The organism is Serratia sp. TSO36 (assembly GCF_057808395.1).
Map to the genome: position 1 here is coordinate 226,361 of NZ_JBJZOU010000006.1, position 115,343 is coordinate 341,703.

Here is a 115,343-nt window from a genome sequence, read left to right on the forward strand (position 1 = left end):
TTCTATCGCCATGCCGGCGATAAAGCAGTACACCACCAGTGCGAACGTATCGGCAGCGGCGCTACGCCAGTGAGCGGCGGGCGAAAGCATGTGTCATCCCCTTTGGTTAAAATGCTGTTAAATTATTAATAATTGGATGTTAAGTCTGAGTTTTTGCGTTTTTTATAGTGTACTAATCTGAATTATGTTTTTTAACTAGGTTTATATTTTTATTTTTAACATTTGTTCGGTTTTTGTCCCGTGGAACCGGGGAAGAGGTGAGGGCGGAGGGATTAAAATCGGCATTTTAAAATAAATTCATTAAAAACATGTGGTTGCGATTTTTTGCTTCAAGTGAGGGTTTTTTCCGGCAGAAATTGTGGAAATAAAGGTGTAAGAAAATGAAACCATAATTGTAAACAGGTATTTTGGGAATAATCTTACCAAATTGATTTAAATCGAAATTACTTCTGCTCGTAATATCCGAGCCATTTATTTTTTTCGCGGCCTCATCACGGCAGTGCAAATTGAAGTAAAATAGCGCCCGGTTTTAAGGTGAATAACGATTGAGCGTTATTAACTCAAGGAGTTATGGCCTTATTCCGCGATCGATTCGCCAGGCGCCGAGCCTTGGCGGGCGCGGCTCGCCAGCGGTTACCGCACTGAGATTGCCGAGCTGAAAAATGAGACATGGCTTGCAGAAGGAAGTAATGAGTTAATTAATCGCCAGTTCGTCAGGTTTTTAATCAGATTCTTTCCGCTTAGAAAATTCTCTCCGTTTATCATGGTGTTAATTTTTATTCGTCGAATAATCAGAGTTTCTTTCGCGAGTCAGCTCCCAAAATGACCAGAGAAATATTGCCAAAGCGCTGGCGCTCTGGCTTGACAAGGTTTTCATACCCTCCGTAAACTCCATTGTGTGGGAATTTGTGGGGTAAAGTGGTGAAAACGGTCACTAAGGGGTAGCTCAGGAATGTTCCGTGGAGCGACGATGGTCAACCTCGACAGCAAAGGGCGGCTCGCCGTACCTACCCGATATCGGGAATTGCTCAACGAGGAATCGCAAGGCCAAATGGTCTGTACCATTGACCTCCATCAGCCCTGCCTGCTGCTTTATCCTTTGCCCGAATGGGAAATTATTGAACAAAAATTATCACGTCTGTCGAGCATGAATCCCGCCGAGCGCCGCGTTCAGCGCCTGTTGCTGGGGCATGCCAGTGAGTGTCAGATGGATAGTGCCGGTCGTTTGCTGCTCGCCAATACGCTGCGGCAACACGCCGGGCTCACGAAAGAAGTGATGCTGGTCGGTCAGTTCAACAAGTTTGAACTGTGGGATGAACAGACCTGGTATCAACAAGTCAAGGATGATATTGACGCTGAACAGTCGACTCAGGAACCGTTGTCTGAGCGGCTACAGGACTTGTCGCTATAAGCATGTTGGAAAACTATAAACACACCACCGTCCTGCTGGACGAAGCCGTCAACGGCCTCAACATCCGCAGCAACGGCATATATATCGACGGTACTTTTGGTCGCGGTGGCCATTCTCGTCTGATTCTGTCCCAGCTGGGGCCGGAAGGGCGCTTGCTGGCGATTGACCGTGACCCTCAGGCGATTGCAGCCGCCAAATCTATTGAAGATCCTCGTTTTACCATCGTACACGGCCCATTCTCCGAGTTGTCGCACTACGTGCGGGAACGTGAATTGGTGGGCAAGATCGACGGCGTTCTGCTCGATCTGGGCGTTTCTTCGCCGCAGCTTGACGACGCAGAGCGCGGGTTTTCCTTTATGCGCGATGGCCCGCTGGACATGCGCATGGATCCCTCCACCGGCCTGTCCGCCGCCGAGTGGCTGATGAAGGCCGAAGCGGACGACATCGCCTGGGTGCTGAAAACCTTTGGCGAAGAGCGTTTCGCCAAGCGCATCGCGCGCGCCATCGTGGAAAGAAACCGCGTGGAGCCGATGACGCGCACCAAAGCGTTGGCGGATCTGATTGCCGATGCCAGCCCGTTCCGTGAAAAGCACAAGCATCCGGCGACGCGCAGCTTCCAGGCGATCCGCATCTATATCAACAGCGAGCTGGAAGAGATCGAGCGTGCGCTCGACGGCGCGCTGGAAGTGCTGGCCCCACGGGGCCGTTTGTCGATCATCAGCTTCCACTCGCTGGAAGACCGCATCGTCAAACGCTTTATGCGTCACCACAGCCGCGGCGCCCAGGTGCCGGCGGGCATTCCGTTGACCGAAGAGCAACTGCGCGGCATGGGCGGGCGAACGCTGAAAGCGCTGGGCAAAATGATGCCGTCGGAAGCGGAAGTGGCGGACAACCCGCGTGCGCGCAGCTCGGTGCTGCGTATTGCTGAGAGGATGCCCGCGTGATCGGCAACGAACGTCACGGCCTGGTCGGGGTGATTGGCGGCGATCTGCTGCGCAATGCCAAGATCCCCCTGATTTTACTGATTGCGTCACTGGTCTCCGCGGTTTTCGTGGTGACCACCGCGCACCGCACCCGCCTGCTGACCGCCGAGCGCGAACAGCTGGTGCTGGAGCGCGATGCGCTGGATATCGAGTGGCGCAACCTGATTTTAGAAGAGAACGCCCTCGGCGATCACAGCCGGGTTGAACGTATCGCGACAGAAAAACTGCAGATGCAACACGTTGATCCATCGCAGGAAAATATCATCGTTAAACAATGAATGGTTTAACCGGAATAATGACACGGAGTAGAAAGGAAACGCATGAAAGCAGCGCGCCCCGGTAAGTTGAGACGCCAGGAAGATCAGGCCAGCTTTGTCAGCTGGCGTTTTGCGTTGCTGTGCGGCTGCATTTTGCTGGCGATGGTCGGCCTGATGCTGCGCGTCGCGTACCTGCAGGTCATCAACCCCGATCGTCTGGTGAAAGAAGGCGACATGCGTTCGCTGCGCGTGCAGGAAGTGCCGACCGCGCGCGGCATGATCAGCGATCGCGCCGGCCGGCCGTTGGCGGTCAGCGTGCCGGTCAATGCGGTGTGGGCGGATCCGAAAGAGCTGAATGAGCGCGGCGGCATCACGCTGGACAGCCGTTGGAAAGCGCTTTCCGATGCGCTGAACATCCCGCTGGACCAACTCTCAAACCGCATCAACGCCAACCCGAAAGGGCGATTCGTTTATCTGGCGCGCCAGGTGAACCCGGCGATCGGCGACTACATCCACAAGCTCAAGCTGCCGGGGATCTACCTGCGGCAGGAGTCGCGCCGGTACTACCCGGCGGGGCAGGTGACGTCGCACATTATCGGCGTGACCAATATCGACGGGCAAGGCATCGAAGGCGTCGAGAAGAGCTTCGACCGCTGGCTGACCGGGCAACCGGGCGAGAGAACGGTGCGTAAGGACCGCTTCGGCCGGGTGATCGAAGATATCTCCTCCGTCGACAGCCAGGCGGCGCATAACCTGGTGCTGAGTGTCGATGAACGCCTGCAGGCGCTGGTGTATCGCGAGCTGAACAACGCGGTGGCGTTCAACAAGGCCGAGTCGGGCACCGCGGTGCTGATCGACGTGAACACCGGCGAAGTGCTGGCGATGGCTAACAGCCCGTCTTACAACCCGAACAACATGGCCGGTACGCCGAAAGAGACCATGCGTAACCGTGCTATCACCGATATTTTTGAACCCGGTTCAACTGTGAAGCCGATGGTGGTGATGACCGCGCTGCAAAACGGCGTGGTGAGAGAAAACAGCGTGCTGAACACCATCCCGTACCGCATTCAGGGCCACGAGATCAAAGACGTGGCGCGGTACTCGGAGCTGTCATTGACCGGGATCTTGCAGAAGTCGAGTAACGTCGGTGTTTCAAAGCTGGCGTTAGCGATGCCGTCCTCAGCGTTAGTAGATACTTACTCTCGTTTTGGGCTGGGAAAAGCGACCAATTTGGGGCTGGTCGGAGAAAGCAGTGGCATATACCCAAAAAAACAACGGTGGTCTGACATAGAGAGGGCCACCTTCTCTTTCGGCTACGGGCTGATGGTAACTCCGTTACAGTTGGCGCGAGTCTATGCAACGATCGGCAGCCTGGGCGTATATCGCCCATTGTCGATCACCAAGGTTGACCCTCCGGTCGCCGGCGAGCGCGTTTTCCCTGAACCTCTGGTGCGCACCGTGGTGCACATGATGGAAAGCGTGGCCCTGCCGGGCGGCGGCGGCGTGAAAGCCGCCATCAAGGGATACCGTATCGCCATCAAAACCGGTACCGCGAAAAAAGTGGGCCCGGACGGCAAATACGTCAACCGATACATCGCTTATACCGCCGGCGTCGCGCCGGCAAGTAACCCCCGTTTTGCCCTGGTGGTCGTCATCAACGACCCGCAGGGTGGGAAATACTATGGTGGCGCAATCTCCGCGCCGGTGTTCGGCGCCATCATGGGCGGCGTATTGCGCACCATGAACGTCGAGCCTGACGCGTTGCCTACCGGTGACAAAAGCGAATTAGTGATTAACAAGAAAGAGGGTTCAGGTGGCAGATCGTAATTTGCGCGACTTACTCGCCCCGTGGGTGCCGACGGCACCCGGGCGCGCGCTGCGGGAAATGACATTAGACAGCCGTGTGGCGGCTGCCGGGGATCTGTTTGTCGCCGTTGTCGGCCATCAAACGGATGGACGCCGCTATATTCCGCAGGCCATCGCGCAGGGCGTCGCCGCCGTGATCGCCGAAGCTGACGGTCAGGCCGAAGACGGCGCCATCGTTGAAATGCACGGCGTGCCGGTGATCTACCTGAGCCAACTGAACCAGCGCCTTTCCGCGCTGGCCGGGCGTTTTTACCACCAGCCGGGCGAGCGTCTGCGTCTGGTCGGCGTGACCGGCACCAACGGCAAAACCACCACCACCCAACTGCTGGCGCAGTGGAGCCAACTGCTGGGCGAAACCAGCGCGGTGATGGGCACCGTCGGCAACGGCCTGCTGGGCCAGGTGTGTCCGACCGAGAATACCACCGGTTCTGCGGTGGATGTTCAACACGTATTAAACGATTTGGCGGAACAAGGCGCGACCTTCGCCGCCATGGAAGTTTCTTCGCACGGTCTGGTGCAACACCGGGTGGCGGCGCTGCCGTTCGCCGCGGCGGTCTTCACCAACCTGAGCCGCGATCACCTGGATTACCACGGTGATATGGCTAATTACGAGGCGGCCAAATGGTCGCTGTTCGCCGCCCACAGCGTGGGGCAGGCGATCATCAACGCCGACGATGAAGTCGGTCAGCGCTGGCTGAGCAAGCTGCCGGATGCGGTGGCGGTGACGATGCAGGGCAACCTGCAGCCGGGCGGCCACGGCCGCTGGCTGAAAACCACGGCGGTCGACTATCACGACAACGGCGCCACTGTTCGCTTCAGCTCCAGCTGGGGCGACGGCGAGATCGAAAGCCGCCTGATGGGTGCTTTCAACGTCAGCAACCTGCTGTTGGCCTTGGCGACGCTGCTGTCGCTGGGCTATCCGCTGGAGGCGCTGGTGGATACCGGCAGCCGTCTGCAGCCGGTCTGCGGCCGCATGGAAGTGTTTAACGCGCCGGGCAAACCGACGGTAGTGGTGGATTACGCCCACACGCCGGATGCGCTGGAGAAAGCGCTGGAAGCCGCGCGCCTGCACTGCCAGGGGCAGCTGTGGTGCGTGTTCGGCTGCGGCGGCGATCGCGACAAGGGCAAGCGTCCGCTGATGGGCGGCATCGCCGAACAGTTCGCCGATCGCGTGGTGATCACCGATGACAACCCGCGTACCGAAGAGCCGCGCGCGATTATCAACGATATCCTGACTGGATTGCTGGACGCCGGGCAGGCGCTGGTGATCCACGGCCGCGCCGAAGCGGTAACCAGCGCCATCATGCAGGCGCAGGAACAGGACGTGGTGTTGGTGGCGGGCAAAGGCCACGAAGATTACCAATTGGTAGGCAACCGCCGCCTGGATTACTCCGACCGCACGACGGTCGCCCGACTGCTGGGGGTGCTGGCATGATCCCTGTCTCTCTTCAGACACTGGCTGAGGTATTGAGCGCTGAGCTGATTGGCGCCGATTGCCAAATTGTCGAGGTGACGACAGACACCCGCAAGGTGACCGCCGGTTGCCTGTTTGTGGCGCTGAAAGGCGAGCGTTTCGACGCCCACGACTTCGCGGCGGATGCCGTAGCCGCAGGCGCCGGGGCGCTGCTGGTCAGTAAGCGCTTATTGGTGGACGTGCCGCAGCTGGTGGTGCAAGACACCCGTCTGGCGCTGGGGCAGCTTGGCGCCTGGGTGCGTCAGCAGGTGCCGGCGCGCGTGGTGGCGCTGACCGGCTCCTCGGGCAAGACATCGGTGAAAGAAATGACCGCCGCCATTCTGCGCGAATGCGGCGAAGTGCTGTATACCGCCGGCAACTTCAATAACGACATCGGCGTGCCGCTGACGTTGCTGCGTCTGGAACCGCAGCATGACTTTGCCGTGATAGAGCTGGGCGCTAACCACATTGGCGAAATTGCTTACACCACCGCATTGACGCGGCCGCAGACCGCTTTGGTGAACAACCTGGCGGCGGCTCACCTGGAAGGCTTTGGCTCGCTGGCCGGCGTCGCCCAGGCGAAAGGTGAAATCTTTACCGGCCTGCCGGCCGACGGCGTGGCGATCATCAACGCCGATAACAACGACTGGCCGCACTGGCAGAGCATGCTGGGCGGCAAAACCGTCTGGCGCTTCTCGCCGCAGGCCGCCGCAGGCGTGGACTTCTTCGCGGACGACGTGCGGGTAAACGGCGCGGGCACGCAGTTCACGCTGCACAGCCCGTTCGGCACCGCCGAGATCGCGCTGCCGCTGCCGGGGCGCCACAACGTGGCCAATGCGCTGGCGGCGACGGCGCTGGCGATGTCGGTGGGCGCCACCCTCGAAGCGGTGCGTCAGGGGCTGAAACAGCTGCAGGCGGTGCCGGGGCGTCTGTTCCCGGTGGCGCTGGCCGAAGGCAAGCTGCTGCTGGACGACAGCTATAACGCCAACGTCGGGTCGATGACCGCGGCGGCGCAGGTGCTGGCAGAGATGCCGGGCTACCGCGTGATGGTGGTCGGCGATATGGCCGAGCTGGGTGCGGAAGCGGAAGAGTGTCACCGTCAGGTGGGCGAAGCCGCCCGTCTGGCCGGCGTCGACAAAGTGATCAGCGTCGGCGGTTTGAGCCGCGTGCTGAGCGAAGCCTCCGGCAACGGCGAACATTATCAGGACAAGACTGCAGTGATCGCGCGCGTGGCGGAATTACTGTCGGAACATGCGGTCATTACCGTGTTAATCAAAGGTTCACGTAGTGCCGCAATGGAGCAGGTAGTACGCGCGTTACAGGAGAAAGCACCATGTTAGTTTGGCTGGCCGAGCATTTGGTCAAGTATTACTCAGGCTTCAACGTCTTTTCTTATCTGACGTTCCGAGCCATTGTCAGCCTGCTGACCGCGCTGTTCCTGTCGCTGTGGATGGGCCCGCGGGTGATCAAGCGTCTGCAAGAAATGTCCTTCGGCCAGGTGGTGCGCAACGACGGCCCCGAGTCGCACTTCAGCAAGCGCGGCACGCCGACCATGGGCGGCATCATGATCCTGACCTCCATCACCATTTCGGTGCTGATGTGGGCTTACCCGTCCAACCCGTATGTCTGGTGCGTGCTGTTCGTGCTGGTGGGGTACGGCATCGTCGGCTTCGTCGACGACTACCGCAAGGTGGTGCGTAAGGACACCAAAGGGCTGATCGCCCGCTGGAAGTATTTCTGGCAGTCGGTGATTGCACTGATTGTCGCATTCGCCATGTACGCCGTAGGAAAAGACACGCCAGCCACCGAGCTGGTTGTGCCGTTCTTTAAGGACGTGATGCCGCAACTGGGCCTGCTGTATATCCTGCTGGCCTATTTCGTCATCGTCGGCACCAGCAACGCGGTCAACCTGACCGACGGCCTGGACGGCCTGGCGATCATGCCGACGGTATTCGTGGCGGCCGGCTTCGCGCTGGTGGCCTGGGCGACCGGTAACATGAACTTCGCCAACTACCTGCATATTCCGTATCTGCGTCATGCCGGTGAGTTGGTGATCGTATGTACCGCCATCGTGGGCGCCGGCCTCGGGTTCCTGTGGTTCAACACTTACCCGGCCCAGGTGTTTATGGGTGACGTCGGTTCGTTGGCGCTGGGTGGCGCGCTGGGCACCATCGCGGTGCTGCTGCGCCAGGAGTTCTTGCTGGTGATCATGGGCGGCGTGTTCGTGGTGGAGACGCTGTCGGTGATCCTGCAGGTGGGATCGTTCAAGCTGCGCGGGCAACGCATTTTCCGCATGGCGCCGATTCACCACCACTATGAATTGAAAGGCTGGCCGGAACCGCGCGTTATCGTGCGCTTCTGGATCATTTCGCTGATGCTGGTGCTGATTGGCCTGGCAACGCTTAAGGTGCGTTAATCATGGCAGACTATCAGGGTAGAAAAGTCGTCATTATCGGGTTGGGCCTCACCGGCCTGTCCTGTGTCGATTTCTTCATGGCGCGCGGCGTGACGCCGCGCGTGATGGATACCCGTATCGCGCCGCCAGGGTTGGACAAACTGCCTGAAAGCGTGGAGCGCCATCTGGGCGATCTGAATCAGGACTGGCTGCTGGCGGCGGATCTGATCGTCGCCAGTCCGGGCGTCGCGCTGGCGACCCCGGCATTGAGCGCCGTAGCGGACGCCGGCGTGGAAATCGTCGGTGACGTCGAACTGTTCTGCCGTGAAGCGCAGGCGCCGATCGTGGCGATCACCGGCTCCAACGGTAAAAGCACCGTCACCACCCTGGTGGGCGAGATGGCGAAAGCCGCCGGTTGGGCGGTGGGCGTGGGTGGCAATATCGGCCTGCCGGCGCTGAGCCTGCTGCGCCAGGAATGCCAGCTTTACGTGCTGGAGTTGTCCAGCTTCCAGCTGGAAACGACGTATAGCCTGAGGGCGGCGGCGGCGACCATCCTGAACGTGACCGAAGATCATATGGATCGCTATCCGTTCGGCCTGCAGCAGTATCGCGGCGCCAAGCTGCGCGTGTATGAAAACGCCGCGGTGTGCGTGGTGAACGCCGACGATGCGCTGACCATGCCGGTGCGCGGCGCCGACGAGCGCTGCGTCAGCTTCGGCGCCGACGTGGGCGACTATCACCTGAACCGTCAGCAGGGGGAAACCTGGCTGCGGGTGCGCGGTGAGAAGGTGCTGAATACGCGCGAGATGAAGCTGACCGGCCGCCACAATTACACCAACGCCCTGGCGGCGCTGGCGTTGGCGGATGCGGTCAATATTCCGCGCGCGTCCAGCCTGAAGGCGCTGACCACCTTCACCGGCTTGGCGCACCGCTTCCAGCTGGCCTGGGAGAACAACGGCGTGCGTTGGATCAACGATTCCAAAGCCACCAACGTCGGCAGCACCGAAGCGGCGCTGAACGGCCTGCAGGTAGACGGCACGCTGCATCTGCTGCTGGGCGGCGACGGCAAGTCCGCCGATTTCTCGCCGCTGGCGCGCTATCTGCAGGGCGACAATGTGCGGCTGTATTGCTTTGGCCGCGATGGCGCCCAGCTGGCACAGCTGCGGCCGGAGGTGGCGACGCTGACCGAGACCATGGAGCAGGCGATGCGCGCCATCGCCGGCCGCGTACAGCCCGGCGATATGGTGTTGCTGTCGCCGGCCTGCGCCAGTCTCGATCAGTTCCGTAATTTTGAAGTGCGCGGCGATGAGTTCGCCCGCTTGGCGCAGGAGCTTGGCGGATGAAACTACGCTTGCCGAACTTCGGGCTGACAGAACGGATGAAAGACTGGGTGACCGGCGCGCGCGACAACGATGCGGTCAACATGGTGCTGTACGATCGCACCCTGCTGTGGCTGACCTTCGGGTTGGCATTCATCGGCTTCGTGATGGTGACCTCGGCGTCGATGCCGATCGGCCAACGCCTGGCAGACGATCCGTTCCTGTTCGCCAAACGTGACGCGTTGTACCTCGGCCTGGCGTTCGGCCTGTCGCTGGTGACGCTGCGTATCCCGATGGAAGTTTGGCAGCGTTACAGCAACGTGATGCTGCTGATGTCGATCGTGATGCTGCTGATCGTGCTGGTGGTGGGGAGCTCGGTAAACGGGGCCTCGCGCTGGATCGCGCTCGGCCCGCTGCGTATTCAGCCGGCGGAGCTGTCCAAGCTGTCGCTGTTCTGCTACCTGGCGAGCTATCTGGTGCGCAAGGTGGAAGAGGTGCGCAGCAACTTCTGGGGCTTCTGCAAGCCGATGGGCGTGATGGTGGTGCTGGCGGTGCTGCTGCTGGCGCAGCCGGACCTCGGTACCGTGGTGGTGCTGTTCATCACCACGCTGGCGATGCTGTTCCTGGCCGGCGCGAAAATGTGGCAATTCCTGGCGATCATCGGCTCCGGCGTGTTCGCCGTGGTGCTGCTGATCATCGCGGAACCGTACCGTATGCGCCGCGTGACCTCGTTCTGGAACCCGTGGGCCGATCCGTTCGGCAGCGGCTACCAGCTGACCCAGTCGCTGATGGCGTTTGGCCGCGGCGAGTTCTGGGGGCAGGGGCTCGGCAACTCGGTGCAGAAACTCGAGTATTTGCCGGAAGCGCACACCGACTTCATCTTCTCCATTTTGGGTGAAGAACTGGGCTATATCGGTGTGGTTTTAGCCCTGTTAATGGTATTCTTCGTCGCTTTTCGCGCGATGTCCATCGGGCGCCGCGCGCTGGAGATCGACCAACGCTTCTCCGGCTTCCTGGCCTGCGCGATCGGCGTATGGTTCAGCTTCCAGGCGCTGGTTAACGTCGGCGCCGCGGCGGGCATGCTGCCGACCAAAGGTCTGACGCTGCCGCTGATCAGTTACGGCGGTTCAAGTTTGCTGATTATGTCGACGGCCATCGTGCTGTTGCTGCGAATTGATTATGAAACGCGCCTGACCAAGGCTCAGGCGTTTGTGAAGAGGTAAGGGATGAGCGGGAAACCTAAGCGTTTAATGGTGATGGCAGGCGGTACCGGCGGGCACGTGTTCCCGGGGCTGGCGGTCGCGCATCATCTGATGGCGCAGGGCTGGCAGGTGCGCTGGCTCGGAACCGCAGACCGAATGGAAGCCGATCTGGTGCCGAAGCACGGGATCGAGATTGATTTTATCCGCATCTCCGGCCTGCGCGGCAAAGGCTTGAAGGCCCAGCTGACTGCGCCGCTGCGGATCTGGCAGGCGGTGCGCCAGGCGAAAGCCATCATGCGCAGCTATCAGCCGGATGTGGTGCTGGGGATGGGCGGTTACGTTTCCGGCCCCGGCGGCCTGGCGGCCTGGCAGTGCGGCATCCCGGTGGTGCTGCACGAGCAGAACGGCATCGCCGGCTTGACCAACCGTTGGCTGGCGCGCATCGCCGCCAAAGTGATGCAGGCCTTCCCCGGCGCGTTCCCGAACGCCGAGGTGGTGGGCAACCCGGTGCGCACCGACGTGTTGGCGCTGCCGTTGCCGGCGGAGCGGTTGCAGGGGCGCGAAGGCCCGATCCGCGTGCTGGTGATTGGCGGAAGTCAGGGCGCGCGCGTGCTGAATCAGACAGTTCCTGAAGTCGCGGCGCGTTTGGGCGATAGAATTACGCTCTGGCATCAGGTTGGCAAGGGCGCGCTGGAAACGGTGCTGCGCGACTACGAAAGGGTAGGGCAGACGCAGCACAAGGTGACCGAGTTCATCGACGACATGGCCGCCGCCTACGCCTGGGCCGACGTGGTGGTTTGCCGCTCCGGCGCGTTGACCGTCAGCGAAATCGCGGCGGCGGGGCTGCCGGCGATCTTCGTGCCGTTCATGCATAAGGATCGTCAGCAGTACTGGAACGCGCGCCCGCTGGAAGAAGCCGGCGCGGCCAAGATTATCGAACAGCCGCAGTTCAACGCCGATGTGGTGGCCGAACTGCTGGCGAGCTGGGATCGCAAAACGCTGCTGGCCATGGCCGAGAAAGCGCGCGCGGTCGCCATTCCGGACGCCACCGAGCGCGTGGCGGCGGAGCTGGTGCGGCTCGCCAAGTAACGAGTGCAGGGGTTCGGTGCGCCGAACCTGAATAAAAGCAATGTGATGTAGGGCCGGGGTACCGGATCCGGATTAGAGAGAGTGATGAATACACAACAACTGGCGAAACTACGTACTATCGTGCCCGAGATGCGTCGCGTCCGGCACATTCACTTTGTCGGCATCGGTGGTGCCGGCATGGGTGGTATCGCCGAAGTGTTGGCAAACGAAGGGTATCAGATCAGCGGCTCCGACCTGGCGCCGAATCCGGTGACCCAACAGTTGAGCGCGCTCGGGGCGACGATTTATTTCAATCACCGTCCGGAAAACGTGCTGGATGCGAGCGTGGTGGTGGTGTCTACCGCCATCTCCGCCGACAACCCGGAGATCGTCGCCGCCCGTGAAGCGCGCATCCCGGTAATCCGCCGCGCAGAAATGCTGGCGGAGCTGATGCGTTTTCGCCACGGCATCGCTATCGCCGGCACGCACGGTAAAACCACCACCACGGCGATGGTCTCGAGCATTTACGCCGAAGCCCGCCTGGACCCGACCTTCGTCAACGGCGGGCTGGTGAAGGCGGCGGGCACCCACGCGCGACTGGGGTCCAGCCGTTATCTGATCGCGGAAGCGGATGAGAGCGATGCGTCGTTCCTGCATCTGCAGCCGATGGTGGCCGTGGTCACCAACATCGAAGCCGACCATATGGACACTTACCAGGGCGACTTCGAGAACCTGAAGCAGACGTTTATCAATTTCTTGCACAACCTGCCGTTCTACGGCCGCGCGGTGATGTGCATCGACGATCCGGTAGTGCGCGAGCTGTTGCCGCGCGTGGGTCGCCACATCACCACCTATGGCTTCAGTGACGATGCCGATGTGCGCATCGAAGACTACCGGCAGATTGGGCCGCAGGGGCACTTTACCCTGAGCCGTCAGGACAAGCCGTTGCTGACGGTGACGCTGAACGCGCCGGGCCGCCACAATGCGTTGAACGCCGCAGCGGCGGTAGCGGTAGCGACCGAAGAAGGCATCGACGACGAAGATATCCTGCGCGCGCTGGCGGGCTTCCAGGGCACCGGGCGCCGCTTCGATTTCCTCGGCGAGTTCCCGCTGGAGCCGGTCAACGGCAAAGCGGGCAGCGCGATGCTGGTGGACGACTACGGCCACCATCCGACCGAAGTGGACGCCACGCTGAAAGCGGCGCGCGCCGGCTGGCCGGACAAGCGTCTGGTGATGATCTTCCAGCCGCACCGTTATACGCGCACCCGCGATCTGTACGACGATTTCGCCAACGTGCTGTCGCAGGTGGATGTGCTGCTGATGCTCGACGTGTACGCCGCCGGCGAAGCGCCGATCCCGGGCGCGGACAGCCGTTCGCTGTGCCGCACCATCCGCAGCCGCGGCAAGCTGGATCCGATCCTGGTTTCCGATGCCGATACCGTGCCGGAAACCCTGGCGCAGCTGCTGCAGGATGAAGACCTGGTGCTGGTGCAAGGCGCCGGCAACGTGGGCAAAATCGCCCGTAAACTGGCCGAGCTGAAGCTGCAGCCGCCGAAGAAAGAGGAGGAGCACCATGGCTGATAAAGTTGCAGTTCTGCTGGGCGGCACCTCCGCTGAACGTGACGTTTCCCTGCAATCCGGCGCCGCGGTGCTGGCCGGGTTGCGCGAAGCCGGTATCGATGCGCACGGCGTCGATACCCGCGATTTCCCGGTGACCCAGCTGAAAGAGCAGGGGTTCACCAAGGTGTTTATCGCGCTGCACGGGCGCGGCGGCGAGGACGGCACCCTGCAGGGGCTGCTGGAGTTCCTCGAACTGCCTTATACCGGCAGCGGCGTGATGGCCTCGGCGCTGACCATGGACAAATGGCGCACCAAGATGGTGTGGCAGTCGATGGGCTTGCCGGTGGCGCCTTACGTGGCGCTGAATCGCCAGCTGTATCTCGGCGCTGAAAAAGCGGCGCTGCTGGCGCGCGTGGCGGATCTCGGCCTGCCGCTGATCGTCAAGCCGAGCCGAGAAGGCTCCAGCGTCGGCATGAGCAAGGTCACCGAGAGCGCCGCGTTGGAAGCCGCGCTGGAAGAGGCCTTCCGTCATGACGACGATGTGCTGGTGGAGAAGTGGCTGAGCGGCCCGGAATACACCGTAGCGATGCTGGGCGACCAGGTGCTGCCGTCGATCCGCATCCAGCCGGCCGGCGTGTTTTACGACTACCAGGCCAAGTACATTTCGGACGACACGCAGTACTTCTGCCCGAGCGGTTTGAGCGCCGAGCAGGAAGCCGAGATGGCGGCGTTGGCGCTGCGCGCCTACCGCGGCCTGGACTGCAGCGGCTGGGGTCGCGTCGACGTGATGCAAGACAGCGATGGCAGCTTCTATCTGCTTGAGGTGAACACCTCTCCGGGCATGACCAGTCATAGCCTGGTGCCGATGGCGGCGCGCCAGTTTGGATTAAGCTTCTCGCAGTTGGTGGCGAGAATTTTGGAGTTGGCCGACTGATATGTCGCAAGCTGCCCTGAATGCGCGCGATCGCGAGGTGGATAACGGCCCGCGCCGCAGCAATGGAACCCAGTTGGCGGGAATGATTTTCCTGCTGATGGTGTTGGGAACGGTCGTGTGGAGCGGTTGGGCGGTGCTTGGCTGGATGAAAGACGCCAGTCGCCTGCCGCTCTCAAGGCTGGTGGTGACCGGCGAACGCCACTACACCACCAACGATGATATTCGTCAGGCGATCCTGGCGCTGGGCGCGCCCGGCACCTTTATGACGCAGGATGTGGACGTTATCCAGCAGCAGATCGAACGTCTGCCGTGGATCAAGCAGGCCAGCGTGCGCAAACAATGGCCGGATGAGCTGAAGATCCATCTGGTGGAGTACGTCCCGGTGGCGCGCTGGAACGATTTGCACATGGTGGACGCCGAAGGTAAAGCGTTCAGCGTGCCGGCGGAGCGGGCGGGCAAGCAGAAGCTGCCGCTGCTCTACGGGCCGGAAGGGAGCGAGCAGGATGTGCTGGAAGGCTATCGGGCGATGAGCGCTTCGTTGGCGGCCAGCAAATATACGCTGAAAATGGCGGCGATGACCGCGCGCCATTCCTGGCAGCTGGCGCTGGACAACGATGTCCGGCTTGAGCTGGGGCGCGATGACCGCAATGGGCGTTTGCAGCGGTTTATCGAGCTTTACCCGGTATTGCAGCAGCAGGGCCAGGCGGAGAGCAAGCGTGTCAGCTATGTCGATCTGCGCTACGAGTCCGGCGCTTCGGTAGGGTGGGCTCCGGTGTTGGTCGATCCGCAGGCGCTTGGCGGTCAGCAAAACAGTAATCAGCAACAGAATCAGGCACAGGCAAAACAACAATGATCAAGTCGACGGACAGAAAACTGGTAGTTGGACTGGAGATCGGTACTGCAAAAGTCTCCGCGTTGGTAGGGGAAGTTCTGCCCGATGGCATGGTCAACATTATCGGGGTGGGCAGTTGCCCGTCTCGCGGCATGGATAAGGGTGGCGTAAACGACCTGGAGTCGGTGGTGAAGTGCGTACAGCGCGCCATCGATCAGGCCGAGCTGATGGCGGACTGCCAGATTTCCTCGGTGTATCTGGCGCTGTCGGGCAAACACATCAGCTGCCAGAACGAAATCGGCATGGTGCCGATTTCGGAAGAGGAAGTGACGCAGGACGACGTGGAGAACGTGGTGCACACCGCCAAATCAGTGCGCGTGCGCGACGAACACCGCATTCTGCACGTGATTCCTCAGGAATACGCCATCGATTATCAGGAAGGCATCAAAAACCCGGTTGGGCTGTCCGGCGTGCGCATGCAGGCCAAGGTGCATCTGATTACCTGCCATAACGATATGGCGAAGAACATCGTCAAGGCCGTGGAACGTTGCGGCCTGAAAGTTGACCAACTTATTTTCGCCGGTCTGGCCGCGAGCTACGCGGTGCTGACCGAAGATGAACGCGAACTCGGCGTTTGCGTGGTGGATATCGGCGGCGGCACCATGGATATGGCGGTGTACACCGGCGGTGCGCTGCGCCACACCAAAGTGATCCCTTATGCCGGGAACGTGGTCACCAGCGATATCGCTTACGCCTTCGGCACGCCGCCGACCGACGCGGAAGCGATTAAAGTTCGACACGGCTGTGCGCTTGGGTCGATTGTTAGCAAGGATGAGAATGTAGAGGTGCCTAGCGTCGGGGGACGTCCTCCGCGCAGTCTGCAAAGACAGACGCTGGCTGAAGTCATTGAGCCACGCTACACCGAACTGTTGAATCTGGTTAACGATGAAATTTTGCAATTGCAGGAACAACTGCGTCAGCAAGGGGTGAAGCATCATCTGGCGGCAGGTATCGTGCTGACCGGTGGCGCCGCCCAGATTGATGGCCTGGCAGCCTGTGCGCAACGGGTGTTCCACACCCAGGTACGCATCGGCCAACCCTTGAACATCACGGGTCTGACGGATTATGCGCAGGAGCCTTACTACTCGACGGCGGTAGGTCTGCTGCACTATGGAAAAGAGTCTCACCTGAGCGGTGAGACGGAAGTAGAAAAACGCGCCTCGGTGGGCAATTGGTTTAAACGCATCAATAGCTGGCTGAGAAAAGAGTTTTAATGTTTCAACAAAGAGATCATGCTGAGTAATCTTTTTATGATCTCGCAGCGACAGGCACAAAACGGAGAGAAACTATGTTTGAACCAATGGAACTAACCAATGACGCGGTGATTAAAGTCATCGGCGTCGGCGGTGGCGGTGGCAACGCCGTTGAACACATGGTGCGCGAGCGCATCGAAGGTGTTGAATTCTTCGCTGTGAACACGGACGCCCAGGCGCTCCGCAAAACGGCGGTTGGCCAAACCATCCAGATCGGTAGCGGTATTACCAAAGGTCTGGGTGCGGGCGCGAACCCGGAAGTGGGTCGCAATTCAGCGGAAGAAGACCGAGAAGCCCTGCGCGCAGCGCTGGACGGCGCAGACATGGTCTTCATCGCGGCCGGCATGGGTGGCGGTACCGGTACCGGTGCGGCGCCAGTGGTGGCTGAAGTGGCTAAAGATTTGGGTATTCTGACCGTGGCCGTGGTGACCAAGCCTTTCAACTTCGAAGGCAAGAAGCGCATGGCATTCGCGGAGCAGGGTATCGCTGAGCTGTCCAAACACGTGGACTCGCTGATCACCATCCCGAACGACAAATTGCTGAAAGTTCTGGGGCGCGGCATCTCTCTGCTGGACGCGTTCGGCGCGGCCAACGACGTGCTGAAAGGCGCGGTGCAGGGTATCGCCGAGCTCATCACCCGTCCGGGCCTGATGAACGTCGACTTCGCCGACGTGCGCACCGTGATGTCCGAAATGGGCTACGCGATGATGGGTTCCGGCGTGGCTTGCGGTGAAGACCGTGCCGAAGAAGCGGCCGAAATGGCGATCTCCAGCCCACTGCTGGAAGACATCGACCTGTCCGGCGCGCGCGGCGTGCTGGTCAACATTACCGCCGGCTTCGACCTGCGTCTGGATGAGTTCGAAACCGTGGGTAACACCATCCGTGCGTTCGCTTCCGACAACGCGACCGTGGTTATCGGTACCTCGCTGGATCCGGAAATGAACGACGAACTGCGCGTTACCGTGGTTGCAACCGGTATCGGTATGGACAAACGTCCTGAAATCACTCTGGTGACCAATAAACAGGCCAGCCAGCCGGTGATGGATCACCGTTATCAGCAGCACGGCATGTCGCCTCTGCCGCAGGAAGTGAAACCTGCCGCCAAGGTGGTCAACGACCAAGCTGCGCAACCGAATAAAGAGCCCGACTATCTTGATATTCCAGCCTTCCTGCGTAAACAGGCAGACTAAGAATATCCTGAGAATTTGGAATCTCCGCTCTTTGTGCTAAACTGTCCCGCCGGCCATGCTGTATGCTTGGCTGGTAGGATGGATAACATTGCGAGATAAAACGATGATCAAACAAAGGACATTAAAACGTATTGTTCAGGCGACTGGCGTCGGTTTGCATACCGGCAAGAAAGTCACGCTGACAATGCGCCCAGCGCCGGCTAATACCGGGGTCATCTATCGTCGCACTGACTTGAATCCACCGGTTGATTTTCCGGCTGATGCAAAATCCGTGCGTGATACCATGCTCTGTACTTGCCTGGTGAATGAGCATGACGTGCGTATTTCGACCGTTGAGCACCTCAACGCCGCGCTGGCTGGGTTGGGCATCGACAACATCGTCATTGAAGTCGACGCCGCTGAAATCCCAATCATGGACGGCAGCGCCAGTCCGTTCGTGTTCTTGCTGCTGGATGCCGGCATCGAAGAACTGAACTCGGCGAAGAAATTCCTGCGTCTGAAAGAGACCGTGCGTGTTGAAGATGGCGACAAATGGGCCGAGCTGTCCCCGCATAACGGGTTCCGCCTGGACTTCACCATCGACTTCAACCACCCGGCTATCGACGCCAGCTCTCAGCGCTATCGTCTTGATTTCTCGGCTGAGTCGTTCGTGCGTCAAATCAGCCGCGCGCGCACCTTCGGGTTCATGCGCGACATCGAATACCTGCAGTCCCGTGGCCTGGCCTTGGGCGGCAGCTTCGACTGCGCCATCGTGGTGGATGACTACCGCGTGCTGAACGAAGACGGCCTGCGTTTCGAAGACGAATTCGTACGTCACAAAATGCTGGACGCCATCGGCGACCTGTTCATGTGCGGCCACAACATCATTGGCGCGTTCACCGCGTACAAGTCTGGCCATGCCTTGAACAACAAACTGCTGCAGGCCGTGCTGGCCAAGCAGGAAGCGTGGGAATACGTGACCTTCCAGGACGAAGCCGAAATGCCGTTGGCATTCAAGGCACCGTCTACCGTATTGGCGTAAGGTCTGAATTCCTCGCCCGCTGCTGCGAATAACGGCAGGCGCATCCTCTGAGAGCCTGAGCATTCAGGCTCGTGATGCCGTATGATGTTTTGCAGCTGTGTCGCTGATTACTTATCACGACTGGTTGTGTTGGTACCCTCTCCGGCCAATGCAGCCAGCCGTTCCAATATCTTGCGCAGTTTCTCCGGGCTACGGCTCGCCAACCCTCTCAGCTCTTCCGCACTTTCCAGACTCAAATGCCGCATCGGCACCGGTTTTTCCGGCGCTTTCTCTGCGTTTTGCACCTGGTGGCTGCCTTTCGCCATCAAGGCCGGATTAATCCTGATGTCGATCGACGACAATGATGGTAGAATTTGCGCTCGTAGTGCAGACAGCAGAGCGGGTTGTTCGTAGCGCAAGCGCATCATCCAGCTGGCATTTGCCGTTTCGAGCACTAAAATACCCTGTCGGAAATTCGCGACGCGGCACCAGGGATGCAGGGGAGCGGGCAACAGGCCCTTCACTGCACGGTTAAGCTTGAGCAGCGCCACCGCGCGTTGCTGGACGTTATGCAGCGGCCCTTTGCTGCCGGCAGACGCGTCGTCGAACAGGACATCTAATAATTGTGGACGGCTATCGCGCATAATGGGCTCCGGCGGATTATAAACTCGTGATCGGTATTCTAAATCGTTGGCGACAATTTGGCAGACGTTATTTCTGGCCCCATCTCCTGTTAGGGATGGTTGCGGCCACGCTTGGCGCGTCTTCCAGTTTGTCCGGCGCCCCCGATCAGGCCGCACTGCCGAATACGTCGTCCAGCCTTAACCGGCAAAATGCGGCCAATGGCACCTTCAACAGCCTGGCCCTGCTGCAGGACGCGCACCGCCGTCCTACCTTCAGCGTAGATTATTGGCAGCAACATGCGCTGCGCACCGTCATTCGTCACCTTTCTTTCGCGCTGGCGCCGCAGGCGGTTTATGCGCGGGTGCAGGAGAGCGAAGCCGAAGCGGAACCCCCTTTGCAGGTGGCGCAACTGGCGCTGCTGTCCACACTCAACGCGCTGCTGACGCACGAGCCGAAGCCGCCGACCATCATTCGCCATACCCACCTTGAGGTGCTGCCAACGCTGGCACGGCACCAGACCGGCCTGTGGGTGGCGCAGGTACAGGGCATTCGCGCCGGGCCTGCCGCGCTCGTCTGACTCCGCCCTTCGGGCACAAAAACCATAAATAATAGCAAGTTGACTGCCGTATCAGGCCGTCATGACAGAGATATCAAACATCATGTTAGTGAAATTATTAACCAAAGTTTTTGGCAGCCGTAACGATCGTACCCTGCGCCGCATGCGCAAAGTGGTTGAGCAGATCAACCGCATGGAACCGGACATGGAAAAACTGTCCGATGATGAGCTGAAAGCGAAAACCAACGAATTCCGCGCGCGCCTGGAGAAGGGCGAATCGCTGGAAAGCCTGATCCCGGAAGCCTTCGCCGTAGTGCGTGAGGCGAGCAAACGCGTGTTCGGCATGCGTCACTTCGACGTGCAGCTGCTGGGCGGCATGGTGCTGAATGACCGCTGCATCGCCGAGATGCGCACCGGTGAAGGTAAAACCCTGACCGCCACGCTGCCGGCCTACCTGAACGCCCTGAGCGGCCGCGGCGTGCACGTCGTGACCGTCAACGACTATCTGGCGCAGCGTGACGCCGAAAACAACCGTCCGCTGTTCGAGTTTCTCGGCCTGAGCATCGGCATCAACCTACCGGGCATGCCGGCGCCGGCCAAGCGTGAAGCTTACGCCGCCGACATCACCTACGGCACCAACAACGAATACGGCTTCGACTACCTGCGCGACAACATGGCGTTCAGCCCGGAAGAGCGCGTGCAGCGCAAACTGCACTATGCGCTGGTGGATGAGGTGGACTCCATCCTGATCGATGAAGCGCGTACGCCGCTGATCATCTCCGGCCCGGCCGAAGACAGCTCCGAGATGTACATCAAGGTCAACAAGCTGATCCCTAAACTGATCCGCCAGGAAAAAGAAGACTCCGACACCTTCAAGGGTGAAGGGCACTTCTCGGTGGATGAGAAGGCGCGCCAGGTTCACCTGACCGAACGCGGCCTGATCCTGATCGAAGAGATGCTGGTGGAAGCCGGCATCATGGATGAGGGCGAGTCGCTGTACTCGCCGACCAACATCATGCTGATGCACCACGTTACCGCCGCGCTGCGCGCCCACGTGCTGTTCACCCGCGACGTTGACTACATCGTGAAAGATGGCGAAGTGATCATCGTCGACGAACACACCGGCCGTACCATGCAGGGGCGCCGCTGGTCCGACGGCCTGCACCAGGCGGTGGAAGCCAAAGAAGGCGTGGAGATCCAGAACGAGAACCAGACGCTGGCTTCGATCACCTTCCAGAACTACTTCCGTCTGTACGAGAAGCTGGCGGGGATGACCGGTACCGCCGATACCGAAGCCTTCGAATTCAGCTCGATCTACAAGCTGGACACCATCGTGGTGCCAACCAACCGTCCGATGATCCGTAAGGACATGCCGGATCTGGTGTACATGACCGAGAAAGAGAAGATCGGCGCCATCATCGAAGACATCCGCGAGCGTACCGCCAAAGGCCAGCCGGTGCTGGTGGGCACCATCTCGATCGAGAAATCCGAAGTGGTTTCCCGCGAACTGACCAAAGCGGGCATCGACCACAAGGTGCTGAACGCCAAGTTCCACGCCATGGAAGCGGATATCGTCGCCCAGGCCGGCCAGAGCGGCGCGGTGACCATCGCCACCAACATGGCGGGCCGTGGTACCGATATCGTGCTGGGCGGCAGCTGGCAGGCCGAAGTGGCGCTGCTGGAAGCGCCGACCGAAGAGCAGATCGAAGCCATCAAAGCCGCCTGGAAAGAACGCCACGACGCGGTGCTGGCGGCGGGCGGCCTGCATATCATCGGCACCGAGCGCCATGAATCGCGCCGTATCGATAACCAGCTGCGCGGCCGTTCCGGTCGTCAGGGCGATGCCGGTTCATCCCGCTTCTACCTGTCGATGGAAGATGCCCTGATGCGTATCTTCGCTTCGGATCGCGTGTCCGGCATGATGCGTAAACTGGGTATGAAAGAAGGCGAAGCGATTGAGCACCCGTGGGTGACCAAGGCGATCGCCAACGCCCAGCGCAAGGTAGAGAGCCGCAACTTCGACATCCGTAAGCAGCTGCTGGAATACGACGACGTCGCCAACGATCAGCGCCGCGCCATCTACAGCCAGCGTAACGAATTGCTGGACGTGTCCGACGTGAGCGAAACCATCGCCAGCATCCGCGAGGACGTGTTCAAGAGCACCATCGACAACTACATCACGCCGCAGTCGCTGGAAGAAGAGTGGGACATTCAGGGGTTGGAAGAGCGCCTGAAGAACGACTTCGATCTGGAGATGCCGATCGCACAATGGCTGGACAAAGAGCCGGAGCTGCACGAAGAGACGCTGCGCGAACGCATTCTGGAGAACGCCAAAGAGCAGTACCAGCGTAAGGAAGACGTGGTCGGCAGCGAAATGATGCGCAACTTCGAGAAGGGCGTGATGCTGCAGACGCTGGATTCCCTGTGGAAAGAACACCTGGCGGCGATGGACTACCTGCGTCAGGGTATCCACCTGCGCGGCTATGCGCAGAAGGATCCGAAGCAGGAGTACAAGCGCGAATCCTTCAACATGTTCGCCACCATGCTGGAATCGCTGAAATATGAAGTGATCAGCGTGCTGAGCAAGGTTCAGGTGCGGATGCCGGAAGAGGTGGAAGCGCTGGAACAGCAGCGCCGTGAAGAGGCCGAGCGCCTGGCGCAGCACCAACAGTTGAGCCACCACGACGAGAACGCGCTGGTGACCGAAGATCCGAACGCGCCGGCGACCGCCGAGCGTAAAGTGGGCCGCAACGATCCATGCCCATGCGGCTCCGGCAAGAAATACAAGCAGTGCCACGGCCGCCTGCAGTAATGCCGGCCGCGGTTAACCGATAACACCAGGGGGTCAGCTTGCTGAGCCCCTGTTTTTTGACACCCATCAGGAGGGTGAGATGAAACATTTGAATATCGCCGTGGGCATCATCCGCAATGCGCAACGGGAGATCTTTATTACCCGCCGCGCCGCCGACGCGCACATGGCCGGGTTCTGGGAGTTTCCCGGCGGCAAGATCGAACAGGGTGAAACGCCGGAACAGGCGCTGAGCCGCGAGCTGCGGGAAGAGACCGGTATCGAAGCCGAACGTGCCGAGCTGCTGGAGGTGGTGGAGCATCGCTTCAGCGATCGCATCGTGACGCTGAATTTTTATCTGGTGGAGGCCTGGGCAGGCGAGCCGTTCGGCCGCGAGGGGCAACCGATGCGCTGGGTAAAACAGGCGGATCTGCGTGAAGACGAATTCCCGGAAGCCAACGTCGGCATCATCCGACTGCTGGTGGCGCAGGCGAACGCCGCGCAATGACAAGCGTGGCCTGACGCCCGCCAGGCCAACCGTGGGCGATCAGCGATCGTCCATTTCACTCCAGTCTTCGCTTTCCGACAGATCGCTGTTGCTCGGAATGCGCTTCTCTTCATCGGCCCACTCGCCGAGATCGATCAGCTGGCAGCGCTTGCTGCAAAACGGCCGGAACGGGCTGACTTCACCCCAAACCACGCCGGTGCCACAGGTTGGGCATTTTACTACGGTCGTCATAACGGTTCCTTACGCCTTCTGTCAGTGCTGAGAAGGCTTTCTTTCACAAGTTCAACAACAGGCCAGTTCGAACGTCAGGCGTTCAGGCACCACGCCATTTTCGCTGTCCAGCGGTAGGAAACGAATGGCATAACGCGTCTTGTGGCCGGAAATCTGCGGATAAAGCTGTGGCGCCAGATGGAGGCGCAGGCGCAGCAGATCCGCCCCTTCGGCGTTGTCCTGGAAAAAGCCGTTCAAGCTGATTTGATTGCGGAACGGCCCGGACTGGCGGATCAGATCCAGCACCATGGTCAGCGCCTGGTTCAGCGGATCCAGCGACTGCAGCCAGGTGGCGACGTCGGCGTCGCGATCCTGCTGCGGCGCGTGCATCCACATGTGCAGGGTCGGCAGATCGAAGCTGCAGCAGCCGCCGGGAATGTTCAGCCGTTGACGCACCAGGCCGATCAGCCGGTCTTCGCGCAACGCCTGACCGAGGCGCGGCGCCGCCATCAGCGCCGATGCGCGCGACTTCAACTGGCCGCGCAACTGATCGATCAGCGCCATGTCCACGCCCGGCACATCGGCCCAGGCCAGCAGTTTTTGCTGCTGGCGCTCCAGCTCTTTGAGCAGTTCGGTGCGCACTTCGCCGCGCTCCAGCACGTCCAGCAAGTCGGAGACAGTGCGAAAGAAGGTGAGGGCGATGGCGGTTTCGCTCAGGGCGCGTTGGCCGTGCAGCTGTTGCAGCAGAAATTCGATGCGCAGCCAGGTGCGCATTTTTTCGTTCAGCGGGTGTTCAAAGAGAACGGTTGGGGAAACATCACTCATGCAGTTTAATCCTGTTGGGGCGCTGTTGCCGCCAGTTCAAGGTAGCGACGATGCAGTGCGGCGACCTGTGGCTCTATCCCCTGAGCGGCGCCGCTGTTGTCAATAATGTCATCCGCCACGGCGAGGCGCTGCCGGCGCGTGGCCTGGGCGGCGAGAATGCTTTGCGCCTGCTCACGGCTGACGCCGTCGCGCGCGATGGTGCGAGCCAGCTGGGTTTCGGCGTCGACGTCGATCACCAGCACCCGATCGGCGCGATCCTGCAGGCCGTTTTCCACCAGCAGCGGCACCACCCACAGCGCGTACGGGCTGGCGGCCTGCGCCAGTTGGCGCTGGGTTTCACGGTGTATCAGCGGATGCAGCAGCTGGTTCAGCCAGGTTTTGTCATCGGGATGGCTAAAGATGCGCTGACGCAGCGCAGCGCGGTTCAACGCGCCGTCCGGCAGCAACATTTCATTACCAAATCGTTCGGCGATCGCGGCCAAGGCAGGGGTGCCCGGCTCGACGACCTGACGGGCGATCACGTCGGCATCGACAAGGGTTGCGCCGTGGCGCGCAAAGGCGTTCGCGACGGTCGTCTTGCCGCTGCCTATGCCCCCGGTCAACGCAACAATGTAGGCCATGGTGTTAGGTGCATCCGATGTTCATAAAAAAATAATAGTCGAATCATAAAGCGATCGCGCAGAAGTGCAAGTCGGCAGGCGGCGCTTGCGCGTCGGCCCCGTTCGGGCGGCGAGAAAAAGCGCAGCGGCACGGCAAAAATGAGCGGGCAATCACACTGCGATTATGCAGGTAAATTTGTCGGATTGTAGCGTAAATAAAGGCGAATTCGCAGTCTTGTTCGGCGATTATTAGCGCGTATGATAGCGTCACTGGAACTGGCATTAATCTCGCCGCCGTCTTTTTGCGTCACTGGAAAGCCGTCGGGCAGAGGTTCGAATATCCTCCTTGCGATCCGTCGCCATTAACCAGGAAATCAGAAGTCATGCGTATTGAAGAAGATTTGAAGTTGGGCTTTAAAGACGTGTTGATCCGCCCTAAGCGCTCCACGCTGAAAAGCCGTTCCGAGGTTGAACTGGAACGTCAGTTTACCTTCAAGCATTCAGGTTGCAGCTGGTCCGGCGTGCCGATTATCGCCGCCAACATGGACACGGTGGGCACCTTCCGCATGGCCGAGGCCCTGGCTTCTTTCGACGTTCTCACCGCCGTACACAAACATTACAGCGTCGAGCAATGGGCTGACTTCGTGCAGCGCATGCCGGAATCGGTGCTGCGCCACGTGATGGTGTCCACCGGCACCTCCGAAGCCGACTTCGCCAAAATGCAGCAGATCCTGGCCCTGTCTCCGGCGCTGAAATTCATCTGCATCGACGTGGCCAACGGCTACTCTGAACACTTCGTCGCCTTCCTGCAGAAAGCGCGCGAAGCCTGCCCGAATCACGTGATCTGCGCCGGCAACGTGGTGACCGGCGAGATGGTGGAAGAGCTTATCCTCTCCGGTGCCGACATCGTTAAGGTCGGCATCGGCCCGGGTTCAGTCTGTACCACCCGCGTGAAGACCGGCGTGGGCTACCCGCAGCTGTCGGCGGTGATCGAATGCGCCGATGCGGCCCACGGGCTGGGCGGCCAAATCGTCAGCGACGGCGGCTGCTCGGTGCCGGGCGACGTCGCTAAAGCCTTCGGCGGCGGCGCTGACTTCGTGATGCTGGGCGGCATGCTGGCCGGCCACGACGAGTGTGAAGGCACCGTGGTGGAAGAGAACGGCGAAAAGTTCATGCTGTTCTACGGCATGAGCTCCGAGTCGGCGATGAAGCGCCACGTCGGCGGCGTGGCGGAGTATCGCGCGGCCGAAGGCAAAACCGTCAAGCTGCCGCTGCGCGGCGAGGTGGAGTTTACCGTGCGCGATATCCTCGGCGGCCTGCGCTCTGCTTGCACCTACGTTGGTGCCGAGCGCCTGAAAGAGCTGACCAAGCGCACCACCTTTATCCGCGTGGCGGAGCAGGAAAACCGCGTCTTCGGCAGCAAATAAGCCGCACCTTGCATTCGGGCGCAGCGCACCGCGGCGCCCGCTATCCTCTTTTTTATCCCAGCACGCTGCCCAGTTGAAAAATAGGCAGGTACATGGCGACCACCAAAGCACCGACGATCCCGCCTACCACCAGCATCAGCAGCGGCTCCAGCGTTTGCGCCAGCGTATCGGCCAGCTCGTGCGTCTGCCGTTCGTACCACTGCGCCAATTTATCCAGCAAGACGTCCAGCGAGCCCGATTCTTCGCCCACCCGCACCAGCTGCCGGCACAGCGGCGGAAACAGCGGTTGCAGGGCGAGGGCGTGATGAAACGCCTCGCCTTCGGCGAGCTGCCGCTGCACCTGCTCCAGCGCCTGCCGGTACAGCAGATGGTCGGCCGCCAGCGCCGCCGCGTTCAAGCCTTCCACCAGCGTCAGCCCCGCGCGTTGGGTCATGGTCAGAATACGAAAGGTTTGGCTCAGCGCGCCGCCGCTCACCAGCCGGGCGATCAGCGGCAGGCGCAGCAAGGCGGCCTGCTCACGTCGGCGCCACGGCGGGCGCGGATGCAGCCAGCGGCAATAGCCGAACAGCAACGCGCCGAGCAGCAGCGCCAAATAGGGGCCAACGGCGATCAGCAGTGCGGACAACCCCAATAACCCTTGGGTAAACCAGGGCAGCGGCGCATCGAACGACTGATAAACCTTGGCGAATTCCGGCAGCACCATCACCAGCATCAGCACGCTGACCAGCAGCGCCACCGCACAGATGAAGAGGGGATAGCGCAGCGCTTTGGTCACTTTGCGGCGCAGCAGCAATTGGGCTTCCTGCTGCTGCGCCAGCTGCAGGCAGCAGCGATCGAGATTGCCGGTTAGCTCGCCGATGGCGATCAGTTGGCGATAGATAAGTGGAAAAACGCCTGGCTGCGCGGCAAGGGTTTCGGAGAGCGGCTGCCCTTCGCGCACCTGTTCTGCCAACTGGCGCAACAGGCAACGCCAGGCCGCCGAAGGGTGCTCTGCCGCCAGAAGCTGCAGCGTATTGACCAGCGGCAACCCGGCCTGCAGCAGGGTGGCGAGTTGGCGGGTGAAGTGGATCAAAGGTTCTCCGCGCCACTGGCCGGGCGTGACGCGTTTGCCGTGCCCGATCCGCCAGGGTTGCATACCTTGCTCAATCAGTAACCGGCTCACCTGCCGTTTTTCATCGCTCATCAGTTCGCCGTGGCGCAGGGCACCCTGGGCGTCGAAAGCCTGCCACAGAAACAGCCGGCGCGCTTTCATGGCGCGGTTACGCCGAGCTGGGCGACGTCGATCACGCGGTACAGCTCTTCCAGCGAGGTCGCGCCTTCACTGGCCAGCGTCAGGCCCGCCTGCAGCAGCGAAAGCTGCCCCTGTTCGCGGGCGATATCCGCCAGCCGGCTGGGAGAGGCGTTCGCCAGCAACGCCGCCTGTATTTCCGGCGTAATGGGCAACAGCTCATACACGCCGATGCGCCCGTAGTAGCCGCCGAAGCAATGCTCGCAGCCGTCGGCGCGCCAGGCGAGCAGCGGCTCCGGCCAGACCGAGGCAGGAAAATGCGTCGGCTGGCTGTGCGGGTAGCGGCAGTGGCGACACAGCCTGCGCACCAGCCGCTGCGCGATGACCAGTTTCAGACAGCCGGCGAGCAGGTAGCCGGGGATACCCATGTGCATTAGGCGCGTCAGGGTTTCGCCGGTGGAGTTGGTATGCAGCGTCGACAGCACCAGATGGCCGGTTTGCGCGGCCTTAACCGCGATCTCGGCGGTTTCCGCATCGCGGATCTCGCCGATCATGATGACATCCGGATCCTGGCGCAGCAGGGCGCGCAGCACCCGGGCGAAGCTCAGCTCGGTTTTGGCGTTGATCTGGGTCTGATTGACGCCGAACAGCGGGATCTCGACAGGATCTTCGACGCTGCACAGGTTGCTTTGCGCATCGTTCAACTGGCGCAGACCGCTGTACAGTGTTACCGTCTTGCCGCTGCCGGTCGGGCCGGTCACCAGGATCAAACCTTGCGGGCAGGCCAGCGCCGCCGCGTAGCGCGCCAGGTCCGCTCGGCTCATGCCCAGTTGATCCAGCGGCAGCTCCTGCTGTTCGCCCTGCTGAACGCGCAGCACCACCTTTTCGCCGTGCAGCGTCGGCAGAGTGGCGATACGCATGGCATAGCGCGCGCCGTCCAGCGTCAGGCTGAGCTGCCCGTCCTGAGGCTGACGGCGCTCGGCGATATCCAGCTGGCCGAGGATCTTCAGCCGGGCGATGAGGCGTGCGGTCAGCTGGGGTGACGGCGAGGCGAGGGTTTGCAGCACGCCGTCGATGCGCAGGCGAATGCGAAAATGCTGCCGAAAGGGCTCGAAGTGGACGTCCGAGGCGCGACGCTGAATGGCCAGGCGCAGCGTCTGGTTGATGAACTGCACCACCGGCGCGTCGCCGTCGTCGGGGTAGGCGATGTCGGCGCTGTCTTCTTCGGCCGCCAGCGGCGCCGGTAGCGGTTCCTGGCGTTGGTTCAGCGCCTGCTCCAGCCTGGCCGCCGGCCATTGCTCCAGATGGATGCGCTTGCCGGTGGCGAAACGCAGCGCCGCCAGCAGCCCTTGCGGCGCCTCTTCGTTGAGCGCGATCGTCAGGGTGGTCGGATCTTCGTTCAGCGCCAGCGCCTGATAGCGCCGGCACAGGGCGTGAACTTCTTCGCTGATTTGCGCGTTCATCGCCGTTACTCCGCTGCGTTGTCGAAGCGGAAGACTTCCTGGCACACTTCAACCAGCGTTGCGTTTTCGCTGCTGCACAGCCGGCTCCAGCGGGTCAGCCCATCGGCGTTCACTTTGGGGGTTAATGCCACCGCCAGCCCCTGCAGCGTTTGGGTGCCGGTCAGCGTGATCACGCCTTTGACGACTTTCACCCCGCTGACGTAACGCGACGTGCCGCCGGTGGGAATGCCTTTGCTGCCGGCTTCACAGCCGGTGGGGGCGCCTTCGTCCAGCACGCACAGCTCGACCGCCAGTTTGTACGGCGACATGGTTTGCAGCATGTCGGTCATCGCCGCTTTCTGGATGTAGCGCTGGTAGGCGGGAATGCCGATGGCGCTGAGGATGGCGATGATGGCGATCACCACCATCAGTTCTATCAGGGTAAAGCCGCGTTGCGTTTCCATGCGTTGTCTCCTCCATAAGGGTGTGGAAGGCAACGGTAGCGGTTTGCGCGGGGGCACGGCGAGGGGCTTTTGCGCGTTTCTCGGCGCGCTTCCATCAGTAATGACGTTGTTTGCAGCGGTGAATAAAAGGGTGCGAGGGGCTTCGCAATTTTACGGTAACGCCCCCGGCAGCGGCCGGGGGCGAGGGGATCATTTGAAGCGCATCGACAGATCGAGCGCGGTCACATGCTTGGTCAGCGCGCCGACTGAAATGTAATCCACGCCGGTCTCGGCGAAGGTGCGCAGCGTCTCACTGGTGACGTTGCCGGATACTTCCAGCTGGGCGCGGCCCTGGGTTTGGGCGACCGCCTGGCGCATCATCTCGACGCTGAAGTTGTCCAGCATGATGATGTCGGCGCCGGCGTCCAGCGCCTGCTGCAGTTCATCGAGCGATTCGACTTCCACTTCCACCGGCACGTCGGCGTGCAGCCAGAAGGCTTTTTCCACCGCGTTCTTGATAGAGCCGGAGGCGATGATGTGGTTTTCCTTGAGCAGGAAGGCGTCGGACAGGCCCAGCCGATGGTTGCTGCCACCCCCGCACAGCACGGCGTATTTCAGCGCGGTGCGCAGGCCGGGCAGGGTCTTGCGGGTATCGAGCAGGCGAGTCCGGGTGCCTTCCAGCAGGGCCACGTAGCGGCTGACCTCGGTCGCCACGCCGGAGAGCGTCTGCACGAAGTTCAGCGCGGTGCGCTCGCCGGTCAGCATCACCCGCGCGGGGCCGCGCAGCCGGCAGAGCGGTTGGTTCGGCGTCAGACGGTCGCCGTCCGCCACCAGCCACTCCACCTGCACCTGGTTGCCCAACTGAATAAAGACCTCATTCAGCCAGCGGCGGCCACAGAATACGCCGGCTTCGCGGGTGATGACGGTGGCTTCGGCCTGCTTGTCCGCCGGTAACAATTGCGCGGTAATATCGCGCCCGGCGTCGACTTCACCCCCCAAGTCTTCGCGCAGCGCCTGGGCGACGGCATAGGGAATATCACTTTCAATTCGTTCAAGAAGCTCGGTGCGGCGACTGTCGGCACTGTAGCGGCGTGTCGGCATGGAAAACTCCGAAATGGACGGTTAGATCGTAGGGGAACATGCTACTCTGTTGCAGGAATAAGTACCACCGCAGAGAGGTGTCTGATGCAGTTGGAAAATGGCTGGATTATCGGGGTGACGCGAGTGGCCTCGCCGCACTGCGATCGGCGCCCGGATGACGAGCCCCCCTCGCTGCTGGTCATCCACAACATCAGCCTGCCGCCCGGCGAATTCGGCGGCCCCTATATCGACCAGCTGTTTACCGGCACCCTCGATCCCGCGCAGCACCCCTATTTCGCCGAGATCCATCAGCTGCGGGTGTCTGCGCACTGTCTGATCCGCCGCGACGGGGAGATCGTGCAGTATGTGCCCTTCGACCAGCGCGCCTGGCATGCGGGCGTTTCCCTGTATCAGGGGCGCGATCGGTGCAACGATTTTTCCATCGGCATCGAGCTGGAAGGCACCGATCAGTTACCCTACACCGAGGCGCAATACCGCACGCTGCAGGCGGTCACCGCGCTGCTGGCCGAACATTATCCGCCGCTGGCGGCCAATATCACCGGGCATTGCGATATCGCCCCCGGCCGCAAGACCGATCCCGGGCCGGCGTTCGATTGGGATCGCTATCTGGCATCTCTGGAACAACGCGGCGCGCCCGCCGACGCTATGCTTGAGACAAGAAAAAGGGAGAGGAATCGCTAATGACGCTGTTTACGCTGTTGCTGGTTTTAGCCTGGGAGCGCCTGTTTAAGCTGGGAGAACATTGGCAGCTGGACCACCGTCTCGAAGTGGTGTTTCAGCGGCTGCATCGGGTTTCGCTGGCGCAGACGCTGGCGATGACCGCCGCCTGGATGGTGATTGTCTGGGGCGTTCTGTGGCTGTCGCACGGGTTGTTCTTCGGCGTGGTGACGCTGCTGCTGTGGATCGTCATCGATCTGCTGTGCGTCGGCGCCGGCATCAAGCGCAAACACTACCGCGCCTACCTGAAAGCGGCGCGGCAGGGCGATACCCACGCCAGCGATCAGATGGCGGAAGAGCTGGCGTTGATCCACGGTTTGCCGGTGGACTGCAGCGAAGAGCTGCGCCTGCGCGAGCTGCAAAACGCGCTGCTGTGGATTAACTTCCGTTATTACCTGGCGCCGCTGTTCTGGTTCGTGGTCTTTGGGCCTTACGGGCCGATCGCGTTGGCGGGGTATGCCTTCCTGCGCGCCTATCAAACCTGGCTGGCGCGCCACAATACGCCGCTGGAGCGTTCGCAGTCGGGTATCGATCATCTGCTGAACTGGCTGGACTGGATCCCGGTGCGTTTGGCTGGGGTGGCTTACGCGCTGTTCGGCCACGGCGAGCGTGCGCTGCCGGCCTGGTTCGCCTCGCTGGGGGATCGGCATTCGTCGTCGTATCAGGTGTTGACGCGGCTGGCGCAGTTCTCGCTGGCGCGCGATCCGCATATGGACCCGGTGCAAACGCCGCGGGCGGCGGTGACGCTGGCTCGCAAGGTGACGATGATCATCGTGGTGGTGGTGGCGCTGTTGACCATTTACGGCACGCTGCTTTAAGCGGCAGCGAAAAGCAAAACGGGCGCCGAGGCGCCCGTTTTTTTGGCCATTCGGCCGGGATTACAGCTTGGCGAAGCAGCGACGCGCGGCGTCGATGGTGCGCTGAATGTCTTCCTTGCTGTGCGCCACGGACATGAAGCCCGCTTCGAAGGCGGACGGCGCCAGATACACCCCTTCTTCCAGCATCAGGTGGAAGAAGCGCTTGAAGCGTTCCACGTCGCACAGCATCACGTCCTGGTAGCAGGTGACCGCCGGCGCGTCGGTGAAGAACAGGCCGAACATGCCGCCGACGTTGTTGACCACCAGCGGGATATTCTCTTCCTGCGCCGCGTGCAGCAGGCCAGCGGCCAGCATCTCGGTCAGTTCGGTCAGCGTCTGGTGCACGCCCACCTGCGACACTTCGGTCAGGCAGGCATAGCCCGCCGCCATGGCGATCGGGTTGCCGGACAGGGTGCCCGCCTGGTAGACCGGGCCGGTCGGCGCCAGCGCGTCCATCACGTCGCGGCGGCCGCCGAAGGCGCCCACCGGCATGCCGCCGCCGATGATTTTGCCGAGGCAGGTCAGATCCGGCTCGACGCCGTAATAGGACTGTGCGCCGGCCAGCGCCACGCGGAAGCCGGTCATCACTTCATCGATGATCAAGAGCGCGCCGTACTTGTCGCACAGCGCGCGCAGGCCCGGCAGGAATTCCGGCAGCGGCGGCACGCAGTTCATGTTGCCGGCGACCGGCTCGACGATGATACAGGCGATCTCGGACGGGTACTGCTCGAAGGCGGCCCGCACCGAATCCAGGTCGTTATAGGTGCAGGTCAGGGTGTGCTTGGCGAAATCGGCCGGCACGCCCGGTGAGTTCGGCTGGCCGAGGGTCAGCGCGCCGGAACCGGCTTTCACCAGCAGGCAGTCGGCGTGGCCGTGGTAGCAGCCTTCGAACTTGATGATTTTGTCGCGGTTGGTGTAGCCGCGCGCCAGGCGGATGGCGCTCATGGTGGCTTCGGTGCCCGAGTTCACCATGCGCACCATATCCATCGTCGGCACCAGCTCGGTGACCAGCTGCGCCATTTTGACTTCCATCTCGGTCGGCGCGCCGAAGCTCAGGCCGCGCTGCGCCGCTTCGATCACCGCGTCGCGGATCGCCGGGTGGTTGTGCCCCAGCACCATCGGCCCCCAGGAACCGACATAGTCGATATAGGCCTTGCCGTCGGCATCGAACAGATAAGCCCCGTCTGCCCGCTCGATAAACAGCGGCACACCGCCCACGCCGGTGAATGCACGCACCGGAGAGTTCACCCCGCCGGGGATCAACTGTTGCGCCTGGGCGTACAGACTTTCGGACTTGCTGTGTAGGCTCATAAATCGGCTCCTGGATTCTCTTTTGAATGATTTGACCGCGCTATTCTAGAGGAGAGCGCCGCGTTATGAAACGATCACAGTCAGATACCATTAACGGCAGCGCCCGCCGCCGGGTTGGGGTAGAATAACCGCCTTGCCTATTTGTATTACAAATTACCTAACGAATTACTCGCGATGACGGAATCACAATCACAGCCAGTCGGGACGTTGAGCCCGCGTCTTAGCCGCAGCGATGCGGTGCGTCAGTTTATTCGCCGCGATAAAACGTCGGTGGCGATCCTGGTGATGGCCGCGCTGGTGGGGACGCTGGCCGGTTTGCTCGGCGTGGCCTTCGATAAGGCGGTGGAGTGGGTGCAGCAGCAGCGGCTGGCTTCGCTGGCGCAGGTCGCCGACTCCTGGATCCTGGTGTGGCCGCTGGCGTTTATCCTGTCCGCCGCGCTGGCGGCGCTGGGCTATTACCTGGTGCGGCGCTTTGCCCCTGAGGCGGGCGGCTCGGGCATTCCGGAGATCGAAGGCGCGCTGGAGGAGCTGCGGCCGGTGCGCTGGTGGCGCGTTATCCCGGTGAAATTCATCGGCGGCATGGGCACGCTGGGGGCGGGCATGGTGCTGGGGCGCGAAGGGCCCACGGTGCAAATGGGCGGCAACGTCGGGCGCATGGTATTGGACGTGCTGCGCATTCGCGGCGCCGAGGCGCGTCATACGCTGCTGGCGACCGGGGCTGCCGCCGGGTTGTCCGCTGCGTTCAACGCGCCGCTGGCCGGCATCTTGTTCATCATCGAAGAGATGCGGCCGCAGTTCCGCTACAACCTGATCTCGATTAAAGCGGTGTTTATCGGCGTGATCATGTCGAGCGTGGTGTTCCAGCTGTTTAACGGCCAGGGCTCGGTGATCGCGGTCGACAAACTTTCTTCGGCGCCCATTAATACCCTGTGGCTCTATCTGGTGCTGGGGGCGATATTCGGCGCGGTGGGCGTGGGATTCAACGCGCTGATCTTCCGCACTCAGGATATGTTTGCGCGCCTGCACGGCGGCAGAATGCGCAATGTCTTGCTGATGGGCGGGCTGCTCGGCGGCGTGTGCGGCATTCTGGGGCTGATCCAGCCGGAGGCGGCGGGCGGCGGCTTTGGGCTGATCCCGATCGCCGCGGCGGGCAATTACAGCGTTGGCATGTTGATGTTTATCTTTATCACCCGCATCTTCACCACGCTGCTGTGCTTCGGCTCCGGCGCGCCGGGCGGCATCTTCGCACCGATGCTGGCGCTGGGTACGCTGTTCGGCACCGCCTTCGGGCTGGCGGGGGCGCATCTGTTCCCGCAGTACGGCATCGAGGCGGGCACCTTCGCCATCGCCGGCATGGGGGCGCTGTTCGCCGCCACGGTGCGCGCCCCGCTGACCGGCATCGTGCTGGTGCTGGAAATGACCGACAACTACCAACTCATTTTACCGATGATCATCACCTGCCTCGGCGCCACGGTGGTGGCGCAGCTGCTCGGCGGCAAGCCGCTGTATTCGTCGATCCTGGCCCGCACGCTGCAAAGGCAGGAGGCGCAGCTGGCGCGGGAAGCGGCGGAGAAAACAGGTAAGGAAAATACAACAAATGCGGTGAATACTTGAACGCAACACTCAGGTATCGGATAATCGTTAATATTAATCAGGCAGCCATAGTAGCGATCTGATGCTGAACAATGTTGGGAGTAAAGAGTATGAGTGATCAAACGGCACTGCCCCTGCAATTTACCGAGGCAGCAGCAAGCAAGGTTAAGTTCCTGATTGCTGACGAAGAAAATCCGAACCTTAAGCTGCGGGTTTACATTACCGGCGGCGGCTGCAGCGGATTCCAGTACGGCTTCACTTTTGACGACAAGGTCAACGATGGCGACATGACCATCGAGAAGCAGGGCGTGGCGCTGGTGGTCGATCCGATGAGCCTGCAGTATCTGGTCGGCGGCTCGGTGGACTACACCGAAGGGCTGGAAGGGTCGCGCTTCGTGGTGACCAACCCGAATGCCAAAACCACCTGCGGTTGCGGTTCGTCGTTCAGCATCTGAGTTTGCCTGTCAGAATATCAACCCGCTCGCCTTACGGCCGGCGGGTTTTTTTATGCCTACCATTCCACGAGGATCACTTCCGCCCCGTTCTCCAGCGCCGGTTGGCGGGTAATGTTCGGCTGCGCCGCCGCATGGCTGCATTCGGCCCGTGGGGCGGCGGCCTCGAGGCGCACGGCGCATTGCGGTTCAATGGTCAGGGTAACGCCGATCCGGCCGCTGACGGCATCGGCATGCGCGGCGCCACTCAGCAGGGCGCCACAGCAGGCAAGCAGGATTTTTTTCATCATTGCGGGAATAGCCATCCGTAAGCAATCTTGTGATGACTTATCGGCAAAAAGTTAAAAAGGTTTAACAGCGCGGGGAGGGGATTAACCTGCGGATAACAGAATTTTACATCGTCACTACGCTATTTATTGGGTGAAAATAATACCACCAAGCCCGTTTTTAGTCTAATAAATCACCAAATGCGGCGTTGCCAAGCGCCGCCCCACAGGGCGACGGCTCAGCGTTCGAGAATAAAGGCGGGCAATTTGAGGTGCCAGCGGATGGCCGCCAGCCGAATGGCCAGGGTGATGATCATGCCCAGCATCATGGCCTGTTGCAGCGGCATGCTGAAGGTGTAAAACGCCGTGGCGTGCACGATGCCGCCGATGATGCAGGCGGTGGCGTAAATCTCGGTGCGCAGGATCATCGGGATCTCGCGCGCCAGCACGTCGCGGATAATGCCGCCGCCGACGCCGGTGATCACCCCCATGCAGATTGCCACCAGCGGGCCGGTGCCGGCTGCGAAGGCCTTGTTGACGCCGATGCCGACGAACACCGCCAGCCCGACGGCGTCCAGCACCGGCAGCACCCACTGCGGCAGACGGCGCGGCTGGCGCACCAGCAGCAGCGTCAAGACGCAGGTGATCATCGCCACCACCAGATCGGTGGGATCCTTGACCCAGAACACCGGGCCGTTGGCCAGCGCCATGTCGCGGATGGTGCCGCCGCCGACCGCGGTGACCACGCCCAATACCAGCACGCCGAACGGATCCATGCGCAACTTGCCGGCCAGCAGTACGCCGGAGATGGCGAACACCGCCGTACCGAGAATATCCAACCAGAACACCAGCATCAGCGGATCTCCGCCAGCTGGCGGCACAGCTGCTGCGCCGCCAACAGGATGCGCGGCCCGCCGCGGTTGAACCAGTCTTCGTTCAGCGCGATCACCGGCACCTGCAGCTGCGGCGCCCAGAAGGCTTTCACATTGGCGGCTTCTTTCGCGCCGCCGGTGATGACGATGGCCTGCGGCTGACGCGCCAGCACCTGCTCGCGGCTGATTTGCGGCCAAGGGGTGCGGCTGTCGGCGAAGACGTTCTGCCCGCCGCACAGCGCCAGCACCTGGCTTTGCAATGTGGCGCCGGCGCTGGTGAACAGCGGCTGGGTGCCGAACTGCAGCAGCACGCGCCGCGCTGGGTTAGCGGCATACTGTTGTTTGAGAGCGGCGAACTGGCGGCGAAGGCCTTCCGCCGCCTGATGCGCCTGCTCCGGGTGCGGGCTGTATTGCGCCAGCTTATCCAGCAAGCCGGCGATCCCTTCGAGATTGTCGGCGTCCGCATAGAAGATCGGGATGCCGAACGCGGCGAGCTGATCCAGCACGCGCTGCGGATTGCCGCCGCGCCAGGCGAGGATCAGATCTGGCTTGAGCGCCAGCACCCGCTCCAGATTGATGCCCTGCCAGGAGGCCACCTGCTCCAGCCTGGCGGCCTGCGGCGGATAATCGGAATAGGCGCTCGCCGCCACCAGCACATCGCCCATGCCGGTGGCATAGGCGAGTTCGGTGGCGTTGGGCGCCAGGCTGATCACCCGCTGAGCGGCGCCGGCCGGCATGGCCAGCCAGAGCGCCAATAAACAGAGCATCGAGGTAAAGCGCAGCCTCACATCAACCGCGCTTGGCCAGGGTTTGCAGCATGGCGTTGACCATCAGCGTGGACTGTTTGGCCGCTACCACCAGGAACTCGTCAAAGCTCATGTGCGACTCGCTGTCGGCGACGTCGGAAATGGCGCGCACCACCACGAACGGCGTGCCGAACAGATGGCAGACGTGGGCGATCGCCGCGGCTTCCATTTCCACGGCGGCGACGCGCGGGAAGGTCGCGCGGATGCGCGCCAGCGGCTCGGCGCCGTTGATGAAGGCGTCACCGCTGCAGATCAGGCCGCGCACCGCGTGCAGATCCAGCTGTTTGATGCAGCCTTCCGCCAGCGCGATCAGCACGTCGTCGGCGACGAACGCCGCCGGGCAGCCGGCCATCTGGCCCGGCTCATAGCCGAAAGCGGTGACGTCGGCGTCGTGGTAGCGCACTTCTTCCGACACCACGATATCGCCCACGCGCAGGGTGCTGGCCAAGCCGCCGGCGGAACCGGTGTTGATCACCAGATCCGGGCTGCAGTGTTCAAGCAGCAGGGTGGTGCCCATGGCCGCAGAAACTTTGCCGATGCCGGATTTCAGCAGGGCCACCTCAACGCCGCCGATCTGGCCGGTGTAGATTTCGCAGCCCGCGCGCTGGATGGTTTGACGGTTTTCGATTTGATCGCGCAGCAGGGTGACTTCCTGCTCCATTGCGCCGATGATGCCTACTTTCATAAATAACACTCGCTGATTGGCCGTGAGAATTGCGGCATAGTCTATCATGGCTGTGTGAGAGAGATAATGCGTTGCATCCGCCGCCGGGAATTGTTATCACGGGGGCAGGGCGCAACGGCGGAGAAACAGATGTCCGGGATCGACTTCAAGCAAAAAATCAGCTTCCAACGGCCTTTCAGCAAACCGATCGAGGCCGAGGAAGAGTACGACATCGTGCGGCAGTTCGAGAGCGATCGCGGGCGCATCGTCAACTCGGCCGCCATTCGCCGTCTGCAGCAAAAAACCCAGGTGTTTCCGCTGGAGCGCAACGCGGCGGTGCGCAGCCGCCTGACGCACTCGATGGAGGTGCAGCAGGTCGGGCGCCACATCGCCAAAGAGATCCTCAACCGCTTCAAACAGGCGGGGAGAATTGATGAGCTCGGCCTCACCCGGCTGCTCGATCCGTTTGAAAGCATCGTGGAAATGGCCTGCCTGATGCACGACATCGGCAACCCGCCGTTCGGTCACTTCGGCGAGTCGGCGATCAACGACTGGTTCGCCCAACGGCTCGATCCCGGCAGCTGCGGCAGCGAGCCGGGCAGCCACGATCGCTGCCAGGTGGCGACGCTGCGCCTGCATGAAGGGGAGAGCGATCTGAACCGGCTGCGCAGCCGGATCCGTCAGGATCTCAGCCACTTCGAGGGCAACGCCCAGGCGATCCGCATGGTGTACAGCCTGCTGAAGCTCAACCTGACCTACGCGCAGGTCGGCTGCATTTTGAAATACACCCGCCCGGCCTACTGGGCGAGCGACATCCCCGCCAGCCACAGTTACCTGATGAAAAAGCCCGGCTACTATCTGGCGGAAGAGGCCTTCGTCGATCGGCTGCGGCGCGAGCTGCACATGGGCGAGTTCGATCGTTTCCCGCTGACCTATATCATGGAGGCCGCCGACGATATCTCGTACTGCGTGGCCGATCTGGAAGACGCGGTGGAGAAGAGCATTTTCACCGTCGAGCAGCTGTATCAGCACCTGATTCAGGAGTGGGGCGAAGTGGCGCCGGGCGATCTGTTCGACAAGACCGTCGCCAGCGCGTTTCGCAAGATCGATCGCGGCGGCGCGCGGCGCAGCGCGGAAGATCAGTTCTTCATGTATCTGCGGGTGTTTACCGTGGCGCGGCTGGTGCCGCATGCGGCGCAACGCTTTATCGACAATCTGGACGCGGTCTATCAGGGCAATTTCAATCAGGCGCTGCTGGAGGATTCCAGCCCGGCGTACCGGCTGCTGAAAATATTTAAAAATGTGGCGTTCAAGCACGTGTTCAACCACCCGGAGGTCGAGCAGCTCGAGCTGCAAGGCTACCGGGTGATCAGCGGCCTGCTGGACATTTACAGCCCGCTGCTGGCGATGTCACTGGCGGACTTCAGCCAGTTGGTGCGCGAGGACAGTCACCGCGCTTACCCGATCGAAACGCGCCTGTTCCACAAGCTGTCCACCAAGCATCGGCTGGCGTATGCGGAGGCGGTAGAGGGGCTGCAGCATTTATCGCCGGAGCAGCAAGCCATTCGGGAATATTATTTCCGCGCCCGTTTATTGCAGGACTATATCAGCGGAATGACCGACCTTTACGCCTATGATGAATATCGTCGATTGATGGCGGCGGAATAATTCAACTGAAGAATAATTGTCAGCAATTCCAACCGGTTGGCTGTCTCGACTTTTGTAAAGACGGACAATATTTGTTTACTATTGCCAATCATCTGTGCCGGAACTTCGGGCTATTAATTAACTCTGAATAAGCACGCAAGACGGCCATTCTTTTTGAACGACTTTATAAGAGACACACAGATGAAAAAAACCGCATTAGTTCTGAGCGCACTGGCATTCAGTATCGGTATGGCGATGGGCCCGGTCACGGCCAGCGCCGCTGAAACCGCCTCATCCAGCACCCAACAGCTGCCGAGCCTGGCGCCGATGCTGGAAAAGGTGATGCCTTCCGTGGTGAGCATTAACGTTGAGGGCAGCACCACGGTCAATACGCCGCGCATGCCGCAGCAGTTCCAACAGTTCTTCGGCGAAGATTCGCCGTTCTGCCAGGACGGTTCGCCATTCCAGGGCTCGCCGATGTGTCAGGGCGGCGAACAGCCAGGGCCGGATGGCCAGCCGCAGGGCACGCAGCAGAAATTCCAGGCGCTGGGCGCCGGGGTGGTCATCGATGCCGCCAAGGGCTATGTGGTGACCAATAACCACGTGGTGGACAACGCCAACAAGATCCAGGTGCAGCTGAGTGACGGCCGCCGTTTCGACGCCAAGGTGATCGGCAAGGATCCGCGATCCGATATCGCGTTGATCCAGCTGAAAGACTTCAAGAATCTGACGGCGATCAAGATGGCGGATTCCGATCGGCTGCGCGTCGGCGATTACACCGTGGCGATCGGCAACCCGTACGGGCTGGGTGAAACCGCCACTTCGGGCATCGTATCCGCCCTGGGGCGCAGCGGCCTGAATATCGAAAACTACGAAAACTTCATCCAGACCGATGCGGCGATCAACCGCGGTAACTCCGGCGGCGCGCTGGTTAACCTGAACGGCGAGCTGATCGGCATCAACACCGCGATCCTGGCGCCGGACGGCGGCAACATCGGTATCGGCTTCGCCATTCCGAGCAACATGGTGAAAAACCTGACGGCGCAAATGGTCGAATATGGCCAGGTGAAACGCGGCGAGCTGGGCATCATGGGCACCGAGCTGAACTCTGAGCTGGCCAAGGCGATGAAGGTCGACGCGCAGCGCGGGGCCTTCGTCAGCCAGGTGATGCCGAAGTCTTCCGCCGCGAAGGCGGGCATCAAGGCCGGCGACGTGATCGTCACCATGAACGGCAAGGCCATCTCCAGCTTCGCCTCGTTCCGGGCGGAGATCGGCACGCTGCCGGTAGGCAGCAAGATGTCGCTGGGCATTATTCGCGACGGCAAACCGGTGACGATTGACGTCACGCTGGAGCAAAGCGCGCAGACTCAGGTGGCCTCGGGCAATATCTACACCGGCATCGAAGGCGCCGAGCTGAGCAACACCCAGGCCGGCAATGTGAAGGGCGTCAAGGTGGACAGCGTGAAAGCCGGCAGCGCCGCGGCGCGTATCGGCCTGAAAAAGGGCGATGTGATCCTGGGGGTGAACCAGCAGCCGATCCAGAACCTGGGCGAGCTGCGTAAAATCCTCGACAGCAAGCCGTCGGTGCTGGCGTTGAATATCCAGCGCGGCGAGAGCCAGCTGTACCTGCTGGCGCAGTGATAGGCGTCTGGCGTTAAAAAGAAAGGCACGCTGCGGCGTGCCTTTTTGCGTTATGGCCTGAGGATTCAGGCCGGTTGCGTCAGATGCGCGCGCGCCGCGTGGATCACCAGTTCAATCTCATCCAACAGCTCCAGCCACTCCGGCTCCAGCTCGTCGTTGGTGACGCCCTGGCGCAGCTGCCGCTCGAGGTAGAAACACAGTTGCTTGAGGCGCGGCACGCCGCTGTAGCTGCAGCTGCCGTGCAGCTTATGGACCAGATCGAGGATCTCGTCGTCATGCTGGCCGTCGAGCAGCGCTTGCACCCGCTCGCGCACCTGTGGCAGGAAATCGAGCAGCATTTGCAGCAGATCGCGCGCCAGATCCGGTTTATTGGCCGCCTGACGCAGCGCCAGCGGCCAGTCGAGCGACAGCGGCGCGTCGTCGGCGACGGCGTTTTCCACGTCGCCGCTGTGGTAGCGCGACAGCACGCGGGTCAGCATTTTCTCGTCGATCGGCTTGGCCAGATAGTCGTCCATCCCGGCCTGCAGCAGGTGCTCGCGCTCGCCGCTGGCGGCATGGGCGGTAACGGCGACGATCGGCGTGGAGTTGTGATGCGGCAGCTGGCGGATCAGCTCGCTGGCGTGAATGCCGTCCATCTTCGGCATCTGAATGTCCATCAGGATCAGATCCAGCACGTTGTCGCGCGCCAGCGCCAGCGCTTCCTCGCCACTCTCGCACAGCAGGGTTTTTTCTACCTGTTCCCCCAGCAGCGTGCCGATCAGCTTCAGGTTGGCCGGGTTGTCGTCAACTGCCATCACCGTCAGCGGCAGGCGTTTACGCTCAGGCTGCGCGGTGAGGCGTGTCGGTGTCTCCATCCTGAGCAGAGGGAACAGTCGGGTGCTGGTGATCGGCTTGATCAGGCAGCCGAGCGCGCCTTGTTGTTTAAGCAGCTCGGCGTCGATCTGCGCCTGGCACGGCAGCGCCAGAATCACCCGATCGGCCAGCTTCAGCGAGGCCAGCAATTTGTCCTCGTGCTGCGCCATATTGGCGCGGAACGGGATAGGCACGCCGGCCAGCAGGAAGTCATAGTGGCCTGGCGGCAGCTGGGCCAGCGTTGGCGAGTGGGTGATCACCAGCTGCGTGACGCTGAGCATGTTGAGCGTCGCCTGCGCCGCCGTCGGGTTGGACTCGATATAGGCCAGCGTTTTGCCGTTCAGATCCGGCAGGCTCGGCGCCAGCGACAGCATGCCCTCGTTCAGATCCAGCGTGATGTGGAACCAGAAGGTCGAGCCGCGGTTTAACTGGCTGTGGAAGCAGATATCGCCCCCCATTTCTTTCACCAGCTTTTGCGTGATCACCAGCCCCAGCCCGGTGCCGCCGTGGCGCCGAGAGATGCTGGCGTCTGCCTGACGGAATGCCTGGAACAGCTGCGACTGCTGGCGTTCGGAGATGCCGATGCCGGTGTCGTGGATCTGCACTTCCACTTCCACCCGGCGATCCAGCCGTTTGCGCAGCTCGACGCGAATATCGATATTGCCGGTTTCGGTGAACTTGATGGCGTTGCCCAGCAGGTTGGTGATGATTTGCTGCAGGCGCAGCGAGTCGCCGATCACCTGCTCCGGCACGTCGTTGTGCACATCCAGCGTCAGCTCCAGCCCCTTATCGTGGGCGCTGGGCGCCAGCAGCACCACCACTTCGTCCAGCGTTTCACGCAGGGCGAACGGAATATGCTCCAGCACCAGCTTGCCGGCCTCCAGCTTGGAGAAGTCCAGCACGTCGTTGATGATGGTCAGCAGGTTGTTGGCCGAGCGTTCGATGGTCTGCAGATAGTCGGTCTGGGTCGCGCTCAAATCGGTTTTCAGCATCTGGCGGGTGAAGCCGATCACGCCGTTGAGCGGGGTGCGCAGCTCGTGCGACATGTTGGCCAGGAATTCGGACTTGATGCGCGCCGCTTCCTGCGCGCGTTTTTTCGCCAGATCCAGCTCGACGTTCTGGATCTCCATCTGCTCCAGGGTTTCACGTAGGTCGGAGGTGGCCTGATCGATGTTCTGCTGCATCTCTTCGTGATAGGCGGTCAGCGACATCGCCATCGAGTTGATGCCGTTCTTCAGCATGTGCAGCTCGCCGAGCATGTAGCCCTCCACGCGGCTGTCGAGCTGGCCGCGGCGGATACGGTCGACGGTATTCACCATGTTGCGGATCGGGCCGGTCACGTCGCGCATCAGCCGGTAAGCGAACAGGATGGCGATGCACATGCACAGCAACAGCAGCAGGGTGGAGACGAACACCTCTTTATATTGCTGCAGCCGCACCGACTGCAGATCCAGCTCGATCGCCACATAGCCCAGGTTGTTGTCGGGGTGGCTACCGCCGTCGGCGGTTTCATCCGGATACTGGCTTTCCGACAGGATCGGCGTGCGCAGGATCAGCGAATCGCCGCGTCGGGTGAGCATCAGCTCAGTGGGCAACGGCACGCCTTTCGGCAGCTGCAGCTGAGCGAAGTTGTGGTGATAATTGGAGGTGACGAACAAATTGTTCTGCGCATCGAACACGGTGATCGAACGCACGATGTCCGAATGGCGGCGGTGCAACAGACTGACCAACTGCCTGACCGATTCGCGGCTGCGGAACGTCATGCCGTACTCGCTGGCCACCGCCAGCGGCTCGATGATGCTGGCGCCGGCGTCGACCAGTTGCTCCTGCAGCTCGTTATAGCGGTGCACCACGAAGAAGGTGCTGAGCAGCAAACCAATCAGCAAGGTCGGGGCCAGAATCAGGATCATCATGCGCGCACGCAGGCTGTATTTGGTCATGGGATTCCAATGTGGGAGAATTGACAGCTGACACTAGCTTAATGAACCAGCACACAATCGACAAATATGGCGCAATTCTACTCTCCCAAACGCCGCGTGACGACCCGGCAGAGCTCACAAATCTTCACCGTGACGGTGAGCGATCTCGATCCTTTCGGACAGGGCGTGGCGCGCCACGACGGCAAAGCGGTGTTCGTGCCGGGCGTATTGCCGGGCGAGCAGGCGGAAATCCAGCTGACCGAAGATAAGCGCCAGTTCGCCAAAGGCAAGCTCAAGCGCCTGCTGAGCCGCAGCCCACAGCGGGTGGCGCCGCGCTGCCCGCATTTCGGCGTGTGCGGCGGCTGCCAGCAGCAGCATGCGGATGAGGCGCTGCAACAGCAGAGCAAGGCGGCGGCGCTGGTGCGCATGATTGCCCGCGAAACCGGGGTGACCCCGCAGCAGGAGCCGGTGATCGCCGGCCCGGAATACGGCTATCGCCGTCGCGCCCGCCTGAGCCTGGCGTGGCAGCCCAAGCCGCAGCGCCTGATGATGGGCTTTCGACAGGCGGCCTCCAGCGAGCTGGTGGCGGTGGAGCACTGCCCGGTGCTGCGGACGGAGCTGGAACGGCTGCTGGCGCCGGTGCGCGCCTGCCTGAGCGGGCTGCAGGCGGTACGGCGACTGGGGCATGTAGAGCTGGTGCTGGCGGATAACGGCCCGCTGCTGGTGCTGCGCCATCTCGACGCGCTGAAAGAGGCGGATCGGCAGGCGCTGTTGGCGTTTGGCGAGCGGGAAAACCTCGCCGTTTACCTGGCGCCGGACAGCGATCGCGTGGAAAAACTGTGCGGTGACACGCCGTATTATCAGGTTGACGGGCTACGCTTAGACTTCAGCCCGCGCGACTTTATTCAGGTCAATGACGCCGTAAACCAACAAATGGTGGCGCAGGCCCTTGAATGGCTCGACATTCAACCCAATGATCGGGTGCTGGACCTGTTCTGCGGCATGGGCAATTTTACCCTGCCGCTGGCGCGCCGCGCCGCTGCGGCGGTGGGCATCGAAGGTGTTGCCACGCTGGTAGCGAATGGGCAATATAATGCACATAAGAATAAGCTGAATAATGCATCGTTCTTCCACGAGAATCTGGAGGACGACGTTGCGCGGCAACCTTGGGCAGCACAAGGGTTTGATAAGGTGATGCTGGATCCCGCCCGCGCCGGTGCGGCCGGGGTGATGTCACACATTGTAAAACTGGCGCCGGCGCGGGTGGTGTATGTTTCCTGTAACCCCACCACGCTGGCTCGCGACAGCAAAGTGCTGTTGAGCGCCGGTTATCGTCTTGCGCGCGTGCGGATGTTGGATATGTTTCCGCACACGGGGCATCTTGAATCAATGGCGCTGTTTATCAACGAGCGCGCGCCAGAGGTCGCTGCAAAGTAGGGAGAAGTTATGGTTGCGGTAAGAAGTGCACATCTGAATACGGCGGGTGAGTTCGCTCTCGATGAGTGGATAGCCGGCTTGGGGCTACCTAACCCGCAGTCATGTGAGCGATTGGCCGCAACCTGGCGTTATTGTGAGCAGCAGACCCAGAATCACCCCGACGCCTCGCTGCTGCTGTGGCGCGGCCTGGAGATGGTGGAAATCCTCTCGACGCTGAGCATGGATAACGACAGCATGCGCGCTGCGCTGCTGTTCCCTCTGGTGGACGCCGACATCGTGCAGGAAGAGACCCTGACCGAAGCGTTCGGCAAGGGCATTGTCGCGCTGGTGCACGGCGTGCGCGACATGGACGCCATCCGCCAACTGAAAGCCACCCAAAACGACTCGATGGCCTCCGAACAGGTCGACAACGTGCGCCGCATGCTGTTGGCGATGGTGGAGGATTTCCGCTGCGTGGTCATCAAGCTGGCGGAGCGCATCGCCCACCTGCGCGAGGTGAAAGACGCGCCGGAAGACGAGCGCGTGCTGGCGGCGAAAGAGTGTTCCAACATCTACGCCCCGCTGGCCAACCGGCTCGGCATCGGCCAGCTGAAGTGGGAACTGGAAGATTTCTGCTTCCGCTACCTGCATCCGGAAGAATACAAGCGCATCGCCAAGCTGTTGCATGAGCGCCGCATCGATCGCGAACAGTTCATCGACGACTTCGTTGCCGGGCTGCGCGCCGAAATGGCCAGCGAAGGCATTCGGGTGGAGATCTACGGCCGGCCGAAACACATCTACAGCATCTGGCGCAAGATGCAGAAAAAGCACCTGGCGTTCGACGAACTGTTCGACGTGCGCGCGGTGCGCATCGTGGCGGAGCGCCTGCAGGATTGCTATGCGGCGTTGGGCATCGTGCATACCCACTTCCGCCATCTGCCGGACGAGTTCGACGACTACGTCGCCAACCCGAAACCCAACGGCTACCAGTCTATCCACACCGTGGTGCTGGGGCCGCGCGGCAAAACCGTCGAGATTCAGATCCGCACCCGGCAAATGCATGAAGACGCCGAGCTGGGCGTGGCCGCGCACTGGAAGTATAAAGAGGGCGCGGGCGTGACCGTGCGCTCCGGCTACGAAGAACGCATCGCCTGGCTGCGCAAGCTCATCGCCTGGCAGGAAGAGATGGCGGACTCCGGCGAGATGCTCGACGAAGTGCGCAGCCAGGTGTTCGACGATCGGGTGTATGTGTTTACGCCGAAAGGCGACGTGGTGGATCTGCCGGCCGGCTCCACGCCGCTCGATTTCGCCTACCACATTCACAGCGACGTCGGCCACCGCTGTATCGGCGCCAAGATCGGCGGCCGCATCGTGCCGTTTACCTATCAGCTGAAGATGGGCGATCAGATTGAGATTATCACCCAGAAGCAGCCGAACCCGAGCCGCGACTGGCTGAACCCGAACCTGGGCTATGTCACCACCAGCCGCGGGCGCTCGAAGATCCACAACTGGTTCCGCAAGCAGGACCGCGACAAGAACATTCTCGCCGGCCGCCAGATGTTGGACAACGAACTGGAACACCTCGGCATCAGCCTGAAAGAGGCTGAGAAGCTGTTGATCCCGCGCTACAACATGAACTCGCTGGACGAGGTGTTGGCGGCGATCGGCGGTGGGGACATTCGCCTGAACCAGATGGTGAATTACCTGCAGGGCAAGTTCAACAAGCCGAGCGCCGAAGAGCAGGATCGCGAGGCGCTGCGCCAGCTGGTGCAGCAGAAAGCGCCGCCGCCGGCCCGCAACAAGGACAACGGCCGGGTGGTGGTGGAAGGCGTGGGCAACCTGATGCACCACATCGCCCGCTGCTGCCAGCCGATCCCGGGTGACGACATCGTCGGCTTTATCACCCAGGGGCGCGGTATTTCGATCCACCGTGCGGACTGCGATCAGCTGGTCGATCTGCAATCGCACGCGCCGGAGCGCATCGTCGACGCGGTATGGGGTGAAAGCTACTCCAGCGGTTATTCGCTGGTGGTGCGCGTGATGGCCAACGATCGCAGCGGGCTGCTGCGCGACATTACCACCATTCTGGCCAACGAAAAGGTCAACGTACTGGGCGTCGCCAGCCGCAGCGACACCAAGAAGCAGTTGGCCACCATCGACATGGATATCGAAATCTACAACCAGCAGGTGCTGAGCCGGGTGCTGGCGAAGCTGAACCAGCTGCCGGACGTGATAGACGCCAAGCGTCTGCACGGCAACTAAGCCCACATCGCCTTTCGGGCCGTATCAATAGCGGATGCGGCTCGAAATCCATGAATTCGGCGGGCGCTCCCCTGCGCCCCCATGCTTTCTCAGGGATTTTTTATGACCCAATCCACTCCGCTGCAGCGTCTGCTGAACATCATGAAAACGCTGCGCGACCCGCAGAGCGGCTGCTCGTGGGACCGCAAGCAAACCTTCGCCACCATCGCGCCATACACGCTGGAAGAGACTTACGAAGTGCTGGACGCCATCGAGCGGCAGGACTACGCCGATTTGCGCGACGAGCTGGGCGACTTGCTGTTTCAGGTGGTGTTCTACGCCCAAATGGGGCAGGAGCAGGGGCTGTTCGATTTCGATGAGGTGTGCACCGCCATCAGCGACAAGCTGGAGCGGCGTCACCCGCACATCTTCGGCGACGCTGAGGGTGGAGACAGCGAAGCCGTGGCGGCGCGCTGGGAGCAGTTGAAGGCCGGCGAGCGCGCCGAAAAAGCGTTGCACTCGGTGCTGGACGACATTCCGCAGGCGCTGCCGGCGTTGATGAAAGCGCACAAGATCCAGAAACGCTGCGCCTCGGTCGGCTTCGACTGGAACACCCTGGGCCCGGTGCTGGACAAAGTGTACGAAGAGATCGACGAAGTGATGCACGAAGCCCGCCAGGCGGTGGTCGACGAGAGCAAGCTGGAAGAGGAGATCGGCGATCTGCTGTTCGCCACGGTGAACCTGTCGCGCCATTTAGGCCACAAGGCGGAGAACGCGCTGCAGGCGGCGAACCGCAAGTTCGAGCGTCGCTTCCGCCAGGTGGAAGCCATCGTCAAGCAAAGCGGGCTGCGGCTTGAAGACGCCACGCTGGAGCAGATGGAAGAGGCCTGGCAGCAGGTGAAACGCCAGGAAAGCTGAATCGCCGCGACAATGTTGATCGCCGACAAGGTTCGCTCAAGCTGAAACGGTTAAGCTTTCGGTCAGGTTAGAGGCGCATGGCTGCCGGCGGCAGCAAAAGGGCAACAAACTGAAATCTAAGGCGTTTTATCGCTCCTGAGGGGCGGTAAAAAGAAATTTTCTCTGCTAACTCTTTGTTTTACCTGGAGGGTTTATGCGGCGCCGGCGGAGTAAACCCTGATGAACACGGGAGGGCGGCCGAGATGATGGACAGCAAAACGATCGTTTGTAGGTCAGGAGAGGTTCGGGTATACTACTTTCCCGTCCTGGTTCTTCCATCGTCTTTAAACCTAAACTCTCAGGTTCAGCATGACAACTAATTATATTTTTGTGACCGGCGGGGTCGTATCCTCTCTGGGTAAAGGCATTGCCGCAGCCTCTCTGGCGGCTATTCTTGAAGCCCGTGGCCTCAACGTTACCATCATGAAACTGGACCCGTACATCAACGTGGATCCGGGCACCATGAGCCCGATTCAGCATGGGGAAGTTTTCGTCACCGAAGACGGCGCAGAAACCGATCTGGATTTGGGTCACTACGAGCGCTTCATCCGCACCAAAATGTCGCGTCGCAACAACTTCACCACCGGCCGCATCTACTCCGACGTGCTGCGTAAAGAACGCCGCGGCGACTATCTGGGTGCGACCGTGCAGGTCATTCCGCACATCACCAACGCGATCAAAGAGCGCATCATCGAAGGTGGCGAAGGCCACGATGTGGTGCTGGTGGAAATCGGCGGCACCGTCGGCGATATCGAATCGCTGCCGTTCCTCGAAGCCATCCGTCAGATGGCGGTGGAAGTGGGCCGCGAGCACACCCTGTACATGCACCTGACGCTGGTGCCGTACATGGCGGCGGCCGGCGAAGTGAAAACCAAGCCGACCCAGCATTCCGTAAAAGAGCTGCTTTCCATCGGTATTCAGCCTGATGTGCTGATTTGCCGTTCCGATCGCGCAGTTCCTGCTAACGAACGCGCTAAAATCGCGCTTTTCTGCAACGTGCCGGAAAAAGCGGTTATCTCTCTGAAAGACGTTGATTCTATTTATAAAATCCCAGGCCTATTGAAATCTCAGGGGCTGGACGATTATATTTGTAAACGATTCAGCTTGAACGCACCGGAAGCCAACCTGGCCGAATGGGAACAGGTGATCTACGAAGAAGCCAATCCGGGCGGCGAAGTGACCATCGGCATGGTCGGCAAATACGTTGAGCTGCCGGACGCCTACAAGTCGGTGATCGAAGCGCTGAAGCACGGCGGGCTGAAAAACCGTCTGACCGTGAACATCAAGCTGATCGACTCGCAGGACGTGGAAACCCGCGGCGTGGAAGTGCTGAAAGAGCTGGACGCGATCCTGATCCCGGGCGGCTTCGGTTACCGCGGCGTGGAAGGCAAAGTGATGACCGCACGCTATGCGCGCGAGAACAACATTCCTTACCTGGGCATTTGCCTGGGCATGCAGGTGGCGCTGATGGAGTTCGCTCGCAACGTGGCGGGCATGGAAAACGCCAACTCCACCGAGTTTATGCCAGACTGTAAGTACCCGGTGGTGGCGTTGATCACCGAATGGCGCGACGAAGACGGCAACGTCGAAGTGCGCAGCGAAGAAAGCGATTTGGGCGGCACGATGCGCGTAGGTGGCCAACAGTGCAACCTGATCGACAACAGCCTGGTGCGTCAGCTGTATGGCGAACCGACCATTGTCGAGCGTCACCGTCACCGTTACGAAGTTAACAACATGCTGTTGAAGCAGATCGAAGCCGCAGGGCTGCGTGTCGCCGGTCGTTCCGCCGACAACAAGCTGGTCGAGATCATTGAACTGCCGAATCACCCGTGGTTTGTAGCCTGTCAGTTCCACCCGGAATTTACGTCTACGCCGCGTGATGGGCATCCGCTGTTCGCCGGCTTCGTGAAAGCCGCAGGCGAGCATCAGAAGCGCCAGGTGAAATAAAATATTTGGTAGGCGGCGCGCGGTGAGAACCGCGCGCTGTTTGTCTGGAGTTTTAGTTTAACTTGTACTGAGGAAAACCTAATGTCCAAAATCGTTAAAGTCATCGGTCGTGAAATCATCGACTCCCGCGGTAACCCGACTGTTGAAGCCGAAGTTCATCTGGAAGGCGGTTTCGTCGGCCTGGCTGCTGCGCCGTCAGGTGCTTCTACCGGTTCCCGCGAAGCGCTGGAACTGCGTGACGGTGACAAGTCTCGTTTCCTGGGTAAAGGCGTACTGAAAGCCGTTGCTGCAGTAAACGGTCCGATTGCTCAGGCAGTACTGGGTAAAGATGCCAAAGACCAGGCGAACATCGACAAGATCATGATCGAGCTGGACGGCACCGAAAACAAATCCAACTTCGGCGCCAACGCCATTCTGGCGGTTTCCCTGGCAGCAGCGAAAGCGGCCGCAGCTTCTAAAGGCATGCCGCTGTACGAGCACATCGCTGAACTGAACGGCACCCCAGGCAAATTCTCCATGCCACTGCCGATGATGAACATCATCAACGGCGGCGAGCACGCTGACAACAACGTCGACATTCAGGAATTCATGATTCAGCCGGTTGGCGCGAAAACCCTGAAAGAAGCGGTGCGCATCGGTTCTGAAGTGTTCCACCACCTGGCGAAAGTTCTGAAAGGCAAAGGCATGAACACCGCCGTGGGCGACGAAGGCGGCTACGCGCCAAACCTGGGTTCCAACGCCGAAGCGCTGGCGGTTATCGCTGAAGCGGTAAAAGCGGCGGGCTACGAGCTGGGCAAAGACGTCACTCTGGCGATGGACTGCGCGGCTTCCGAATTCTACAAAGACGGTAAATACGTGCTGGCCGGCGAAGGCAACAAAGCCTTCACTTCCGAAGAGTTCACTCACTTCCTGGAAGATCTGACCAAACAGTACCCAATCGTGTCTATCGAAGACGGCCTGGATGAATCCGACTGGGCGGGCTTCGCTTACCAGACCAAAGTTCTGGGCGACAAAATCCAGCTGGTGGGCGACGATCTGTTCGTTACCAACACCAAGATCCTGAAAGAAGGCATCGAGAAAGGCATCGCTAACTCCATCCTGATCAAATTCAACCAGATCGGTTCTCTGACCGAAACTCTGGCGGCTATCAAGATGGCGAAAGACGCCGGCTACACCGCGGTGATCTCTCACCGTTCCGGTGAAACCGAAGACGCGACCATCGCCGACCTGGCGGTAGGGACTGCGGCTGGCCAGATCAAAACCGGTTCCATGAGCCGTTCTGACCGCGTTGCCAAGTACAACCAACTGATCCGTATCGAAGAAGCGCTGGGTGACCGTGCGCCGTTCAACGGCCTGAAAGAAGTTAAAGGCCAGTAAGTTCGACCGATTCGGTTGCTAAATAAAAACCCGCCGCGGCGGGTTTTTTTTATGTTTTAAATTCGTGATGAATGTCAGTCTAATAATAAGCTTTTTATTGAAAATGTGGTCCTATTTAACCCGATAATTTTATTAAAGATAGTAATTGCGTTTATTTTATATTCCATTTTTATTTGCTTTATAATTATTCGTTACTAGACTGCCAATGAGGCAGCTTATTTCTCGCCGTTCTGCCGTAGATCTTCATCCTCACTATGCCTTAATACTGCCGGCTTGCTGGCCGGTTGAGCGAGGGCTTGATGCGACAGCTAATTGTCATTGTCGGCGGCGGAACCGGCGGCACCATCCTGGCCAATATATTGGCCGGAAAATTGCACCGAGAAATTATTAATAATAAAGTTGAGTTATTAATGATATCGGATTCACCGCTGCATTATTACAAACCGGCATTTATGTATGTGGCGTTCAATACTTTTTTCAAGCAGGAACTCACGCGCTCACAGCGGAGTTTATTGCGCCCTGAAATACAATTCATTGTTGATAAAGCGGAATCTTTCGATTTAACACAGCGAAATATAGCCACGCAAAGCGGTAAAATTTATTCCTATGACTTTCTGGTCTTTGCTACCGGCTGCGTCCCCTGGCCGGAGCGTATCGAAGGGCTGGCGCAGGCGGGCGATCATTTTTACCAGTATCAGGCCGCCAGGCGGTTGGCGCAAAAACTGGCGACTATCGAGAAAGGGCGTATCTTCATCACCGTTTCCTTCCCTGAAACCCCCAACGTGCCCCACCAGTGCGGCATCGCGCCGATCGAAACCACCTTGATGCTGGATGACTACCTGCGGCGGCGCGGCGTGCGTAAGGCGGTGGAGATCGTTTATACCTATCCGACCATTTCCCAATTGCTGCGCAACTGCCTGTTTTTGCAGCGCCCGACCGGCGAAGCGCTGCCCGCCATTTTTGCCGCGCGCGATATCCGTCACCAGCGCGGTTTTACCCTCAGCCGGGTGGACGCACAGCGCAACATCGCCTATTCCGCCGAGGGGGAGGAACAGCCGTTTGACATCCTGATGGCCACGCCGCCGATCCGGGCGGTGGAAGCGGTGCGCAACACCGGCCTGAGCGATATTCAAAACGGCGAGGGGTGGTTGCCGACCGATCACCAAACGCTGCAGGTGTACGGCCAGCAGGGCGTATACGTGATAGGCGATACCGTGGATCTGCCGGTCAGCAAGGCAGGCGGTTCTTGCCACAATCAGGCGCCGGTGATCGCCGACAACATCGTGGCGGAAATACGGCTGGGGCAAACGGTCAGCCATTACGACGGCAAGGTGCAGGCGGTCGCGCAAATGGGGCTGAATGCCGGCATGCCGCTGGTGTACGACTACCGTCACGACGTGCTGCCGACCCCGGCCACCAAGGTGGGCGGCATGCTGCGCAACGGTTTTAACCGCGGTCTGTATTGGGCCACGGTAAGGGGGCTGATATGACGGAAAGCACGGTGCATGGTGATGAACTCCAATCGCTGGCGGGCTTGCTGGAAAAACTGCGGCCGTTGCTGGCCGGCGGGCGGCTGGACAACGTGGTCGATCTGCTGTCGTTGCTGTCGGACGTAGTGGATATCGCCGACAACGCGCTGGTGGAAAAACTGGCCGGCGTGTTCGAAGGGCTGGTTACGGTCGGTTGGGAGGGAGGGACTGCGTTGAAGATGGCGCACAGCGAGCTGCAATTGAACCCGCCGCCCGCCAATTTTCGTGCGGCTTACGCCTTGCTGAAGCAGCCGGACACCCTGCTGGGCGTCATGCTGCTGCTGCGCACTCTGCAAATTATCGGGCGGCGTACACGGGACTGCGCGTTGCCGCCGGATGCTTCCGATGAATAATTGAATCGGCTTCGTTCACTCAGATAAGGAGTCGTTATGTCCGGCAAACTTGACCATGCCTTTGCTACCCGCGCTATTCATTATGGCTACGATCCTCAGCAGCATCAGGGGGCGCTGTGCCCGCCGGTGTTTATGAGCTCCACTTTTACCTTTCCCACGGCGGAATATGGCGGCGCTTGCTTTGCCGGCACCGAACCGGGGTATTTCTATTCACGTATCGCCAACCCGACGCTGAATCTGCTGGAGCAGCGCATCGCCAACCTCGAAGAGGGGGAAGCGGCGGTGGCGTTCTCTTCCGGCATGGGGGCGATCACCGCCTGTTGCTGGACGTTGCTCAGCCCGGGCGATGAGCTGATCGTCGATGAAACGGTGTATGGGTGCACCTTCAGCTATTTTCATCACGGTCTGGCGCGCTTTGGCGTCAAGATAACCCATGTTGATCTGACCCGGCCGGAGCGGCTGGCCGCCGCGATCGGTAGGCGCACCCGGCTGGTGTATTGCGAAACCCCGGCCAACCCCAACATGCGACTGATCGATATCGCCGCAGTGGCGGAGATTGCACACCGGCATCAGGCGTTGTTGCTGGTGGACAACACCTACTGTACGCCGTACCTGCAGCGGCCGCTGACGCTGGGCGCCGACATCGTGGTGCACTCGGCCACCAAGTACCTCGGCGGCCACGGCGATCTGCTGGCCGGGCTGGCGGTGACGAGCGAGGCGCTGGCGCAGACGATCCGGCTTGAGGGGCTGAAGGACATGAACGGGGCTGTGCTGTCGGCGCAGGATGCTGCGCTGGTACTGCGCGGTTTGAAAACCTTGCCGCTGCGCATGGATCGTCATTGCGATAACGCGCAGCGTCTGGCGGAGATGTTGGCGGAGCATCCTGCGGTCGAGCGGGTGTATTATCCCGGCCTGGCGAACTTCCCGCAGCATGCGTTGGCGCAGCGGCAAATGGCGCGCCCCGGCGGCATGCTGGCGTTTGAACTGCGGGGCGGCATGAGTGCAGGCATTCGCTTCCTCAATGCGCTGCAGCTCATCTTGCGCGCGGTCAGCCTGGGCGATTGCGAAAGCCTGGCGCAACACCCGGCCAGCATGACGCACTCGGCCTACAGCCCGGAAGAGCGGCGGCGCCATCATATCAGCGAAGGATTGGTGCGGTTGTCCGCCGGGCTGGAGGCGTTTGACGACTTGCAGGCGGACATACGGCGGGCGTTGGAATGGCGAGACTGAACTCTCCCTTTGCCGAAAAGCAAAGGGAGGGGGATTAACGCAGACCGGGAGCGATATCCGCCAGAGCCGCTTCATCGTTAAGCAACGCGGCGGCGGTGGCAATATCCGGCGCCAGCCAACGGTCTTGGTGGTAAGGCGCTACCTTCTGGCGCAGTTGTCGCCAAGCGCGTTCGGTGCCTTCGCCAAAGCGTTGCGGTTGCAAAAATTCGAGCGCCTGCGCCGCCAGCAGGTATTCGATGGCCAGGATTTGGTTACAGTTATCCAGCGAACGCCGCAGCCGCAGCGCCGCGCTGGTGCCCATGCTCAGATGATCCTCCTGCAGTGCAGAAGTGACATAGTTATCGACTACGCAAGGTTGAGCCAATTGACGGTTTTCGGCGCACAGCGAAGCCGAAACGTACTGGGCAATCATCATGCCGGAGTTAACGCCCGGTTCACTGACCAGGAATGCCGGCAGGCCGCTGACCAGCGGATTTATCAATCGATCGATGCGCCGTTCGCAGATACCGCTCAGTTCGGCGATGGCAATCGCCAGCAGATCGGCGGCCATCGCCACCGACTCGCCGTGCGGGTTGGCTTGCGACACCACCCGGAAATCATCCGGCGTACCGAGCAACAGCGGATTGTCGCTGGTGCCGTTTAACTCGGTCTCAATTTGCCGCGCGGCGTGAGCGATTTGATCGCGGCAAGCACCGTGCACCTGCGGAATTGAGCGGATACTCAGCGCATCTTGGGTACGGATGCCTTCGCTGGCGGCGATCACCTCACTGCCGTTCAGCAGCGCACGCAGGTTCTCGCCCACCAATTGCATGCCAGGATGTGGCTTTAGTGCCAAGATCTCCGCGTCGAAGGCGGCGATTTGCCCACGCAACGCTTCAAAGCTCATGGCTGCCATCACGTCGGCCCACCGGGTTAAACGGAAGGCATCCGCCAGAGCCAGACAGCCCAGCCCGGTCATGCAGGGCGTACCATTGACCAGGCACAGACCATCTTTCGCCCCCAGCGGTGGCAGAGTCAGTCCCTCGGCAGCCAGTGCCTGAGCGGCGTCAACTATTCGGCCGCGGTAGCTGACTTCACCCAGGCCGAGCAAGGCGACGCCGACGTGCGCCATGTGGGTCAGATAGCCGACCGAACCCTGTGCCGGCACCTGGGGCGTAATACCGCTGTTGAGCAACCCCAGCAACATGGCCACCAGCGGACGCTGGATACCTGATTTACCGTGACTATAGTTGACGATGGCGCAGCAAATAATGGCGCGCGTCTGTTCATCGCTCAGCGGTGCGCCGACGCCGCAGGCGTGGCTCATCAGCGTATTGCGCGACAGTTGCGCCAGCTGTTCGCCGTGCAGCGCCTGATTGCATAATGCGCCCAGGCCAGTATTGACACCATAGGCGCGCTGTTCGCTGGTAACGATCTTTTGCACGATAGCCTGGGCATTGTCGATGCGCGCCCAGGCGGCGTCAGACAGGCTGAGCGGCGCGCGATAACGAGCTACTGCCACGATGTCCTGCCAGCGCAGCCGTTGGCTGTCGATCCTGACCGAAATAGGGTAGTTCATCAGACTCTCCTCAGGCATTGGCCACGCTCATCGGGCGTGGCTTTTGCACGTTTTCATCCAGTGCCAGCCGGCGTTGTACGAAACGATTGACGTATTCATCGGCTGGATTGTTGAGGATCTCCTGCGGAGTGCCGACTTGGATCAGCTTACCGTCTTTCAGGATCGCGATCCGGTTGCCGATGCGCACCGCCTCGTCCAGATCGTGAGTGATGAACACCAGCGTTTTGTGCAACTCTTTTTGCAGCGCCAACAGCTGATCCTGCATTTCAGCGCGGATCAGCGGATCGAGCGCGCTGAAGGCCTCATCCAGCAGGATGATGTCGGTGTCGGTCGCCAATGCACGTGCCAGGCCGACGCGCTGGCGCATACCCCCGGACAACTGATGTGGATAGGATTTTTCATAGCCTTTCAGCCCGACGGTGTCGATCCAGTGACGCGCCCGCTCCTGGTAGACCTCTTTGGTTTCGCCGCGTACCTTTAGGCCGTAGCCAACGTTGTCCAGTACGGTTTTGTGCGGTAGCAGGCCAAAGCTCTGGAACACCATGCTGATCTTGTGGCGGCGGAAGTGCTCCAACTGCCGCTCGTCGTAACGCAGGATATCTTCACCATCCACTAGGATCTGGCCGCTGGTGGGATCGATCAATCGATTGAAGTGGCGCACCAGAGTAGACTTGCCCGATCCGGATAGCCCCATGATCACGAAGATCTCACCGGCGGCGATCGACATCGACAGATCGTGCACCCCGACGACACAGTCGGTGGCTGCCTGGACTTCTTGTTTGGTTTTGCCCTGCTGGCTCATCGCCAGCGCCGCTGCCGTTTTATGGCCGAAAATCTTGTAAACGTTTTGGATTTCGATTTTGTTCATCAGGGATTACCTCGCAACGGCGGAACGGCCATAGGCTTGAGTGATGCGATCAATAACAACGGCCAAGATGACGATCGCCAGGCCGGCTTCCAACCCCAGACCGACGTTCAGCGTCTGGATGCCCACCAGCACGTCTTCGCCCAGACCGCGCGCACCGATCATTGAGGCCACCACGACCATCGATAGCGACATCATGGTGGTTTGGTTAATACCGGCCATAATGCTCGGCAGTGCCAGCGGCAACTGCACGCCGAACAATTTCTGCCATCGGTTGGCACCGAAGGCGGTGACCGACTCCATCACTTCCTTGTCTACCTGACGGATCCCCAAGTCAGTCAGACGGATCAGGGGCGGCGTGGCGTAGATCACCGTCGCCAGGATCGCAGGTACCTTGCCCAGACCGAACAGCATCAACACCGGGATGAGGTACACGAAGCTTGGCATGGTTTGCATCACGTCCATCAACGGCATCATTACCGCTCGCACCCGATCGTTGCGCGCTGCGAGCACACCTAAAGGAATACCGATAATCACCGCCAGCAGCGTGGCTACCAGCACCAGCGCCAGTGTTTGCATCAATTTGTCCCACATGCCGGCAGTACCGACCAGCAATAACAGGCCGACAATCACCAGCGTCGGCAGCCAGCGACGGGTAGAGTGCCAGGCCAGCAGCCCAACTATCGCCAGCATAAGCCACCAGGGGGTGGCGCGCAGCAGACTTTCAAGGTGGATCACCGCCCATAACAGGGTATCGGAGATCTTGCGGAACATGTCGCCATAGTGGGTGACCAGCACATCGACCCAGCCATTAATCCAATCGGCGATAGAGAAAGTAAAGCGTTCTGGAAACATAGATTTTTCCCCTGTCCGGCCCGCCCCATGAGCAGCGGGTAAGTGTTTGCTGAAATCTGAAAATGTTTACAAGGAGGCCTGAATTTTCTTCGCCGCGTCTTCGCTCACCCATTGTTTCCAGATGTCGGGGTGCTGCCTGAAGAACTCCAGCGCCAGCTTCTGCGAGCTGATGCGTTCCTTGCTCATGCGCACCAGATTCTGGTTCACCAGATCGAGCGGCAGGTTCACTTTTGCCAGTACTCCCACCAGCTCGGGCGCCTGTTGATTAAATACGCTGGAAATGCCGACCTTGATGTGAATGTTTTTGTCCACTCCGGGCTCTTCCAACTTCACCAGATCAAGCTGGCCCATGATTGGTGTCGGCGACCAGTAATAGAACAGGATCGGCTCGCCACGCCGGTAGCTGGATAAGATGGCGGTATCCAAGGCCGGACCGGTGCCGGGACGGAAGTTGGTGAACTTATCGTCCAGGTTGAATTTCTTCAGGATGGCGGTGTTATCCAATTCGCAAGTCCAACCGGCCGGGCAGTTGTAAAAGCGGCCTTTTCCCGGTTCTTCCTGATCGCGAAACACTTGGACGTATTTAGCCAGGTCAGGAATGCTTTTCAGATCCGGTGCCAGTGGTTTCAGCTTGCGCTTGGCATCGCCTTCAATCACGTAACGCGGCACATACCAGCCTTCTTCGGCGCCGACGATGGGGGCACCGACGCTGACCGCTTTGCCAGCCTTCTCGGCTTTGTTCCACACTTCGCTGCGGCCAATCCACTCTTCGGCGAATACTTGAATGTCGTTGGTGCCGACCGCTTGTTCCATGGTGATGGAGTTGCCTGGCAGCGCATCGGTTTTACAGTCGTAGCCTTTTTGCAGCACGTATTGCATGACATCGGTCAACAGCATGCCGCTCTCCCAATTCAGTCCTGCGAATTTGACTGGTTTGCCGGACTCGCACCAGCCAGCGGCGCGTACTGAAAGGCTGCCTGTCATCAGCCCGAGTGCGATTAATGGAAGCCAGAGTTTGTGTCGTGTTTGCATGGTGATACCCCGCTGTAATGATAAAGAGCCCGGGAACGGCGGGCTCATGGTTTTTAGTAGCTTTGCTGTGCGGTGGCGACGGGTGAACCCCCGCCTTTCTTGCGCACCCACAGCCAGTAAGCCACGGTGAGTAAAGCGATCCACACCAGCCCGACGTACAGCGCGATGCGGCTCTCTTCGAAGTAGCCGAGCAGGCCGATGACGAATGCCATAAAGGCGGTCGCCAGCGCCGGCGCCACCGGCCACCACGGCACCGGGAAGCTCAACTGACGAGTTTCTTCCGGCGACAGCGTGCGGCGCATGACGATCTGCGACAGCAGGATCATCAGCCACACCCAGACGGTGGCGAAGGTGGCGATCGAGGCGATGATCATGAAGACCTTCTCCGGGATCAGGTAGTTGAGCACCACCGCCAGCAGCAGGGCGACCGACATCACCAGCACCGTCATCCACGGCACGCCGCTGGCGGTCAGTTTGGTAAAGCTGCGCGGCGCCTGGCCGTCCTGCGCCATGCCGTACATCATGCGGCCGGCGCCGAAGATGTCGCTGTTGATGGCCGAGATGGCGGCGGTGATCACCACCACGTTCAGCACGTTGGCGGCGGAGCTGATGCCGAGGTTGCTGAAGATCTCAACGAACGGGCTGCCGTTCTGGCCGATGCTGTTCCACGGGTAGATCGCCATCAGCACCGTCAGCGTCAGCACGTAAAACAGCAGGATGCGCACCGGCACGGCGTTGATCGCCTTCGGCAGCACTTTGGCGGGATCTTTCGCCTCGCTGGCGGTAATGCCGATGATCTCGATGCCGCCGAAGGCGAACATCACCACCGCCAATGAAGCGACCACGCCGCCGATGCCATTAGGCATAAAGCCGCCGTGCTGCCACAGATTGCTGATACCGGTGGCGTGCTGGGTTTGGCCGAAGCCGAACAGCATCACCGCCGCGCCGCCGACGATCATCGCCACGATGGCGGCGACTTTGACCAGCGACAGCCAGAATTCCAGCTCGCCGAACACTTTGACGCTGCACAGGTTGAGCGCGCCGATAAACAGAATGATGCTGAGCACCCAGACCCACTGGGCGACCTCCGGGAACCACAGCCCCATATAAATGCCGAAGGCGGTGACGTCCGCCAGGGCGACGATCACCATTTCGAAGGTGTAGGTCCAACCGGTGAGGAACCCGGCCAGCGGGCCGAGATAGTGGCTGGCGTAGTGGCCGAACGAGCCGGAAACCGGCTGGTGCACCGCCATTTCACCCAGCGCGCGCATCACCATGAACACCGCCGCGCCGCCCACCAGGTAGGCCAGCAGCACGGCCGGGCCGGCCAGCTGGATGGCGCCGGCGGAGCCGTAGAACAGGCCGGTGCCGATCGCCGAGCCGAGAGCCATGAAACGGATATGCCGCGCGTTTAGTCCGCGTCTGAGTTGTGTTGTTTCGTTACGCATGTTGCTTCCCGTTAAGTGTTTGCCGAACAGGCACGCGCTGCCCGCGCCGGGTGGAACGCACCCGGCGGGGCAGAACAAACTGCGTGATTCAGTGTGTGATGATTAGGCCTGGCTAGGCAGCAGCGCCGCAGGCAGCAGCGATGTCAGGTGACCGGCCGCCAAGAGTTGGCTGGCGGCTTCAATGTCGGGGGCGAAGAAACGATCCTTGTCGTAGAAACTGACATGCTCGCGCAGCAGACGGCGCGCCTGCTCCAGACCTTCCGAGGTCTTCAGGCCGTTGCGGAAATCCAGGCCCTGGCAGGCGGCCAGCCATTCGACCGCCAGAATGCCGCGCACGTTGTCCGCCATGATCCACAGGCGGCGACCGGCGGCCGGCGCCATGGAAACGTGGTCTTCCTGGTTGGCGGAGGTCGGAATGCTGTCAACGCTCGACGGGTGCGCCAGCGCTTTGTTTTCGCTGGCCAGCGCCGCGGCGGTCACCTGGGCGATCATGAAGCCGGAGTTCACGCCGCCGTTCTCCACCAGGAACGGTGGCAGCTGCGACATGTGCTTGTCCATCATCAGCGAGATGCGGCGCTCGGACAGCGAACCGATTTCGGCAAACGCCAGCGCCAGGTTATCGGCGGCCATCGCCACCGGTTCGGCGTGGAAGTTGCCGCCGGACAGCACGTCGCCCTGTTCGGCGAACACCAGCGGGTTATCGGAGACGGCGTTGGCTTCAATTTCCAGCACCTCGGCGGCCTGGCGGATCTGCGTCAGGCAGGCGCCCATCACCTGCGGCTGGCAGCGCAGGGAGTAAGGATCCTGCACTTTTTCGCAGTTGCGATGCGAGTCGGAGACTTCGCTGCGCGCGCCGAGCAGGTGGCGGTAGGCGAGGGCGGCGTCGATCTGGCCGCGCTGGCCGCGCACCTCGTGGATGCGCGCATCGAACGGGCTGCGAGAGCCCAGCGCCGCTTCCACCGTCAGGCTGCCCGCCACGGTCGCGGCGGCGAACAGATCTTCGGCATCGAACAGGCCGCGCAGCGCGAAGGCGGCGGAGACCTGGGTGCCGTTCAGCAGCGCCAGGCCCTCTTTCGCCGCCAGGGTCAGCGGTTTCAGGCCGGCCTTGGCCAGCGCTTCGGTCGCCGGCAGCCATTGGCCCTGATGGCGCGCCTGGCCTTCGCCCAGCAGCACCAGGCTCATGTGCGCCAGCGGCGCCAGGTCGCCGGAGGCGCCGACGGAGCCTTTCAGCGGAATATGCGGATAAACTTCGGCGTTGACCAGCGCGATCAGCGCCTGAATGACTTCCAGACGAATGCCGGAGAAGCCGCGCGACAGGCTGTTGATCTTCAGCACCATGATCAGGCGCACCAGGTTGTCGTCGGTCGGCTCGCCCACGCCGGCGGCGTGCGACAGCACGATCGAACGCTGCAGGTTTTCCAGATCGTCGCGGGCGATGCGCGTCGAAGCCAGCAGGCCAAACCCGGTATTGATGCCGTAGGTGGTGCGGTTTTCTTCAACGATGCGTTCCACGCAGGCCACGCTCTGCTGGATTGGCGCGTAGGCGTTGTCGTCCAGCGTCAGTGTCACCGGGTGTTGATAGACGTCGCGTAGCTGGGCCAGCGTCAGTTTGCCTGGGCGAATAGTCAGCGCTTTCATGCTTTTTCTCCTTGGGTCGCGGCAACCATCGGCAGGTTCAGGCCTTGCTCACGGGCGCAGTCGATAGCGATATCGTAACCGGCGTCGGCGTGACGCATGACCCCGGTAGCCGGGTCATTGTGCAGGACGCGGGCGATGCGCTCGGCGGCTTCGTCGGTGCCGTCGCAGACGATCACCATGCCGGAGTGTTGGGAGAAGCCCATGCCGACGCCGCCGCCGTGGTGCAGGGAAACCCAGGTGGCGCCGCTGGCGGTGTTCAGCAGGGCGTTGAGCAACGGCCAGTCGGAAACCGCATCGGAGCCGTCTTTCATCGCTTCGGTTTCACGGTTCGGGCTGGAAACGGAGCCGGAATCCAGGTGATCGCGGCCGATGACGATCGGGGCGGACAGTTCGCCGCGGCGCACCATTTCGTTGAACGCCAGGCCCAGCTTGGCGCGCTGGCCGAGGCCAACCCAGCAGATGCGCGCCGGCAGGCCCTGGAAGCTGATGCGCTCGCGCGCCATGTCCAGCCAGCGGTGCAGGTGTTCGTCATCCGGGATCAGCTCTTTCACCATGGCGTCGGTTTTGTAGATGTCCTGCGGATCGCCGGACAGCGCCGCCCAGCGGAATGGCCCGATGCCGCGGCAGAACAGCGGACGGATGTAGGCCGGCACGAAGCCCGGGAAGTCGAAGGCGTTGTCGACGCCGGTTTCTTTCGCCATCTGGCGAATGTTGTTGCCGTAGTCGAAGGTCGGCACGCCCATCTGCTGGAAGGCCAGCATGGCTTTGACGTGATCGGCCATCGACTGCTTGGCGGCGGCGACCACTTTGGCCGGCTCGGTCTGGGCGCGCTGGCGATACTCTTCCCAGCTCCAGCCCTTCGGCAGGTAGCCGTTCAGCGGATCGTGGGCGCTGGTCTGATCGGTGACCATGTCCGGGCGCACGCCGCGGCGAACCAGCTCAGGCAGGATTTCCGCCGCGTTGCCGCACAGGGCGATGGAGATGGCTTTGCCTTCCGAGGTGTATTTTTTGATGCGGGCCAGCGCGTCGTCCAGATCGTTGGCCTGCTCATCGACGTAGCGGGTTTTCAGGCGGAAATCGATGCGGCTCTGCTGACATTCGATGTTCAGCGAGCAGGCGCCCGCCAGCGTCGCGGCCAGCGGCTGCGCGCCACCCATGCCGCCCAGGCCGGCGGTCAGCACCCAGCGGCCCTGCAGGCTGCCGTCATAATGCTGGCGGCCCGCTTCGACGAAGGTCTCATAGGTGCCCTGAACGATGCCCTGGCTGCCGATGTAGATCCAGCTGCCGGCGGTCATCTGGCCGTACATGGCCAGGCCTTTGGCGTCCAGCTCGTTGAAGTGTTCCCAGGTTGCCCAGTGCGGCACCAGGTTGGAGTTGGCGATCAGCACGCGCGGCGCGTTGCTGTGGGTTTTGAAGACGCCGACCGGCTTGCCGGACTGCACCAGCAGGGTTTCGTCTTCTTCCAGCGTTTTCAGCGTTTCGACGATCTTGTCGTAGCAATCCCAGTCGCGCGCGGCGCGGCCGATGCCGCCGTACACCACCAGCTCGTGTGGGTTCTCCGCAACTTCAGGATCGAGGTTGTTCATCAGCATGCGTAACGGCGCTTCGGTCAGCCAGCTTTTTGCGTTTAATTGTGTGCCGCGTGGCGCGCGTACATCGACATTGCGAACTTTGTTATTTGTAGTCACAGCAGTTTCCTCAAACAGTATCGGTGCAGATTCCATGCCGCGGTAGGGGATGAGTACCACGGCATAACAATGCGTAGGGTTTATTAACATATACTTGTATGTACAAGCATATGCAACACTGACCAGTTGCCGCTGAAAAGTGGCATAAGAAAAAGTTATTTTCTTTTTATATCAGTTCGATATGCGATTTTTTATCGCCGGCTTCATGTATGGAAAGCCGGAGAAAAGTGAGCTGTTCGGCAAAAATGAATTAAAAATGACTCATTTTTGGGCGGCTAGTCACAATATTTTTACAGACTGATTACAGTTGCGGCCAGGGGATAAACAAACCCTATCGCCGCAGGGAAAAAGCCCGCCGTCGGTGGCGGGCTTGTCAGGGTCAGGCCGCCGGTTGCAGTGTCGGTTTGCGGCTCATTTTGCATACCGTGGCGATGGCGGCGATCAGCGCCGGCACGCACAGGAACATCAGGATGTTCTGCACCTCCCACTGCATCGCCAGCAGTTGGGCGCCCATCATGGTGCCGGCGACGCCGCCGAAGCGGCCGATGCCCTGCATCCAGGCGATACCGGTGGCGCGGCTGTGGGTGGGGTAGAAGGTGGCCGCCAGCGTTTGCAACCCGGACTGCGCGCCGTTCATGGTGACGCCCATCAGGAAGATGAAGGCGCCCAGCAGCACGATGTGTTTGTCCTCGGTCGCCATCGCCACGATCAGCAGGGCAGTGGCGACAAAGCCGCTCGAGACCACCTTATGCGCGTTCCAGCGATCCATCAGCCAGCCGGCCACCAGGATGCCGAGCGTGCCGCCGAAGGTGAACAGCGAGGTGAGCATCGCCGATTGCTCCAGCTGGTAACCCAGCCCCTGCATCAGGATCGGCATCCAGCTCAGCAACACGTAGTAGATCACCAGCCCCATAAAGTAGGTCAGCCACAGCATCAGCGTGCCGAGCAGGTAAGGGCGGCTGAACAGCAGGCCGACGCTGGTCTTGGTGTGAGTCAGTTTCTCTTCGTACAGGTAAAAACGCGTCACGCCGTCCAGGCTCTGGCTGACGAAGCGCTGTGCGATGCGCTTGATCTTCGCCGCATCCTGCCCGCGGTTGACCATGTATTTGACCGATTCCGGCAGCAGCAGGATCAGCAAAACCGTCAACGCCAGCGGCGCAATGGCGCCGAGCAGCAGCACGCTGTGCCAGCCGTAGCTCGGGATCAGCCACGATGAAATGGCGCCGCCGCCGGCCGCGCCCAGCGGAAAACCGCAGTACATGGTGTTGATCGCCAGCGAACGGCAGCGCTGCGGCGCGTATTCGGAGATCAGCGTGATGGCGTTGGGCATCGCCGCTCCCAGCCCGAGGCCGGTGAGAAAGCGCCACAGCGTCAGGCTATTGAGCGAGCCGGCGTAGGCGGTCGCCAGGCTCGACAGGCCGAAGAACAGGCAGGAAAACACCAGCACGCGTTTGCGGCCGATGCGGTCGGAGATTGGCCCGGCGATCAGCGCGCCGAGCGACAGCCCCAGCAGCGCGGCGCTCAGCACCGGCCCCAGATCCTGTTTGACGATGCCCCAGTCTTTGGCGACCGAGGGGGCGATATAGCCCATGGCGGCGGTATCGAAACCGTCGATGGCGAGGATCAGGAATCCGAGAATGATCAGGGTCCAGTGAAACAGCGAAAACTTGCTGTCGTCGATGGCCTGCTGAATGTTCAACTCGCTGGTGGAATGAGTCATGGCACCCTCTAAACGCAGATGTAGTCGTGATGGATGGAACGTGGCCGAAACTGGCGCTCGGCTTGTGTTTGCTTGTATATACATCTGCGCGTCGGCGCTTTATGTCAAATATATTTATCTTATGCGTTAAATAAATGTTGTTTTTGCGAAGCAGGTTACACCGTGAATGAAAGGCCAAAGCCCGACTCACAAATTAAATGAACGCCATGGGTGGTGAGATATGCTGGCGGCGGCGCGGAGAATAAAATTTAATACAATGTTGGCCGTTTGGTCGCCGGGCCGGAATCTGCGATAATCGCTTTTTACTTTTCCAGATTGAGAAACCGATGCAGTACCCGATCAATGAGATGTTCCAAACCTTGCAGGGCGAAGGCTTTTTCACCGGCGTGCCGGCCATTTTTATCCGCTTGCAGGGCTGCCCGGTAGGGTGCAGTTGGTGCGACACCAAACATACCTGGGAAAAGGAAGCCAATCGGGAAGTCGACCTGCAACGGATCCTGGTCAAAACAGAAGAGAGCGACGCCTGGGGCAACGCCAGCGCCGAGCAGCTGTTGGCGGTGATGCGTCAACAAGGCTACACCGCGCGCCATGTGGTGATCACCGGCGGCGAACCCTGCATCTACGATCTGGCGCCGCTGACCGAGCTGTTCGAACAGCATGGTTATGGCTGCCAGATTGAGACCAGCGGCACCCACGAGGTGCGCTGTTCCGCCAACACCTGGGTGACGGTTTCGCCGAAGGTGAATATGCGCGGCGGCATGAAGGTGCTGGATCAGGCGCTGCGGCGCGCCGACGAGGTGAAGCATCCGGTGGCGCGCGAGCGCGACATCGAGGCGCTGGACGCGCTGCTGGCGACGCTACAGGACGACAAGGCACGGATTATTGCGCTGCAGCCGATCAGCCAGAAAGAAGAGGCGACCCGCCTGTGCATCGAAACCTGCATCGCGCGCAACTGGCGGCTGTCGATGCAGACCCACAAGTATCTGAACATCGCCTAAAATCAGGGCGCCCTTGGGCGCCCTTTCTTTTAACCTTTATATACGCATCCCGCAGTACAGGTCTCTTTCACCATCACCGCAGTCAGTTCCGGCAACTGGGGCTTGAGCTGCTGCCAAATCCAGGCGGCGAGCACTTCGCTGGTGGGATTTTCCAATCCTGGAATATCGTTCAGATAATGGTGATCCAGCCGCTCCCAGATCGGGGAAAACACAGCCTTGAGCTCGGCGAAATCCATCACCCAACCGGTGTGGGGATCCACTTCACCGGTCACTTCCAGACGCACCATAAACGAATGCCCATGCAGACGGCCGCACTTATGGCCCTCCGGCACGTGGGGCAAACGGTGTGCGGCTTCAAACTGAAAATCTTTAAACAGCGTGGTTGCCATTATTACGGCCTCATTGACTCAAAAACCGCCGCATAGTACCGGAAAGCGCGTCTGCTTGCCATTTATACCGTTATGGTCTACCGCCACGGCAAACGCATCCGGTTAACACTTTTTTTGTTTGGTGTTTGCGGCACCTATCGGCTGGGGTAATGAGCCGAAATGTTGAACGGTGAAAAAACGATGAAAAAAAGCGCTTTAATTTCATCTGGATAAAAAACTTTGTTTAACGGTTTAAGCGTTATCCCTTACCGGAAAAACAGCTTAGTCATTTTGGTTATGATTTATTGCTATCCCTTATTTAATCGTTGCTATTCTGCTCGGTAACCTTACAAACTCTCCTGATCTTTTCCGCACACCCGACGCAGCGAAGAGACAGCGACTGACACTGGCGCGCGCCTGGCAGGAAAGGCGCTAAGTATAGGAAATAAGTACAGCAATGACGACTCAGGCTCCTCCAACATCTTTGCTCCCGCTGACGCCCGAACAGCTGGCGCGCCTGCAGGCGACGATCGGCGACTATTCGCCGACGCAGCTGGCGTGGCTGTCCGGCTATTTTTGGGGCATGGTCAATCAACAGCCCGGAGCCGTGGCCATTGCGCCTGTCGCCCCTGCGGCTGCCGCCGGCATCACCATCATTTCCGCTTCGCAGACCGGCAATGCGCGCCGCCTGGCGGAGCAGCTGCGCGACGATCTGCTGGCCGCCAATCTGAGCGCCACGCTGATCAGCGCCGGCGACTACAAGTTCAAGCAGATAGCTCAAGAGCGCCTGCTGGTGATCGTCGCCTCTACGCAGGGGGAAGGCGAGCCGGCGGAAGAAGCGGTGGCGCTGCATAAATTCCTGTTCTCGAAGAAGGCGCCGAAGCTGAATGACACCGCTTTTGCGGTGTTCGGGCTGGGCGACACCTCTTATGAGAATTTCTGCCAGTCTGGTAAGGATTTCGACGGCAAGCTGGCCGAGCTGGGGGCCGAGCGCCTGGTGGAGCGCGTGGACGCCGACGTGGAGTACCAGGAACTGGCCGTCGCCTGGCGTAAACAGGTGGTGTCGGTGCTGAAGGCGCGCGCGCCGGCGGAAAGCGCCGCACCGGGCGTGTTGGCCAGCGGCGCGGTCGATCTGATCGACAGCAGCCCGTACAGCAAGGAACAACCGCTTACCGCCCAGCTGGCGGTCAATCAGAAAATTACCGGCCGCGCGTCGGATAAAGACGTGCGCCATATCGAAATCGATCTGGGCGACTCCGGCCTGCGCTATCAGCCGGGCGATGCGCTCGGCGTATGGTTCGACAACGATCCGGCGCTGGTGGACGAACTGGTGCAGCTGTTGTGGCTGAAAGGCGACGAACCGGTCGAGGTGGAAGGGCAAACCCTGCCGCTGGCGCAGGCGCTGCGCAGCCATTTCGAGCTGACGCAGAACACCACGCCGATCGTCGATAAATACGCCGCGCTGTCGCGCGATGAAACGCTGATCGGCCTGCTGGCGGATAAAGCCGCGCTGCAGCAGTACGCGCACAACACGCCGATCGTCGACATGGTGCGTCAGGCGCCGGCGGACCTGAGCGCCGAACAGCTGGTCGGCCTGCTGCGCCCGCTGACGCCGCGTCTGTACTCCATCGCCTCTTCGCAGGCGGAGAACGAAAGCGAAGTCCACATCACCGTGGGCGTGGTGCGTTACGACATCGACGGGCGCGCCCGCAGCGGCGGCGCCTCCGGCTTCCTGGCGGATCGCCTGGAGGAAGACGGCGACGTGCGGGTGTTTATCGAACACAACGACAACTTCCGCCTGCCGGCCAACCCGGAAACGCCGGTGATCATGATCGGCCCGGGCACCGGCATCGCGCCGTTCCGCGCCTTTATGCAGCAGCGCGACGCCGACGGCGCCGGCGGCAAAAACTGGCTGTTCTTCGGCAACCCGCACTTCACCGAAGATTTCCTGTATCAGGTCGAATGGCAGCGCTACGTGAAAGACGGCCTGCTGACCCGCATCGATCTGGCCTGGTCCCGCGACCAGCAACATAAAATATACGTACAAGACAAACTGCGCGAACAGGGCGCGGAAGTGTGGCGCTGGATTCAGGAAGGCGCGCACATTTACGTCTGCGGCGATGCCAATCGCATGGCGAAAGACGTGGAAAACACATTACTGGAACTGGTGGCCGAGCACGGTGGCATGGATACCGAGCAGGCGGATGAATTTTTAAGTGAGCTGCGCCTTGAGCGCCGTTATCAGCGAGATGTTTACTGATGAGTGATAAACACCCCGGGCCTTTGGTAGTCGAAGGCAAACTGGCCGATGCGGAGCGCATGAAGAAGGAGAGCAACTTCCTGCGCGGCACCATCGCCGAAGATTTGAACGACGGCCTGACCGGCGGCTTCAACGGCGACAACTTCCTGCTGATCCGTTTCCACGGCATGTACCAGCAGGATGACCGCGACATTCGCGCCGAACGCGCCGAGCAGAAGCTGGAGCCGCGCCACGCCATGATGCTGCGCTGCCGCCTGCCGGGCGGCATCATCAGCCCGCAGCAGTGGCTGGGCATCGACAAGTTCGCGCAGGAGAGCACGCTGTACGGCAGCATTCGCATCACCAACCGCCAGACGTTCCAGTTTCACGGCATTCTGAAAGGCAACGTCAAACCGGTGCACCAGCTGCTGAACCGCCTGGGGCTGGACGCGTTGGCGACCGCCAACGACGTCAACCGCAACGTGCTGTGCACCTCCAACCCGGTGGAGTCCGAGCTGCATCAGGAAGCCTACGAGTGGGCGAAGAAGATCTCCGAACACCTGCTGCCGCGCACCCGCGCCTACGCTGAGGTGTGGCTGGATCAGGAGAAGGTGGCCACCACCGACGAAGAGCCGATTCTGGGGCCGACCTACCTGCCGCGCAAATTCAAAACCACGGTGGTGATCCCGCCGCAGAACGACGTCGATCTGCACGCCAACGACATGAACTTCGTGGCGATCGCCGAAAACGGCAAGCTGGTGGGCTTCAACCTGCTGGTGGGCGGCGGGCTGTCCATCGAACACGGCAACAAGAAGACCTACGCGCGGCAGGCCAGCGAATTCGGCTACATTCCGCTCGAGCATACGCTGGCGGTGGCGGAAGCGGTGGTGACCACGCAGCGCGACTGGGGCAACCGCACCGATCGCAAGAACGCCAAAACCAAATACACGCTGGAGCGCGTCGGGGTGGACGTTTTCCGCGCCGAAGTGGAAAAGCGCGCCGGTATCACCTTCGCGCCGATCCGGCCGTATGAATTCACCGGCCGTGGCGATCGCATCGGTTGGGTGAAGGGCATCGACGATCAATGGCACCTGACGCTGTTTATCGAGAACGGCCGCCTGCTGGACTATCCGGGGCGCCCGCTGAAGACCGGCATGGCGGAGATCGCCAAGATCCATAAAGGCGACTTCCGTCTGACGGCGAACCAAAACGTGATCATCGCCGGCGTGCCGGAAAGCGAGAAGGCGAAGATCGAAGCACTGGCGCGCGATCATGGCCTGATCGACGACGAGATCAGCGAGCAACGCAAGAACTCGATGGCCTGCGTATCGTTCCCGACCTGCCCGTTGGCGATGGCGGAGGCCGAGCGCTTCCTGCCGCAGTTCGTCACCAAGGTGGAAGGGATCATGCATCGGCACGGGGTGGGTGACGAGCATATCGTGCTGCGCATCACCGGCTGCCCAAACGGCTGCGGCCGCGCGCTGTTGGCGGAGCTGGGGCTGGTGGGCAAGGCGGTCGGCCGCTATAACCTGCATTTGGGCGGCAACCGCGAAGGCACGCGCATTCCGCGCATGTATCGCGAGAACATCAGCGAAGACGAGATCCTGAGCGAGATCGACCTGCTGGTGGGGCGCTGGGCGAAGGAGCGCAACGCCGGCGAAGGCTTCGGCGACTTCACCATCCGCGCGGGCATCGTCAAACCGGTGCTGGATCCGGCGCGAGATTTCTGGGAGTGAGGCCGGGCGGCCCCTGGGGCAGAGGGGCCGCACAGGTAATTTCAAGTAGCAGGAGAGACAACATGGCTGAATTCGATCTGGCGGCGCTGAACGCGTTGCCCAAATCCGGGCAGGCGCTGGCATTGGCGGTGGTCAACGGCCAACTGGAGACCCTCAGCGCCGAACAGCGCGTTGCATGGGCGCTGGAGCATCTGCCCGGCGAGTTCGTACTCTCGTCCAGTTTCGGCATTCAGGCGGCGGTATGCCTGCACCTGGTGACGCGCATCCGGCCGGATATCCCGGTGATCCTGACCGACACCGGTTACCTGTTCCCGGAAACCTACCGCTTTATCGATCAACTGACCGACCAGCTGAAGCTGAATCTGCAGGTGTTCCGCGCCGAGCAGTCTCCCGCCTGGCAAGAGGCGCGCTACGGCAAACTGTGGGAGCAGGGCGTGGAAGGGATTGAGAAGTACAACCAGATCAACAAGGTCGAGCCGATGAATCGCGCGCTGGAGACGCTGGGGGCGCAGAGCTGGTTCGCCGGCCTGCGGCGCGAGCAGTCCGGCAGCCGCGCCAATCTGCCGGTGCTGGCGGTGCAGCGCGGGGTGTTCAAGATCCTGCCGATCATCGACTGGGACAACCGCAAGATTTACCAGTACCTGACCGAACATGGGCTGAGCTATCACCCGCTGTGGGAGCAGGGCTACCTGTCGGTAGGCGATACCCACACCACCCAGAAGTGGGAGCCGGGCATGAGCGAGGAAGAGACGCGTTTCTTCGGCCTGAAGCGCGAGTGCGGCCTGCACGAAGGCTAAACGGCGCGATCAACATGACGGGGCTCAGCAGTGCTGGGCCCTGTTTTTTTGCGGACTACTTTTTCTTCTGTGCTTTCGGCGGGTGCGCCTGCGCCAGCTCTTTGATCAGCGGCAGCAGGATCTGCACGCTGTCGCGGCTGCGTTTGTCGATCCGCCCCGGCAGGTAGCGATCCAGGTACTGCAGGTTGTCATACTGTGGGCGGTGCCAGGTGATGCCCTGCGGAAAGTGCGGGCTGACGGCGCGCTGCTGGTAGCCGTCCTTGTCGCCCAGCGACCAGTTGGTGGCCTCTACCGACAGCACCGGGATGCCCGCCGCATCGAATACCTCTTGATCGGAGCAGCAGCCGGTGCCCTTCGGATGCTGTGCGCTGCCCGGATTGCTGGCGGCGGCGATGCCGTAGCGATGGGCGATATCCAGCGCGCGATCGCGGGAGCGTTTCGCCATCTGCGGCGGCGTGTTGCGCCCGGCGTTGAAGTACAGACGATCGCCGGTGATCAGGCTGTCGAGGTTGATCACCAGCACGGTGTTGCTTTTCTCTTCCGCGCTCATGCGCTGCAGGTAGTTCTGTGCGCCCAGCGAGCCGAGCTCTTCGGCGCTGGTGGCGACGAAGCGCAGGCCGTAGGCGGTAGGGATGCTTTTCAGGCGCTCCGCCAACTCCAGCATCACGCCGATGCCGGAGGCGTTGTCGTCGACGCCCTGCAGCGTCAGGCCGCCGAGGTTGTTATCCAGGTCTTCGTCGCTCTGCGGCGTGTAGGTGTCGAAGTGGGCGACAATCACTATTTGTTTCGGGCTGGCACCGTTGCGGGCGGCGATCACCGAGCTGGCGGTGACGTTGTTCCAGTTCTTCTTGCCGTCTTTGCTGGTGTAGAGATAGCGCGTGTTGACGCTGCGAATATCGCTTTGATAACCCATCTTGCTGAACTGCTGCTTCAGGTAGTCGGCGGTGAGCAATTCGGCCGGGCTGCCCGCCATGCGGCCGGGGAAGTAAGTGGCGATGTGGCGGGTCTGTTCGGCGGCGAAACGGCCCATTGGCGCGTCTTTTGCGGGCTGTGCGGCACAAACGCTGAAGACGCCGCCGAGTGCGAGGGCCAGCAGGCTGGTCTTCAGGTAAAAACGGGAAAACATACCGAAAAATCCTTCTTTGCTATCGGCGCTGCCGATCATTTTTCTTCGGCACCCAGTATGAGACGCCGGGCGGCATTACACAATTTCCCCGTCTCTTAATTTTCGCGCGAATGCGCAAACCGTCGCCGCAGTTATCACCGTTTGCCTCTGGCGTTGCGGCCTATATTCCATAAAGGAACTATTCATTCCTTTTCGTCATTTCAGAGGCTAAATCTCAGCCCGTATAGTCACACTATCTTTCTGTTATATGAAAAGGCTGTTGTGGACTATCTACCAATATTCGCCGATCTGAAACAACGTCCGGTGCTGGTCGTTGGCGGCGGTGACGTGGCTGCGCGCAAAGTCGATCTGCTTCAGCGCGCCGGGGCTGAAATACGGATAGTTGCGCAGTCGCTCTCACCGGAACTGGAACAACAACGTCAGCAAGGGCAACTGCTCTGGCTGGGGAAAACCTTTGACCCGCAACAGCTGGACGACGTGTTTCTGGCGATCGCCGCCACGGACGACAACGCGCTGAACGCCTCGGTGTTCGCCGAGGCGGATAAACGCCGGGTGCTGGCCAACGTGGTGGACGATCAGCCGCGCTGTTCGTTCATCTTCCCGTCGATCATCGATCGCTCGCCGCTGGTGGTGGCGGTGTCGTCCAGCGGCCAGGCGCCGGTGCTGGCGCGGTTGCTGCGCGAAAAGCTGGAGGCGTTGCTGCCCGCCAGTTTGGGGCAGATGGCGCAGGTGGCGGGCCGCTGGCGCGGCCAGGCCAAACAGCGGCTGGCCTCGATCGGCGAACGTCGTCGTTTCTGGGAGAAAACCTTCGGCGGCCGTTTCGCCACGCTGGTGGCCAACGGCCAGACGGCGCAGGCGGAGCGGCAGCTGGAGCAGGATTTGCAAAGCTTCGCCGCAGGCGATGAAGGCGCGCAGGGCGAGATAGCCCTGGTGGGCGCCGGGCCGGGCGACGTGGGGCTGTTGACCCTGCGCGGGCTGCAGGTGATGCAGCAGGCGGACGTGGTGCTGTATGACCACCTGGTCAGCGGCGAGATCCTCGATCTGGTGCGCCGCGACGCCGAACGCATCTGCGTGGGCAAGCGCGCCGGCGCGCACTCGGTGATCCAGGAAGAGACCAACCGGCTGCTGGTGGAGCTGGCGCAGCAGGGCAAACGCGTGGTGCGCCTGAAGGGCGGGGATCCGTTCATCTTTGGCCGCGGCGGCGAAGAGCTGCAGGTGGCCGCCGCCGCCGGCATTCCGTTTCAGGTGGTGCCGGGCGTCACGGCCGCCGCGGGGGCGACCGCCTACGCCGGCATTCCGCTGACGCACCGCGACCACGCGCAGAGCGTGACCTTTATCACCGGCCACTGCCGCCCCGACGGCGATGGCCTGGACTGGGCCGATCTGGCCCGGGCGCGGCAGACGCTGGCTATCTACATGGGCACCATGAAGGCGGCGGACATCAGCCAACGCCTGATCGCCCACGGCCGCGCTGCCGATACGCCGGTGGCGGTGATCAGCCGCGGCACGCGCGCCGATCAGCAGGTGCAGATCGGCACGCTGGATCAACTGGAACATCTGGCCCAACGGGCGCCGCTGCCAGCGCTGCTGGTGATTGGCGAAGTGGTGGAACTGCACCATCAAATCGCCTGGTTCGGGCATCAATCGCAGACGGAAGGGGCCGCGCGCCCGGCCGTCGTGAATTTGGCATAGGCAAGGCTTTTAAGGATCTGTTATGGACGAAAAACGACTCACTCATTTGCGGCAATTGGAGGCGGAGAGTATCCATATCATCCGTGAAGTCGCCGCTGAATTCGCCAACCCGGTGATGCTGTATTCCATCGGTAAAGACTCTTCCGTGATGCTGCATCTGGCGCGCAAGGCGTTCTTCCCCGGCACGTTGCCGTTCCCGCTGCTGCACGTCGATACCGGCTGGAAGTTCCGCGAAATGTACGAATTCCGCGATCGCACCGCGAAGGAGTACGGCTTCGAGCTGCTGGTGCATAAAAACCCGGAAGGGGTGGCGATGGGCATCAACCCGTTCGTGCACGGCAGCGCCAAGCATACCGACATCATGAAGACCGAGGGCCTGAAGCAGGCGTTGAACAAGTATGGTTTCGACGCCGCCTTCGGCGGTGCGCGGCGCGACGAGGAGAAATCGCGCGCCAAAGAGCGCATCTATTCGTTCCGCGATCGCTTCCACCGCTGGGATCCGAAAAACCAGCGGCCGGAGCTGTGGCACAACTACAACGGCCAGATCAACAAAGGGGAGAGCATCCGCGTCTTCCCGCTATCGAACTGGACCGAGCTGGATATCTGGCAGTACATCTTCCTGGAAAAGATCGACATCGTGCCGCTGTACCTGGCGAAACCTCGCCCGGTGGTGGAGCGCGACGGCATGCTGATGATGGTGGACGACGATCGCATCGATCTGCAGCCGGGTGAAGTGATCAGCCAGCGCATGGTGCGTTTCCGCACCCTGGGGTGCTGGCCGCTGACCGGCGCGGTGGACTCGCAGGCGCAAACCCTGCCGGAGATCATCGAAGAGATGCTGGTCTCCACCACCAGTGAACGCCAGGGGCGGATGATCGATCGCGATCAGTCCGGCTCGATGGAGCTGAAAAAGCGTCAAGGGTATTTCTAAGGAGCCGCCGGATGAACAACGCAATCGCACAACAAATCGCCGACCAGGGCGGCGTCGAATCCTATCTGCACGCGCAGCAGCACAAGAGCCTGCTGCGCTTTCTGACCTGCGGCAGCGTCGATGACGGCAAAAGCACCCTGATTGGCCGCCTGCTGCACGATACCCGCCAGATCTACGAGGATCAGCTGTCGACGCTGCACAGCGACAGCAAACGCATCGGCACCCAGGGCGAGAAGCTCGATCTGGCGCTGCTGGTGGACGGCCTGCAGGCCGAGCGCGAGCAGGGCATCACCATCGACGTGGCCTATCGCTATTTCTCGACCGAAAAACGCAAATTTATCATCGCTGATACCCCGGGGCATGAGCAGTACACCCGCAACATGGCCACTGGTGCCTCCACCTGCGATCTGGCGATCCTGTTGATCGACGCGCGCAAAGGGGTGCTGGATCAGACTCGCCGCCACAGCTTTATCGCGACCCTGCTGGGCATTCGCCATCTGGTGGTGGCGGTGAACAAGATGGATCTGGTGGACTACCAGGAAGCGGTGTTCGAGCAGTTCAAACAGGATTACCTGACCTTCGCCCAGCAGCTGCCAGGCGATCTGGACATCAAATTCGTGCCGCTGTCGGCGCTGGACGGCGACAACGTGGCGAGCGAAAGCGCCCATATGCCGTGGTACAGCGGCCCGACGCTGCTGGAAGTGCTGGAAAGCGTGGACGTGGTCAGCGAGCGAGAAAACCAGCCGCTGCGCTTCCCGGTGCAGTACGTCAACCGCCCGAACCTCGATTTTCGCGGCTATGCCGGCACGCTGTCCGCTGGCGTGGTGCGGGTGGGGCAACGGGTCAAGGTGCTGCCTTCCGGCGTGGAGTCCAGCGTGGCGCGCATCGTGACCTTCGACGGCGATCTGCAAGAAGCGGTGCCGGGCGAAGCGATTACGCTGGTGCTGAAGGATGAGGTGGACATCAGCCGCGGCGATCTGCTGGTCGACGCCGGCGAAAGCCTGCAGGCGGCGCAGAGCGCGCTGGTGGACGTGGTATGGATGGCCGAGCAGCCGCTGGTGCCGGGCCAGAGCTACGACATCAAGATCGCCGGTAAAAAGACCCGCGCCCGCGTGGAGAGCATCCGCCATCAGGTGGAGATCAATACGCTGGCGCAACACTCGGCCGACACGTTGCCGCTCAACGGTATCGGGTTGGTGGAGCTGACCTTCGACGAGCCGTTGATGCTGGACAGTTATCAGAGCAATCACGACACCGGCGGGCTGATCTTCATCGATCGCATGAGCAACGTCACGGTGGGCGCCGGTCTGGTACGCGAAACGCTGCAGGCCGCATCGGCGGCGCGCGGCGAGTTCAGCGCTTTCGAGCTGGAGTTGAATGCGCTGGTGCGCAAGCACTTCCCGCACTGGGGCGCACGCGATCTGCTCGGTGGCCGATAAGGTGGCCGCTGAACTGAGGGCGACCGGGCCGGACGATGAGAACGTGGTTTGGCATCCGCACGCGGTGACGCGCGCGGATCGCGAAGCGCGCAATGGCCATCGCGGCGCGGTGCTGTGGTTTACCGGGCTGTCCGGCTCGGGCAAATCCACCGTCGCCGGCGCGCTGGAGCAGGCGCTGCACGGGCTCGGCGTCAGCACCTATCTGCTGGACGGCGATAACGTGCGCCACGGCCTGTGCCGCGATCTCGGCTTCTCGGACGAAGATCGGCGCGAGAACATCCGCCGGGTGGGGGAAGTGGCCAAACTGATGGTGGATGCCGGGCTGGTGGTGCTGACCGCGTTCATTTCGCCGCACCGCGCCGAGCGGCAGATGGTGCGCGAGATGCTCGGCGACGATCGCTTTATCGAAGTGTTCGTCGACACGCCGTTGGCGATCTGCGAGGCGCGCGATCCGAAGGGATTGTATAAAAAAGCGCGCGCCGGCGAGCTGCGCAATTTCACCGGCATCGACGCGGTTTACGAGGCACCGCAGCAGCCGGAAATCCATCTCGATGGCCAACAATTGGTAACAAATTTGATTGCGCAATTGTTAGACGTGTTGCGTGGTCAGGCTATTATCAAACCCTGAATTCAAAAAAAGCGTGTGGCGTTTTTCGCCATGCGCTTTTTACTCTAAGCCGCCGCAGAGCGAGCCGAATAACCAGGGATCACTATGCAAAATGTCACGCCTATCTTGATCGACTCCAAGCAGTCAAAACAGGAGAGAGAGGAGCCTTCTTATTCTTTCCTGGGCGGCGTCAGCGGCTTTGTTTTCTACTGGCTGGCGTTCGCGTTGCCGTTCCTGGTTTACGGTTCCAACACGCTGTTTTTCCTGCTCTATACCTGGCCGTTCTTCCTGGCGCTGATGCCGCTGTCGGTGCTGATCGGCATCACCCTCAGCATGCTGTTGCGCGGTCGTCTGATCCTGACGCTGCTGCTGACCGGCACCATCGTGCTGTGCCTGTTCTGGCTGGTGTTCAGCTTCCTGACCGGGTGGTGAGAGAGCGGGCGCCGATGCCGGCGCCCGAAGGATTGCAAAGCGGTGCCGAAGGTTACAAAACTTTGCTCAGAAATGCCTGTGTGCGCGGATTGGCCGGATGGCTGAAGATCTGCTGCGGCGTACCTTCCTCCTGAATGATCCCCTGATCGATAAACAGCACCCGATCGGCCACCTCACGGGCAAAGCCCATCTCATGCGTTACCACCACCATGGTCATGCCCTCGTGGGCCAGGGACTTCATCACCGCCAACACTTCGCCCACCAGCTCCGGATCGAGCGCGGAGGTGGGTTCGTCGAACAGCATGATCTTCGGCTCCATCGCCAGCGCGCGGGCGATGGCCACCCGCTGCTGCTGGCCGCCGGACAGGCTGTTGGGGTAGGCGTCGATCTTGTCGAGCAGGCCAACCTTGCGCAGCAGCTGTTCGGCTTGCGCGATGGCTTCGGCGCGCGGCCGTTTCTTCACGCTCACCGGCGCCATGATGATGTTTTCCAACACCGTCATGTGCGGGAACAGGTTGAAGCGCTGGAACACCATGCCCACGCTTTCACGCATCTTGTTCAGGTCGGTTTTCTGATCGTGGACGGCGAAGCCGTTGACCTCGATCTCGCCGCCGGAGAGCGTTTCCAGCGCGTTGATGCAGCGCAGGAAGGTGCTCTTCCCGGAGCCGGAAGGGCCGATGACGCACACCACTTCGTTGGCGGCGATCCGGCAGGAAATGCCGCGCAGCACGTGGCTCTCGCCGAACTGTTTTTGCAGGTTATGTACGCGAATCACTTTTACCGAACCTCTTTTCCATGTGTTGCACCAGCAGCGAGAGCAGGAAGGTGATGACCCAATAGACCAGCGAAATGGTCAGGTAGGGCTCCCAGTAGGTGGCGTAGGCGCCGGAGACGGTGCGGGCGGCATAGGCCAGATCCGCCAGGCCGATGGCGGAGGCCAGCGACGAATCCTTGACGATGGCGATGGCGTTGTTGCCCAGCGGCGGCAGCATGCGGCGGAAGGCCTGCGGCAGGATCACCTGGCGCATGGTCTTGCCGTAGCTCATGCCCAGCGAACGCGAAGCTTCCATTTGGCCGCGGTCGATAGACTGGATCCCGGCGCGGAAGATTTCCGACACATAGGCGCCGGCGTTGAGCGTGATCGCCACCACGCAGGAGAGAAAGGCGCCGTAGTCGGCGCGCAGCGCGCGGGCGAAATCGACGCTCATCAGGCCGCTGGTGACCAGCAGGCCGTCGCGCGGGTTGATGAACAGCGGCACCAGTGCGAAGTGCACGACCATGATTTGTACGAACAGCGGCGTGCCGCGAAAGGCGCTGATGTAGATGCGCACCGGCCACTGAACGCCGTAATGCAGAATGGGTTTCCAGATGCCGTGCGGCGCCTGCGCCAAACGACCCAGCCCGAGGATCAATCCCCAGGTGGTGCCCAGCAGCACGCAGATAATGGTGCATTTGATGGTCATCCAGGCGCCTTCCATAAACAGCGGCGCGTATTCCTGGATAATCTCCCAGCGGAAGTTCAAGATCAGATCCTTATTTAAGCGTGTTAAGGCTACTGCGCGTTGTCATCTTGGGATTGGGCAGTGCTCGCCATCCTCATGGACTGCGTGTCCACTCCGGTGGCTGTGCGCTGGCCGCACCCAATATGACTTAGCTCGCTACGCCTGTTTATTTACTGGCCGACTGCGCTGAGGCGCGCCAGTTGATTATTCCGCCGGCAGCGTCGGTACGTTGCTGTCGAACCAGGTTTGGTAGATCTTGGCGTAGGTGCCGTCGGCGACGATCTTCTTCAGGCCGGCGTTAATCTTGTTACGCAGTTCGTCGTTGCCTTTGGCGACGGCGATGCCGAAATACTGGCGCTCGAACTTGGCGTCGGACACCAGCTTGAAGGCCTTCTCAGGGTGGGTTTTGATATAGAACTTGGCCACGCCGACGTCGCCGACCGCCGCGCCGATGCCGTCTTCATACAGCTCCTGCAGCATCAGCGGCGTATTGTCGAAGCGCTTGATGGCGGTGCTGTTTTTGCCCAGCACATCGGACACCACGATGTCGCCGGTGCTGGAGTTCACCACGCCGACCTTCAGCGCTTTCAACGCGGCGATGGAATCGACCGTCGAGTCTTGTGGCACGACGATGGCCTGTTCGGCCGGGAAATAAGGCGCAGAGAAATCAACCATTTGTTTGCGTTTATCGGTGATGGTGATGCCGGAAATGATGATATCGCGATCGCCGGAATTCAGCGTGGCGAAGATCCCTTCCCACGGCGTATTGATCAGTTTGATTTGGAAGCCTTCGGCATTGGCCACCGCTTTGATGATGTCGATGTCGAACCCTTCCAGCTGTTTTTGGCTGTTTTCAAATTCGAACGGCCGATAGGTGCCGCCGGAGCCGACAACGTAGGTAGGTTCAGCCGCCAACGCGGCGGTGGAGAAGGTGGCGGCCAGGCAGGCGCCGATCAGAACTAAACGTTTTAACATCGCGATCCCCGATAATGAAAGGTTATACATTGGAATTATTTATGCACTAGTAGTGCATAAAAATAAGCCTCAATGAATGAAAGTGCAACCGCTGCATGAGGATTATTCTTTCTATGGTGATAAATATTCATTTTTTTGCATTGCTGTGGCGTAAGCAATGGGCCGGTAAGCGGTGGTACAGTGATTCTTGCTGCATAATGGAGGAAGGGCAGTGTGTCTCTCATCGGAAAACGCGCCGCGCGCGTCGGGTAAAAAGGGGCTTTTTTTGCCGCTTTCGCCGCGGATTTGGGTTATAAACTCGGGAACCCTTCATCCGTATTCTGAATTTGGCGTTGAAATGCCGCTCTCAGTGTGGAGTCCAACGAGAAGTTGTGGGATGATTGGTCGGTTTTTCAGGGGGCGGAGATGGGAAAACTTACGCTGCTATTGCTGGCATTGCTCGGTTGGTTACAGTATTCACTGTGGCTGGGCAAAAATGGTATTCACGATTACGTGCGGGTCAATGAAGACGTTGCGGTCCAGCAGGGCAACAACGCCAAGTTGAAAGCGCGTAACGATCAGCTGTTTGCCGAAATCGACGATTTGAACGGCGGACAGGAAGCGATCGAAGAGCGTGCGCGTAATGAGCTGGGCATGATCAAGCCCGGTGAGACTTTCTATCGTCTGGTTCCTGACCAATCCAGACGCAACGCGGTGTCTTCCTCGCAAAACAACGCACAAAAATAACGCATGAATCACTCCGCAGGCACCTTTCCCTCGGTGATTGCCGTCCTGCCCGCTGCCGGTATCGGCAGCCGCATGCAGGCGGAATGCCCGAAGCAATATTTAACTATCGGCCGGCATAGCATCGTCGAACACGCCATCCATGCCCTGTTGCGCCACCCGCGCATTGAGCGGGTGATCGTGGCGATCGGCCCCGAAGATCGCCAGTTTGAACAGTTGCCGATCGCCCAGGATCCGCGGGTGATCGTCACCGAGGGCGGCAAGCAGCGCGCGGATTCGGTGATGGCCGGGCTGAATCTGGCGGGCGATGCGGACTGGGTGCTGGTGCACGACGCCGCGCGCCCCTGCCTGCACGCCGACGATCTCGAGCGCCTGCTGGCGATTACCTCACACAGCAAGGTCGGCGGCATTCTCGCCGCGCCGGTGCGCGACACCATGAAACGCGCCGAACCCGGCCGCGAAACTATCGCCCATACCGTCGATCGGCAGGATCTGTGGCACGCGCTGACGCCGCAGCTGTTTCCGCTGCCGTTGCTCAAGCAGTGCCTGCAGCGCGCGCTGGATGAAGGCGCGAACGTCACCGACGAAGCCTCGGCGCTGGAGCATTGCGGTTACCATCCGCTGCTGATCGCCGGCCGGGCGGACAACATTAAAGTAACGCGGCCGGAGGATTTGGCGCTGGCGGCGTTCTATTTGACTCAGTTAGACAATTAAGGAGCGCATCATGCGTATCGGTCACGGTTTTGACGTACATAAATTCGGCGGCGAAGGCCCGTTGGTGATCGGCGGTGTTCGCATCCCTTACGACAAAGGTTTGCTGGCCCACTCCGACGGTGACGTCGCGCTGCACGCCGCGACCGATGCCCTGCTGGGCGCGGCGGCGCTGGGCGATATCGGCAAGCTGTTCCCCGATACCGATCCGGCGTTCAAAGGCGCCGACAGCCGCGAACTGCTGCGCGAAGCCTGGAAACGCATTCGCGCCAAAGGGTATCGCCTCGGTAACCTCGATATCACCATTATCGCCCAGGCGCCGAAAATGGCGCCGCACATCCCGCAGATGCGCGTTTTCCTGGCGGAAGATCTGCAGTGCCATATGGATGACGTCAACGTGAAGGCCACTACCACCGAGCAGCTCGGCTTCACCGGGCGCGGTGAAGGCATCGCCTGCGAAGCGGTTGCCTTGCTGATCAAGGAATAACCGCATGGATATGGCGAATCTGACCTGGCTGCATGGCCGGCCGCAGAGCACCGGGGTGTTGAAAGCCAATCCGGAAGATTTCGTGGTGGTGGAAGATCTGGGCTTTGCACCGGACGGTGAAGGCGAGCACGTGCTGGTGAACATCCGCAAAAACGGCTGCAATACCCAGTTCGTGGCCGACTATCTGGCGCGCTTCGCCGGTATTCACGCCCGTTCCGTCAGCTATGCCGGCTTGAAGGATCGCCACGCGGTGACCGAACAGTGGTTCTGCCTGCATATGCCGGGCAAGGACACGCCGGATTTCTCCCGGTTTGCGCTGGAAGGCTGCGAGGTGCTCTTGTACGCCCGCCACCTGCGTAAAATGCGCATCGGCAACCTGAAGGGCAACCACTTTACGCTGGTGCTGCGCCAGATTTCAGATCGTCAGGACGTTGAGCGCCGTCTGCAGGCCATCGCCGCGCAGGGCGTGCCGAACTACTTCGGCAGCCAGCGTTTCGGCCGTGGCGGCAACAATCTGGTGATGGCGCGCCGCTGGGCGAATGATGAAATTCGCGTCAAAGAGCGCAGCAAGCGCAGTTTTTACCTCTCTGCCAGCCGCAGCGCGCTGTTTAATCTGGTCGCGAGCAGGCGCCTGGCGGACGGCCTGCAGCGCACCGTGCTGGAAGGTGACGCCCTGCAGCTGAGCGGCCGCGGAAGCTGGTTTGTCGCCAAAGCCGATGAGCTGGAGACGTTGCAACAGCGCTTGGATGCCGGCGAGCTGGTTGTCACCGCGACGTTGCCGGGCGACGGCGAGCCGGGCACCGCCGGCAGCGCGTTGGCATTTGAACAACAATGCTTGGCGGAGCAGCCGGAATTGCTTACGCTTTTAAAGCGCGAGCGTGTCGACCCCGCTCGTCGGGCCCTGCTGCTGCAGCCGCAAAATATGCGGTGGAGCTGGTGGGATGACGTTACCGTGGAACTGCGCTTTTGGCTGCCGGCAGGCAGCTTCGCCACCAGCGTGGTTCGCGAGATCATGCAGCAGGATGACAGCGATGCGGATATTGCTGAGTAACGATGACGGCGTCAGCGCTCCGGGCATTCAGGTGCTGGCGGCGGCGCTGCGGGAATTCGCCGAGGTGCAGGTTGTGGCGCCGGATCGTAACCGCAGCGGCTCTTCCAATGCCTTAACGCTGGAGTCGCCGCTGCGCACGCAGACGCTGGCCAACGGGGATATTGCGGTGCTGCAGGGGACGCCGACCGACTGCGTTTACCTTGGCGTCAACGCCTTGATGCGCCCGGCGCCCGATATCGTGGTCTCCGGTATCAACGCCGGGCCGAATTTAGGCGACGACGTCATCTATTCCGGCACCGTCGCGGCGGCGATGGAGGGCCGGCACCTGGGGCTGCCGGCGTTGGCGGTGTCGCTGAACGGCCACCGGCACTACGCGACCGCCGCCGTCATTACCTGCCGCATCCTGCGCGCGCTGCAGCGCGAACCGTTGCGAACCGGAAAAATCCTGAATATCAACGTACCGGATCTGCCGCTGGCGGAGATCAAAGGCCTGCGCGTGACCCGCTGCGGCAGCCGCCATCCAGCCGACAAGGTCTTCTGCCAGCAGGATCCGCGCGGACAAAATATCTACTGGATCGGGCCGCCTGGTGATAAATTTGATGCCGGGCCGGATACCGACTTTGCGGCGGTGGAACAAGGCTATGTGGCGATAACGCCGCTGCAGGTGGATTTAACCGCCTACGCGGCGCAAGAAGTCGTGAAAACATGGTTAACCAAAGCAGAGGTTAGCGGGGAATGGTGAACAAGCGCATGCAAACATTGCTGACGCAGCTGCGGCAGCAGGGGATCCGGGACGAAAAGCTGCTGCGGGCGATCGAGGCGGTGCCGCGCGAGCGTTTTGTCGACGAAGCGCTGGATCATAAGGCCTACGAAAACACCGCATTGCCGATCGGCTCCGGCCAGACCATTTCCCAGCCTTATATGGTGGCGCGGATGACCGAACTGCTGAATCTGACGCCCACCTCGCGGGTGCTGGAGATCGGCACCGGTTCCGGCTATCAGACCGCCATCCTGGCGCATCTGGTGCAACACGTTTGTTCCGTCGAACGCATCAAGGGGTTGCAGTGGCAGGCCAAGCGCCGCCTGAAGCAGCTCGATCTCCACAATGTTTCCACCCGCCACGGCGATGGCTGGCAGGGCTGGGCGTCGCGCGGCCCGTTCGATGCGATCATCGTCACTGCCGCGCCGCCGGAGATCCCGCAGGCGCTGGTGGAACAGTTGGACGACGGCGGTATTCTGGTGTTGCCGGTGGGGGAGCAGGCCCAAACTCTCAAACGCATTCAGCGTCATGGCAACGAGTTCGTTGTCGATGCGGTAGAAGCGGTGCGCTTTGTGCCGCTGGTGAAAGGCGAATTGGCCTAGCGATCGTCTGATTTTTCGACCGTCGGCAAAATCTGTTGCACTTTCATCATGCCCGGATAAGGTTTTCTCGTTCCAATCAGGTGAATTTTCACTAGAATTGGCCTTTCTACGTAGTTGTCTTATGGTGCGGCAACGCCAATCTGGTTAGCATTGGCGCGCGTTTTGATGCTCCGGCGCGAGATGACCTGGCATTCAGGGATCGGCCGGCGGCGCCTTTACATCGCAGAAACTGGGAAGTGGCAAAAGCTCGGCTACGATGTAAAGGGTATTTTGGATATATCACTGATATTGCTGTCATGGGGGAAGCATGAGCACGGGAAGCCCAATGATTACGTTACGCCGGGTTGCGGTGTGTACGATGGTAAGTTTGTGGTTGGCGGGTTGTACGAACAATGCCTCAACGTCGGCCCCTATCAGCAGCGTGGGGGGCGGCGGCGCCGTTCCATCCGGCAATAATAATGGCGGGGCACAGCAGGCCAGTCCAGAGGGCCGCATTGTCTATAACCGCAGTTATAACGCCATTCCTAAAGGGAGTTACAGCGGCGACACCTATACGGTCAAGCGCGGCGACACGCTGTTTTATATTGCCTGGATCACCGGCAACGATTTCCGCGACCTGGCGCAGCGCAACAATATTCCCGAGCCATACAGCCTGAATGTTGGCCAAACCATTCAGCTTGGTAATGGTTCCGCCAACGGCGGCGGCGGTATGTTGGCGACGACTGACGCGACCCAAGGCGGCGTTCCGAAGCCACCTTCCACCTCCCAGATCCAGACGGCAACGGTTGATTCTCAATCAACTAACGCGTATTCTGAAAACTCGGGTAAACAGAATGTAGGTAAGATGTTACCTGCAGCAGGGGCCGCAGCGGTTGGGACCGCAGCTGCGCCTGTTACCGCGCCGGAAGCCGCTCCACCAGTGAGCAGCACCGTCAGCAACAGCGCTCCGGTCAGTACCTGGAGATGGCCGACTGACGGTAAGGTTATTGATAACTTTTCCTCATCAGAAGGTGGGAATAAGGGTGTCGATATCGCCGGTTCCCGTGGGCAGCCGATCTTCGCTACCGCCGATGGCCGCGTAGTGTATGCAGGCAACGCTTTACGGGGTTACGGTAATCTAATCATCATCAAACATAATGATGATTACCTGAGCGCCTACGCTCATAACGACACAATGCTGGTCCGGGAACAACAAGAAGTGAAGGCGGGTCAAAAAATAGCCACCATGGGTAGCACCGGTACCAGTTCAGTACGTTTGCATTTTGAAATTCGTTACAAGGGGAAATCCGTAAACCCGCTGCGTTATCTTCCGCAGCGATAGATTGGGCAGAATACGCTGATATTCTGCTCGCGGTATCACGGGTAGGAGCAGCATATGAGCCAAAATACGCTGAAAGTTAACGAGTTACATGATGATGCGGATTTCGACGAGAATGGAGCTGAGGCCGAGTCGTTTGATGAAAAAGCGCTGGTAGAAGAAGAGACCAGCGAGAACGATTTAGCGGAAGAAGAGCTGTTGTCTCAAGGCGTTACGCAACGCGTATTGGATGCGACGCAGCTCTATCTGGGTGAGATCGGTTATTCACCTCTGCTGACCGCAGAGGAAGAAGTCTATTTTGCGCGGCGTGCTCTGCGCGGTGACGTGCCGTCCCGCCGCCGCATGATTGAAAGCAACCTGCGGCTGGTGGTGAAAATCGCCCGCCGCTACAGCAACCGCGGTCTGGCACTGCTGGATCTGATCGAAGAGGGTAACCTCGGTCTGATTCGCGCAGTGGAAAAATTCGACCCGGAACGCGGTTTCCGCTTCTCCACTTACGCAACCTGGTGGATCCGTCAGACGATTGAACGGGCGATCATGAACCAAACCCGTACCATTCGTTTGCCTATCCATATCGTCAAAGAACTGAATGTCTATCTGCGCACCGCGCGCGAGCTTTCCCACAAGCTGGATCATGAACCGAGCGCTGAAGAGATTGCCGAGCAACTCGACAAGCCGGTGGATGACGTCAGCCGCATGCTGCGTCTGAATGAGCGCATCACCTCGGTGGATACGCCGCTGGGTGGGGATTCGGAGAAAGCGCTGCTGGACATTCTGGCCGACGAGAAGGACAACGGGCCTGAAGACACCACGCAAGACGACGATATGAAGCAAAGCATCGTCAAATGGCTGTTCGAACTGAACGCCAAACAGCGTGAAGTGTTGGCGCGTCGTTTCGGCCTGCTGGGCTATGAAGCGGCGACGCTGGAAGATGTAGGCCGGGAGATTGGCCTGACGCGCGAGCGCGTCCGTCAGATTCAGGTTGAAGGTCTGCGCCGTCTGCGTGAGATTCTGCAGATGCAGGGCCTGAGCATTGAGGCGCTGTTCCGCGAATAACGCCGGTTGTTGAACCGCATCAAATAAAAACGGTGAGCGTCATGCTCACCGTTTTTTTATGCCCGCGTTTGGCGCCAGACTACACCATATTTTTCAGCCGGTAGATCCATTCCAGCGCCTGGCGCGGCGACAGGGAATCCGGATCCAGCGCTTCCAGGGCTTCAACCGCCGGTGAGGTTTCTTCCTGCAGCAGCGTCATCTGGGTGGCATCGACGCTGCCCGATGCGGTGTGGCTGGAGATAGACTCCAGCTCGCGCAGCTTCTGACGTGCGCGCTTGATGACGTCGCGCGGCACGCCGGCCAGCGCGGCGACCGCCAGGCCATAGCTTTTGCTGGCGGCACCGTCCTGCACGCTGTGCATGAAGGCAATGGTGTCGCCATGTTCGAGCGCGTCCAGGTGCACGTTGACCACGCCTTCCATTTTCTCCGGCAGGGTCGTCAGCTCGAAGTAGTGGGTGGCGAACAGCGTCATCGCCTTGATGCGGTTGGCCAGGTTCTCGGCGCAGGCCCAGGCCAGCGATAGGCCGTCGTAGGTGGAGGTGCCGCGGCCGATTTCATCCATCAACACCAGGCTATGCTCGGTGGCGTTGTGCAGGATGTTGGCGGTTTCGGTCATCTCCACCATGAAGGTGGAGCGGCCGGAAGCCAGATCGTCCGCCGCGCCGACGCGGGTGAAGATGCGATCCACCGGGCCGATGGTGGCCTTGGTGGCCGGCACGTAACTGCCGATGTGCGCCATCAGCACGATCAGCGCCGTTTGCCGCATATAAGTGCTTTTACCGCCCATGTTCGGGCCGGTAATGATCAGCATACGGCGCTGTGGCGACAGGGTGAGCGGGTTGGAGATAAACGGCTCGCTCAGCACCTGCTCCACCACCGGGTGACGGCCTTCGGTAATGCGGATCCCCGGCTGCTCGCTCATGGTCGGGCAAGCGTAGTTCAGGGTATCGGCGCGTTCGGCCAGGTTGGCCAGCACGTCCAGTTCGGCCAGTGCGGCGGCGCTTTGCTGCAGCTCCGCCAGGTGCGGCAGCAGCAGATCGAACAGCTCGTCGTACAGGCTTTTCTCGATCGCCAGCGCCTTGCCCTTGGAGGTGAGCACTTTGTCTTCGTACTCTTTCAATTCCGGGATGATGTAGCGCTCGGCGTTTTTCAGCGTCTGACGGCGCACATAGTGGATCGGCACCAGGTGGCTTTGGCCGCGGCTGACCTGAATGTAGTAGCCGTGTACGCCGTTGAAGCCGACCTTGAGCGTATCCAGCCCCAGCTTTTCACGCTCGCGGATCTCCAGCCGATCGAGGTAATCGCTGGCACCGTCGGCCAGTGCGCGCCACTCGTCCAGCTCACTGTTGTAACCGGGGGCGATCACGCCGCCGTCGCGCACCAGCACCGGCGGGGATTCAATGACCGCGCGCTCCAGCAGCTCGCGCAGCTCGTCGAACTGGCCCACCTGCGACAGCAGCTGCTGCACGTGCGGCGTTTCCACATCTTGCAGCAGCGCGCGGATGTCCGGCAGTTGCTGGAAAGCATGGCGCATGCGCGCCAGATCGCGCGGCCGGGCGGTGCGCAGCGCCAGACGCGCCAAAATTCGCTCCTGATCGCCCACCTGACGCAGCGAAGGCTGCAGATCGGTGAACAGCTCCTGCAATGCGCCGATCGCCTGTTGGCGGGCGGTGAGAACCTTGATATCGCGGGTCGGCATGTGCAGCCAGCGTTTCAGCATGCGGCTGCCCATCGGCGTGACCGTGCGATCGAGGATCGCCGCCAGCGTGTTGTCGCTGCCGCCGGACAGACTCTGCGTCAGTTCCAGGTTGCGGCGGGTGGCGGCGTCCATGATGATGCCGTCCTGCTGGCGCTCCATGGTGATGCCGCGAATGTGCGGCAGCGAAGTGCGCTGAGTATCTTTGACATACTGCAGCAGGCAGCCGGCGGCGCGCAGCGCCTGGTGCGCTTGCTCGACGCCGAAACCGGTCAAATCGCGGGTGCCGAACTGTAGATTGAGCTGCTGACGCGCGGTCTCAAGCTCGAATTCCCACAGCGGGCGGCGGCGCAGGCCGTGGCGCTGTTCGATCAGCGCCATTTGTTCGAAGGTTTCCGGGTAGAGCAGCTCGGCCGGATTGGTGCGCTGCAGCTCGGCGGCCATGGTTTCCAGATCCTGCGGCTCGGCGACGCGAAAGCGGCCGGAGCTTACGTCCAGCGTGGCGTAGCCGAAGCCGCGCGCGTCCTGCCAGATCGCCGCCAGCAGGTTGTCCTGGCGCTCTTGCAGCAGCGCTTCGTCGGTGATGGTGCCGGGCGTGACGATACGCACCACTTTGCGCTCGACCGGCCCTTTACTGGTGGCCGGATCGCCGATCTGCTCGCAGATGGCGACGGACTCGCCGAGCTGCACCAGCTTGGCCAGGTAGTTCTCTACCGCGTGGTGCGGCACGCCGGCCATCGGGATCGGTTCACCCGCCGAGGCGCCGCGTTTGGTCAGCGAGATATCCAGCAGCTGGGAAGCGCGCTTGGCGTCGTCGTAAAACAGCTCGTAGAAGTCGCCCATGCGGTAGAACAGCAGGATTTCAGGATGCTGGGCCTTGAGGCGCAGGTACTGCTGCATCATCGGCGTATGCGAATCGAGTTTATCGGTGCTATTCATGCGATTATTTTTCCAATCCATTGAATGTAAAGGGAACTGTGATTTTCATTGTCGTCATTCGCTATCACATTGTTTCAGCAGGCGCCGCCCCATTCAGCGCTTGGCGGGCGGCGCAAATCAAATCATCAAAACGCCAAACGGCGCGCTCAAACCCGAGGTTTGCACAGACGCTTATACTAGCCCAGCGGGCAATCGGCTGTCACAGGTAAAAATGGGAAGCGCTGCGCAAGGAGGCGTTGTAACGAAGCGAGATTGTCGTTCGCCTGCGGGCAACAACGCAAGTCGCCGCCCGCTGAGGCGGCGTGGAGTTTATTGCGCGGCGGTGAGGGGCATGAAGTTATGTACAATCCTTGATATAATCTCATCAATGAATTTTCTGATCGGGGGGCGTCATGAGTAATACTAAAAAAGTGCCGGTGGGTTATGTTAAGCCATCTCGTACGGACATTGCCCGCTCAGTGGCGACATCAACGGCGGTTGAAACAGGTCAACCTTCAGCCAGAATTGAAGCTTCTTTAGAAGAAGTGCGTAAAAAATTCGCTCATCTGCGCCTTGCCTAATACTTTCTTAGTGCTTGGTTGACCCAGTGTTTCATCGGCTCGTAGTTCATGTTCATACCCGAGTGAATAGCCGAGATATATTGGGCTCTGTTTTGTTCCCAGCTTTGATAATCCAACGGTTTATGCCCACCCTGAACCGCCATCACATCGGCCAGCAGCCGTGACAAACGGCCATTCCCTTCTCTAAAAGGGTGTATGAGTATCAGTTCAACATGGATTATCGCGATCGCTTCTATCAGCTGTTCTTCGCTCATGTCTGAGCAAGGTGTGTAACTTGCCAGGTATTTCACTTCGAAATCGTCCAGTAGTTTGGGCAATCGCGTCGAAGGGGCAAACATGAAGCCTCCTTTGCTGATATTGACGGTTCTTGCTTGTCCAGCCCACGCATAAATATTGCCTAACCAGCGGTGATGCCATCCCTTAAGCATCTCGACGGTGATTCTTCCTAATGGAAAGTGCTGTTCGAAAACGGAACGGTAGAGCTGCTCCAGCAACACCAACTCGGCGCCGTCGAGTTCGTCGCTATCGGTGATGCCCAGCTTATTGGCTAGAACTTGCTCGCCGGATTCTTTCTCATATTGACCTTCGCTGCTGGAAACATGGTATCGGCTCATGAATACGCTCGATGATAAGAGGTGGGGGATAAGGCAAGTATAATCAGCGATGTGTAGTGGAACAATTTAATTAAAATCAGTTTGTTAAGTTAGAATTAATCATAGTTCTGATTAATACCATCGAAATAAAGATTTTCAATTCATTGGATGTTAACGGTACAACGCAAGTCGCCGCCCGCTGAGGCGGCGTGGAGTTTATTGCGCGGCGGTGAGGGGCAGGGGCAGTTGATAGAGGCGGAAGCTGTCGGGCACTTCGGATTCATGGCCGGGCAGCAGGCGGTGGCGAATGCGCGATTCGCTGACGAAGGCGCAGCCTTGTGGCGTGATAGTCAGATTGACCGGCGATTCCATGCCTTCGCGCAAGACCTCAATCCGGTGCATGCCTGCCGCCTTGGGAGACGGGATCCGCAGGATCCGCCCCTGGCCGCTCTGGATCCCGTTTTCCAGCACGATCAGCGCGCCGTCCGGTGCCAACCCCATCCCGTCCGGATTTTCAATCAGGCGCGGCAGCTGCATTTCCGTCAGCTGCGGCTTTGGATCGTTATAGCTGAGGGTGTAGAGCTTCCCGGTGCCGAAATTGGCGACAGCCAGCAGCCGGTCGTCGAGCAGCACGATCCCGGCGGCGCCCAGCCCGCTGGGGGCCGCTAAGCGCGGATCCTGATACAGCGTACTGAATGCCGCTTCATCCGGCCGCAGGCGCAGGATGCCGCCGCCGCGGGTTTCCGTCACGTACACCGTACCGTCTGCGCCGAGCACGATATCGTTGCCCATTTCTCCCGCCGGCAGCGCCAGGCTGCGGTTGAGGGTGCCATCCGCGACGTTCAGCGCGTAGATGCGGTTGGCGCGCGTTTTGCCTCCGGAGAGGAAGTCCGGCGAATTGCCCCACAGCAGCCCGCGCCGTTCGTCCAGCCGCAGTGCGTTTGAGGCGAACACCGTGTCAGTGCCGGGGAAAAAGGTTTCCCACGCTTTACCCGGCCGTTTGCGCAGCACGTTGCCGCTGGTGATCAGGCCGACATACAGCGTGCCGTCCGCCGCGCGGGCGATGCCGTTGGGGTAAAGCGCGCCGGGCGGCAGCATCATGCTGCTTTCTGTACAGTGTGCATCGACGGCGGCCTGCGCCGGCGCGCTAAGGGTGAGTGCAGTAGCGAGGGTGAATAACGCCGCTCGCGCGGTCACAGCGTATGCCATGTCTTTCTCCTGGAATGAAGGAAAAGGGGCTACCAACGTTCGGGGCGGGCAGCGTGCGCCATTGGCGCCTCCAGCGCGGCCACGTCTTCTTGCGATAGCCTGAGGTCGAGCGCCGCCAGCGCATCTTGCAGATGGTGTGGCTTGGACATGCCCACCAGCGGCGATGCCACGCCGGGTTTGGCCAACAGCCAAGCCAGCGCAATCTGCGCCGGGGGAACGCCGCGCGCGGCCGCCACCTCCGCTACCGCAGCGACGGTGCGTTCGACCTCGTTTCTGCCGCCGTACCAACGGGGGGCCTGCTCGTCGGTGGCGGCGCGCAGCGTGCCGCCACTGCCGGAGCCGGCCAGCACGCCGCGAGCCAGCGGCGACCAGGGCGTCAGGCCAAGACCTTCCTCCAGGCACAGCGGGATCAGCTCTTCTTCGTCTTCACGCGTCACCAGGTTGTATTGGCTTTGCAACGAAATAAACGGCGCCAGGCGGTGCTGACGTTGAAAGGCCAGCATTTTCATCAGGCGCCAGGCATGCAGTGAAGACGCGCCGAGATAGCGGATCTTGCCCGCCCGCACCAGGCCATCGAGGGTGTCGGCGGTTTCTTCGATCGGCGTTTCGGTGTCGAAGCGGTGCAGCACGAACAGATCGAGGTAATCCGTTCCCAGCCGCTGCAAGGAGGCATCAATGCTGTGCAGCAGGTGCTTGCGCGACAGCCCTCGGCTGTTCGGCTGCGCGTCCATCGGAAAGTAGGCTTTGGTGGCGATCACCACGTCTTCACGACGGGCGAACGCCTTCAGCGCACGGCCGAGAATGCGCTCGCTTTCCCCACCGGAGTAAATGTTGGCGGTATCGAAAAAGTTGATGCCCGCTTCCAGCGCCTCGCGGATAAAGGGGCGCGCTTGCTCTTCTTTCAGCACCCAGGGCCGCCAGGCCGGATCGCCGTAGGTCATGCCGCCCAGGCAGAGGCGGGACACCTGCAGGCCGCTGTCGCCAAGCCGAACGTAGTTCATGGCGTCGTCTCCTCAGCGCATGCCGGCGATGGTGTAACCGCCGTCCACCAGCAGGCTTTGGCCGGTGATGAAGCGGGCTTCGTCCGTCGCCAGCCACATAGCCACATCGCCGATGTCTTCCGATTCGCCCAGGCGGCCGGCGGGCGTGTGGGCGATAAAGGGCGCGAACGCCGCGCTGTCGGCCACGCTGCCGCGCGCCATCGGCGTGTCGATGATGCCGGGGTTGATGTTGTTGACGCGGATGCCCTGGCCGCTGTATTCGAGCGCCACCGCGCGGATCATTGCATCGAGCGCGCCTTTGCTGGCGGAGTAGCTGGATGAACCGGCCAGCGCGCCGTGGGTCAGCCAAGAGGAGGTGTTAACGATCACGCCGCCCGAGCGCTGTGCCAGAAAGGTTTCAATCTCGTATTTCATCGCCAGCCAGACGCCTCTGAGGTTAATGGCGATCACCCGGTCAAAATCCTCGCTGCTCTGTTCGGTGATGGGGGCGAAGTTGCCGATGATGCCGGCGTTGTTGAAGGCGACGTCGAGCCGGCCGTAGTGGGCGGTCACCGTGGCGAGCAGCCTGCGGATGTCGTTTTCCTGGGAGACGTCGGCCACGATGGGCAGGGCGTCGCCGCCGGCGAGCGCGATGTCGCGCGCCGTGGCTTCGATTTCCGCCGCGCGTCGGCCGGCCAGCGCCACTTTGGCGCCTTCGCGGGCATAGGCCAGCGCGGCGGCGCGGCCTATGCCTGTGCCGCCGCCGCTCACCAGCACGACTTTGTCCGCCAGACGGCGCGGCGTTTCATGAGTTGGAGCTGTAGCATTAATCATCGCATCGATACCTGGTAATGGGTTCGATCGTAATGCTATGTTGTTAGATAACGGATAACTATCCGCTAAAAATTCATCTCACTATTAGATAATTTATATTAATAGCATGAAGAAACCCGAATTGTCCGGCCTGGCGGCCTTCGTGGCTATCGCCAGTGAACGCAGCTTCCGCCGCGCTGCCGCCCGACTGGGCGTGACGCCGCCGACGTTGACCCACACCCTGCGCGAACTGGAAGCGCAGGTGGGCATTCGCCTGCTGAACCGCACCACCCGCAACGTTTCGCCGACGGAGGCCGGTGAGCACCTGTTGACGCAGCTGGTGCCGGCCTTTACCGACATCGACGCCGCGCTGGAGAGCCTGAATGCGTTTCGCGAAGGGCCGCGCGGCCTGGTGCGCATCAACGCGCCGCGTTCGGCGATCGATCTCGCCATCGTGCCGCATCTGGGGCGGTTGGCCAGCGAGTACTCCGGCATTACGCTTGAGGTGGTGGCGGACGAAGGGTTTGCCAACATCGTCGAGCAAGGCTTTGACGCCGGTATTCGGCTCGGCGAGGATCTGCACAACGATATGCGCGCGGTGCGCCTGACGCCGGATCTGCGTTTTGCCATCGTCGCCACGCCGGACTATTTTCAACGGCACGGCGAACCGACGCACCCGCAGGATTTGCTGCAGCACCGCTGCATCGGTTGGCGCAAGGCCTCTTCGGGCGAGCGCTACAAGTGGGCGTTTCAGCAGGGCGAGCAGCGATTTACCGTGGCGGTCAACAGCCCGCTGATCGTGGATGACGCCAGGCTGCTGCTGCAGGCGGCGCTGGCGCACGTCGGCATCGCCTTCGCCATCGAACAGGAGGTGGCAGAACACCTCGCGAGCGGGCGGCTGCGGCGAGTGTTGGCCGACTGGTGCGCGCCGTTTCCCGGTTTTTACCTCTATTACCCCAACCGCAGGAACCATTCCGTGGCGCTGGCCACGGTGATCGAGTTGCTGCGTCTGCCCACCTAATCCTCTTCGCCTACCATCGCGTTCGGAGAGCAGCAGGCGAATCAAGCTTGAACTATTTTTATTCCCTTTTCGTTTGTTCAGACGCAAATAAACCCTTAAATTCTCGGCGTGTTTATAACTGTCTGTTTATAATTGTTATTTGAGTATTTATTACGAATATTCTGAGTTTATATCGGTTATTTGAGAGCCCGGTCACACTATTTTTTTATGCGAAATGTGAAGGGGGTCAAGCCATCAGGTCAAGGAGAGACGGTTATTCTCTCCCCTGGCTTACCGATCCGTTTTTCATGCTCCGTATACTGTCTGCAACCAGGGCAACGTGACGGAAATTTTCATAAGGAATGTGCGTGAAGCAATCGTGATTGCATCTGGCATACAAATAACACGGGGTTTTTTTGATTATCTGAGGTGCTTGGTATGGAAAAGAAAAAAATCTATCTGTTTTGTTCTGCCGGTATGTCCACTTCCCTGTTGGTATCAAAAATGAAGGCGCAGGCCGAGAAATACGAAGTACCGGTGATCATCGCCGCCTATCCGGAGGCGCTGGCCGCGGAGAAAGGCGTTGAAGCGGATCTGATCCTGCTGGGGCCGCAGATCGCCTACACCTTGCCGGAAGTGCAAAAACAGCTGCCCAACAAACCTGTTGAAGTCATCGATCCGCTGCTGTACGGCAAGGTCGATGGGCTGGGCGTGCTGAAGGCCGCGGTGGCCGCTATCAAGAAAGCCAACCAATAACAGGAGGCCGCCGTGAATACCCTCATTGCCTCGCTCGAGAAGGTTATCCTGCCTTTCGCCGTAAAAATCGGCAAGCAGCCCCACGTCAACGCCATCAAGAACGGCTTTATCCGCCTGATGCCGCTGACCTTGACCGGGGCGATGTTCGTGTTGATCAATAACGTGTTCCTGAGCTTCGGCGAAGGATCGTTCTTCTATTCGCTGGGCGTGCGCCTGGACGCCTCCACCATCGAGACGCTCAATAGCCTGAAGAGCATCGGCGGCAGCGTGTACAACGGCACGTTGGGGATCATGTCCCTGATGACGCCGTTCTTTATCAGCATGGCGTTGGCCGAAGAGCGCAAGGTCGATCCGCTCGCCTCGGCGCTGCTGGCGGTGGCGGCCTTTATGACCGTCACGCCGTTTAACGTCGGCGAGGCCTATGCGGTGGGCGCCAACTGGCTGGGCGGCGCCAACATCATTTCCGGTATGGTGATCGGGCTGGTGGTGGCCGAGATGTTTGCTTTCATCGTGCGGCGCAACTGGGTGATCAGCCTGCCGGACAGCGTGCCGGCTTCGGTGTCGCGCTCCTTCTCGGCGCTGATCCCCGGTTTCATCATCCTCTCCATCATGGGGCTGGTGGCGTTCGCGCTGGCGCATTGGGGCACCAACTTCCACCAGATCATCATGGACGGCATTTCGGCGCCGTTGGCCAAGATGGGCAGCGTGGTGGGCTGGGTGTACGTGCTGTTCTCCTCGCTGCTGTGGTTCTTTGGGGTGCACGGCTCCATGGCGCTGGCGGCGCTGGACAGCGGCATCATGACGCCGTTTGCACTCGAAAACGTGGAGCTGTACAACAAATACGGTTCGGTCGAAGCGGCGGTGGCCGCCGGGAAAGAGTTCCACATGTGGGCGAAGCCGTTTGTCGACTCCTACATCTACCTCGGCGGCACCGGCTCGACGCTGGGCCTGATCATCGCCATCTTCATCGCCTCGCGCCGCGAGGATTACCGCCAGGTCGCCAAGCTGGCGACGCCGTCCGGCATTTTCCAGATCAACGAACCGATTCTGTTCGGCCTGCCGGTGATCATGAACCCGGTGATGTTCATTCCGTTCATCCTGGTGCAGCCGGTGCTGACCATTATCACTTCACTGGCTTATTACTCCGGGCTGATCCCGCCTATCACCAACATCGCGCCCTGGACCATGCCGGTCGGCCTGGGGGCGTTCTTCAACACCAACGGCAGCATCATGGCCATGTTGTTGAGCCTGTTTAACCTGGCGGTCGCCACCGTGATTTATCTGCCGTTCGTGGCGATCTCCAACAAGGCGCAGAGCCAGATCGACGCGGCGACGGAAAGCGAAGAAGACATCGCCAAGGCGCTGAAATTCTAACTGTGGAACGGGGCGGCGCGGCCGCCCCGTGAGGGACGCGAGTATGGAATATCAATTTGCCGACGGGTTCTGGTGGGGGAGCGCCACCTCCGCGCCGCAGTCTGAAGGGGCGGCCGCGCGGGACGGCAAGAGCCGCAACATCTTCGACTATTGGTTCGAGATCGCGCCCGAGCGCTTTCACTATCGGGTGGGGCCGGCCGAGGCATCGACCTTTTACGACCATTTCCGCACCGATATCGAGCTGCTCAAAACGCTGGGCCACAATACCTTCAGAACGTCTATCTCGTGGTCGCGGCTGATCCCGGACGGTGACGGCGAGGTGAACCCGCAGGCGGTGGCGTTCTATAACGCGATGATCGACGAGCTGCTGGCGCAGGGCATCACCCCGTTTATCAATCTCTACCACTTCGATATGCCGCTGTGCATGCAGCAGCGCGGCGGCTGGGAAAGCCGAGCGGTGGTCGAAGCCTATGCGCGTTACGCCGATATCTGCTTCGGCCTGTTTGGCGATCGGGTCACCCACTGGTTCACCTTCAACGAGCCGATCGTGCCGGTGGAGGCCGGTTACCTGAATGACCTGCATTACCCTTGCGTGGTGGACTTCAAACGGGCGGTCACCGTGGCGTATCACAGCGTACTGGCGCACGCCATGGCGGTGCAGCGTTTCAGAGCGCGGGAGCTGCCGGGGAGCATCGGCATCATTCTGAATCTGAGCCCGACCTATCCGCGTTCCGACGCGCCGGAGGATCGGCAGGCCGCGCACGACGCCGATCTGCTGCTCAACCGCAGTTTCCTCGATCCGGTCGCCAAAGGGCGTTATCCGGCGGCGTTGCTGCAGCTGCTGGAGCAGCATGGGCTGATGCCCCACTGCGAGCCGCAGGATGCGCCGCTGATTGAAGGCGGCATGGTGGACATCCTCGGTGTCAACTACTACCAGCCGCGCAGGGTGCAGGCGAAAGAGGGGCGTCGTGCCGAGGGGCCGATCGCATCGCCGGAGGATTTGTTCAGTTACTATGCAATGCCGGGCCGCAAAATCAATCCGCACCGCGGCTGGGAGATCTACGAAAAGGGGCTGTACGACATCCTGATGGATCTGAAAGAGAACTACGGCAATCTACCTTGTTATATTTCGGAAAACGGCATGGGCGTTGAGGGCGAAGAGGCGTTTATCGGCGCCGATGGGCGGGTGGAGGACGATTACCGCATCGACTTTATTCGCGAGCACCTGAAATGGCTGCACCGCGCGCTGGCGGAAGGCTCGCAGTGCAAAGGCTATCATCTGTGGACCTTTATCGACTGCTGGTCCTGGCTGAACGCCTACAAGAATCGTTATGGGCTGGTGCGGCTGAATCGGGCGGATCAGCGCCGCACCATCAAGAAAAGCGGCTACTGGTTTGCCGAGGCGGCCAGACGCAACGGATTTGACTAACGGGAGGCCGGCGCCGTGTCCGACAACCGAATTTCGCTGAGTGCCAACGACGTGAAGCTGATTCGCGAGCAGGATTTTTTTAACTGCAAAGATTTTCACCTGTTTATCTACAACAAGGTGGAAAGCGCCACCGGGCTGCATCAGCACGACTATTACGAGTTCACCATCGTGCTGAGCGGCAAATGCTATCAGGAGATCAACGGCAAGCGGGTGCTGCTGGAGCGCGGGGATTTCGTCTTTATCCCCATCGGCTCCTACCACCAGAGCTTTTACGAGTTCGGCGCGACGAAAATCTTCAACGTGGCGGTCAGCAAAGCGTTCTTTGAAGAGCACTATTTGCAGCAGCTGCCGCGCTGCTTCGTCGCCTCGCAGGCCTACAGCCTGAGAAACGAGTTTTTGGCCTATATCGAATCGGTGGTGAGTTCGCCGCAGTTTCGCGAGGACGACTTCGCCGAATTTCTCGAAACGCTGACCTTCTATGTGATCAGCCGTATTCGTCACCATAAAGAAGAAAACGATGGCGGCGATGATATCCCGCAGTGGCTGAAGAACACCCTGGCCGGCATGCATGACAAGGCGATGTTCGGTGAAAGGGCGTTGGCTAACATGGTGGCGCTGTCGGGGAAAACCCAGGAGTATCTGACCCGGGCGATGCGGCGTTACTACCACAAGACGCCGATGCAGGTGATCAATGAGATCCGCATCAACTTCGCCAAGACGCAGCTGGAGGTCACCAACTATTCGGTTTCCGATATCGCCTTCGATTCCGGCTATGGCGATGTCAGCCTGTTCATTAAAAACTTCAAGCGGCTCACCGATGTGACCCCAGGCAACTACCGAAAAAAGTGCTACGGCCCTCTTTAGGGCCGCTCCCGATCAGTATCAACGCCGATATGCCGATGAGCTTCAGGCCGCCGGCCGGTTAATCATTCGATTTTTACCTTAGCGAAGGGGAATGCCGCGCCGGTCGGTCGGGCTTCCCTTGCCAAAAATTCATCCCGCGGGAGCCACTATGGAAAAACTACTGATCGTGAATGCCGATGACTTCGGCCTGAGCAAGGGGCAAAACTACGGTGTTATCGAGGCGTATCAGCATGGCGTCGTTTCCTCTACCACGGCGATGGTGAACGGCGGCGGCGCACAGCACGCGGCGGCGCTCAGCCGGCAATATCCGGGGTTACCGATCGGGCTGCATTTCGTTTTAACCCATGGCAGGCCGCTGGGCGCCATGCCTTCGCTGGTCAACGAGCATGGCGAATTGGGTAAATGGCTGTGGCGCCGCGCCGAGGCCGGCGAGCTGCAGCTGGACGAGATCCAGGAGGAGCTGCAGCGCCAGTTCGCACGGTTTGTGACGCTGTTCGGCAGGCCGCCGACGCACATCGACAGCCACCACCATGTACATATGCAGCCGCAGATTTACCCGCTGGTGGAGGCGTTTGCGCAGGCGCAGGGTCTGCCGCTGCGCCTCGATCGCGAAGAGGCGAAACGGCGCGATATTGCGTTGCAGACGCCCTGCAGCACCGACGCGTTTGACGCGGGATTCTACGGCGAAACGATTTCCGAAGCCTTGTTCCTGCAGCGGTTGGCGCGCGCTGACGAGCTGGGCGCCGAGTCATTGGAAATGATGTGCCACCCGGCGTTCCTCGACGCGACGATCCTGCAGAGCAAATACTGCCACCCGCGCCTCGTCGAGCTGGATGTGTTGACCGCGCCGACGCTGAAAGCGGCGATCGCCGAACGCGGTTTTCTGCTGGGCTCTTTCCTGGATCTGTAGCTCCGCGCCGTTTACAGCATGGCGTGCGCCTTTTTCAGGCCGGTGTCCTCTTGCGGATCGGCGCCCTGAGGCAAGGGCTCCGCTTCCTGTTCTTCAGGCTGCGGCTCGTCGACATCAGGCGCCGCTTCCGGCGGCGGCATGGTGTCGTGAATGATCTGCTCATCGAAGGTCGGATTGAGCGCCGGCGACAGCGGCGAGCTGGCGAGGCTGTCCGGCAGCGGAATGTGCGGCACCGGCGCGTCCTGCGCCAGATGCGGCTCCTCCGCTTTCGCCGTGCGGCTGAGGGCCGCCAGCAGCACGCCGCACAGGGCGAAGAAGGCGTACAGGATATTGCCGCCAAGCGGCTCGATCAGCGCGCCGACCGCCAGCGGCCCGATGCTGGCACCGACGCCGAACGCCATCAGCAGGCAGGCGGCCAGCGAGACGCGGCGCTCCGGCTCGATCAGATCGTTGGCCAATGCCACCACCAGCGGGTAGAGCGTAAACTGCAGCATGCTGACGACGAACCCCACCGCCAGCAGCAGCGGGAAATCGATGTGCGGCAGCAGCGCCAGCGGCAGCGCCGCCACGATCAGAAAAATGGCGTTGAGGCGCATCAGTAAGGGGCGGTTATAGCGATCCGACAGCCAACTGAGCGGGAATTGCGCCACCAGCCCGGCGAAGATGGCCAGCGCCATGAACAGGCCGGTTTGCTGCGTGGTTAAGGATTGCAGGCTGGCGTAGACCGGCGCCAGGCCGTAAAACGAACCTACCACCATGCCGATCACCAGCGTGGTGGCCAGCACCTTGGGAATGGCGCCGACAAAGTAACGCAGTTCCATCGGCGCCGGCGACATGTGGCGCGCATTGGTGCGGGTGGTGAGAGCGATCGGCACCAGGCAGAGCGCGAAGCACAGTGCGATCACCAGCAGCGTGGCGATGCCCAGATTGCTTTGCAGCATCAGCACGATCTGGCCCAGCGACATGCCGAGATAGGTCGCCGCCATATAGAAACCGAACACCATGCCGCGCTGGTTGGATTCCGCCTGGTCGTTCAGCCAGCTTTCCAGCACCATGAACTGACACATCATGCACAGCCCGATTACCAGGCGCAGCGCAACCCAGGCGGGAATGAACGCCGTCAGGCCGTGCCCCAGCACCGCGGCGGTAATGATGCCGGCGCAGGCCACGTAGGCGCGGATATGCCCGACGCGGGCGATGAGAAAGTGGCCGACCTTGCCGCCGATCACCAACCCGATGTAGTTGGCGGCGATGATGGCGCCGATCAGCGCGCTGCTGACGTGGATGGAGGCCAGCCGCAGCGAGACGTAGGTGGTGAGCAGGCCCGAGCCCAACAGCAGCAGCAGGGTGGTGGTGTACAACGGCAAGAATACGCCCAACGTTTTTTTCACGCTATCGTCCTAATCTCTTCTGGTGCGCCCTGAGGCCGCCGCCGCAGCGTGCCGCCTCCGTGATGTTCCTTGTGCTAGTGCGCCGCCGCTCGCTGGGGCGCTTCTTTTGATACTAGCAGCTTGGCCGGGCGCTTAAAACCGCACCTCCTGCGAGGCGCTGCGCATTTCTGCGCGCCAGCCGTCGCGCCGCCTTGATAAATGCTACTATCGGGCGCATATACCTGAATTCGCGAGGGAGGGGTTATGAGTGAAAACCAACTGCGCCGGCTCAGCGTGCTGGCGGGGGAAAAACTGAAGGCTCAGGGCCGCTGGATCACCTGCGCGGAATCCTGCACCGGCGGCGGCATCGCTAAGGCCATTACCGATATCGCGGGGAGCTCCGCCTATTTCGATCGCGGTTTCGTCACCTACAGCAATGCGGCGAAGCACGACCTGCTGGGGGTGAGCGAAGCCACGTTGGCGGCGCACGGCGCGGTCAGCGAAGAGGTGGTGCGCGAGATGGCGATAGGGGCGCTGCGTGCGGCGCGGGCCGATCTGGCGCTCTCGGTAAGCGGCATCGCCGGCCCGGACGGCGGCAGCGCGGAAAAACCGGTCGGCACCGTGTGGTTCGGCTTCGCCGGCAGCGATGGCCGGGGGCTGTCGCGCAAGATGCAATTCGAGGGCGATCGCGATGCGGTGCGGCTGCAGGCGACGATTTTCGCGCTGCAAACCGCCATCGACGAATTTTTGTAAATTAGGCTTGATACTGTATGACCATACAGTATAATTAGTGACATTTCCTGCACAACATACATTCAGTGGCAGTGTGGGGTAACACCGGCATTGCGAAACGAAGGAGCAAAAATGGCTATTGATGAGAACAAGCAAAAGGCGTTAGCTGCGGCACTGGGCCAGATTGAGAAACAGTTCGGCAAAGGCTCCATCATGCGCCTGGGTGAAGACCGCTCCATGGACGTGGAAACGATCTCCACCGGCTCACTGTCACTCGATATCGCTCTGGGCGCCGGCGGCCTGCCGATGGGCCGCATCGTCGAAATTTACGGCCCGGAATCATCCGGTAAAACCACCCTGACGCTGCAGGTGATCGCCGCTGCGCAGCGTGAAGGCAAAACCTGTGCGTTCATCGACGCCGAGCACGCGCTGGATCCTATCTATGCGAAAAAGCTGGGCGTCGATATCGACAACCTGCTGTGCTCCCAGCCGGACACCGGCGAGCAGGCGCTGGAAATCTGTGATGCGCTGACCCGCTCCGGCGCGGTTGACGTCATCATCGTCGACTCCGTGGCGGCACTGACGCCGAAGGCGGAAATCGAAGGTGAAATCGGCGATTCGCACATGGGCTTGGCGGCGCGCATGATGAGCCAGGCGATGCGTAAGCTGGCCGGCAACTTGAAAAACGCCAATACCCTGCTGATCTTCATCAACCAGATCCGTATGAAAATTGGTGTGATGTTCGGCAACCCGGAAACCACGACCGGCGGTAACGCCCTGAAGTTCTACGCTTCGGTGCGTCTGGATATCCGCCGCATCGGCGCCATTAAAGAGGGCGACGAAGTGGTGGGCAGCGAAACCCGCGTGAAAGTGGTGAAGAACAAAATCGCTGCGCCGTTCAAACAGGCTGAATTCCAAATCATGTACGGCGAAGGCATCAACAGCCGTGGTGAGCTGGTCGATCTGGGCGTGAAGCACAAGATGATCGAAAAAGCCGGCGCCTGGTACAGCTATAACGGCGAGAAAATCGGTCAGGGCAAGGCGAATGCCTGTAACTTCCTGAAAGAAAATCCGGCTATCGCCGCCGAGCTGGATAAGAAGCTGCGTGACCTGCTGCTGCACAGCGGCGGTGAGCTGGTGGCCGCTTCCGGTGACGACTTCGAAGACGACGAAGCGGAAACCAGCGAGCAGTTCTAATCGCTGAAGATATGCGTCGCCGTTCGTGTGGCGCATATCCCCTGAATTCAGGCTTGAATGATGAATGACTTGCTAAGCCGCGCCATGCGCCTGCTGTCGCAACGCGATCATAGTGAAGCTGAACTGCGCCGCAAACTTGCGGCGCAGCCATTTGTGGCGAAAGCCCGTTTTGGCGGCAAGGGGCCACATGCGCCGGCATTACCGCCGGGGGCTGAAGAACCGGTGGATCCTGCGCTGATCGAGCAGGTTATTGCCTACTGTTACCAGCATAATTGGCTAGACGATAAGCGTTTCGCTCACAGCTACATCGGCAGCCGCAGCCGCAAAGGTTACGGCGCGCAGCGCATCCGCAGCGAACTGATGCAAAAGGGCGTCGACAAAGCGCTGGTGCAGGATGCGCTGGCGGAATGCGATATCGACTGGTGCGAACAGGCAAAACAGGTGGCGCAGCGAAAATTTGGCAATGTGTTGCCAACCGACTGGAAAGAGAAAGCCAAAGTGCAGCGTTATCTGCTCTATCGCGGCTTCTTCCAGGAAGAAATTCAGTCAATTTACCGTGATTTTGCGCAATGAGCGCACACGGGGTTTTACTTCCCTCTGAAGAAAATTTATCTTATCCCCACTTTTTGTTCGTGAGCTGGTTGTCATCGTCGGGATGACGCGTCACCGGCTCACGTGTCGTTATTCTAGCCTTTCCAGGAAAATTATGAGCAAGAGCACCGCTGAGATCCGTCAAGCGTTTCTCGATTTCTTTCATAGTAAGGGTCATCAGGTTGTAGCGAGCAGCTCCCTGGTGCCTAACAATGATCCGACATTGCTGTTTACCAATGCCGGCATGAACCAATTTAAGGATGTTTTCCTGGGGCTCGACAAACGCGCCTATTCCCGCGCCACCACCTCGCAGCGCTGCGTGCGCGCAGGCGGCAAGCATAACGACCTGGAAAACGTCGGTTATACCGCGCGTCACCACACCTTCTTTGAAATGCTGGGCAACTTCAGCTTCGGCGATTACTTCAAGCACGATGCGATCGGCTACGCATGGGAACTGCTGACCGGTGAAAACTGGTTCAACCTGCCGAAAGAGCGACTGTGGGTCACCGTGTATGAAACCGATGACGAAGCGTTCGACATCTGGCAGAAGCAAATCGGCGTACCGGCCGAGCGCATTATCCGCATCGGCGACAACAAGGGTGCGCCTTTCGCTTCCGATAACTTCTGGCAGATGGGCGACACCGGCCCATGCGGCCCGTGCACCGAGATTTTCTACGATCACGGCGATCACATCTGGGGCGGCCCTCCAGGCAGCCCGGAAGAAGACGGCGACCGCTACATCGAGATCTGGAACATCGTTTTCATGCAGTTCAACCGTCAGTCCGACGGCACCATGCTGCCGCTGCCGAAGCCTTCGGTGGATACCGGTATGGGGCTGGAGCGCATTGCGGCGGTGTTGCAGCATGTGAACTCCAACTATGAAATCGATCTGTTCCGTACCCTGATCGCCGCCGTGGCTAAAGTGACCGGCGCAACCGATCTGGACAATAAATCCCTGCGCGTTATCGCCGACCACATCCGTTCCTGCGCCTTCCTGGTGTCGGACGGCGTGATCCCGTCTAACGAAAACCGCGGCTATGTGCTGCGCCGCATCATTCGTCGCGCGATCCGCCATGGCAACATGCTGGGCGCGAAAGACACCTTCTTCTACAAGCTGGTGGCGCCGTTGATCGAAGTGATGGGTCCGGCGGCCGACGAACTGAAACGCCAGCAATCGCTGGTGGAGCAGGTGCTGAAAACCGAAGAAGAGCAGTTTGCCCGCACGCTGGAGCGTGGCTTGGCGCTGTTGGACGAAGAGCTGGCCAAGCTGCAGGGCGATACCCTGGACGGCGAAACCGCTTTCCGTCTGTACGATACCTACGGTTTCCCGATCGATCTGACCGCTGACGTCTGCCGCGAGCGCGGTTTGAAAGTCGACGAAGCGGGCTTTGAAGACGCGATGGAAGCACAGCGCCGCCGTGCGCGCGAATCCAGCGGCTTTGGCGCCGACTATAACAGCCTGATCCGCGTGGATGGCAGCAGCCAGTTCAGCGGTTACGATCACGACGAGCAGCAGGCGACGGTCATCGCGCTGTTCCGCGACGGCCAGCCGGTCGATCAGATCAACGCCGGCGAAGAGGCGGTGGTGGTGCTGGATGAGACGCCGTTCTATGGCGAATCCGGCGGCCAGGTCGGCGATAAAGGCGTGCTGAAAGCCGCCGGCGTTGAGTTTACGGTCAACGATACCCAGAAATACGGTCAGGCTATCGGCCATCAGGGCAAACTGGCGCAGGGTTCGCTGAAGCTGAACGATCGCGTGGACGCGCAGATCGACGCTGAGCGCCGCAACAGCATTCGTCTGAACCACTCCGCAACTCACCTGCTGCACGCCGCGCTGCGCCAAACGTTGGGCGACCACGTCGCGCAGAAAGGCTCGCTGGTTAACGACAAATACCTGCGTTTCGACTTCTCGCACTTCGAAGCGATGAAGCCGGAGCAAATCCGCGCGGTGGAAGATCTGGTGAACCAGCAGGTGCGTCGTAACCTGCCGGTGCAGACCGAGCTGATGGCCTTGGAAGATGCCAAAGAGAAGGGCGCGATGGCGCTGTTCGGCGAGAAGTACGATGACAACGTGCGCGTGTTGACCATGGGCGACTTCTCCACCGAGCTGTGCGGCGGCACCCACGCCAGCCGCACCGGCGATATCGGCCTGTTCCGCATTCTGAGCGAGTCGGGCACTGCGGCGGGGATCCGCCGTATTGAAGCGGTGACCGGCGCTGGCGCTATTGCTACGCTGCATCAGCAAAGCGATTTGTTGCAAGACGTTGCTCAGTTGGTCAAAGGCGACAGTAACACCCTGACCGATAAAGTGCGCTCGGTGCTCGATCGCACGCGCGCGCTGGAAAAAGAACTGCAGCAGTTGAAAGATCAGCAGGCGGCGCAGGAGAGCGCTTCGTTGTCCAGCCAGGCAAAAGTGGTTAACGGCGTGAAGCTGTTGGTCAGCCAGTTGGACAATGTCGAAGCCAAAATGCTGCGCACCATGGTAGATGACCTGAAAAATCAATTGGGTTCGGCCATCATCGTGTTGGCAACGACGGCTGATGACAAAGTCAGCCTGGTTGCTGGTGTGACCAAGGATCTGACTGACCGCGTGAAAGCCGGCGAGTTGATCGGCAACGTGGCGCAGCAGGTCGGCGGCAAGGGCGGTGGTCGCCCGGATATGGCGATGGCGGGGGGGACGGATATCAACGCCCTGCCAGCGGCGTTAAACAGCGTAGAAGCCTGGGTGGCCTCGAAGCTGTGAATATAAATAAATAGCACGCACAAACGCCATAATACTTTGTTGATTATGGCGTTTTCATACTGTGCTAACACAATTTAGTTACAATTGCGGGAACAAAGTTTTTCAGGTCGGCTAAACTTACCATTATCTGAGGTGGGACCAAGTCTGCTTACACTTATTGTGGGTTGCGCGGCTTACGTTTTCACCACATATGATGGATAATGACGGGGAAACTGAGAGACCCGACTCTTTTAATCTTTCAAGGAGCAAAGAATGTTAATTCTGACTCGTCGAGTTGGTGAAACCCTCATGATTGGCGATGAGGTTACGGTTACTGTGCTAGGGGTAAAAGGCAACCAGGTGCGTATTGGTGTGAACGCCCCCAAAGAGGTTTCGGTTCACCGTGAAGAAATCTATCAGCGCATTCAGGCAGAGAAGTCTCAGCAGACGACTTACTGATTCCGAAGCAGCGTCTCGTTGCCAGACGAGACGCTACTGCATCGTTTTACCCACTTCCTTCGCCCTCCCTCTTCTTTTTCGTGATTATTTTCCCGGTTAGTTTCCTGCTTTGTTGCTACAGACGCTGCGGTTGCCTGTTGATAAAACGCCCTTTTTGCCGTGAAATCGCCCATGTTGGGTGCGAATTGTGCAAACGCGCATGAGTTGGGAAAAATTGTTTGACTTAAAAGTCGGAGAAAGTAATATGTGCGCCACGCAGTGCCGATGAGCTTCTCTAAAGCGAGTTAGGCACAATTCGAAAGAAGCGTTTGGTGAGGTGGCCGAGAGGCTGAAGGCGCTCCCCTGCTAAGGGAGTATGCGGTCAAAAGCTGCATCCGGGGTTCGAATCCCCGCCTCACCGCCATTTGCATCCGTAGCTCAGCTGGATAGAGTACTCGGCTACGAACCGAGCGGTCGGAGGTTCGAATCCTCCCGGATGCACCATATTAGCCGTATGGTAGAGTTGGGAACAAAGTACCATAGGGTATCAAAGAATTACTGTGCATCCGTAGCTCAGCTGGATAGAGTACTCGGCTACGAACCGAGCGGTCGGAGGTTCGAATCCTCCCGGATGCACCATTCTTCACTTCCCGTACCGCGAAGAGAAATCTTCAGGCGGGCAGTAAAAAAGAAAGTGTCCCTTAGGGTGGATAACGTTGCTTCAGCAACGGCCCGCAGGGTGAGGCGCAAGCGCCGAATCATCCTCCCGGATGCACCATTCTTTAAGTCTGGCTTCATTAGCGAAGCAGGCAAGCAGTAAAAACAGTAATGCATCCGTAGCTCAGCTGGATAGAGTACTCGGCTACGAACCGAGCGGTCGGAGGTTCGAATCCTCCCGGATGCACCATCTAAGAGAAACCCGCTTCGGCGGGTTTTTCGCTTTTCAGCATTTAACCATTCTCTCTTCACCCCTGTCCTCCTTTGCGCCCGATAGGGCACAGCACATTCCGTTATGACGCAGTCAGCGACAACCCAACGGCTTTACGCTAAAGTAGTTCTCTTTCCTCAACGATCATGGAGTAACGATGTACGACCGCTATCAGGGTCTTATTTTCGACATGGACGGCACGATTCTGGACACCGAGCCAACGCACCGTAAAGCGTGGCGGGAAGTGCTGTCCCGTTATGGCATGACGTTTGATGAAGCGGCCATGGTGGCGCTGAGCGGTTCGCCGACCTGGCGCATCGCGCAGGCGATTATCGCCAGCCATCAGGCCGATCTCGATCCTCATCACCTGGCCGCGGAGAAAACCCGCGCGGTGGAAGCGATGCTGCTGGACAGCGTGCGTCCATTGCCGCTGATCGAGGTGGTGAAGTCCTATCATGGCCGCCGTCCGATGGCGGTCGGCACCGGCAGCGAGCACCGCATGGCGGAAATGCTGCTGCGTCATCTCGGCCTGTTCAACTGCTTCGACGCGATCGTCGGTGCGGACGACGTGCAGCGCCACAAACCGGAACCGGACACCTTCCTGCGCTGCGCCGAACTGATCGGCGTGCGGCCGGAAAAATGCGTGGTGTTTGAAGACGCTGATTTCGGCATTCAGGCGGCGAAAAGCGCCGGTATGGCGGTGGTAGACGTCCGTACGCTGTGAGTAGTACGCTAGCCGTAATATCGTTATTTGGCAGTAGCTTCCTCAGTGCGACGCTGCTGCCGGGAAATTCAGAAATCGTTCTGGTCGCCTTGCTGACCCAGAGTCGCGTCTCGCCGGAGTTGCTGGTGCTGGCCGCGACCCTGGGCAACACGCTGGGTGGCTTGACCAATGTCATTATCGGGCGCCTGTTACCGGCGTTGAAACCACAGCGGGGGCTGGCAACGGCGCTCGGGTGGCTGCAACGCTTCGGCCCGGCTGCGCTGTTGCTCAGCTGGGTGCCGGTGGTGGGCGATTTGTTGTGCGTGTTGGCAGGTTGGCTGCGCATGCCCTGGGGCTCTGTCGCGCTGTTTCTGTGTATCGGAAAGGCGCTGCGTTACATCGTTTTGGCTATGATAACGGTACAGGGCATCGCCTGGTGGCAGTAACCAAGTGAATATAACTCAATATTCTCTCGGGTGCGGATTCAGTATGCTTACGAGTTATTGTTTTTAGAAGCGGGAGGTCAATTTGATCCCGGACGTATCACAGGCGCTTTCTTGGTTGGAAGCCCATCCCCAGGCATTAAAAGGCATTCGTCGCGGCATCGAGCGTGAAACGCTGCGGGTCACGCCGAACGGCACCTTGGCGACCACCGGGCATCCGGAAAAGCTGGGTGCGGCATTGACGCACCACTGGATCACCACGGATTTCGCCGAAGCGCTGTTAGAGTTCATTACGCCGGTTGATGACAATATCGATCACCTGCTGACGTTCCTGCGCGATATTCATCGCTACGTGGCGCGCAATATCGGCGATGAGCGCATGTGGCCGCTCAGCATGCCGTGCTTTATCGAAGCTGAGCAGGATATCGAGCTGGCGCAGTTCGGCTCGTCGAACATCGGCCGCATGAAGACGCTGTACCGCGAAGGGTTGAAGAATCGCTACGGCGCGCTGATGCAGACCATTTCCGGCGTGCACTACAACTTCTCGCTGCCGCTGGAGTTTTGGCAGGCCTGGGCCGGCGTGCAGGACGCAGAAAGCGGTAAAGAGCAGATCTCGGCGGGCTATTTCCGCCTGATCCGCAACTATTATCGTTTCGGCTGGGTGATCCCGTATCTGTTCGGGGCATCGCCGGCCATTTGTTCTTCGTTCCTCAAGGGGCGCGAGACCAATCTGCCGTTCGAGCGCACCGAGCAGGGGATGTGCTACCTGCCGTACGCCACTTCGCTGCGCCTGAGCGACCTGGGTTATACCAACAAGTCGCAAAGCAATCTGGGCATCACCTTTAACGATCTGCACAGCTATGTGGCCGGTCTGAAACGGGCGATCGCGACGCCTTCCGAAGAGTTCGCCAAGCTGGGCGTGAAAGAGGGTGACCGTTACCTGCAGCTGAACAGCAACGTGCTGCAAATCGAGAACGAGCTGTATGCGCCGATCCGGCCGAAGCGCGTGACCCAAAGCGGCGAGACGCCGTCTGACGCGCTGCTGCGCGGTGGTATCGAATACATCGAAGTGCGTTCGCTGGACATCAACCCGTTCTCGCCGATCGGCGTGGATGCGGTGCAGGCGCGTTTCCTGGATCTGTTCCTGGTGTGGTGCGCGCTGGCCGATGCGCCGGAGATGAGCAGCGATGAACTGCTGTGCACGCGCAAGAACTGGAACCGGGTGATCCTGGAGGGCCGCAAGCCGGGCCAGACCATCGGCATCGGCTGTGGCGCCAGCCATGAACCGCTCGAAAAAGTGGGCAAGGCGTTGTTCGCCGATCTGCGTCGGGTAGCGGAAGTGTTGGACGGCGAAGCCGGCGATCGCCAATACCAGCAGGTGTGCGATGAGCTGGTCGCCGCGTTCGACGACCCTGAGCTGACCTTCTCCGCGCGCATCCTGAAAGCGATGCAAGCGGAAGGCACCGGGCGCGTCGGCCTGCAATTGGCGGAGCAATATCGCAAGATGCTGCTGGAAGAGCCGTTGGAAATCCTGAACGAGGCCGAGCTGGATAAAGAGCGGGAAGCCTCGTGGCAACGCCAACGCGACATAGAAGCCAATGATACGCTAAGCTTTGAAGCGTTCCTGAAGCAAAACGGCGGAAGCTGAAAAAGAAAAAGGCCACATCAATGTGGCCAAATATGCATCTCTGATGACAGGGATGATGATAACAAATGCGCGTCTTTCAGATACTGAGACTCGCAGGGTTGGAAAAGGTTTCCCGGTTAGGAAAAAAAGTTTCGAAATAAATGCTCTTTTACGAGGAGGTAGCGAAATGCCATTGCTGGATAGCTTTACCGTCGATCATACCCGTATGGCAGCCCCGGCTGTCCGCGTTGCGAAAACCATGAAGACGCCTCACGGCGATACCATCACGGTGTTTGATCTGCGCTTTTGCCGCCCGAACCTGGAAGTGATGCCCGAGCGCGGCATTCACACGCTGGAGCACCTGTTCGCCGGCTTTATGCGTGACCACCTGAACGGCCAGGGCGTGGAGATTATCGATATCTCCCCGATGGGCTGTCGTACCGGTTTCTACATGAGCCTGATCGGCGTGCCGGAAGAGCAGCGCGTAGCCGATGCGTGGAAAGCGGCGATGGCCGACGTGCTGAAAGTGACCGACCAGCGCAAAATCCCTGAGCTGAACGAATACCAGTGCGGCACTTACCATATGCACTCGCTGGAAGAAGCGCAGGAGATCGCCAAGCACATCCTGGATAACGACGTGGTGGTGAACCACAACGACGAGCTGGCGCTGCCGAAAGAGAAGCTGCAGGAACTGCATATCTAGCCGCGAGTTCCCGCAGAGAAAAAAAGACGCGATTTCGCGTCTTTTTTACGTTCTGGCCAGCGGTCAGTGATGGCCGACGCTGGACTGCAGCGAGGTGATCGGCGTGACCCGCACCTGTTTTATCATGTTGCCCTGCACGTCGAGAATGTCGATATCATAATGGCCGATACGCAACCGGGTGCCGATTTCGGGGATCTCTTCCAGCTCTTCGAGCAGCATGCCGTTGACGGTGCGCGCCTCGTTGGCCGGCAAGGTCCAGTTGAAGGCCTTGTTCAGCTCGCGCACGTTGGCGGTGCCGTCGATCAAGACCGAGCCGTCGCTTTGCGGCGTGACCTCTTCCGCCAGCGTGGGTGACATCGAGGTGGTGAAGTCGCCGACGATCTCCTCGAGGATATCCTCCACGGTGACCAGGCCCTGAATGTCGCCGTACTCGTCGACCACGATGCCGACCTTCTCTTTGTTGCGCTGGAACTTCACCAGCTGCACGTTGAGCGGCGTGCCTTCCGGCACGAAGTAAATCTCGTCGGCGGCGCGCAGCAGGTTCTCTTTGTTGAACTCTTTTTTCTCGGTCATCAGGCGGTAGGCTTCGCGCACGCGCAGCATGCCGATGGCGTCGTCCAGCGAACTGCGGTACAGCACGATGCGTCCGTGCGGCGAGTGGGTCAACTGGCGCATGATCGATTTCCAGTCGTCGTTGACGTCGATGCCGACGATCTCGGTGCGCGGCACCATGATGTCGTTAACCGTCACCTTTTCCAGATCCAGCACCGAGATCAGCATGTCCTGATTGCGCCGGGAGATTTGCGACTGGGATTCGCGCACGATGGTGCGCAGCTCATCCTTGCTGACGGCATCGCTGATGCGCACGTTGGTGCGAATGCCGAACAGGCGCAGCGTCATACTGGTAATGCCGTTGAGCAGCCAGACCAGCGGGAACATCACTTTTTGCAGCGGCGCCAGCAGAAAGCTGCTGGGGAAGGCGATGCGTTCCGGGTAGAGCGCGGCGAAGGTTTTCGGCAGCACTTCGGCGAACAGCAGCACGGCGAAGGTCAGTATGCCGGTGGCGATCGCCACGCCGAGGTCGCCATACAGCCGCATGCCGACGATGGTCGCCAGCGCCGAGGCGAGGATGTTGACCAGGTTGTTGCCGATCAGCACCAGGCCGATCAGCCGATCCGGTTTTTGCAGCAGCTTCTCCACACGGCGCGCCGAGCGATTGCCCTGTTTGGACAGGTGACGCAGGCGATAACGGTTGAGCGTCATCATGCCGGTTTCGGAGGCGGAGAAGTAAGCGGAGACCACGATCATGATCACCAGGATAATGATGAGGGTCCCCGTCGACACATGCTCCAATGCAGTATTCCTTATAGAGAGGGAAAGTTGAGGCGGCCGGCTTAGCGCACCATCACCTGCTGAATCAGACGGCTGCCGAAGTAGGCGAGCGTCAGCAGGAAGGCGCCGGCGAAGCTGAACCAGACGACGCGGCGGCCGCGCCAGCCTTCATGGTAATGGCCCCACAACAGCACGATATACACGAACCAGGCCATGATCGACAGCACGGCTTTGTGCACGTTCTCTTTGCTGAACAGATTATCCATGTACAGCAAACCGGTGCACAGAGTGAGCGTCAGCAGCACCACGCCGATCTGGGTGATATGGAACATCTTGCGCTCGATGCTCATCAGCGGCGGCATGTCGGCGCTAAAGGTCAACTTCTTGTTTTTTAGAAGGTAGTCGAGCCAGGCAAGCTGCAAAGCGTAGAGCGCGGCGATGATCAGGGTGGCGTAAGAGAACAGCGCCAGGCCGATATGCACCATCAATTCCGGGCTGGACTCCAGGTGAGTGATGAACTCGCCGGGCATGAAGCTGGCGAAGGCCAGATTGATCATCGCGAAGCTGTAGACGATCGGCAACAGGAACCAGCCGCGGTCGCGCGAGGCGACGAAGGTCATGACCGAACAGATGATCAGGCTGACGATCGAGCCAATGTTCAGCAGGCTGAGATTCTGCCCGGCGCTGACGTCGAAGATGCGCTGCTGCAGCGCGATGGCGTGGCAAATCAGCGCCACCACCGCCGAGACGAGGGCAAGCCGACGGTATGCGCTGTTCTTCCGCAACAAGCTGGGAATGATCAGTCCAAGGCTGAGCAGGTAGGCCATCAAAGCCACAATGGAGAAAACTGGCATAGCGTTTAATTTTGCTTCGGCGTGGTTAATTGGAGTGTCAGTATAACGTTGCGCGCGTTTCACTCCAACCTATCTCCAACGCTGAGGCAGAGATCCGCCGCGCTTCGTGTTATCATCGGCGCAATTGTGTCGCCGGAGCGGCCTGTCATCACACGTTGAGCATGAGACGATGTTTGAAAATTTAACCGATCGATTGTCGCGCACGTTGCGCAATATCAGCGGCCGCGGGCGGCTGACCGAAGAGAATATCAAGGAAACCCTGCGTGAAGTGCGTATGGCGTTGCTGGAAGCGGACGTCGCGCTGCCGGTGGTGCGCGACTTCATCAACCGCGTCAAAGAGAGCGCGGTCGGCCATGAAGTCAACAAGAGCCTGACGCCGGGGCAGGAGTTCGTCAAGATCGTCAAGGGCGAGCTGATCGCCGCGATGGGCGAAGTCAACACCGAGCTGAATCTGGCGGCCCAACCGCCGGCGGTGGTGCTGATGGCGGGCCTGCAGGGCGCCGGTAAAACCACCAGCGTCGGTAAGCTCGGCAAATTCCTGAAAGAAAAACAGAAGAAGAAAGTGTTGGTGGTTTCCGCGGACGTTTATCGCCCGGCGGCGATCAAACAGCTGGAAACGCTGGCGGAAGGCGTCGGCATCGATTTCTTCCCGTCTGACGTCAAAGAAAAACCGATCGACATCGTCAATCGCGCGCTGCAACAGGCCAAGCTGAAATTCTACGACGTACTGATCGTCGATACCGCCGGCCGCTTGCACGTTGACGAAGCGATGATGGACGAGATCAAGCAGGTGCACGCGGCGATCAAGCCGGTGGAAACCCTGTTCGTGGTCGACGCCATGACCGGCCAGGACGCCGCCAATACCGCCAAGGCGTTTAACGAAGCGCTGCCGCTGACCGGCGTGGTGCTGACCAAGGTCGACGGCGATGCGCGCGGCGGTGCCGCGCTGTCCATCCGCCACATTACCGGCAAGCCGATCAAATTCCTCGGCGTGGGCGAGAAGACCGAAGCGCTGGAGCCGTTCTACCCGGATCGCGTGGCATCG

Annotated in this window: 105 protein-coding genes and 4 tRNA genes (2 of these 109 running past the window's edge); 72 read left to right on the plus strand and 37 right to left on the minus strand. The window is 60.5% G+C overall.

All coding sequences use genetic code 11. The features are described from left to right. Positions 1-90, minus strand: partial view of an L-alanine exporter AlaE gene (locus tag ACK3CV_RS04080; protein WP_033637098.1) — the start only. It extends 351 nt beyond the left edge of the window; 90 of the gene's 441 nt are visible here — the first part of the coding sequence; the start codon lies at positions 88-90; its stop codon lies off the left edge, out of view. 862 nt (positions 91-952) lie between these two features. Here ACK3CV_RS04080 and mraZ point away from each other — a divergent pair. The 16 genes from mraZ (at position 953) to lpxC (ending at position 18,804) form a co-directional block, all read left to right on the plus strand. Next, on the plus strand, positions 953-1,411 hold the full coding sequence (mraZ, locus tag ACK3CV_RS04085; RefSeq protein ID WP_025159638.1) for a division/cell wall cluster transcriptional repressor MraZ: 459 nt from the start codon (positions 953-955) through the stop codon (positions 1,409-1,411). A 2-nt stretch (positions 1,412-1,413) separates the two neighbouring features. Further along, positions 1,414-2,355: a 16S rRNA (cytosine(1402)-N(4))-methyltransferase RsmH gene (gene rsmH, locus ACK3CV_RS04090; protein ID WP_060452775.1), complete on the plus strand. Its 942-nt coding sequence runs from the start codon at positions 1,414-1,416 to the stop codon at positions 2,353-2,355. Continuing rightward, positions 2,352-2,672, plus strand: coding sequence for a cell division protein FtsL (gene ftsL / locus ACK3CV_RS04095; protein ID WP_012005204.1), 321 nt, complete (start codon positions 2,352-2,354; stop codon positions 2,670-2,672). Before rsmH ends, ftsL begins: the two co-directional genes overlap by 4 nt. A gap of 42 nt (positions 2,673-2,714) precedes the next feature. Continuing rightward, positions 2,715-4,478, plus strand: a complete 1,764-nt coding sequence (locus tag ACK3CV_RS04100; protein WP_004932790.1) for a peptidoglycan glycosyltransferase FtsI — start codon at positions 2,715-2,717, stop codon at positions 4,476-4,478. Beyond that, positions 4,465-5,952, plus strand: a complete 1,488-nt coding sequence (gene murE, locus ACK3CV_RS04105; RefSeq protein ID WP_164039413.1) for a UDP-N-acetylmuramoyl-L-alanyl-D-glutamate--2,6-diaminopimelate ligase — start codon at positions 4,465-4,467, stop codon at positions 5,950-5,952. The genes ACK3CV_RS04100 and murE overlap by 14 nt, the downstream gene beginning before the upstream one ends. Then, positions 5,949-7,310 carry a UDP-N-acetylmuramoyl-tripeptide--D-alanyl-D-alanine ligase gene (gene murF / locus ACK3CV_RS04110; protein ID WP_033649202.1) on the plus strand — a complete coding sequence of 454 codons (1,362 nt, stop codon included), beginning with the start codon at positions 5,949-5,951 and terminating at the stop codon, positions 7,308-7,310. Before murE ends, murF begins: the two co-directional genes overlap by 4 nt. Next, the gene (gene mraY / locus ACK3CV_RS04115) at positions 7,304-8,386 is read left to right on the plus strand and encodes a phospho-N-acetylmuramoyl-pentapeptide-transferase (protein WP_004932782.1); all 1,083 of its coding nucleotides are present in this window, start codon (positions 7,304-7,306) and stop codon (positions 8,384-8,386) included. Before murF ends, mraY begins: the two co-directional genes overlap by 7 nt. A 2-nt stretch (positions 8,387-8,388) precedes the next feature. Then, complete coding sequence (gene murD / locus ACK3CV_RS04120) at positions 8,389-9,708, plus strand: UDP-N-acetylmuramoyl-L-alanine--D-glutamate ligase (protein WP_164039416.1); 1,320 nt, start codon at positions 8,389-8,391, stop codon at positions 9,706-9,708. Beyond that, the gene (gene ftsW, locus ACK3CV_RS04125; RefSeq protein WP_047569331.1) at positions 9,705-10,907 is read left to right on the plus strand and encodes a cell division protein FtsW; all 1,203 of its coding nucleotides are present in this window, start codon (positions 9,705-9,707) and stop codon (positions 10,905-10,907) included. Before murD ends, ftsW begins: the two co-directional genes overlap by 4 nt. Before the next feature lie 3 nt (positions 10,908-10,910). Then, positions 10,911-11,975, plus strand: a complete 1,065-nt coding sequence (gene murG / locus ACK3CV_RS04130; RefSeq protein ID WP_004932773.1) for an undecaprenyldiphospho-muramoylpentapeptide beta-N-acetylglucosaminyltransferase — start codon at positions 10,911-10,913, stop codon at positions 11,973-11,975. Positions 11,976-12,059: 84 nt separating this feature from the next. Continuing rightward, positions 12,060-13,535: a UDP-N-acetylmuramate--L-alanine ligase gene (gene murC / locus ACK3CV_RS04135; protein WP_033637105.1), complete on the plus strand. Its 1,476-nt coding sequence runs from the start codon at positions 12,060-12,062 to the stop codon at positions 13,533-13,535. Next, positions 13,528-14,448 (plus strand): D-alanine--D-alanine ligase, encoded by a 921-nt coding sequence (locus ACK3CV_RS04140; protein WP_033641257.1) that lies wholly within the window; start codon positions 13,528-13,530, stop codon positions 14,446-14,448. Before murC ends, ACK3CV_RS04140 begins: the two co-directional genes overlap by 8 nt. Before the next feature lies 1 nt (position 14,449). Next, a complete protein-coding gene (gene ftsQ / locus ACK3CV_RS04145) occupies positions 14,450-15,301 on the plus strand; it encodes a cell division protein FtsQ (protein ID WP_033637108.1) in 852 nt (283 codons plus the stop codon). Then, on the plus strand, positions 15,298-16,554 hold the full coding sequence (gene ftsA, locus ACK3CV_RS04150) for a cell division protein FtsA (protein WP_004932758.1): 1,257 nt from the start codon (positions 15,298-15,300) through the stop codon (positions 16,552-16,554). The genes ftsQ and ftsA overlap by 4 nt, the downstream gene beginning before the upstream one ends. A 74-nt stretch (positions 16,555-16,628) precedes the next feature. Then, positions 16,629-17,783 carry a cell division protein FtsZ gene (gene ftsZ / locus ACK3CV_RS04155; protein WP_004932757.1) on the plus strand — a complete coding sequence of 385 codons (1,155 nt, stop codon included), beginning with the start codon at positions 16,629-16,631 and terminating at the stop codon, positions 17,781-17,783. A 103-nt stretch (positions 17,784-17,886) separates the two neighbouring features. Next, positions 17,887-18,804, plus strand: coding sequence for a UDP-3-O-acyl-N-acetylglucosamine deacetylase (gene lpxC, locus ACK3CV_RS04160; protein ID WP_025159644.1), 918 nt, complete (start codon positions 17,887-17,889; stop codon positions 18,802-18,804). A gap of 107 nt (positions 18,805-18,911) precedes the next feature. Here the strand turns inward: lpxC and ACK3CV_RS04165 are convergent, their stop codons facing one another. Further along, complete coding sequence (locus ACK3CV_RS04165; RefSeq protein WP_033637110.1) at positions 18,912-19,427, minus strand: DUF721 domain-containing protein; 516 nt, start codon at positions 19,425-19,427, stop codon at positions 18,912-18,914. A gap of 26 nt (positions 19,428-19,453) precedes the next feature. Between ACK3CV_RS04165 and secM the strand changes: the two genes are divergently transcribed. The 3 genes from secM (at position 19,454) to mutT (ending at position 23,259) form a co-directional block, all read left to right on the plus strand. Beyond that, positions 19,454-19,984: a secA translation cis-regulator SecM gene (secM, locus tag ACK3CV_RS04170; RefSeq protein ID WP_033649205.1), complete on the plus strand. Its 531-nt coding sequence runs from the start codon at positions 19,454-19,456 to the stop codon at positions 19,982-19,984. An 82-nt stretch (positions 19,985-20,066) separates the two neighbouring features. Then, positions 20,067-22,775, plus strand: coding sequence for a preprotein translocase subunit SecA (secA, locus tag ACK3CV_RS04175; RefSeq protein WP_033637114.1), 2,709 nt, complete (start codon positions 20,067-20,069; stop codon positions 22,773-22,775). Positions 22,776-22,854: 79 nt separating this feature from the next. Continuing rightward, positions 22,855-23,259, plus strand: a complete 405-nt coding sequence (gene mutT / locus ACK3CV_RS04180) for an 8-oxo-dGTP diphosphatase MutT (RefSeq protein WP_033652916.1) — start codon at positions 22,855-22,857, stop codon at positions 23,257-23,259. 39 nt (positions 23,260-23,298) lie between these two features. Here the strand turns inward: mutT and yacG are convergent, their stop codons facing one another. From yacG to coaE, 3 genes are read right to left on the minus strand one after another with little or no spacing between them, the layout of a single operon-like run. Continuing rightward, the gene (gene yacG / locus ACK3CV_RS04185) at positions 23,299-23,490 is read right to left on the minus strand and encodes a DNA gyrase inhibitor YacG (RefSeq protein WP_004932737.1); all 192 of its coding nucleotides are present in this window, start codon (positions 23,488-23,490) and stop codon (positions 23,299-23,301) included. Positions 23,491-23,541: 51 nt separating this feature from the next. After that, entirely contained in the window at positions 23,542-24,294 is a 753-nt protein-coding gene (gene zapD / locus ACK3CV_RS04190; protein ID WP_039568833.1) for a cell division protein ZapD, read from the minus strand. 5 nt (positions 24,295-24,299) lie between these two features. Beyond that, complete coding sequence (coaE, locus tag ACK3CV_RS04195; RefSeq protein WP_033637119.1) at positions 24,300-24,914, minus strand: dephospho-CoA kinase; 615 nt, start codon at positions 24,912-24,914, stop codon at positions 24,300-24,302. A gap of 362 nt (positions 24,915-25,276) precedes the next feature. Here coaE and ACK3CV_RS04200 point away from each other — a divergent pair, with 362 nt between their 5' ends. Next, positions 25,277-26,320: a GMP reductase gene (locus ACK3CV_RS04200; protein ID WP_015376656.1), complete on the plus strand. Its 1,044-nt coding sequence runs from the start codon at positions 25,277-25,279 to the stop codon at positions 26,318-26,320. A gap of 52 nt (positions 26,321-26,372) precedes the next feature. Here the strand turns inward: ACK3CV_RS04200 and hofC are convergent, their stop codons facing one another. The 4 genes from hofC to nadC all read right to left on the minus strand — a co-directional run bounded on the left by hofC (position 26,373) and on the right by nadC (position 30,534). Continuing rightward, positions 26,373-27,572 carry a protein transport protein HofC gene (hofC, locus tag ACK3CV_RS04205; RefSeq protein ID WP_164039420.1) on the minus strand — a complete coding sequence of 400 codons (1,200 nt, stop codon included), beginning with the start codon at positions 27,570-27,572 and terminating at the stop codon, positions 26,373-26,375. Then, entirely contained in the window at positions 27,569-29,011 is a 1,443-nt protein-coding gene (gspE, locus tag ACK3CV_RS04210) for a type II secretion system protein GspE (protein WP_164039423.1), read from the minus strand. The genes hofC and gspE overlap by 4 nt, the downstream gene beginning before the upstream one ends. A 5-nt stretch (positions 29,012-29,016) precedes the next feature. After that, positions 29,017-29,454 (minus strand): prepilin peptidase-dependent pilin, encoded by a 438-nt coding sequence (ppdD, locus tag ACK3CV_RS04215; RefSeq protein WP_041033285.1) that lies wholly within the window; start codon positions 29,452-29,454, stop codon positions 29,017-29,019. Between the two features lie 189 nt (positions 29,455-29,643). Continuing rightward, complete coding sequence (gene nadC, locus ACK3CV_RS04220) at positions 29,644-30,534, minus strand: carboxylating nicotinate-nucleotide diphosphorylase (protein ID WP_164039426.1); 891 nt, start codon at positions 30,532-30,534, stop codon at positions 29,644-29,646. Between the two features lie 84 nt (positions 30,535-30,618). Between nadC and ampD the strand changes: the two genes are divergently transcribed. Both ampD and ampE read left to right on the plus strand, forming a co-directional pair. After that, positions 30,619-31,215 (plus strand): 1,6-anhydro-N-acetylmuramyl-L-alanine amidase AmpD, encoded by a 597-nt coding sequence (ampD, locus tag ACK3CV_RS04225; RefSeq protein WP_164039429.1) that lies wholly within the window; start codon positions 30,619-30,621, stop codon positions 31,213-31,215. After that, positions 31,215-32,069, plus strand: a complete 855-nt coding sequence (gene ampE, locus ACK3CV_RS04230) for a beta-lactamase regulator AmpE (RefSeq protein WP_033631795.1) — start codon at positions 31,215-31,217, stop codon at positions 32,067-32,069. The genes ampD and ampE overlap by 1 nt, the downstream gene beginning before the upstream one ends. 60 nt (positions 32,070-32,129) lie before the next feature. Here ampE and hemL read toward each other — a convergent pair whose 3' ends face one another. Further along, positions 32,130-33,419, minus strand: a complete 1,290-nt coding sequence (gene hemL, locus ACK3CV_RS04235) for a glutamate-1-semialdehyde 2,1-aminomutase (RefSeq protein ID WP_164039432.1) — start codon at positions 33,417-33,419, stop codon at positions 32,130-32,132. Positions 33,420-33,593: 174 nt separating this feature from the next. On the opposite strand from hemL, the gene clcA reads away from it, so the two are divergent. Together clcA and erpA are read left to right on the plus strand one after the other, a co-directional pair. Then, a complete protein-coding gene (gene clcA, locus ACK3CV_RS04240) occupies positions 33,594-35,033 on the plus strand; it encodes a H(+)/Cl(-) exchange transporter ClcA (RefSeq protein WP_164039434.1) in 1,440 nt (479 codons plus the stop codon). Positions 35,034-35,122: 89 nt separating this feature from the next. After that, positions 35,123-35,467 carry an iron-sulfur cluster insertion protein ErpA gene (gene erpA, locus ACK3CV_RS04245; RefSeq protein ID WP_033649222.1) on the plus strand — a complete coding sequence of 115 codons (345 nt, stop codon included), beginning with the start codon at positions 35,123-35,125 and terminating at the stop codon, positions 35,465-35,467. Between the two features lie 56 nt (positions 35,468-35,523). Here the strand turns inward: erpA and ACK3CV_RS04250 are convergent, their stop codons facing one another. From ACK3CV_RS04250 to mtnN, 4 genes are all read right to left on the minus strand, one after another. Then, complete coding sequence (locus tag ACK3CV_RS04250) at positions 35,524-35,769, minus strand: hypothetical protein (RefSeq protein ID WP_033652924.1); 246 nt, start codon at positions 35,767-35,769, stop codon at positions 35,524-35,526. A 200-nt stretch (positions 35,770-35,969) separates the two neighbouring features. After that, positions 35,970-36,584, minus strand: coding sequence for a TRIC cation channel family protein (locus ACK3CV_RS04255; protein WP_033637131.1), 615 nt, complete (start codon positions 36,582-36,584; stop codon positions 35,970-35,972). Next, on the minus strand, positions 36,584-37,369 hold the full coding sequence (btuF, locus tag ACK3CV_RS04260) for a vitamin B12 ABC transporter substrate-binding protein BtuF (RefSeq protein ID WP_489009806.1): 786 nt from the start codon (positions 37,367-37,369) through the stop codon (positions 36,584-36,586). The genes ACK3CV_RS04255 and btuF overlap by 1 nt, the downstream gene beginning before the upstream one ends. A 22-nt stretch (positions 37,370-37,391) precedes the next feature. Next, entirely contained in the window at positions 37,392-38,093 is a 702-nt protein-coding gene (gene mtnN / locus ACK3CV_RS04265; RefSeq protein ID WP_164039436.1) for a 5'-methylthioadenosine/S-adenosylhomocysteine nucleosidase, read from the minus strand. A 129-nt stretch (positions 38,094-38,222) separates the two neighbouring features. Here mtnN and dgt point away from each other — a divergent pair, with 129 nt between their 5' ends. Beyond that, positions 38,223-39,740 (plus strand): dGTPase, encoded by a 1,518-nt coding sequence (dgt, locus tag ACK3CV_RS04270; protein WP_164039438.1) that lies wholly within the window; start codon positions 38,223-38,225, stop codon positions 39,738-39,740. Positions 39,741-39,920: 180 nt separating this feature from the next. Then, entirely contained in the window at positions 39,921-41,360 is a 1,440-nt protein-coding gene (gene degP / locus ACK3CV_RS04275; RefSeq protein ID WP_164039441.1) for a serine endoprotease DegP, read from the plus strand. Positions 41,361-41,425: 65 nt separating this feature from the next. Here the strand turns inward: degP and barA are convergent, their stop codons facing one another. Beyond that, a complete protein-coding gene (gene barA, locus ACK3CV_RS04280; RefSeq protein WP_033637135.1) occupies positions 41,426-44,152 on the minus strand; it encodes a two-component sensor histidine kinase BarA in 2,727 nt (908 codons plus the stop codon). Positions 44,153-44,218: 66 nt separating this feature from the next. On the opposite strand from barA, the gene rlmD reads away from it, so the two are divergent. The 8 genes from rlmD (at position 44,219) to ACK3CV_RS04320 (ending at position 55,181) form a co-directional block, all read left to right on the plus strand. Then, the gene (gene rlmD, locus ACK3CV_RS04285) at positions 44,219-45,568 is read left to right on the plus strand and encodes a 23S rRNA (uracil(1939)-C(5))-methyltransferase RlmD (RefSeq protein WP_164039443.1); all 1,350 of its coding nucleotides are present in this window, start codon (positions 44,219-44,221) and stop codon (positions 45,566-45,568) included. A 9-nt stretch (positions 45,569-45,577) separates the two neighbouring features. Beyond that, entirely contained in the window at positions 45,578-47,809 is a 2,232-nt protein-coding gene (relA, locus tag ACK3CV_RS04290; RefSeq protein WP_060445925.1) for a GTP diphosphokinase, read from the plus strand. A 102-nt stretch (positions 47,810-47,911) separates the two neighbouring features. After that, positions 47,912-48,706 (plus strand): nucleoside triphosphate pyrophosphohydrolase, encoded by a 795-nt coding sequence (mazG, locus tag ACK3CV_RS04295; protein WP_033637138.1) that lies wholly within the window; start codon positions 47,912-47,914, stop codon positions 48,704-48,706. A 348-nt stretch (positions 48,707-49,054) separates the two neighbouring features. Then, positions 49,055-50,692: a glutamine hydrolyzing CTP synthase gene (gene pyrG, locus ACK3CV_RS04300; RefSeq protein ID WP_164039445.1), complete on the plus strand. Its 1,638-nt coding sequence runs from the start codon at positions 49,055-49,057 to the stop codon at positions 50,690-50,692. A gap of 81 nt (positions 50,693-50,773) precedes the next feature. Beyond that, positions 50,774-52,069: a phosphopyruvate hydratase gene (eno, locus tag ACK3CV_RS04305; RefSeq protein ID WP_164039447.1), complete on the plus strand. Its 1,296-nt coding sequence runs from the start codon at positions 50,774-50,776 to the stop codon at positions 52,067-52,069. 299 nt (positions 52,070-52,368) lie between these two features. After that, positions 52,369-53,559, plus strand: a complete 1,191-nt coding sequence (locus ACK3CV_RS04310) for an NAD(P)/FAD-dependent oxidoreductase (RefSeq protein WP_164039451.1) — start codon at positions 52,369-52,371, stop codon at positions 53,557-53,559. After that, positions 53,556-53,951: a helical membrane plugin domain-containing protein gene (locus ACK3CV_RS04315; protein WP_082245735.1), complete on the plus strand. Its 396-nt coding sequence runs from the start codon at positions 53,556-53,558 to the stop codon at positions 53,949-53,951. The genes ACK3CV_RS04310 and ACK3CV_RS04315 overlap by 4 nt, the downstream gene beginning before the upstream one ends. A 36-nt stretch (positions 53,952-53,987) precedes the next feature. Next, positions 53,988-55,181 (plus strand): methionine gamma-lyase, encoded by a 1,194-nt coding sequence (locus tag ACK3CV_RS04320; protein WP_164039453.1) that lies wholly within the window; start codon positions 53,988-53,990, stop codon positions 55,179-55,181. Positions 55,182-55,215: 34 nt separating this feature from the next. Here the strand turns inward: ACK3CV_RS04320 and ACK3CV_RS04325 are convergent, their stop codons facing one another. The 8 genes from ACK3CV_RS04325 to ACK3CV_RS04360 form a co-directional block, all read right to left on the minus strand. Continuing rightward, positions 55,216-56,739, minus strand: a complete 1,524-nt coding sequence (locus tag ACK3CV_RS04325) for an HAL/PAL/TAL family ammonia-lyase (protein ID WP_033637144.1) — start codon at positions 56,737-56,739, stop codon at positions 55,216-55,218. A gap of 10 nt (positions 56,740-56,749) precedes the next feature. Continuing rightward, on the minus strand, positions 56,750-57,607 hold the full coding sequence (locus ACK3CV_RS04330) for a quaternary amine ABC transporter ATP-binding protein (RefSeq protein WP_050595971.1): 858 nt from the start codon (positions 57,605-57,607) through the stop codon (positions 56,750-56,752). Positions 57,608-57,613: 6 nt separating this feature from the next. Further along, the gene (locus ACK3CV_RS04335; protein WP_033637145.1) at positions 57,614-58,459 is read right to left on the minus strand and encodes an ABC transporter permease; all 846 of its coding nucleotides are present in this window, start codon (positions 58,457-58,459) and stop codon (positions 57,614-57,616) included. A 66-nt stretch (positions 58,460-58,525) separates the two neighbouring features. Continuing rightward, positions 58,526-59,539 (minus strand): ABC transporter substrate-binding protein, encoded by a 1,014-nt coding sequence (locus ACK3CV_RS04340; RefSeq protein WP_306768616.1) that lies wholly within the window; start codon positions 59,537-59,539, stop codon positions 58,526-58,528. Between the two features lie 5 nt (positions 59,540-59,544). Then, entirely contained in the window at positions 59,545-60,939 is a 1,395-nt protein-coding gene (locus ACK3CV_RS04345) for an amino acid permease (protein WP_164039458.1), read from the minus strand. A 102-nt stretch (positions 60,940-61,041) separates the two neighbouring features. Then, positions 61,042-62,577 carry a histidine ammonia-lyase gene (gene hutH, locus ACK3CV_RS04350; RefSeq protein ID WP_033637148.1) on the minus strand — a complete coding sequence of 512 codons (1,536 nt, stop codon included), beginning with the start codon at positions 62,575-62,577 and terminating at the stop codon, positions 61,042-61,044. After that, positions 62,574-64,265, minus strand: a complete 1,692-nt coding sequence (gene hutU / locus ACK3CV_RS04355; protein WP_041033306.1) for a urocanate hydratase — start codon at positions 64,263-64,265, stop codon at positions 62,574-62,576. The genes hutH and hutU overlap by 4 nt, the downstream gene beginning before the upstream one ends. 379 nt (positions 64,266-64,644) lie before the next feature. Next, positions 64,645-65,985: an MFS transporter gene (locus ACK3CV_RS04360; protein WP_164141313.1), complete on the minus strand. Its 1,341-nt coding sequence runs from the start codon at positions 65,983-65,985 to the stop codon at positions 64,645-64,647. Between the two features lie 326 nt (positions 65,986-66,311). On the opposite strand from ACK3CV_RS04360, the gene queE reads away from it, so the two are divergent. Further along, positions 66,312-66,983: a 7-carboxy-7-deazaguanine synthase QueE gene (gene queE / locus ACK3CV_RS04365; protein WP_041033308.1), complete on the plus strand. Its 672-nt coding sequence runs from the start codon at positions 66,312-66,314 to the stop codon at positions 66,981-66,983. A 29-nt stretch (positions 66,984-67,012) separates the two neighbouring features. Here queE and queD read toward each other — a convergent pair whose 3' ends face one another. Continuing rightward, positions 67,013-67,372 carry a 6-carboxytetrahydropterin synthase QueD gene (queD, locus tag ACK3CV_RS04370; RefSeq protein WP_004932638.1) on the minus strand — a complete coding sequence of 120 codons (360 nt, stop codon included), beginning with the start codon at positions 67,370-67,372 and terminating at the stop codon, positions 67,013-67,015. 436 nt (positions 67,373-67,808) lie between these two features. Between queD and cysJ the strand changes: the two genes are divergently transcribed. The 3 genes from cysJ (at position 67,809) to ACK3CV_RS04385 (ending at position 72,123) form a co-directional block, all read left to right on the plus strand. Next, positions 67,809-69,611, plus strand: coding sequence for an NADPH-dependent assimilatory sulfite reductase flavoprotein subunit (cysJ, locus tag ACK3CV_RS04375; RefSeq protein ID WP_043148129.1), 1,803 nt, complete (start codon positions 67,809-67,811; stop codon positions 69,609-69,611). After that, positions 69,611-71,326: an assimilatory sulfite reductase (NADPH) hemoprotein subunit gene (gene cysI, locus ACK3CV_RS04380; RefSeq protein ID WP_033649247.1), complete on the plus strand. Its 1,716-nt coding sequence runs from the start codon at positions 69,611-69,613 to the stop codon at positions 71,324-71,326. The genes cysJ and cysI overlap by 1 nt, the downstream gene beginning before the upstream one ends. Positions 71,327-71,388: 62 nt before the next feature. Further along, entirely contained in the window at positions 71,389-72,123 is a 735-nt protein-coding gene (locus ACK3CV_RS04385) for a phosphoadenylyl-sulfate reductase (RefSeq protein ID WP_016929052.1), read from the plus strand. Between the two features lie 55 nt (positions 72,124-72,178). On the opposite strand, the gene ACK3CV_RS04390 is transcribed toward ACK3CV_RS04385, so the two are convergent. Further along, a complete protein-coding gene (locus ACK3CV_RS04390) occupies positions 72,179-73,249 on the minus strand; it encodes an aminopeptidase (RefSeq protein WP_033638669.1) in 1,071 nt (356 codons plus the stop codon). 261 nt (positions 73,250-73,510) lie between these two features. Between ACK3CV_RS04390 and cysG the strand changes: the two genes are divergently transcribed. From cysG to ACK3CV_RS04415, 5 genes are all read left to right on the plus strand, one after another. Beyond that, positions 73,511-74,941, plus strand: a complete 1,431-nt coding sequence (gene cysG, locus ACK3CV_RS04395) for a siroheme synthase CysG (protein WP_033637155.1) — start codon at positions 73,511-73,513, stop codon at positions 74,939-74,941. A 22-nt stretch (positions 74,942-74,963) separates the two neighbouring features. Continuing rightward, positions 74,964-75,872: a sulfate adenylyltransferase subunit CysD gene (cysD, locus tag ACK3CV_RS04400; protein WP_004932620.1), complete on the plus strand. Its 909-nt coding sequence runs from the start codon at positions 74,964-74,966 to the stop codon at positions 75,870-75,872. Positions 75,873-75,883: 11 nt separating this feature from the next. Next, entirely contained in the window at positions 75,884-77,311 is a 1,428-nt protein-coding gene (gene cysN, locus ACK3CV_RS04405; protein WP_049196054.1) for a sulfate adenylyltransferase subunit CysN, read from the plus strand. Beyond that, on the plus strand, positions 77,250-77,939 hold the full coding sequence (gene cysC, locus ACK3CV_RS04410) for an adenylyl-sulfate kinase (RefSeq protein WP_077791443.1): 690 nt from the start codon (positions 77,250-77,252) through the stop codon (positions 77,937-77,939). The genes cysN and cysC overlap by 62 nt, the downstream gene beginning before the upstream one ends. Positions 77,940-78,023: 84 nt before the next feature. Continuing rightward, entirely contained in the window at positions 78,024-78,350 is a 327-nt protein-coding gene (locus tag ACK3CV_RS04415; protein WP_033637158.1) for a DUF3561 family protein, read from the plus strand. A 52-nt stretch (positions 78,351-78,402) separates the two neighbouring features. Here the strand turns inward: ACK3CV_RS04415 and ACK3CV_RS04420 are convergent, their stop codons facing one another. From ACK3CV_RS04420 to ACK3CV_RS04430, 3 genes are all read right to left on the minus strand, one after another. Beyond that, on the minus strand, positions 78,403-79,125 hold the full coding sequence (locus tag ACK3CV_RS04420; RefSeq protein WP_033637159.1) for an amino acid ABC transporter ATP-binding protein: 723 nt from the start codon (positions 79,123-79,125) through the stop codon (positions 78,403-78,405). Beyond that, complete coding sequence (locus ACK3CV_RS04425; protein WP_086556831.1) at positions 79,109-79,876, minus strand: amino acid ABC transporter permease; 768 nt, start codon at positions 79,874-79,876, stop codon at positions 79,109-79,111. The genes ACK3CV_RS04420 and ACK3CV_RS04425 overlap by 17 nt, the downstream gene beginning before the upstream one ends. A gap of 180 nt (positions 79,877-80,056) precedes the next feature. Further along, on the minus strand, positions 80,057-80,827 hold the full coding sequence (locus tag ACK3CV_RS04430) for a basic amino acid ABC transporter substrate-binding protein (RefSeq protein ID WP_164039468.1): 771 nt from the start codon (positions 80,825-80,827) through the stop codon (positions 80,057-80,059). A gap of 405 nt (positions 80,828-81,232) precedes the next feature. Here ACK3CV_RS04430 and ftsB point away from each other — a divergent pair, with 405 nt between their 5' ends. The 8 genes from ftsB to rpoS all read left to right on the plus strand — a co-directional run bounded on the left by ftsB (position 81,233) and on the right by rpoS (position 87,535). After that, positions 81,233-81,553 (plus strand): cell division protein FtsB, encoded by a 321-nt coding sequence (ftsB, locus tag ACK3CV_RS04435; protein ID WP_164039471.1) that lies wholly within the window; start codon positions 81,233-81,235, stop codon positions 81,551-81,553. A gap of 3 nt (positions 81,554-81,556) precedes the next feature. Then, a complete protein-coding gene (ispD, locus tag ACK3CV_RS04440) occupies positions 81,557-82,264 on the plus strand; it encodes a 2-C-methyl-D-erythritol 4-phosphate cytidylyltransferase (protein ID WP_164141315.1) in 708 nt (235 codons plus the stop codon). Between the two features lie 10 nt (positions 82,265-82,274). After that, positions 82,275-82,748 carry a 2-C-methyl-D-erythritol 2,4-cyclodiphosphate synthase gene (ispF, locus tag ACK3CV_RS04445; protein ID WP_004932594.1) on the plus strand — a complete coding sequence of 158 codons (474 nt, stop codon included), beginning with the start codon at positions 82,275-82,277 and terminating at the stop codon, positions 82,746-82,748. A gap of 4 nt (positions 82,749-82,752) precedes the next feature. Then, the gene (gene truD, locus ACK3CV_RS04450; RefSeq protein WP_164141318.1) at positions 82,753-83,799 is read left to right on the plus strand and encodes a tRNA pseudouridine(13) synthase TruD; all 1,047 of its coding nucleotides are present in this window, start codon (positions 82,753-82,755) and stop codon (positions 83,797-83,799) included. After that, a complete protein-coding gene (gene surE, locus ACK3CV_RS04455) occupies positions 83,780-84,541 on the plus strand; it encodes a 5'/3'-nucleotidase SurE (RefSeq protein ID WP_033637163.1) in 762 nt (253 codons plus the stop codon). Before truD ends, surE begins: the two co-directional genes overlap by 20 nt. After that, positions 84,535-85,161: a protein-L-isoaspartate(D-aspartate) O-methyltransferase gene (locus ACK3CV_RS04460; RefSeq protein ID WP_033637164.1), complete on the plus strand. Its 627-nt coding sequence runs from the start codon at positions 84,535-84,537 to the stop codon at positions 85,159-85,161. Before surE ends, ACK3CV_RS04460 begins: the two co-directional genes overlap by 7 nt. 325 nt (positions 85,162-85,486) lie before the next feature. Then, entirely contained in the window at positions 85,487-86,482 is a 996-nt protein-coding gene (gene nlpD / locus ACK3CV_RS04465) for a murein hydrolase activator NlpD (protein ID WP_033637165.1), read from the plus strand. A 54-nt stretch (positions 86,483-86,536) separates the two neighbouring features. Then, a complete protein-coding gene (gene rpoS, locus ACK3CV_RS04470; protein ID WP_004932578.1) occupies positions 86,537-87,535 on the plus strand; it encodes an RNA polymerase sigma factor RpoS in 999 nt (332 codons plus the stop codon). Positions 87,536-87,614: 79 nt separating this feature from the next. Here the strand turns inward: rpoS and mutS are convergent, their stop codons facing one another. Then, complete coding sequence (mutS, locus tag ACK3CV_RS04475) at positions 87,615-90,170, minus strand: DNA mismatch repair protein MutS (protein ID WP_033652988.1); 2,556 nt, start codon at positions 90,168-90,170, stop codon at positions 87,615-87,617. A 392-nt stretch (positions 90,171-90,562) separates the two neighbouring features. Here mutS and ACK3CV_RS04480 point away from each other — a divergent pair, with 392 nt between their 5' ends. Next, a complete protein-coding gene (locus ACK3CV_RS04480) occupies positions 90,563-90,730 on the plus strand; it encodes a hypothetical protein (RefSeq protein ID WP_162846236.1) in 168 nt (55 codons plus the stop codon). On the opposite strand, the gene ACK3CV_RS04485 is transcribed toward ACK3CV_RS04480, so the two are convergent. The 4 genes from ACK3CV_RS04485 to ACK3CV_RS04500 form a co-directional block, all read right to left on the minus strand. Beyond that, positions 90,727-91,344, minus strand: coding sequence for a Fic/DOC family protein (locus tag ACK3CV_RS04485; RefSeq protein WP_047569276.1), 618 nt, complete (start codon positions 91,342-91,344; stop codon positions 90,727-90,729). The two genes, ACK3CV_RS04480 and ACK3CV_RS04485, sit on opposite strands and share 4 nt — an antisense overlap. A gap of 195 nt (positions 91,345-91,539) precedes the next feature. Then, positions 91,540-92,532: a Vgb family protein gene (locus ACK3CV_RS04490; protein ID WP_239504644.1), complete on the minus strand. Its 993-nt coding sequence runs from the start codon at positions 92,530-92,532 to the stop codon at positions 91,540-91,542. A 29-nt stretch (positions 92,533-92,561) separates the two neighbouring features. Beyond that, a complete protein-coding gene (locus ACK3CV_RS04495; RefSeq protein WP_033637167.1) occupies positions 92,562-93,533 on the minus strand; it encodes an aldo/keto reductase in 972 nt (323 codons plus the stop codon). Positions 93,534-93,545: 12 nt separating this feature from the next. Further along, positions 93,546-94,346, minus strand: a complete 801-nt coding sequence (locus tag ACK3CV_RS04500; protein WP_239504645.1) for an SDR family NAD(P)-dependent oxidoreductase — start codon at positions 94,344-94,346, stop codon at positions 93,546-93,548. Positions 94,347-94,452: 106 nt separating this feature from the next. Between ACK3CV_RS04500 and ACK3CV_RS04505 the strand changes: the two genes are divergently transcribed. From ACK3CV_RS04505 to chbG, 6 genes are all read left to right on the plus strand, one after another. Next, positions 94,453-95,346, plus strand: coding sequence for a LysR family transcriptional regulator (locus ACK3CV_RS04505; protein ID WP_164039482.1), 894 nt, complete (start codon positions 94,453-94,455; stop codon positions 95,344-95,346). A 417-nt stretch (positions 95,347-95,763) separates the two neighbouring features. Further along, positions 95,764-96,081, plus strand: coding sequence for a PTS sugar transporter subunit IIB (locus tag ACK3CV_RS04510; RefSeq protein ID WP_004932561.1), 318 nt, complete (start codon positions 95,764-95,766; stop codon positions 96,079-96,081). Between the two features lie 12 nt (positions 96,082-96,093). Continuing rightward, positions 96,094-97,455, plus strand: coding sequence for a PTS N,N'-diacetylchitobiose transporter subunit IIC (gene chbC / locus ACK3CV_RS04515; protein WP_004932557.1), 1,362 nt, complete (start codon positions 96,094-96,096; stop codon positions 97,453-97,455). A 43-nt stretch (positions 97,456-97,498) separates the two neighbouring features. Next, positions 97,499-98,884 carry a glycoside hydrolase family 1 protein gene (locus ACK3CV_RS04520; protein WP_164039485.1) on the plus strand — a complete coding sequence of 462 codons (1,386 nt, stop codon included), beginning with the start codon at positions 97,499-97,501 and terminating at the stop codon, positions 98,882-98,884. 15 nt (positions 98,885-98,899) lie between these two features. Further along, positions 98,900-99,748: a transcriptional regulator ChbR gene (chbR, locus tag ACK3CV_RS04525; protein ID WP_033637170.1), complete on the plus strand. Its 849-nt coding sequence runs from the start codon at positions 98,900-98,902 to the stop codon at positions 99,746-99,748. A 148-nt stretch (positions 99,749-99,896) separates the two neighbouring features. Then, complete coding sequence (chbG, locus tag ACK3CV_RS04530; RefSeq protein WP_033637171.1) at positions 99,897-100,658, plus strand: chitin disaccharide deacetylase; 762 nt, start codon at positions 99,897-99,899, stop codon at positions 100,656-100,658. 11 nt (positions 100,659-100,669) lie between these two features. On the opposite strand, the gene ACK3CV_RS04535 is transcribed toward chbG, so the two are convergent. Continuing rightward, complete coding sequence (locus ACK3CV_RS04535) at positions 100,670-102,049, minus strand: MFS transporter (RefSeq protein ID WP_164039488.1); 1,380 nt, start codon at positions 102,047-102,049, stop codon at positions 100,670-100,672. Between the two features lie 243 nt (positions 102,050-102,292). On the opposite strand from ACK3CV_RS04535, the gene pncC reads away from it, so the two are divergent. From pncC to recX, 3 genes are all read left to right on the plus strand, one after another. Continuing rightward, positions 102,293-102,781 carry a nicotinamide-nucleotide amidase gene (gene pncC, locus ACK3CV_RS04540; RefSeq protein WP_033649270.1) on the plus strand — a complete coding sequence of 163 codons (489 nt, stop codon included), beginning with the start codon at positions 102,293-102,295 and terminating at the stop codon, positions 102,779-102,781. 111 nt (positions 102,782-102,892) lie between these two features. Then, entirely contained in the window at positions 102,893-103,957 is a 1,065-nt protein-coding gene (recA, locus tag ACK3CV_RS04545; RefSeq protein WP_004932541.1) for a recombinase RecA, read from the plus strand. A 60-nt stretch (positions 103,958-104,017) separates the two neighbouring features. Beyond that, positions 104,018-104,530: a recombination regulator RecX gene (gene recX / locus ACK3CV_RS04550; protein ID WP_164039491.1), complete on the plus strand. Its 513-nt coding sequence runs from the start codon at positions 104,018-104,020 to the stop codon at positions 104,528-104,530. Positions 104,531-104,570: 40 nt separating this feature from the next. Here the strand turns inward: recX and ACK3CV_RS04555 are convergent, their stop codons facing one another. Then, on the minus strand, positions 104,571-104,714 hold the full coding sequence (locus ACK3CV_RS04555; protein ID WP_162091232.1) for a hypothetical protein: 144 nt from the start codon (positions 104,712-104,714) through the stop codon (positions 104,571-104,573). On the opposite strand from ACK3CV_RS04555, the gene alaS reads away from it, so the two are divergent. The 10 genes from alaS to luxS all read left to right on the plus strand — a co-directional run bounded on the left by alaS (position 104,664) and on the right by luxS (position 112,112). Beyond that, the gene (alaS, locus tag ACK3CV_RS04560; RefSeq protein WP_164141320.1) at positions 104,664-107,291 is read left to right on the plus strand and encodes an alanine--tRNA ligase; all 2,628 of its coding nucleotides are present in this window, start codon (positions 104,664-104,666) and stop codon (positions 107,289-107,291) included. The genes ACK3CV_RS04555 and alaS overlap by 51 nt on opposite strands. 252 nt (positions 107,292-107,543) lie before the next feature. Beyond that, on the plus strand, positions 107,544-107,729 hold the full coding sequence (csrA, locus tag ACK3CV_RS04565) for a carbon storage regulator CsrA (RefSeq protein WP_004091602.1): 186 nt from the start codon (positions 107,544-107,546) through the stop codon (positions 107,727-107,729). Positions 107,730-108,039: 310 nt separating this feature from the next. Further along, a tRNA-Ser gene (locus tag ACK3CV_RS04570) sits at positions 108,040-108,132 on the plus strand. A 3-nt stretch (positions 108,133-108,135) separates the two neighbouring features. Continuing rightward, a tRNA-Arg gene (locus ACK3CV_RS04575) sits at positions 108,136-108,212 on the plus strand. 58 nt (positions 108,213-108,270) lie between these two features. Beyond that, positions 108,271-108,347 (plus strand) — tRNA-Arg (locus ACK3CV_RS04580). 191 nt (positions 108,348-108,538) lie between these two features. Next, positions 108,539-108,615, plus strand: a tRNA-Arg gene (locus ACK3CV_RS04585). A 178-nt stretch (positions 108,616-108,793) separates the two neighbouring features. Then, the gene (gene yqaB, locus ACK3CV_RS04590) at positions 108,794-109,360 is read left to right on the plus strand and encodes a fructose-1-phosphate/6-phosphogluconate phosphatase (RefSeq protein ID WP_033650025.1); all 567 of its coding nucleotides are present in this window, start codon (positions 108,794-108,796) and stop codon (positions 109,358-109,360) included. After that, the gene (locus ACK3CV_RS04595; RefSeq protein ID WP_004932520.1) at positions 109,357-109,785 is read left to right on the plus strand and encodes a YqaA family protein; all 429 of its coding nucleotides are present in this window, start codon (positions 109,357-109,359) and stop codon (positions 109,783-109,785) included. The genes yqaB and ACK3CV_RS04595 overlap by 4 nt, the downstream gene beginning before the upstream one ends. Positions 109,786-109,867: 82 nt before the next feature. After that, positions 109,868-111,430 (plus strand): glutamate--cysteine ligase, encoded by a 1,563-nt coding sequence (gene gshA, locus ACK3CV_RS04600; RefSeq protein ID WP_039568927.1) that lies wholly within the window; start codon positions 109,868-109,870, stop codon positions 111,428-111,430. A 166-nt stretch (positions 111,431-111,596) separates the two neighbouring features. After that, complete coding sequence (gene luxS, locus ACK3CV_RS04605) at positions 111,597-112,112, plus strand: S-ribosylhomocysteine lyase (RefSeq protein ID WP_019455133.1); 516 nt, start codon at positions 111,597-111,599, stop codon at positions 112,110-112,112. 63 nt (positions 112,113-112,175) lie between these two features. On the opposite strand, the gene ACK3CV_RS04610 is transcribed toward luxS, so the two are convergent. Together ACK3CV_RS04610 and ACK3CV_RS04615 are read right to left on the minus strand one after the other, a co-directional pair. After that, entirely contained in the window at positions 112,176-113,465 is a 1,290-nt protein-coding gene (locus ACK3CV_RS04610) for an HlyC/CorC family transporter (protein ID WP_033637180.1), read from the minus strand. A gap of 41 nt (positions 113,466-113,506) precedes the next feature. Next, positions 113,507-114,298 carry a cytochrome C assembly family protein gene (locus ACK3CV_RS04615; protein WP_033637181.1) on the minus strand — a complete coding sequence of 264 codons (792 nt, stop codon included), beginning with the start codon at positions 114,296-114,298 and terminating at the stop codon, positions 113,507-113,509. Positions 114,299-114,467: 169 nt separating this feature from the next. Here ACK3CV_RS04615 and ffh point away from each other — a divergent pair, with 169 nt between their 5' ends. Beyond that, positions 114,468-115,343, plus strand: the 5' portion of a protein-coding gene (gene ffh / locus ACK3CV_RS04620) for a signal recognition particle protein (RefSeq protein ID WP_004932504.1). The gene runs 486 nt beyond the window's last position; the window shows 876 of its 1,362 coding nt (coding positions 1-876); the start codon lies at positions 114,468-114,470; its stop codon lies beyond the right edge, outside the window.

Coding starts and splice junctions, on each gene's coding strand:
- ACK3CV_RS04100 (WP_004932790.1), top strand. CDS start 2,715: ATGAAAGCAGCGCGCCCCGGTAAGTTGAGACGCCAGGAAGATCAGGCC.
- ACK3CV_RS04495 (WP_033637167.1), bottom strand. CDS start 93,533: ATGAACTACGTTCGGCTTGGCGACAGCGGCCTGCAGGTGTCCCGCCTC.
- ftsQ (WP_033637108.1), top strand. CDS start 14,450: ATGTCGCAAGCTGCCCTGAATGCGCGCGATCGCGAGGTGGATAACGGC.
- ftsB (WP_164039471.1), top strand. CDS start 81,233: ATGGGAAAACTTACGCTGCTATTGCTGGCATTGCTCGGTTGGTTACAG.
- rlmD (WP_164039443.1), top strand. CDS start 44,219: ATGGCGCAATTCTACTCTCCCAAACGCCGCGTGACGACCCGGCAGAGC.
- zapD (WP_039568833.1), bottom strand. CDS start 24,294: ATGAGTGATGTTTCCCCAACCGTTCTCTTTGAACACCCGCTGAACGAA.
- recX (WP_164039491.1), top strand. CDS start 104,018: ATGAATGACTTGCTAAGCCGCGCCATGCGCCTGCTGTCGCAACGCGAT.
- gspE (WP_164039423.1), bottom strand. CDS start 29,011: ATGAACGCGCAAATCAGCGAAGAAGTTCACGCCCTGTGCCGGCGCTAT.
- chbG (WP_033637171.1), top strand. CDS start 99,897: ATGGAAAAACTACTGATCGTGAATGCCGATGACTTCGGCCTGAGCAAG.
- ACK3CV_RS04520 (WP_164039485.1), top strand. CDS start 97,499: ATGGAATATCAATTTGCCGACGGGTTCTGGTGGGGGAGCGCCACCTCC.
- mtnN (WP_164039436.1), bottom strand. CDS start 38,093: ATGAAAGTAGGCATCATCGGCGCAATGGAGCAGGAAGTCACCCTGCTG.
- ftsZ (WP_004932757.1), top strand. CDS start 16,629: ATGTTTGAACCAATGGAACTAACCAATGACGCGGTGATTAAAGTCATC.
- secA (WP_033637114.1), top strand. CDS start 20,067: ATGTTAGTGAAATTATTAACCAAAGTTTTTGGCAGCCGTAACGATCGT.
- ACK3CV_RS04330 (WP_050595971.1), bottom strand. CDS start 57,607: ATGAACAAAATCGAAATCCAAAACGTTTACAAGATTTTCGGCCATAAA.
- ACK3CV_RS04555 (WP_162091232.1), bottom strand. CDS start 104,714: ATGAAAGAAATCGAGAAACGCTTGACGGATCTCAGCGGTGCTCTTGCT.
- ACK3CV_RS04325 (WP_033637144.1), bottom strand. CDS start 56,739: ATGAACTACCCTATTTCGGTCAGGATCGACAGCCAACGGCTGCGCTGG.
- hemL (WP_164039432.1), bottom strand. CDS start 33,419: ATGAGCCTACACAGCAAGTCCGAAAGTCTGTACGCCCAGGCGCAACAG.
- murD (WP_164039416.1), top strand. CDS start 8,389: ATGGCAGACTATCAGGGTAGAAAAGTCGTCATTATCGGGTTGGGCCTC.
- rsmH (WP_060452775.1), top strand. CDS start 1,414: ATGTTGGAAAACTATAAACACACCACCGTCCTGCTGGACGAAGCCGTC.
- relA (WP_060445925.1), top strand. CDS start 45,578: ATGGTTGCGGTAAGAAGTGCACATCTGAATACGGCGGGTGAGTTCGCT.
- ACK3CV_RS04615 (WP_033637181.1), bottom strand. CDS start 114,298: ATGCCAGTTTTCTCCATTGTGGCTTTGATGGCCTACCTGCTCAGCCTT.
- ACK3CV_RS04500 (WP_239504645.1), bottom strand. CDS start 94,346: ATGATTAATGCTACAGCTCCAACTCATGAAACGCCGCGCCGTCTGGCG.
- barA (WP_033637135.1), bottom strand. CDS start 44,152: ATGACCAAATACAGCCTGCGTGCGCGCATGATGATCCTGATTCTGGCC.
- murG (WP_004932773.1), top strand. CDS start 10,911: ATGAGCGGGAAACCTAAGCGTTTAATGGTGATGGCAGGCGGTACCGGC.
- mutT (WP_033652916.1), top strand. CDS start 22,855: ATGAAACATTTGAATATCGCCGTGGGCATCATCCGCAATGCGCAACGG.
- alaS (WP_164141320.1), top strand. CDS start 104,664: ATGAGCAAGAGCACCGCTGAGATCCGTCAAGCGTTTCTCGATTTCTTT.
- ACK3CV_RS04505 (WP_164039482.1), top strand. CDS start 94,453: ATGAAGAAACCCGAATTGTCCGGCCTGGCGGCCTTCGTGGCTATCGCC.
- yacG (WP_004932737.1), bottom strand. CDS start 23,490: ATGACGACCGTAGTAAAATGCCCAACCTGTGGCACCGGCGTGGTTTGG.
- ACK3CV_RS04480 (WP_162846236.1), top strand. CDS start 90,563: ATGAGTAATACTAAAAAAGTGCCGGTGGGTTATGTTAAGCCATCTCGT.
- ACK3CV_RS04485 (WP_047569276.1), bottom strand. CDS start 91,344: ATGAGCCGATACCATGTTTCCAGCAGCGAAGGTCAATATGAGAAAGAA.
- rpoS (WP_004932578.1), top strand. CDS start 86,537: ATGAGCCAAAATACGCTGAAAGTTAACGAGTTACATGATGATGCGGAT.
- ftsW (WP_047569331.1), top strand. CDS start 9,705: ATGAAACTACGCTTGCCGAACTTCGGGCTGACAGAACGGATGAAAGAC.
- ACK3CV_RS04310 (WP_164039451.1), top strand. CDS start 52,369: ATGCGACAGCTAATTGTCATTGTCGGCGGCGGAACCGGCGGCACCATC.
- ACK3CV_RS04490 (WP_239504644.1), bottom strand. CDS start 92,532: ATGGCATACGCTGTGACCGCGCGAGCGGCGTTATTCACCCTCGCTACT.
- ispD (WP_164141315.1), top strand. CDS start 81,557: ATGAATCACTCCGCAGGCACCTTTCCCTCGGTGATTGCCGTCCTGCCC.
- clcA (WP_164039434.1), top strand. CDS start 33,594: ATGACGGAATCACAATCACAGCCAGTCGGGACGTTGAGCCCGCGTCTT.
- mraZ (WP_025159638.1), top strand. CDS start 953: ATGTTCCGTGGAGCGACGATGGTCAACCTCGACAGCAAAGGGCGGCTC.
- erpA (WP_033649222.1), top strand. CDS start 35,123: ATGAGTGATCAAACGGCACTGCCCCTGCAATTTACCGAGGCAGCAGCA.
- ispF (WP_004932594.1), top strand. CDS start 82,275: ATGCGTATCGGTCACGGTTTTGACGTACATAAATTCGGCGGCGAAGGC.
- mutS (WP_033652988.1), bottom strand. CDS start 90,170: ATGAATAGCACCGATAAACTCGATTCGCATACGCCGATGATGCAGCAG.
- mazG (WP_033637138.1), top strand. CDS start 47,912: ATGACCCAATCCACTCCGCTGCAGCGTCTGCTGAACATCATGAAAACG.
- ACK3CV_RS04430 (WP_164039468.1), bottom strand. CDS start 80,827: ATGTTAAAACGTTTAGTTCTGATCGGCGCCTGCCTGGCCGCCACCTTC.
- ACK3CV_RS04460 (WP_033637164.1), top strand. CDS start 84,535: ATGGTGAACAAGCGCATGCAAACATTGCTGACGCAGCTGCGGCAGCAG.
- ACK3CV_RS04250 (WP_033652924.1), bottom strand. CDS start 35,769: ATGGCTATTCCCGCAATGATGAAAAAAATCCTGCTTGCCTGCTGTGGC.
- csrA (WP_004091602.1), top strand. CDS start 107,544: ATGTTAATTCTGACTCGTCGAGTTGGTGAAACCCTCATGATTGGCGAT.
- murC (WP_033637105.1), top strand. CDS start 12,060: ATGAATACACAACAACTGGCGAAACTACGTACTATCGTGCCCGAGATG.
- ACK3CV_RS04390 (WP_033638669.1), bottom strand. CDS start 73,249: ATGTTTTCCCGTTTTTACCTGAAGACCAGCCTGCTGGCCCTCGCACTC.
- eno (WP_164039447.1), top strand. CDS start 50,774: ATGTCCAAAATCGTTAAAGTCATCGGTCGTGAAATCATCGACTCCCGC.
- ACK3CV_RS04510 (WP_004932561.1), top strand. CDS start 95,764: ATGGAAAAGAAAAAAATCTATCTGTTTTGTTCTGCCGGTATGTCCACT.
- degP (WP_164039441.1), top strand. CDS start 39,921: ATGAAAAAAACCGCATTAGTTCTGAGCGCACTGGCATTCAGTATCGGT.
- ACK3CV_RS04165 (WP_033637110.1), bottom strand. CDS start 19,427: ATGCGCGATAGCCGTCCACAATTATTAGATGTCCTGTTCGACGACGCG.
- btuF (WP_489009806.1), bottom strand. CDS start 37,369: ATGCTCTGTTTATTGGCGCTCTGGCTGGCCATGCCGGCCGGCGCCGCT.
- coaE (WP_033637119.1), bottom strand. CDS start 24,914: ATGGCCTACATTGTTGCGTTGACCGGGGGCATAGGCAGCGGCAAGACG.
- ACK3CV_RS04345 (WP_164039458.1), bottom strand. CDS start 60,939: ATGCGTAACGAAACAACACAACTCAGACGCGGACTAAACGCGCGGCAT.
- hutH (WP_033637148.1), bottom strand. CDS start 62,577: ATGAAAGCGCTGACTATTCGCCCAGGCAAACTGACGCTGGCCCAGCTA.
- cysJ (WP_043148129.1), top strand. CDS start 67,809: ATGACGACTCAGGCTCCTCCAACATCTTTGCTCCCGCTGACGCCCGAA.
- ACK3CV_RS04335 (WP_033637145.1), bottom strand. CDS start 58,459: ATGTTTCCAGAACGCTTTACTTTCTCTATCGCCGATTGGATTAATGGC.
- recA (WP_004932541.1), top strand. CDS start 102,893: ATGGCTATTGATGAGAACAAGCAAAAGGCGTTAGCTGCGGCACTGGGC.
- luxS (WP_019455133.1), top strand. CDS start 111,597: ATGCCATTGCTGGATAGCTTTACCGTCGATCATACCCGTATGGCAGCC.
- ACK3CV_RS04320 (WP_164039453.1), top strand. CDS start 53,988: ATGTCCGGCAAACTTGACCATGCCTTTGCTACCCGCGCTATTCATTAT.
- pyrG (WP_164039445.1), top strand. CDS start 49,055: ATGACAACTAATTATATTTTTGTGACCGGCGGGGTCGTATCCTCTCTG.
- ACK3CV_RS04415 (WP_033637158.1), top strand. CDS start 78,024: ATGCAAAATGTCACGCCTATCTTGATCGACTCCAAGCAGTCAAAACAG.
- ACK3CV_RS04315 (WP_082245735.1), top strand. CDS start 53,556: ATGACGGAAAGCACGGTGCATGGTGATGAACTCCAATCGCTGGCGGGC.
- nlpD (WP_033637165.1), top strand. CDS start 85,487: ATGATTACGTTACGCCGGGTTGCGGTGTGTACGATGGTAAGTTTGTGG.
- cysI (WP_033649247.1), top strand. CDS start 69,611: ATGAGTGATAAACACCCCGGGCCTTTGGTAGTCGAAGGCAAACTGGCC.
- ACK3CV_RS04360 (WP_164141313.1), bottom strand. CDS start 65,985: ATGACTCATTCCACCAGCGAGTTGAACATTCAGCAGGCCATCGACGAC.
- ftsA (WP_004932758.1), top strand. CDS start 15,298: ATGATCAAGTCGACGGACAGAAAACTGGTAGTTGGACTGGAGATCGGT.
- ACK3CV_RS04340 (WP_306768616.1), bottom strand. CDS start 59,539: ATGAGCCCGCCGTTCCCGGGCTCTTTATCATTACAGCGGGGTATCACC.
- ACK3CV_RS04140 (WP_033641257.1), top strand. CDS start 13,528: ATGGCTGATAAAGTTGCAGTTCTGCTGGGCGGCACCTCCGCTGAACGT.
- ACK3CV_RS04255 (WP_033637131.1), bottom strand. CDS start 36,584: ATGCTGGTGTTCTGGTTGGATATTCTCGGTACGGCGGTGTTCGCCATC.
- queD (WP_004932638.1), bottom strand. CDS start 67,372: ATGGCAACCACGCTGTTTAAAGATTTTCAGTTTGAAGCCGCACACCGT.
- surE (WP_033637163.1), top strand. CDS start 83,780: ATGCGGATATTGCTGAGTAACGATGACGGCGTCAGCGCTCCGGGCATT.
- cysN (WP_049196054.1), top strand. CDS start 75,884: ATGAACAACGCAATCGCACAACAAATCGCCGACCAGGGCGGCGTCGAA.
- cysC (WP_077791443.1), top strand. CDS start 77,250: ATGCGCTGGTGCGCAAGCACTTCCCGCACTGGGGCGCACGCGATCTGC.
- cysD (WP_004932620.1), top strand. CDS start 74,964: ATGGACGAAAAACGACTCACTCATTTGCGGCAATTGGAGGCGGAGAGT.
- queE (WP_041033308.1), top strand. CDS start 66,312: ATGCAGTACCCGATCAATGAGATGTTCCAAACCTTGCAGGGCGAAGGC.
- ACK3CV_RS04385 (WP_016929052.1), top strand. CDS start 71,389: ATGGCTGAATTCGATCTGGCGGCGCTGAACGCGTTGCCCAAATCCGGG.
- ppdD (WP_041033285.1), bottom strand. CDS start 29,454: ATGGAAACGCAACGCGGCTTTACCCTGATAGAACTGATGGTGGTGATC.
- ACK3CV_RS04200 (WP_015376656.1), top strand. CDS start 25,277: ATGCGTATTGAAGAAGATTTGAAGTTGGGCTTTAAAGACGTGTTGATC.
- yqaB (WP_033650025.1), top strand. CDS start 108,794: ATGTACGACCGCTATCAGGGTCTTATTTTCGACATGGACGGCACGATT.
- dgt (WP_164039438.1), top strand. CDS start 38,223: ATGTCCGGGATCGACTTCAAGCAAAAAATCAGCTTCCAACGGCCTTTC.
- ampD (WP_164039429.1), top strand. CDS start 30,619: ATGCAGTTGGAAAATGGCTGGATTATCGGGGTGACGCGAGTGGCCTCG.
- nadC (WP_164039426.1), bottom strand. CDS start 30,534: ATGCCGACACGCCGCTACAGTGCCGACAGTCGCCGCACCGAGCTTCTT.
- hofC (WP_164039420.1), bottom strand. CDS start 27,572: ATGAAAGCGCGCCGGCTGTTTCTGTGGCAGGCTTTCGACGCCCAGGGT.
- lpxC (WP_025159644.1), top strand. CDS start 17,887: ATGATCAAACAAAGGACATTAAAACGTATTGTTCAGGCGACTGGCGTC.
- ampE (WP_033631795.1), top strand. CDS start 31,215: ATGACGCTGTTTACGCTGTTGCTGGTTTTAGCCTGGGAGCGCCTGTTT.
- truD (WP_164141318.1), top strand. CDS start 82,753: ATGGATATGGCGAATCTGACCTGGCTGCATGGCCGGCCGCAGAGCACC.
- murF (WP_033649202.1), top strand. CDS start 5,949: ATGATCCCTGTCTCTCTTCAGACACTGGCTGAGGTATTGAGCGCTGAG.
- mraY (WP_004932782.1), top strand. CDS start 7,304: ATGTTAGTTTGGCTGGCCGAGCATTTGGTCAAGTATTACTCAGGCTTC.
- pncC (WP_033649270.1), top strand. CDS start 102,293: ATGAGTGAAAACCAACTGCGCCGGCTCAGCGTGCTGGCGGGGGAAAAA.